This window comes from Prevotella sp. khp7 (assembly GCF_900109055.1).
GTDB lineage: Bacteria > Bacteroidota > Bacteroidia > Bacteroidales > Bacteroidaceae > Prevotella.
This window is the reverse complement of sequence record NZ_FOIV01000004.1, coordinates 115,173-230,515: the sequence shown is the minus strand read 5'-3', so window position 1 is coordinate 230,515 and position 115,343 is coordinate 115,173. Positions and strand designations below refer to the sequence as shown.

Here is a 115,343-nt window from a genome sequence, read left to right as displayed (position 1 = left end):
TGCCATCGGCAGACAGGGTCACTGTAGAATGACCTGCCATCAAGTCACCGTGTGTCTGTCCTTCCTGTAGTGAGATGACAGATGTTTTCGAAGCATTATCTATGTCTGGCAGCACGTAGCGTGTCTCGTCGGCACCACCGATTGCATAGACGTCATAGGCGCCTTCTACTAACCTGATTCCGATGACATCTTCGGCGCTCTCAAGTGTCTGCATGGCTTTACACTTGTTGGCACTGTCAAAGACATAAAGTCTGACGGGGTAAGCAACTTTTGCATCTCCAGTGCTTCGCGTGATGACAGTCAGATTACTGTTGGGCATTGCCAATTCTTCGTTAATCACTTCCTGAGAACATGAACTCAGGGTTAAGAGACCGCACATAGCGGTTAAGGTAAACAGTTGATTTTTATTCATAATTGTTTTTTTTGTTTTTGTGTTTGATCTTAGTGTCTTTACACGTAAGATTAACGGTTGCAAAGGTACATAAAAAATCCCAAAACCATAAAGATGGTCTTGGGATTTTAAATTTCTTTTACCTTTTCCCTAAATCAGTTGGGGTAGGAAGCAGGAGATGATTAGCACCACGATGCCGACAATGAGTACGGCGATGGTGCGGCGCGAACAGCCCTTCCACTCCTTGAGGATGATGCCCCACACATTGGAGAACACCACATTGAGTGCCATGAGAATGCAGAAAGCCAGCGTAGTGAGGGTGGGACTCTCGGTGAGGAAACCCTTTCCCAGAGAGAGGCCGAAGAACTGACTGTACCACAGGGCGCCTGCCAGTAGGCAGAACAGCAGATTGTTACCCCATACGGCGGTTTTCTTATAGTCGCCCCATGTGTGGTTCTTCTGATTCTGATAGAAACAATAGATGGCATTGGTCACAAAACCACCCAGCGTGACTAGCAGCGTGGCGGGTAGTGTGCGGAACATGGGATTGGTGAGATAGCCGAAGTTGATGCCCTTTCCGAACTCGAGACCTACGTTGAAACAGCCACTCATGAGACCTGCCAGCAAAGCAATGGCGAGACCCTTGGAGAAGTTGAAGTCTTTAACGGCTTCGCGATTCTCTTCCTCGGAGAGAGAGTCTGCTTTCATATTACCTGCAACACCGATGATGGCGATGCCTGCCAAGGTGACGATGACACCGATGAGAACAGCTGTGGTGAGCGACTCAAGGGCATTCAACTCGGGGAAGAATGCGTTGAGTAATATGGGACCGAGGATGGTGCCAAGACCGGCACATGTGCCGAGGGCGAGACTCTGACCAAGGGCTACGCCGAGGTAGCGCATGGAGAGGCCGAACGTGAGACCGCCAACGCCCCAGAGTACACCGAAGAAGATGGTCATCCAGATGTTGAACGACTGAGTGGCTGTGAACAACTCACACAGCGAATGACCCGCGGGAACAGCCAGCAGCGCGCCCAATAGGGGCAGCACCAGCCAGGCAAACACACCCTGAATAATCCAGTAGGTCTCCCACGACCAGTCCTTAATCTTATTGATGGGCACGTAGCAGCTCGACTGGCAGAAAGCGCCGATAGCTATGATGATGAGTCCTAAAAAGATTTCCATTAGTTACGCTTTGAAGTGACGTCTTTTTCGTATTTCTGAATGGCAGCGATGTATTCCTCGCCTACGGGGACGTTGTTCTTGAGGTTGAAGTAATCGAACACTGCACCGAAAGGCATCGACTTGGCCTCTTCCATAAGAGCCAGACGCTCGAAGTTCTGACCATTGTCTTCATACTGGCGCAGCAACTGCTTGGGTTCGAGCAGAGCCTGCAGGATGCATTTCTGTGTGGCACGGGTACCAACGAGGTAGGCACCGATACGATTGATTGAGGCGTCGAAGTAGTCGAGACCTACGTGAGCTCGGTCGAGGGCGTCGGCACGTACCAGCTCCTTGAAGAGGTCGAGGGTCTGGTCGTTCATAATCGTTACGTGGTCAGAGTCCCAACGAACAGGGCGTGACACGTGGAGCATCAGCTCGGGCACATACATGAGCAGCGTGCTGACAAAGTCGCTGACATTCTCAGTCTGCTCGTAGTGACCAGTGTCGATGGTGTACATCTGCTTGCGGGTGGCACAATAGGCTGTGTAGAAGTCGTGAGAGCCAACGGTGTAGCTCTCAAGACCGATACCGAACAACTTGGCTTCGAAGCAGTTCTTCACGCCGTCGAGTTTCTCCTCCATAATCTCATCGAGCGAGGCAGCGAGGATCTCACGATATTTCTTGCGCTGTACGGGCATGTCCTTGGCACCGTCGTGTACCCAGATGTTCATGATACAGGGGTCGTTCTGAGCCTTACCCATGGCGTCGGCGATGCGTCGGCAGCGCTTGGTGTGCTCAATCCAGAAGTCGCGGATGCCCTTGTCGGGATTTGACAGACTCAACTCGCCACTCTTGGGGTGAGAGAACGAGGTGGAGTTGAAGTCGAGTTTCATGTTGTTATCCTTGGCCCAGTCGATCCAGCTCTGGAAGTGCTTCACTTCTACTTGGTCGCGGTCAACGAACTTACCGCCGAAGTCGCCGTAAATCTCGTGGAGGTTCAGACGGTGGTTACCAGCTATGAGGGTTTTGACGAATTCGATGTCCTGACGCACCTCATCGATATTGCGGGCACGACCGGGGTAGTTGCCTGTGGTCTGAATGCCGCCGCTGAGAGCTTCGTTGCGCTCAAAACCAACCACATCGTCAGTCTGCCAGCAATGCAGTGAAATCTGCTGCTGCTGTAGTTGGTCGAGTACGGCGTCAGTATCTACACCGATGGCTGCGTAGCGGTCTTTCGCTACGGCATAAGCTTTTTCAATCAGTTCTGCTTTCATAAATCGTTTGTTTTTTTATTTATTAATAATTTTAATATACTTCTCGTAGGCCTGGTTCCAGGCATCTTCGTCGGTGGGCTCGTATCTCACGAGTTCCAGCGAGCGGGCTATCGTCTGGCGCATCTCCCAGATGTCGCCTACCAGTCCTGCAGCTTGGGCCTGCAGCATGATGTTGCCAATGGCTGTACACTCCTGAGGGCCTGCCAGCACTGTGGCCCCTGTGGCGTTGGCGGTAAACTGGTTCAGATATTTGTTCAGGCTTCCACCGCCGATGATGTGTAACACATCGAATCTGAAAGGAGCAAGTTCCTGCATCCATTGGAATACTTGCTTGTAGCGCAGGGCCAGTGAGTCGAAGATGCAGCGGCAGATCTCTGCCGGAGTCTCTGGTACAGGCTGTTGCGTGTTGCGGCAGTAGGCCTGTATGGCCTTTATCATCGAGTCGGGGTTGGCAAACTGCGCATCGTCGGGATTGATGATAGAGCGGAAGGGCTCTACCTGCATGGCCGATTCCTGTAACTCTGGGTGTGAGAGCTTTCTTACTTCCTCAGGCCACTCCGTGCGACAGCGCTCATAGAGCCACATGCCACAGATGTTCTTCAGGAAACGGGTGGTTCCGCCGATACCTCCTTCATTGGTGAAGTTGCGCTCATAACTCTGCTCGTTGATGATGGCGTCTTTTGTCTCAATACCCATCAGACTCCACGTGCCACTCGACAGGTAGGCAAAGTTCTCGTCTTTGGCAGGTACGGCAGCTACGGCTGAGGCTGTGTCATGGCCTGCAACGGCTATCACGGGTACAGCTCCTAACCCCGTCAGTTTCTGTACTTCTTCTGTCAGTACGCCAATCACCGTGCCTGGGTTTACCATCTTGCCGAAGTTCTCGCGAGTCAGTTGCAGACTGGTCAACAAACGTTCATCGAGTTGCTTGGTCCTGGGATCGAGCAGCTGCGAAGTCGAGGCTATGGTATATTCGCATACCGCCTGACCTGTCAGCATCCAACTCAGCGCGTCGGGCACAAACAGGATTTTCTCTGCATGCTCTAAGGCAGAGTTGCCTTCACGTCTCATGGCGTAGAGCTGGAAAAGGGAGTTGAAGTTCATGAACTGGATGCCAGTAATGTCATATACCTCCTTTCTCGAGATGACATGTGCCAGATAGTTGTCCATCGCCTCGAAAGTGATGGGGTCGCGATAGGCGCGTGGATTCCTCAGGATGGCGCCGTCGCTGCCGATGCACACGAAGTCGACGCCCCAGGTGTCGATGCCTATGCTCGTAATTTCCAGTCCGCGTCGGGATGCCTCTTTCAGTCCCTTGATAATTTCGAGATAAAGGGCATAGATGTCCCAGTAGAAATGACCGCCTTGTTCTATGAGGTTGTTGGGGAAGCGGGTGACTTCCTCAAGATTGAATTTCCCGTTATCGATATGGCCGATGATCGTTCTGCCACTAGTGGCTCCGAGGTCTACGGCAAAGAAACACTTCTTATTTCTCATCTTTAATTTTTTGTTTGATTAGCAGATTTGTTGGCAAAGGTACGGACTTTTTAATATACATACCATAATTATTTGATTTTTGGACTTGAATATTTGATTTTATTTCGTACCTTTGCACGCAATTTCAAATAAACATATTAAATAAGGTACAAATGTCAACATTAACGATTCTGATTGTCACTATCTTTTGTATTGGCTATCTGTGTATAGCTCTGGAGAGTGTGACGAAGATCAACAAGGCTGCTATTGCCCTGCTGATGTGCGTGTTCTGCTGGACGCTGCTGATGATGGGCCCTGCCGCCTATTATCCTGCGATTGCCGGCGAAGAAGTGATTCATCATATTGCCGAGGTCATTGAGCATCACCTGGGTGATGCCGCAGGAACGCTATTTTTCCTGATGGGTGCCATGACCATCGTGGAAATTGTCGATTCGAACGGCGGTTTCAACTTCGTGCGCGACACCATGAAGACACGCTCAAAGCGTAAACTCATGTGGCGGATGGCTTTCATGACGTTCTTCTTGTCGGCTATTCTCGACAACCTTACCACCTCAATTGTGATGATTATGGTGCTTCGCAAACTTGTGCAGAACCGTGAAGACCGACTCATATATGCTGCGTTGGTAGTCATCTCTGCTAACTCGGGTGGAGCCTTCTCTCCAATTGGCGACGTAACCACTATCATGCTGTGGATTAAGGGCGTCATCACAACACAGGGCGTACTCACCGAGATTTTCATTCCTTCACTGGTTTCAATGCTTGTGCCTGCCTTTATCCTGCAGTATCAGCTCGAAGGCAAGTTCGACAAGGAGCAGAATCTGCCTAAGGCCGAAATCAGCCAGTTCACTAAGTCTCAGCGCAACATTATCTTCTGGCTGGGTGTAGGCGGCCTCTGCTTTGTGCCAGTCTTCAAGACACTGACGCATCTCCCGCCGTTCATGGGTATCCTACTTGTGCTGGGCGTACTCTGGACCACCACCGAGATTTTCCACCACAACACCGCAGAGGATGACACAATGGCAAAGCGTGTGTCAGACCTCCTTTCCAAAATCGACCTCTCAACCATCATGTTCTTCCTGGGCATTCTGATGGCTGTTGCCGTATTGCAGGAAGTTGGTGTACTTGCAGCGCTTGGCGAGGGACTCAACGAAGCCTTCTCAGGCAACTACTACCTCATCAATGGTATCATCGGTGTGCTGTCGTCAATCGTTGACAACGTACCTCTCGTGGCTGGTTGCATGGGTATGTACCCCGTTGCTCCCGAGGGTGCTATGGCTATCGACGGCATCTTCTGGCAGTTGCTGGCTTATTGTGCCGGTGTTGGCGGTTCCATGTTGATTATCGGTTCTGCCGCAGGTGTCGTTGTCATGGGACTGGAAAAGATTACTTTCGGCTGGTATATGAAGAAGATCACCTGGGTGGCTTTCGTTGGCTATCTCTCGGGAATACTTATTTACTGGTTAGAGCGAATGTTGTTGTTCTAAATAAAAATCCCCGCCCAAACAGGCGGGGATTTTTTATTTCATTTTTATCTCACTGGGTTTGAATCCCATCTTGGCCTTGAATTTGGCCGAGAAGTAGTCTGGACTTTCAAAGTTCAGTCTGTAGGCTATCTCCTTGATGCTATAGTCGGTAGTGGTGAGCATCTCCTTGGCTCTGAGCAGTCTGAGCTCCTGCTGATAGGTGGCTGGCGACAGACCGGTGTACTCTTTGAAGAGCTTGCGGAAGTTACTGTAGCTCACGCCTAGGTCTTCTGCAATATGCTGGATGGTAAGGTCTGACTCCAGCGATTCACGTATCATCAGTCTGGCTTTGCTGATCATGTCTACCTGTTGCTGGTTCTTGCTCAGTTCCATGTTCCTTTCCAATGAGTACATCAGTCCTATCAGGTGGTTCACGATACCGGCCATGGCCTGTTGTGAATAGGCTGCCTCTTCTATCGCCACTTCGTAGGCTGTGCGATACAGATGCTCTATGTCTGACGAATAGCCAATGTGGTAGATAGGCTTTTCGGGCGACAGAAATCCCGCTTTTACGCGATCGTCCATATTCCTGCCTTTGAAACCAATCCAGTAGCTCTTCCAACCTGTGTGTGGATTGGGGTGATAGGTGTGCCATTCGCCGGGAAACAGCAGAAACATATCGCCAGGCTTGATGATGGTTTTCTTGCAGTGGGCACTTTCAAAGATGCCTTCACCCTCTGGGTTGTATAGCAACTGATATTCGTTTAGTATACGCCCTTTCTCAATGTTGAAATAGTAACCGTCAGCATGCCCCCTGGTAGGATAGGGGTCGCCAGGAAGAATCTCTTCGCGTCCAATGGTACTCACTGTGAGTCCCCATAACAGGTCTCGGTCGTTGGCGAGCAGATATTTGCTTTTTTGCATAGTCAGTCTTGAGTGTCGTTAGAGGTGTTAATAATTCTTGGGGTCCAGAGCCAGAAGGTCGAGCCGTGTCCTTCGCCTTCCGAAGTGACACCGATCTTTCCTCCACAGCGCTCGGCAATGGCTTTACAGATGCTTAGTCCCAGTCCTGTCCCTTGTACGAAGTCGTTCAGTTTCACGAAGCGTTCAAAAACGCTGGCCTGTTTCTCCTTGGGAATACCGGTACCCGTATCCTCGCAATAGTAATATATGCCGTTGTCCTGTTCCTTATAGCCCAATTTTATATGTCCCTTGTGCGTATACTTCACGGCGTTGGTGGTGAAATTGGTCAACACCTGTTGTATGCGGCCAATGTCGATAGTGGCAGGGAAAGTGTCGTAGGGGTTGTCTTTGATGAATTCCACGCCAGCTTCCTGAACACGCTGTGCCAGAATCTGGCATATGTCATTAAACACTTTGGAGAAGTCAACCTTTTCCGGCTTGATGGAAAGTGCTTGTCCCATGTTCGAGGCTTCCAGGATGTCGTTGATCAGTCGCATCAGCATGTCGCAGTTGTTGCGTATGATACGAATAAACTCCATACGTTCCTCCTTCGAGTCTACCATCGGTAACAGGTCGCTGAAACCTACGATGGCATTCAGCGGTGTACGTATCTCATGCGTCATGTTGGCAAGGAATGCGCTCTTCATCTTTCCTGAGTCTTCTGCACGTTCTGTCTCCTCCTTCAACTTCTGTTGAGCTTCCATGAGGTCTGTGATGTCGCGCTCTACTCCGAAATAGCCGATTCTGTTTCCGTCCCTGTCAAAGGTTGGAATACCACTGATAGCCATCCAGACAGGCTTTTTCGAGAAATGGGTGTGCTTGAAGTGGTGAATCACGTTGAAGGGCTTGTCCATAGTGTCCTTGTCCTGAATGGCTGAACTCGAATCGGACTGCTCGTTGTCATACATGCTTGCAGTGTATTCGTCCAAGGAACTCTTCTGGTCGTAATTGCGCAGTGAACGCGAGAAGGTGATTTCGCGTGACTTCAGATTCGATTTCCATACATACATCTTACTGTTCTCAAGCAGATAGCGCAGCTGTTTCTCATAACGGTTGATGGCTTCACTGGCGTTTTGTATCTCCTTGTCGTGCCTGCGCAGTTCCAGATACATCTGGCGTTCGGCAGTCAAGTCTCGTCCTGTCACGATAAAGAAGCGAAGCTCTCCGTCTTCATCGTAGGTAGGACGTATTTTCAGTTCAACATACTTGAAGATGCCCATCTCGGGGTAGAACATACGCTGGCAGATATGGAAGTTATCCTTGCTTTTGGGATCAAACTGACCTTTTAGGAAGGTGGTATCGAAGAGTGAGAGGGTATGGAAATATCTTTCGTTATCTTTGTTGAACTCGCAGAGTTGTTTCATCTTCTCGTTCGCGTCGAGAAACACACCGTTTTTGTCGTAGTATGACATGGCAATCAGACTGGTACTCAGCATGCGCTGGTATTTGTTTCCGATTTCTCGGTTGAGGCGTTCCTCACGCACTTCTTCTGTCATATCCTTGAGGGTGTTGATGATGTAGCGTGGCTTGCCGTTTTTCATCTCTATCACGGCATCGCCTTCCAGATAGCGCCAGTCGGGCATTTCTTCTGTACCCATGTTCCAGTGTATCTTTGCCTCCCAATGGGTCTTTCCCATAGACATCTGTCTGATTTCATTACCCAATTTGCTTTGTTCGTTGGGATGGATATGTGATCTGTAGTACTCGTCAGAAGCTCCCTCTTCAGGCAGCAGATCTCCGTAGATATTCCTGAGGTGATGGGTGTGGAGGTCATACTCTATCACATAGTATTTACCCATGTTCAGGGCCAGAGTCATCATCTGGTTCGTCTCAACGGTCTTGTTGATGGCAGCCTTCACACGACTACGAATCAGTCGGCTGAGTAAGAGGGCTATAATACCGAAAATGATAATACCCGACAGGATAATCAGGGCAACAGGCGACGTGTCGTTGTGCACGCGCTCCGGGTGAAACCACTTATCGCGAATCTTCTCTAGCTTTCCCGATTGCTCCAAACGTGCAAAGTTATCGTCTATGGCATCGATAAGGTCTTTGTCGTAGCCAATGATTCGTAACTCTCCTGCAGGGATGTCGGTCTCATCAAGTACCACGCCGTTAACACCATATTCCTTCACTTTCGTAGCAAGGGGAATCTCTCCCCATAGATAGTATTTGTATTTGCCGGAATGAATGCCTGTCAGCGCTTCTCTTGAGGAGTGATATTCTACTTTGAAGGGGTGCTCCTTGATTTCAGAAATGCGCAAGGCCACGTAGTCGTTCTTCTTCAGTACAAGCGTGTCGGCCTCAGTCAGCTGACTGAGTCTTTTCAGTGGTGGCGTCGTTCTTAGTCTGGCTGCCTTTACGTTGTAATAGGTTATCATGTTCTGCGTCATCACATAAGGACGTCGTCTGAACATGTATGACAAGGCGTGTATCAGGTCAGCCTCGCGTTTCTCAAAGGCCTCGGTACATTGATACCACTCTTTCATCTGGAAAACGTGTGGAATGTCGAGTTTTGTCAGAATCAGGTCAAGCACTTCTATGTTATATCCGTCAGGCTCACCCTTGTCATTTCTGAATTCATAGGGTGGAAATTCCCAGTCGCTTACAATAACGAGCGGATGCTCTTCGGTATATTCGCGTATAAACAGAGCCTTGGCTGTCAGAACGTTACAGAACGACAGTACACAGGCTGCAATGAGTATATATATCTTTTTCGTCATGATGTCACTTTTTAGTTACGTTCCATTCCCACCACTTTGCAGGGTAGGGTGAACCAGACGGTAGTACCCTCACCCTCCTCCGATTTCAACTGAATCTTTCCGCCCATGTATTCTATCAGTTCATGACAGATACTTAGTCCCAGACCAACGCCATTATTGGCACCGGTAACAAATCGCTCAAAGATGTGGTGGATGGCATCTGAAGGAATACCGTCGCCAGTATCTTCTATCGAAACGACCAGTTGGTCTCCTATATAGTCGTAGCGTGCCAGTATCGAGCCTTTTGTGGTGTGCTGGATGGCATTTGCTATCAGTTTGTCTATAATCATGAATACGTTCGACTCGTCAATCTCAACCACCAGTTTCTTGTACGGACTGGTTACCAGATAGTCAACGCCCGACACCTTTTTGTGACTCCAGATGGCTTCGCACTTGTCTTTGAAGATAGCGGCAATGTCCGTTGGACGCTGATTGATGGTAATCATTCCTGCATCCAGACGTGAAAGGAACAGGATGTCGTTGATGAGTTTCAGCAGAGCAGCCGAACAGTTTTTGATTTCCTTGATGAAGATGGCCTCGTCTTCCTGGCTATGCTCCATTTCAAACAGTTCCGAGAATCCTACTACAGAGTTCAGTGGCGTGCGGATTTCGTGACTCATGTTATGCAGGAAGGCGTTCTTCACAACTTCCACCTCCTGAGCGCGGATGGTTTCTTGTGCCAACTTTGCCTCAATGGCCTTGATCTCACTGATGTCACGACACATGCCGAAATACTCTACAATTTTCCCATTCTTATAGGTGGGAATGAAGTGCATCTGCAGATACATGGGAATGCCTTTCCTGCGTATATTGGTCTTGATGTCTGCGTGTATAGCCCCTTCCTGTAACGTGTCCATCTTGTTCAGGATGCGTAAAGCCTGTTTCTCTGATGACAGGTCAACAAACGAGAGCGCCCTGGTCTGTGTCAGTGAGTATTTTTCCTTGTTGATCTCACTGTAGATGGTCAGTGTGTGGGTATCCTGATGGTATCTCGCCATGCTTACACCTCCAACAGAGAGCACATAGTCGATGTTTTGTATGTATTCTGTAACTTCTCTGGTGGCTTCCTGCAGCTGACTGATGTTCTTCTGCAACTGCTGGTAACTGCGTGCCACCTCGGTAACCTCTCGCCCGGAGCCAAAGAAGCCGATACGTTTCCCTTCATCATACACAGGCAGGATTTGCATCTCGTAAAAGCGTTTTCCTCCTCCCAACAGCCCTTTCATAGGGGTGTCCTGCTCATCATTGTTAATAATGCGTGTGGCATGGAATACCTCGAAATCCTGATCCAGAATATCCTCGACGTCTGTTACATCTTGGATTCTGATTTTTGCTTGTCCTATCTGTTGACGTTGAATACCGAAAGTCCTGGTAGCTCTCTCGTTCATGTCGGTCATGATGCCGTTTTCATCAAAGAAGGTCATACTCACTAAGGCTGTCTCGAAGAGTGTCTGATAGCGCAGTCGTGAGTCTTTTGTCTTCATCTGGCGCATTCTGTCTTCTGTCACATCACTCTCAGAGCAGATAATCACCGTCGCCTTGTTTCGTTTGTTGCGCTGCAGGACAGAGAGCGTGGTTATAAAGTCTTTTTCTTCCGTAGCCTCTTCATAAGGCTTGGCTTTCAATTCCAGAGTAATCGTTTCTTCCTTGTTTTCTATGAGTAGCTTTAGCGCCTCAATCATACGCTTGAAGTCCGTAGGGTTATACAGACGCGAGAATTCCAGCGATGTGTAGTTCTTCTCAGGTTTCCCATGCTCGTCCATCATGGTGAAAACCTGCGTTTCCACATGATAAGTCCATAGTCCCACATGACTGGTCTGAAGTATCAGCGAGAGGCGCTCGTTGCTTCTGCGCACCTCTTTGGTCATTTTGTTTTCACGCACCTTATATATAATGAAGTAGGTGATGATGCCAATTGCGATAATAGCCAGCACGATAATCAGATTCCATATCCACGAGGGAATGCCCGACTCCTTCAGTTCCGGGTAGAACCACTTGTTCTGAATGGGTGTCAGTTTGTCGTTGGCTCTCAGCTTGGAATAAACGCTGTCCAACTGTGCCAGCAGATAATGGTCGTTGGCAAAGAACTTATACTCTCCGTAGGGCAGGTCAATGGGGTCTAGTTGCAGGTTGTCTGTCTGGAATTTCTGCATGAGCCATTTCAGCGACATGGTGTTCCAGATGATGATGCCGTCATCTTCGGCGCTCACTTTCTGAATCGCTTCCTGCATGTCGTCATATCCCACGATGTCTGATGCCCATGCATGTTCTTTTATCATGTAGTGGCTAAAACTGCCTTCGTGTACAATAATGGTATGTCCGGCCATGTCCGTTCCAGAACGGACCGTTATTTTCTTGCTTTTGGGTGTCACGACACTGTGGGTGAACAACTGTACGATTGATTTGCCGTATGATGCATTGTCTCTTGAGAAACTGGCATCCATTCTCAACATCAGGTCCGACTTCCTGTTCTTCAGGTCAGCCTGTGCTTCCAGTGTAGGTTTCAGCTTGATGATATAAGGAATGTCCAGTTCCTTGAATATCATCTTAAGCAGATCTATATTATAGCCGTCGGGCTCACCATTCTCATTCAGGAAAACGTAGGGCCACAGATCCCATGCGTCTTCATAGATGAGCGGTCGCGCTTCGTTATATACCGTGATGCTGTCCTGATGGTTGTTGATAGCGTCGGCAGTTATGGGCGTGCAATGTAAGGCGATGATTGTCGCCAGTATTTTTGCCAGCCATGTTCCTCTCATACCATATTTTCTCTTAAAACTTATCATGATAATTTATATCGTCCTTATATGTTCTTAACTGTCATATCTCTCACATGGAATCCATATCCAGAATGTCGATCCCTTGCCTTCTCCTTCCGAGAACAGACCAATCTGTCCGTGACATCCGTCTGCAATGGCTTTACAGATGCTAAGCCCAAGACCAGTGCCTTGGATGAAGTCGTTCAGTTTCACGAATCTGTCGAACACCTTCCCCTGATCTTTCTGTGAGATGCCTGCGCCGGTGTCTTCGCAGTATAGATATATACCGCTCTTGCCGTCGCGCTCCTGTGGCTTGTATCCTACCTTGATATGCCCTTTTTGGGTGTATTTCACGGCATTGGTCACGAAATTGGTGATGACCTGTTGTGTACGGCCATTGTCAATCTCTATGAAGAAGTGCTCCAATGGATTATCTTTGATAAATGTCACGTTAGGATTCTGCACACGCTGCTCCAGTGAGGTGCAGATGCTGTCGAACTCCTTGGCAAAGTCTACCTTGTCGGGTTTGAAGTCTATACCGCCATCGCCCAGTGATGAGATGGCCAGAATGTCATTCACCAGCCTGAGCAACATGTCGCAGTTGTTCATAATCACCTTGACAATCTCCTGCTTCTCCTCAGATGAGGGGAGCATAGACAATACGTCCGAGAAGCCTACAATGGCATTCAGGGGAGTACGTATCTCATGCGTCATGTTGGCCATGAATGTACTCTTCATCAATCCCGACTGGTTGGCTCGTTCTGTCTCTTGCTTCAGACGTTCCTGTTTCTCCATCAGTTCATTCACGTTGCGCACGATGCCATAGGTCCCGGCCATCTTTCCGTGCTTGTCGAAATAGGGCACACTGTCTATATAGTTCCATTGCAACTCGTCAGAGTCGCCGAAGAACGGATGTATCTGTGTCAGTATTGCTCTAGGCTCGTTGAAATACTCCTGATATCTCTGCAGACCGTCTTTGAAGGCATCGTCCACGAAATAGCTCTCCAGCTTGTCGATGGCTATCTTCTTTTCTGGTTGGGCCTGAGTTTTGTAGAAGGTACAGCATCCTTCAGCTACCGAGATGCGGAAGAATCTCATGTTGCAAGTCTCCATCAGGTACTTCAACTCTGTCTCATATTGCTGAATATTCTCGTTGGCACGCCGTATCTCCAGGTCTTTCTGCTTGTTCTGCAGGTAGAGCTCACGTTCCTGTGTGATATCTCGGATAGAGAAGGTTATATAGGTCAGTTCGCCGTTCTCATCGTTGATGGGGTGTACGCGCAACTCGGTGTAGCAGTTCACACCGCGTTCCACGATCATACTCTTCGTACAGAAATAGAGCTCTTCGGCTTTCCTCTCTGTCAGTACATTACGGAAGGTCGGTAGATCGTAGAGCGTATGGCTGAAATAGTAAGGATCATCCTTTGACTGGAACTTCAGGATGTCTCTCATCTTCTTGTTGACATACAACAGATGCCCGTCTTTGTCGTAGAAGGCCAGACCGGCGATTTTCTGTCCGAAGAATTGTCGATACCGGTCTGTCAGAATCTGTTCTTTCTGTTCCCGGAGCATCTCTTCCGTTCGGTCGGTCAGTGTACAGAATATGTACTGGGGCGTCTTGTGGTTTTCAGTATATTCGGCAATACCCGTGTCATGCATATATTGCCAGTCGCCCTGATGCTTTTCCCCGCTTCGGTCCCATCGAACTGTACATTCTGCGGTTTTCTGTCCATGAATCAGACTAGCCAGGAATTCCTGATATATGATGACGTCTTCCGGGTGTATGTAGTTGAGGCATTCCTGATAGCTCATACCATTTTGGGGTAGGAAGTCACCATACATGTTCACGGCATAGCGGTCTTGTATCGAGAGTTTTAACACAAAGTTCTTGCCAGTGTCCAGCGTGCGTCGCATGATGGTATGCAAGTCCTTGGTGTGCTCGGCATTCTTATGGATACGAAGCAGATTGATACGATAGATAGCCCATACCATGACAAATGCCAGGAATGTCAGAATCGCGATGAGCAGCGAAATGCTGTCAACGCCAATGGAATTCTGTATGTTGGCCAGTAACATATTCATACTTCTCTTCTTTATATCATGAGCTTCGTTTCTTCTCGAAGTTTATCATCTCACAGGGTACGCTGACAAAGAAGGTGCTGCCTTTGCCTTGTTCCGACTGCAACTCAATCGTGCCGTTCATCTGCTCAACCAACTCCTTCACTATAGGCAGATCCAGTCCCGTACCTTTGCTCTTCTTCCCCTCTTCATGTACAAAGCGGTCAAAGGCTTTCTCCAGATTCTCAGCGTCCATTCCCTCACCAGTATCTTCGATGGTGATCATAAGCTCCCCACGGCGGTATTCATATTTGGCGCGTACAGTCCCCTCTGTTGTGGTCAGTCCGGAGTAGATGCACAGTTTCTGAATGACCATAGCCAGGTTCTGCGGGTCGATTTTTACCAGTAGCTTGTTGTAAGGATTCTCTATGACCGTTTTCACACATGGGTTCAGGTTGCTCCATCCCATGTAGCACCATCCCTCAAACAGAAGGGCAAAGTCTGTTTCCAGATAGTTGTATTCTATCATCTTCGCATCCAGCCTTGACAGGAACAGGATGTCGTTGATCAGTTTTAACAGGGTGCTCGTGTTCTTTTTGATCTCTTCAGCGAAGATGGGCTCGTCTTCTTCGTTGTGCTCTGTTCCGAAGAGCTCTGCAAAGCCAATGACGGCATTCAGTGGCGTTCGCAGTTCATAGCTCATGTTCAGCAGGAAGGTGCTTTTCACCTGCTCTGCCTCTTGAGCCTTGGCAGTCTCTTTCTTCAGACGTATTTCCGTGTGTGTCACTTCTGTGTCGTCACGACACATGCCCAGATAGTAGCTCACCTCTCCGTCCTGATTGTATATGGGCATGATTCTGAAGTTCAGATATATATCGCGCCCTTCTTTATCCTTGAAGATGGTGTGCAGGGTTTCAGAGAAATCTCCCTTATGCCTTTTGTCCATTTGCAGTAACATTCGATAGGCCTTAGCCCGGTCTTCTGGGTCTATCATAGACATGGCGCGTATTTGCGACAGACTGTATTCAATATGGTTCGGGTCACTCAGAATGTCTAACTCATGCTTCTCTGGGTGGTAGTGCATCAGTCTGACATGACTGATTTTCAGCGAATAGTTAATGTCCTCAATATAGTTCTGAATAGCCTTTGTTTGTTTTTCCAGTAGTGCGGCGGCCTCTTTCTGGTGGTGGTTCGATTCCACCATGTCTGTAATGCTTCTGCCTGCGGTAATCACACCTAGCAGCTTCTGGTTCTTGTCGCGAACGGCACTCAGGTCTGCTTCATAATAGATCTTTCCTTTTGTCAGAATCTGAGGAATGCGCTCGTCGGTCTCTTTGACTTTCGAGATGTCTGTAATCGACGAGAAGTGCATGGGGGCGTCGATGGCATGGATGTCAATCTCTCTGTATGAAGGTACGTCCCATATTCTCACCTTCTGGTCGAGAATGGCCTGCCTGTTGGTCACCCCGAAGGTCTCCATGGCTTTGTTGTTGAGTTCTGTCAGAATCCCGTTGGCGTCATAGAAAACCATATCAACAAGCGACGACTCGAAAACAGTATGGTAGCGCAACATCAGTTTCCGGGTGTTCTCGGCTTTTTCCTGTTCTTCGGTAATGTCACACTGGGTACCCAGAAGAGTCTTGGGGCGTCCGTTTTTGTGGTGTCGTAATATCGAAATGTTTATCTCGTAGATATGTTGCTCTTCCGCATTGTTCTTCAATGGGGCGCTTTTCACGAGAAGGGTCTCAGAGTCCGTCTTCCCGTCCTGAATGTCGGTGATGAGCTTTCTCATAGCCTCAAAATCGTCTCGGTCGAAGAACTGTGAGAAGTCTATCGGCGTATATTCGATTTCTTTGGTGCCATACTCTGTCAGGACCTTATACAGACGCTTGTCCATATCGTACGTCCAAGCCTTCATCCTGTTGGCGTCCATAATCAGTCCCAGCTGTGCGTTCAGTCTTTGTGTCTCTTTGGTAACGTCTTTATCTTTGAAATAAAACAAACGGTTGTAAAACATCATCACGAAGACAGTAATCAGAAATAAAGCCCCCAGATATCCAAGAATGTTGTGGATATCTAGAATGGTTCCCATGTTTTCTGCCTGTGCCTGAGCAGCGAGTGTACCCATCAATAGGATGCATAGCACGCTTGCCCTTGGATGGTATATATTTATCCGCATATAGTTGCCATAGAGTGTGGTAGTAATCATCCGCAAAGATAATAGATTCTGCCCAATTCACAAAATATTTGAGCAAAAAAAACACAAAAACCTCTTATTTATGGCAAAATATAGACGAAACATTTGGAAGTTTCGAGGAAAAGCCTTACTTTTGTCAACAGAAACTAAAAGCTATTATATATGTTAGACGTAAAAGAAACATTGAAGAAGAGTGAAGAGAGGATGGAGATGGCAGCGATGTACCTCGACGAAGAGCTGAGTCGCATTCGTGCTGGTCGTGCCAATGTAGCCATTCTCGATGGCGTCCGTGTAGAGGTATACGGCAGTAAGGTTCCCCTCAACCAGGTGGCCAACGTCAGTGTTCCCGATCCCCGCACCATTGCTATCAAGCCTTGGGACCGTAAGGAAATCCGTAACATTGAGAAGGCTATCATGGACAGCGATGTAGGCATTACTCCCGAGAACAACGGTGAGATTATCCGCCTGAACATCCCTGTTCCTACGGAGGAGCGCCGTAAGGATCTCGTTAAGCAGTGCAATAAGATTGCCGAGAAGGCCAAGGTGGAAGTCCGCAACGTGCGTGCCGACATCAAGGATAAGCTGAAGAAAGCTATCAAGGATGGTCTTTCTGAGGATAATGAGAAGGATGCAGAGCTCGAACTTCAGAAATTACACGACAAGTATATCAAGAAGCTTGACGATCTCATCGCAGCGAAGAATAAGGAGATTATGACCGTTTAATGAAAGGTCTCGTTATTAAGAATACTGGCAGCTGGTACACCGTCATGACCGACGATGACCAGCTTCTTGATTGTAAGGTGAAGGGCAATTTCCGCATGAAGGGAATCCGCTCTACGAATCCCGTGGCTGTTGGCGACAGGGTGACTGTCGGAGAAGGCAACTGGATTACGGAGATTGAAGACCGCAAGAACTACATCATCCGTAAGAGCATCAATCTCTCCAAGCAGAGTCATATCATAGCTGCTAATGTCGATCTGGCACTGCTGGTGGTGACCATCAATCGCCCCCAGACCTCTACGACCTTTATCGACAGGTTTCTGGCCTCTGCTGAGGCTTATCGTGTGCCTGTTGTCCTGATTTTTAACAAGCGTGACATCCTTGATGATGATGAGCAGCGTTACCTCGACATGATGATAAACCTCTATCAGACGGTAGGGTATGAGTGCCGTGCTGTCTCTGCTGCGACAGGTGAAGGTGTTGATGCCCTTCGCCCTATGCTTGAGGGTAAGGTTACGTTGCTCAGCGGTAATAGTGGTGTCGGCAAATCCACGCTGATCAACCGCCTTGTGCCAGGAGCCAATCTGCGCACCTCTGAGATATCCGATGCTCATCAGACAGGTCAGCATACCACAACCTTCAGCGAGATGATACCCTTCCCTGGTGGTGGGTGGGTGATGGACACGCCAGGCATCAAAGGTTTCGGAACATTCGACATGAAACCCGAGGAACTGACAAGCTATTTCAAGGAGATCTTCCATTTCTCCAAGGACTGTCGTTTCTCCAACTGTACCCATACCCATGAACCGGGTTGTGCGGTGCTCAAGGCCTTGGAAGACCATTACATCGCTGAAAGCCGTTATCAGTCCTATCTCTCTATGCTCGAAGATAAGGATGAGGGAAAATATCGGGCAGCATATTAATTTAGTTATTTTAGGCTCAGTCCTCTAAGGGATAGCATATTCTGTATTTATGAAAAAGAATTGTTTTTTATTCTTTACACTTCTGGCATTCTCGTTTCATGCCTTGTCTGTTTCTGCACAAGTCAAGACCCAGATTAGGGAGTTCAACCTCTCTGGCCCTTATGCCGTGTCAGAACCCTTTGCCCTTGACACCGTCGACGTGCAGGGCAGGAAGTTCGATTCTAACAGCCTGATGAGTGCCATCTCACTCACATCGCAGTCCACGGGCAGGTTCTCGGGCAGTGTCCTTCCCTCGTTGCCCGACAGCAAGAGTGTTGGCCTGCTCTCGTTCTATATCGATAATGCCGATTTCATCAAGGGTAAGATTGAGGTCAAGGGCCCCAAGAATGCGAAACTCTATATTGATGGCGTTGAGGCTACTCCAGAACTCAACCTCGCCCCTGAGCACCATCATTTCGCTATCCGCTTCCTGAGCATGCCAAAGGATACCGACTCCATCAGTGTCACCCTCGAGAGCAATCTCTCTGTAACCCCCTCTCTCTCATCTAAGCATCCCTACATGGTTCATGATCTGACGGATGGCAAACGGGTGCGTGGCATCTCCCTTTCTGCTGATGGACAGCTGGTGGCACTGTCATACCAGACCACAGCGCGTGGAGGCGACTCGCGTTGGAGCTACGAGATCCGCGACGTCAAGACCCAGCGCCTCATCTCTCAGCCGTCAGGCAACCCCCAGTGGATGCCGAAGTCCGCTGCCTATCTGGTAGAAGAGAAAGATGGCAGCCGACGCCATCTGTATAAGGTCGATCCTAAGACCGGTCTTCGCACAAGTTTTGCCCGTGATATTCCAGAGGGCTTCTATGTGGTAGCGCCAACAGAGGATTTTCTCATCTTCTATGTCGAGGAGGAAGGTCCTAAGGAGGATAAGGAGATTTTCGAGATTCTCGAGATGGACGACCGTCAGCCTGATTGGCGTAAGCGCAGCTATCTGACTAAATATGATATCAAGACAGGTCTCACCCGGCGTCTCACCTTTGGCAACAAGGGCGAGTCTCTCATGGATATCTCGCAGGATGGCCGTCAGCTTCTGGTTACCAGCAGTCGCTCACGCCTCACCAAGCGTCCTACGACGGTGTCTGATGTATTCATCGTGAACACACAGACCCTGAAGGTCGATACCGTTTTCGCTGGCGTGGAGTTTGTCGAGGGAGGCTCGTTCTCGCCCGATGGCACTCAGCTCTTGCTCAAGGGCACGCCAGAGGCTTTCAACCGTATCGGTTGTCAGCTCCCTGCAGAGGTCACTCCCAGCATGACAGAGCATGAGCTCTATCTCTACGACCTCGCCTCGAAACAGGTGACGCCATTGACCAAGGACTTTAATCCCAGCATTGAGACTGTCGACTGGTCATGGTCCGACGGACAGATCTATTTCTCTGCCGAGGATCTCGACTATGTCAATATGTTTGTGCTGAATCCTAAGACGGGCGGTATTACTAAACTCGCCATCTCAGGCGACTATGCCTATCGTTACAACATAGCTTCCCATGCCCCCGTGTTGGGTTATCTCTCCTATAAGACCATGGAGCCCGCCTCTGCCTATGTCGTTTCTCTCGGCGCCCGCCCGACCTCTAAGCTGTTCTTCGATGGAAAGACGGCCCTTGGCGATGCGGAGATCGGCACCTGTCAGGACTGGAACTTCACCAACTCCAAGGGCGATACCGTCTATGGACGCCTCTATCTCCCCAAGGATTTCGATGCCACGAAGAAATACCCCATGATAGTCTATTATTATGGAGGCTGCTCTCCCGTGTCTCGCTATTTCGAATCACCTTATGCCCCGCAGTACTGGAACTCTCTGGGCTATGTGGCTTATATCCTCCAACCCAGTGGAGCCACAGGCTTTGGTCAGGAGTGGGCTTCCCGCCATGTCAACACAGCAGGTCGTGGACCTGCTGAGGACATCATTGAGGGAACGAAGAAGATCTGTGAGGCCCATCCTTTCATCAATCCGGAGAAGATCGGTTGTATGGGAGCATCCTATGGTGGTTTCATGACACAGTACCTGCAGACACAGACCGACATCTTTGCAGCAGCAGTCTCTCATGCAGGAATCTCCAACCACACCAGTTACTGGGGTGAGGGCTACTGGGGCTATAACTACAGCGAGGTCAGCATGGCGAACAGTTACCCCTGGAGCCATCGTGAGCTTTTTGTCAATCAGAGTCCGCTCTTCAATGCCGACAAGATCCACACCCCCTTGCTTCTGCTTCACGGTAATGCCGATACGAACGTGCCGCTCATCGAGAGTCTCCAGATGTTCACCGCCCTCAAACTCTTAGGTCGTGAGGTGGCCCTCGTAGAGGTTGAAGGTGAGAACCATCACATCCTCGACTACTCTAAGCGCGAGAAGTGGCTGGCCACCCAGATGGCTTGGTTTGCCCGTTTCCTTAAAGACGACCCCACCTGGTGGAACCACCTCTATCCGTCAAAGCACCTGTAGGATTTTAGAAAATAGAATATGACAGAATTAGATAACAAGCGAATCGCAGTATTACTGTCTGGCGGTGTCGACAGTAGTGTCGTGCTTTACGAACTCGTAAGGCAGGGCCTGAAACCTGATTGCTTCTATATAAAGATTGGTCCTGAGGAAGAGGAGGAGTGGGACTGCTCCTCTGAAGAGGATCTGGAGATGGCTACGGCTGTGTCGCATAAGTATGGCTGTAAACTTGAAGTTATCGACTGTCATAAAGAGTACTGGGACCAGGTCACACAGTACACGATGGATAAGGTCCGTGCAGGACTGACTCCTAACCCTGACGTGATGTGCAACCGCCTCATCAAGTTCGGTGCGTTCGACGAGAAACGGGGGCGCGATTATGATCTCATTGCCACAGGTCATTATGCCCAGACCGAGATTGATGCTCAGGGCAACAAGTGGCTTTGCACCAGTCCTGACCCTGTCAAGGATCAGACCGACTTCTTGGCTCAGATCTACGACTGGCAGTTGCGCAAGGCACTTTTCCCGATAGGTCACTATATGAAGGACGAGGTGCGCGTCATTGCCGAACGCGAGCATCTTGTCAATGCCAAGCGCCGGGACTCTCAGGGCATCTGTTTCCTTGGTAAGATCAATTATAATGATTATATCCGCCGTTACCTCGGCGAACAGCCGGGCGATGTTATCGAGCTTGAAACGGGCAAGCGGATAGGAGAGCATAAAGGTCTGTGGTTCCATACCATAGGTCAGCGCAAGGGCATGGGCTTTGGCGGAGGTCCTTGGTTCGTGGTAAAGAAGGATGTTGCCAGCAATATTCTCTATGTGTCGCATGGTTACGACCCTGAGACGGCGTATAAGCAGGAGTTCCCAGTTCATGCATTCCATTGGCTCACCATTCCTGTGGAATGTACGGATGTGACGTTCAAGATCCGTCATACGCCTGAGTATCATCCTGCCACGTTGGAGTGGACTTCCCCCGACTCTTTCATTCTCCATTCCAAGGCTCCTATCCATGGTGTTGCTCCTGGGCAGTTCGCAGTCATTTATGATTCTGCTCACCACCGCTGCCTCGGCTCTGGCGAAATCACGGTTTAGCTCTAAACTGTGATTTTATATTATGTTTTTTTATGCAGGGTAAAACCCTGCAGTTTTTCCATCATCCCCAACCCCTTCTTCATAAGAAGGGGCTTCGAACCTTTTTCCAAACCCTTTTCCAATCGTTGGAAAATCAGACAGCCGGCCTCTGAGCCAGGACGTTTTCGCACCTTTCTTTTGGTTCTGTTTTCTTTCGGTGACGAAAGAAAATGAACAAGGGAATCCTCGAGTGAGACAAAGATGAAAAAGGGGAGTCTCGAGGACTCCCCTTGGGAAAAAACTATTTCTTTAAAGCCAAACTGCCAAAGTAATCAAGGCACGTTTTCTTCCAAAGCTTTGCATTCTCAAGCTGATGCTGCAACCTGTCATCAACCTCCTTCCAGCGCTGTTCGTCAACAAACGGCTTCGTCTCATTCCAGATGCGGATGAAGTCCTCCACCTCATCTACACCGCGAGCGTAGCGATATTCCATCTCTTCATAAACAGTGCGACCGCTCTTCAGACGGTAAGTCCAAGGCACACGATGGAACCACAGCAGATAACGCTCAGGACACGTGTTGATATTGTCATAGATACTGCAGTACGGCTCTCTGTATTGAGCAGTGGCGTTCGATCCGGTGTGTGTGCGGTCGAATCCGATGCTGTCACTGTTTGCCCTGTGATAATATACAGGACACCACTCCAATGGCATGTGTGCGTTGAATCCGTCAGGCTCAGGTCCATAGTGCTCATCGAAGGCGAAGATATGGTGCAGTCCGATAGGCATCATATAGTCCACGCATGCCTCACGTGAGCGAAGCATCACGCTCAGCAATTGGGCCTGTACTCCTGTCTCTCTGTCTCCAAATGTAGCTCCCAGCCACTCTGTGGCTATATCCTCACTTGTAAGATAAGGGTCCCACGCCAGTCTGCCGAACGCATACCAGTTGGCTTGTGAGAAATGGTGGCCACACCAGTTCCTGTCAAGTCCGATGTTTGCGACACCGGCAATGCCGACGAGTCTTGATGGCTCCACAAACCCGAAGAACTCACGCCACATAGGTGCCAGATATACCAGATGGCGCGACTGTCCCAGATACTCCTGTGTAATCTGGAGCTCAGCCATCTGTTTTGTCTGGTGGATATTATCAAAGATAGGCGCGTATGGCTCACGAGGCTGGAAGTCCAGCGGACCGTTCTTCGACTGCAGGATCACGTTGTCGCGGAACTTGCCATCCAAGTCTATGAACTCCGATACAGCCTGTTTCACACGATCCTCTCCTTTATGTGCAGCGCCATACACAAAACTTCTCCACATGATGATGCCCCCGTATGGTTTCACGGCATCAGCCAGCGTGTTAGCGCCGTCAGCATGTGTGCGCTTATAGTCGAAGGGACCGGGCTGCCCTTCCGAGTTCGCCTTTACCAGGAAACCGCCGAAGTCAGGTATCTGCTGGTAAATCTCCTTGGCCTTGGCTTTCCACCACGCCTTCACCTGGGCATTCAGCGGGTCTGCGGTCTTCACGGGTTTCCCCCCGTTGAATCCCTTGGCGGGAATCGACATGGGCGAGGCAAAGTTCACCGACAGATACACCTTAATGCCATAAGGTCTCAACACGTCAGCATACACCTTAACCTTATTGATATACTCAGCCGACAGCATTTTGGGCGATGCGTTCACGTTGTTCAGTACGGTACCGTTGATACCGATAGAGGCGTTAGCACGTGCATATTCCTTGATGAGGTCAAGGTCGGGCGCATGGTTAGGGTCTTCTACGAAGATGGTATGTCCGTGGAAGGCCTTCCCTCCAGGTTTCCCTTGCCAGAAGATGCTCAGTCCGGCATACCCTCTCTCAATCGTCCCGTTCAGATTATCCCAGTGGTTCAGTATTCTTAATTTATAGAAAGGCTTACTGGTAATGTCCAGTTTCCCTGTTTCCCTGTCTCCTCCTTGTCTCCCTGTCTCCTTGACTCCTTGTCTCCTTAATAACTCATACGCACCATACAGCAGTCCGATCTCGTTCTTTGCCGAGATTTCTTTCACCTTCTCACCTTTTATGCTATATGCATCCTCCTGCATCGTCGGGTCGACGACGAGCCTGACCTCCTCGCCCTGATAATACGTCCTCAACTCCTGAGCAGCGATACACTCAGGCCCGGTAACCTTAGCCTTGTTCACGGGTTGATATCTCAGCCACAGCTGATGACCGTCTTCAGCCTTCATGCTGAAGGGCAGAAAGATAAGAAGGTAAAAAGGTAGAACCCGTTTTACCGCGTTTAGATAAATGCTTTTGATTTTCATATCTGTTTGTAATTGTTGATTCTGAGGGCAAATATACGAAATAATTCTTAAATTTCCTCTTTTGCTTTTTTACTTTTTTACTTTTTTCCTATCTTTGCAACCACAAATCAAAGAAAAGAGACAAAATGAAAAAGGTGAGACTACTATTAGCGGCGTTTCTCGTCGTATTCCCATTGTTGCTTCATGCATCCGACTTCACAGTGGGCAAGAACACATTCCTGCTCAATGGCAAGCCTTTCGTGGTAAAGGCGGCCGAGGTGCATTATCCCCGCATTCCCCGTCCTTACTGGGAGCATCGCATCCAGATGTGCAAGTCGTTAGGCATGAACACCCTCTGCATCTATGTGTTCTGGAACATCCATGAACCCCGTGAGGGCCAGTTCGATTTCTCCGAAAACAACGACGTGGCAGAATTCTGTCGCCTGGCACAGCAGAATGGCATGTATGTCATTGTGCGCCCCGGTCCTTATGTCTGTGCAGAGTGGGAGATGGGCGGCCTGCCTTGGTGGCTCCTGAAGAAGAAGGATATCCGTCTGCGCGAGCAGGATCCCTATTTCATGGAGCGTGTGCGCCTTTTTGAAAAGAAGGTAGGCGAGCAGCTGGCCCCCCTCACCATCCAGAATGGCGGTCCCATCATCATGGTTCAGGTCGAAAACGAGTACGGCTCCTACGGCGAAGATAAGCCTTATATCTCAGAAATCCGCGATTGCCTGCGGGGTATCTATGGTGAAAAGCTGGCGCTTTTCCAGTGCGACTGGGCTTCAAACTTCGAGAAGAACGGTCTCGACGACCTTGTATGGACCATGAACTTCGGTACAGGTGCGAACATCGACGAGCAGTTCAAGCGCCTGAAAGAGCTGCGCCCCGATGCCCCGTTGATGTGCTCAGAGTTCTGGAGTGGCTGGTTCGATAAGTGGGGGGCTAATCACGAGACACGTCCTGCCAAGGATATGGTTGAAGGTATCGACGAGATGCTGTCCAAGAACATCAGCTTCTCCCTCTATATGACCCATGGAGGCACCTCCTTCGGTCATTGGGCGGGTGCCAATTCCCCCGGTTTCGCGCCCGATGTCACCTCCTACGACTACGATGCGCCCATCAATGAGTATGGTGGTGCCACCGACAAGTACTTCCAGTTGCGCAAGACCATGCAGAAATATAGCAAGACGCCCCTTCCTGCCCAGCCGGCGCCCCCTGCCATGATGATCAGCATTCCCTCCTTCGAGCTCACCGAGCGTGCCGACATCATCCTTGGTGCCGACAGTCTGGTGATGGACAGTCCCCTTCTTACCATGGAAGAGATGAACCAGGGCTGGGGCTCTATGCTCTACGTCACCACCTTGCCCGAGATAACCACCGAGAGCGTGCTCACCCTCAGCGATTGCCACGACTTTGCCCAGGTGTTTGTCGATACTACCTATGTCGGTAAGATCGATCGGGTGCGTAATGAGAAGAGTCTGCGCATCCCTGCCGTTAAGAAAGGCCAGGAACTCAAGATCCTCGTTGAGGCTATGGGACGCATTAATTTCGGTCGTGCCATCAAGGATTATAAGGGTATCACCGAGAGTGTCACCCTTACGTCAGAGCAGGATGGGCATGAGCTCACCTGGAACCTCAGGAAGTGGAACATCCTGACGATTCCCGACGACTACCAGACAGCCCTCCGTGCCCTTCGTGCAGCCTCAGAGTCTGCTGGAGCGAAACCCCTCTTCAAGGGCTCTGGCTATTATCGTGGCTATTTCAACCTTCGCAAAGTGGGCGACACCTTCCTTAATATGGAACAGTGGGGTAAGGGTCAGGTCTATGTCAATGGTCATGCCATAGGTCGTTTCTGGTCTATTGGTCCTCAGCAGACACTCTATGTGCCGGGTTGCTGGCTTAAGAAAGGCAGAAACGAAGTCGTTGTTCTTGACGTGGTTGGCCCCTCACTCGATGCCTATGCCCCTTCCATCATGAAGAATCTCAAGAAGGCGAAAGTACGTAAGTCGAAAAAATCGAAAACACTTGAACTCCCTGTCTCCCTGTCTCCTTGTCTCCACAGTGTCAACGCCCCCGAGCTCGATAAACTGAATATCGAAAAATCTCGTACACATAACAACCCGGGCGATAAGCCCGATCTCAACTCTGCCACACCGGCGGTTGTCGCTCAGTTCGCCCCGGGCAATGGCTGGCAGACTGTTCGTTTGAATACACTAGTAAAAGGACGGTTTGTGGCTATTCAAGTCAACTCTACCTATGCAGGAACCTCCGATGCGTCCATCGCCGAACTCTATATCCGTGATGCTGAAGGCAACCGCCTTTCTCGTGAGTCATGGATGGTGAAATATGCTGACAGCGAGGATGTCCTTCGTGGTAACTTCACGGCCGATAAAGTCTTCGACCTTCAGGAGTCCACCTACTGGCGTACAGCCAAGGCAGCCGCCCTGCCTCATTTGATAGTCATCGACCTTGGTAGCGAGCAGACCGTTTCCGCCCTCGATTACCTCCCTCGTGCCGAACAAGGCGCCCCTGGTTCTATCAAGGATTTTCAGGTGTTTGTCTATTAAAATTGTATAAAAATGAAATAAGTCCCGAAACAATTTGGCTGTTTCGGGACTTTTTGGTATCTTTGCAGCCGTTATAAGTCCGGCTCGGGTTTCTGAGCTGCGGCTTCGATTGAGTAATGTCGCTGAAAGCCAGTGCAATACGAACATCGTTTAAGTTGGATATTATTACTACGACCGTCTGTTCGCCAGTAACGGTGTCCCCCTTTTGTGTCTTTATTCACTGAAAATAAACAAAAATTTTACGATATGAAAAAGTTTCTTTTAGCATGTACGCTCCTTCTGAGTGCAGTGGCATCCCACGCCCAGATGAGCGACACCCAGGTGATGCAGTATGTACAGCGTGAGATGAAGTCTGGCGCTTCTCAGGCCCAGATTGCCACACGTCTCATGCAGCGTGGCGTAACGATGCAGCAGTTGCAGCGCATACGCTCTCAGTACGAAACACTTAATGGCGGACGTTCTTCCCGCTCTTCGGGCTCCGATGCCGATGTGCTGGTAGCCGACAGCCGTCTGCGCGAGAACAACGGTTCCATCCGTACCGACTCGGCAGGCAACGCCCTCTATACGCAGATTGTCAAAGCCACTTCTGCAGGTACAGAGGATGCAGAGCAGCGTACTAAGGTTCATATCGCCAGTGGCAGCAACACCATCCATGGCAAGGCAGTCTTCGGTCGTGACATTTTCAACCAGAAGGCCCTTTCCTTCGAGCCCAACATGAACATCGCTACCCCCGCCACCTACATCGTCGGTCCTGGCGATAAGGTGTTCGTCGATGTCTATGGCGCTTCCCAGAAGTCAGAGCAGCTCGAGGTCTCTCCCGATGGCACCATCATGGTTACAGGCTATGGCCCCATTCACATCGGTGGCCTCTCAGTCGATGCAGCCAATGCCAAGATCCGTCGTGTGCTCGGCCAGCGTTACAGCAGTTCCGAGATCCGCATGACAGTCGGTCAGACCCGCACCATCTCAGTCAACGTGATGGGTGAGGTCATGGCTCCTGGTACCTACACCCTCAGCGCCTTCGCCTCAGTGTTCCATGCCCTGTATATGGCTGGTGGTGTCAACTCCCTCGGTACCCTGCGTAACATCAAGGTCTTCCGTGGTGGCCGTCAGATCACCTCGGTCGATATCTACGACTATATCCTCAATGGCAAGCTCACGGGCAATGTCCGTCTGGCCGATAACGATGTCATCATGGTTGGTCCTTACGATTGCATTGTCGACATCGCCGGTAATGTCAAGCGCCCCATGGCCTATGAGATGAAGAAGAATGAGAGCGTAGCCACCCTGTTGAAGTATTCAGGCGGTTTCTCTACAGGTGCTTATCAGAAAGCCGTTCGCCTCAATCGTGTATCTGGCGATAAGTTCTCAGCCTATAATATCCCCGAGTTCGAGATGGCCGACTTCAAGTTGCTCGATGGCGACTCAGTCACAGTCGACACCATCCTCCGTCGTTATGAGAACACTGTTGAGGTAAGAGGTGCTGTTTATCATCCGGGCCAGTACGACCTTGGTGGCAGCACCACCACCGTCCGTTCTCTTATCGAGAATGCCGGCGGCCTCACCGAAGAAGCCTTCACGTCTCGTGCCGTGCTCCATCGTATGAAGTCCGACCGCACATGGCGTGTCCTCTCAGTCGATGTTGAGGGCATCATGAACGGCACAGTCGCTGATATCCCCCTCGAGAACGAGGATGTGCTCACCATCTCTGTCCAGCAGGACAAGATGAACCAGCGCACCATCACCATCCATGGCGAGGTGCAGTTCCCTGGCACTTACGAGTACGCAGATAACGAGACCATCGAGGACTTCATCATCCAGGCAGGTGGTCTCACCGATGCAGCCTCAATGGCAAAGGTCGACGTTTCTCGTCGCATCATCGATCCCCGTCGTGTCCACGACTCCAAGGAGATTGCCCATACCTACAGCTTCACCCTGAAAGACGGTCTTATCATCAGTGGTGGTGATAACTTCACCCTCCAGCCCTACGATGAGGTCTATGTACGTCGCAGCCCGGGTTTCGTTCCCCAGCGCAACATCTCAGTCGAGGGTGAGGTCATGTTTGCCGGCACCTACACACTCTCTCAGAAGAACCAGCGCCTCAGCGATGTTATCAAGGCAGCAGGTGGTGTTACCGACGAGGCCTATATACGTGGTGCCCGCATCGAGCGTCCTCTGAACGAGGATGAGAAGTTCCGCCTCAACCGTCTGCTCAAGATGGTCGAGATGCAGGGAGGCTCAGGCCTTGATTCCAAGAAAGTCAGTCAGGATTCCGTTTACTATGTCGGTATCGAGCTCGACAAGGCATTGGCCAATCCCGGCTCCGACTATGATGTCATCCTTCGCGAGGGCGACAGACTCGTTGTTCCCGAGTACTCAGGTACCGTTAAGATCAACGGTAACGTCATGTACCCCAACACCGTGGCCTACACCAGTGGCAAGTCCTACAAGTGGTATGTCAACGAGGCAGGAGGCTATGGCAATGGTGCTAAGCGTTCAAAGGCCTTCATTCTCTATCAGAATGGTAAGGTCTCTAAGGCCAGCAAGGGTAAGGTAGAACCCGGTTGCGAGATTATCATCCCCAACAAGACCCGTTCTGCAGCTGAGAACATAGGCATGTTCACCAACATCGGCACCTCACTCGCCACCATGGTTACCATGATCGCCACCGTCACCAACCTCATCAAGACCTTCTAAAAACTTCCCAAGCCGAACCTTTGATGTTTCGAAGCCCTCTTGGCTAAGAGGGTTGGGTAATCGAAAGAAATAATGAGAATCTGCAGGAATTTCCTGCAAAATATACTTTTCTTAAATGGAAGAAAACAAAAACATAATTGAAAATCAATCAGAAGAATCATCAATTGATTTTGTAGCAATTTGGAAAGCAATACTGAAGCACAGAAAACTTTATTATAAAGTTCTTCCTGTGACCTTCATCTTCATGTGTATTTACACATTGTCTTTGCCCAACTACTACAAATGCGTGGTAACCCTCGCTCCCGAGATGGGCAAGAGCAGTAGTGGTAGTGGCTTGGCCGCCCTTGCCAGCAGCTTTGGTGTGAATCTTGGTGGTGGAGGCAATGCTGCAGGCGATGCCATTACTCCTATGCTTTATCCGGATTTGATGAACTCGGTCGATTTCAAGACCTCGCTCTTCGATGTCAAGGTGCAGCGTAAAGACGATAAGGCTCCCATGACCTATTACGACTACCTCATGAACGAACAGAAGCGTCCCTGGTGGTCGGGCTTCTTCGGTCTGATGAAGCGTGAGAAGGCAGAGGAACAGCCTGTCAATACCTTCGAGCTTACCAAGGAGCAGGAGGGCGTTGCAAAGGCAATCGCTGCCAATGTAGTCTGCAATGTTGATAAGAAGACCAATGTTATTATAATAGAGGTTACCGATCAGGACCCCCGTATTGCGGCGATGATGGCAGATACGGTCCAGACCCGTCTGCAAGACTTCTTAACCAAATACCGCACCAATAAGGCGCGTCACGATTTGGCTTACATTGAGTCTTTGCAGAAGCAGGCCAAAAAAGCCTACGAGCATGCTCGCCAGTTGTATGTCGATTATATGGATTCCAATCAGAATATGATACTGTTGTCTGCCATGCAGAAACAGACTGATTTGGAAAATGAGATGCAGTTGCAGTATAATAACTACAATGCCCTCAATGCCCAAGTCATCGATGCCAAGGCTAGGGTTCAGGAGGTAACACCTGCGTTTACCACCCTCCAAAGTGCCACGGTTCCTTTGCGTAAGGATGGTCCCAAACGTAGCCTGATTGTCCTCGGTTTCCTTTTCCTCGCAACTCTTGTTACAACCGCCTGGGCCCTCCACAAAGAAGATCAGCTCAAACCCTTGTTAGGATTGAGTTGAAGATTACAGACCTTAGTATTTGTATATAGTTATAATACTTGGAATTTATCCCCCACTTCTCACACTTCCCGTACCCGGATTAGGTGCGGAAAGTGTGAGAAGTGGGGGATAAAAAGAGAATATACCAACTAGAAGAAAGCACTGACTATTTCAGATAAAACCCTGCTTAGTAGATGAATAAAGATACAATTACAGTTACTTCGCCATTACTCCCAGATCTTGGTGAGTTTAATGAGTATTTGAAGAAAATCTGGGATTCTAAGTGGATAACAAACAACGGGCAATTCCATAAGCAGTTGGAGAAAGCGCTTGCTGACTATCTCCATGTGCCTTATGTGTGTCTGTTTACTAATGGTACACTTCCCTTAATGACAGCTTTGCAGGCATTGCGCATTACAGGAGAGGTGATTACCACACCATATAGCTTTGTGGCTACAACTCATTCAATATGGTGGAATCATTGTAAACCTGTTTTTGTAGATATAGACCCCAATACTGGTAATATAGACCCAGATAAGATTGAGGCAGCTATCACTCCAGCCACAACCTGTATAATGCCAGTGCATGTATATGGTAAACCTTGTGATACCAAGCGTATTCAGGAGATTGCTGATAAATACGGCTTGAAGGTCATATATGATGCAGCTCATGCCTTCGGAGTAGAGGTGCCAGCCGAAGAATATGGATTGGAAGCCTATGACGATAAAGGCCTGGCAGGTATTATGAATGCAGGTGATATGTCAACCCTCAGTTTCCATGCCACAAAGGTCTTTAATACGATTGAAGGTGGTGCTCTGGTTGTTCATGATGAGGCGATGAAGAAACGTATTGATTATCTTAAAAACTTTGGTATTACTGGCGAAGTAACAGTAGTAGCTCCTGGTATCAATGGTAAAATGGATGAGATGCGTTCTGCCTATGGCTTATTGAATCTGAAACAGGTCGATGCCGCTATTGAAAAACGTCATCAGGTGGCAGTTAAATACCGTGAAGCATTGCGTAATATTTCAGGCATCCGTTTCTTCGATGATATGCCTGATGTCCGTCACAACGACAGTTATTTCCCAATCTTTATTAATGCATCGGAATACGGCATGACTCGTGACGAGCTTTACTTTAAGATGAAAGAGCAGAGTGTGCTAGGACGTCGTTATTTCTATCCATTGATCAGCACTTTTGGCACCTATCGAGGACTTTCAAGCGCATCACCAGAAAACCTCCCTGTGGCAACAAAGATGGCGAATGAGGTAATTTGTTTACCAATGCATTATGCTTTGACAGAGGAGGATATTAATCGTGTACTGGAATTAGTAATAAGATAGGAATGCAACAGAAAAGGATTATGCTGCTTGGTGGCTTGCGCTACCTAAAACCTGTGATAGATGCAGCCCACAAACAGGGCTACTATGTGATAACGGCAGACTATCTGCCCAGCAATATTGCTCACAAGTGGAGTGATGAGTATTGTAATGTCAGCATCATTGACAAGGAGGCCGTTCTGCGTGAGGCTCAGCGGTTACAGATAGACGGCATTATGTCTTTTGCTTGTGACCCTGGTGTTGTGTCTGCAAGTTATGTACAAAATAAGATGGGGTTACCCTCATTTGGTCCTTTTGAGTCTGTAGAAATACTCCAAAACAAAGATAAGTTCCGTGCGTTCTTAGCTAAGAATGGTTTTAATGTACCGCAGGCTAAGGGCTTTGATAGTGTTGAGGCTGCCATGGAGGAAATCTACTGGTATCCTTGGCCTGTGATAGTGAAGCCTACAGATGCAGCGGGAAGTAAGGGCGTAACCAGAGTGGATAAGGCTGAGGATTTGAAACCAGCGTTGGAATATGCCATGGAGCATAGTATTTCTGGTCATATCATTGTTGAGGAATTTATTGATAAGCAAGGTTGTTCTTCTGATACAGATAGCTTCTCAGAAGATGGTAAACTGAAGTTTGTAAGCTTCTGTGCTCAACGTTTTGATGCTGAGGCAACTAACCCTTATACTCCGGCGGCTTATTCTTGGCCTTCAACTTTTACAAAGGAGCAGGAGGACTATTTGACCTCCGAGATTCAGCGACTGATATCGCTATTGAATTTGAAGACTGTTGTTTATAACATCGAGGTTCGTGTTGCACCTAACGGGAAATCTTATATTATGGAGTTGACACCTCGCGGAGGTGGCAATCGCCTGTGTGAAATGCTACGTTATGCTACAGGTGTGGATATGATAACGGCAATTACCCGTGCAATGGTAGGCGATCCAATCTTAGAACCCATAGAGCAGAAACCCTATAATGGTCACTGGGCAGAGATAATTCTTCATGCTGATAAGGATGGCGTATTTGATCATTTGGAAATCAGCAAGGATTTACCAGCAGAGATTGTAGAAGAAGACCTTTGGGTAGAGAAAGGAGATAAGGTGGAATCATTCGAAGGAGCGAACAATGCTATTGGTACTTTGGTGCTGAAGTTTCAGACAACAGAAGAACTTGAAAAAGCTATTACCAATCAGAGAAATTGGCTGAAAGTAGTTGTACAGTAATGGATGCAATAGGCGGCTATTTCTCATTAGAGTTTCCCTCACACGAGGAGTATCATAAGAATGCTATTCGGCTGAATACCGGGCGCAATTGCCTAGAGTATATCCTGCGCGTACGACGGTATAAGAAGGTGTACGTGCCTTATTATACCTGTGAGGCTGTGATGGAACCTATCAACAAGTTGGGCATTCCGTATAAATACTATCATGTCAATATCCATCTGGAAATACGAGATGAAATAGTGTTGGAAGCAGGCGAGGCCTTACTCTACACAAACTATTTTGGTCTCAAGCAGCGATATACGGAGCAGTTGGCACAACAATATGGAAACCGCCTGATTGTCGACAATACGCAGGCATTTTATACAAAGCATATTAAGGGGATAGATACATTCTATACATGCCGCAAGTTCTTTGGTGTACCTGATGGTGCCTATCTTTACTGTGATAAAAAACTTGATGATGATATAGAACAAGACTATTCATTCGACAGGGTAGCACACCTTGTAAAGCGTATTGACCTTTCTGCTGAAGAAGGCTTTAAGGACTTCAGACAGGTAGATGACGGACTGGATAACCAGCCTATCCGTAAGATGTCAAAGTTGACGCAGCATATGATGCAGGGAATTGACTACGAGGTTGTGGCACACCGTCGCAGAGCAAACTACCAGTTGCTGCAAGAGGCTCTTATTAAAGAGAATAACCTCGAGTTGCATTTGGAGGAAGATGCCGTACCGATGATATATCCCTATTTTGTATCGGAGGACGGATTGCGTGAGAAACTAATAGAGAATAAGATTTTCGTTGCTCGCTATTGGCCTAATGTTCTGGCTTGGACTACAAAGGAAAATTTGGAGTATTTGCTTGCGCTCCAAATGCAACCATTGCCAATAGATCAGAGATATGGCGAAGAAGAAATGAATTACATATTAGAGACGATACAAAAATTAAAATGAATAGAACTTTGAAAGGTAAGAGGCTGTTGGTACTTGGTGGAAATGCTATTTCATGTGAGATTGTTAAGGCAGCTAAAGACATGGGAGTTTATACAATTGTTACAGATTGGAATAAATATGAAGACTCCCCTGCAAAGCAAATTGCTGATGATTTTTGGAATATCAGCCTGATGGATTACGAAACGCTTTTAAATAAAATAAAAGAATGTGGCGTAGATGGCATACTTACAGGTTTCACAGATTCCTATCTATTACCTTATCAACATTTGTGTGAACTTGCCAATTTGCCATGCTATGCCACCAAGGAAGTCTTTGAAACGACTATGGATAAGGCTAAGTTTAAACAACTATGCCGGGAAAATGGTGTTCCAGTCATTCCTGAGTACCAGATGGAATCATTCGATCCTTCAGTTATCAACAACAAAAACAAGGTTATCATTAAACCCGTTGATAATAGTGGGTCTCGTGGTGTAATCCTTTGTGAATCGCCATACGACTACCAAAAGTGCTTAAAATATGCATTATCCTTCTCCGAGAAAAAACAAGTTGTAATTGAAAAGTATATGGAAATGGATAGTTTGTCTGTTTCCTATACAATTCAAGATGGTGTTTTGTCTTTGTCAACCACAGATGACCGACATGTTTATAAATCACCAAACGGAGGATCGGTAACTCAATGTAGTCTTTATCCTTCTAAATATACAGAAGCTTATATTGAGAGAATGGATTCAAAGGTTAAAAAGATGTATCAAAACCTTGGTGTCAAAAATGGCGTTCTTTCATTGCAGTTTTTTACTGATGGCGTAGATTATTATGCCATGGAAATGGGACATCGTCTAACAGGTGGGCAACATTATACTTATACAAAACTTGAAAATGGAGTCAGTGTACTTGATTGTCTTATCCACTTTGCCATAACAGGTAGGATGGCAGACTATCCAATAATTGAGAAAGACAACGCTCGGTTTTCTAATCTCTATTGCCACTTATATATACTCGGTAAAGAGGAGCGGATAGCTAAATTTGAAGGATTGGATTATCTCAAGCAGAAACCAGAAATATCACATATATCACAAATGAAAAGAGTAGGTGATAAGATTGGAGCTGACGGAACTTCTGCACAGAAGGTTGTTGGTTTACATCTTAAAGTTGCAGATGTTTCGCATTTGAAAAAAGTGTTGGTTGAGATTGAAAATAATCTCCACTTCTATGATGATAAAGGAAATGATTGTAAAATAAATTTTAATAGTAACATATTATGAACTTTTACACAATGAAAGAAACCCGCGCATTTCTTGAAAGCGTTGGTATGCCAGGAGGTGACCTGTATGATTTACCTACTTCAGAAAAGAGATTTGAAGATGGTGGTCAATACCGATTTGAGGTACCTGGCATTCAGGGACCTGCTCCGATGAAAGCTCTTTTGGAGGCGCTTGATGAATATGGTATCCAAATTCATCGTGTTACCCAGACCAAGGGTATTATGTTCCTTACTGATGATGAAATCAAGAAGATGGTGGAATACGCAGAGAAGTGGAAGGTACAGCTAATTCTTGCCTGCGGCCCTCGTGCAACAACTGACACCTCTGCATCAGTTAAGACAGAGGAAGGTCAGCGTATGGGATACCGTCTTCGTGGACAGGAGCAGATAGTTCGAGGAATTGAGGAAATAAAGCGTGCAGCTGCATTTGGAGTTCGTGGTTTTCTGATTTATGATGAAGGTCTGCTTTGGGCTTTGAATGAAGCTCGCAAGGCTGGATACATCCCTGGTGACTGTCATTTCAAAGTAAGTGCTCATAGCGGTCATGGAAACCCTTGTTCTGCTCACGTGCTTGAAACCCTGGGTGCGAACAGCATCAATCCCATCCGTGACATTCAGCTTCAGATGCTGGCCAGTATGCGTGCGGCTATTGATGTGCCCATTGATTTACACACTGAAAATCCAAAATCTTCTGGTGGCTTTATTCGCCACTATGAAGTGCCAGACTTCATCCGAGTGGCGGCTCCTGTATATCTGAAGACAGGTGGTAGTGTGGCTGCTAACCATAGCTACGACACAACGGAGAAGGAGGCTCGTCAACGTGCCAAGCAGGTGAGCCTTGTAAAGAGAGTGATAGATACATATTATCAAGAAGCTATTGTTTCGCCCAAATAACATACAACATTGAAACACCATCAGTATAACCCGAATTACGGGTTTATAGTTCCTCCTGTTGACTTTAATAAGTACACAGATCGTAGTTTGTTGCAGTATTGTCTTGGTGCCACTATGTATATGCCTGGCACCAAGGATTTTGCACAGGCGGTGATAGATAAAAAGTATCCTGGCCTCACCTCAATGGTCATGTGCTTTGAGGATGCCTGTCCGGAAGACGATGTGCCTGCAGCTGAAATCAATAGCATACATGTGCTGGATACACTTAAAGAGGCTGAGGATAGTGGCAAATTGAAATATGAGGATATCCCTCTTCTTTTCTTCCGTGTTCGCAACTCGGAGCAGTTTGAGCATTTCGCCAGTATGTTGCGCCCAGAGCATATCCGTTATATCACTGGTTTTAACTTCCCAAAGTTCAATGGTGTGAATGGTGGAGCCTATATGAGTCACCTTGTTGAACTGAACAATAAGTTTGGTGAGGTAATTTATGGTATGCCCATCATCGAGGATGCTCGTGTAGCTTTCAAGGAGACACGTTTGCTTGAATTGATGGCTATTAAGAATATCTGCGACTGCCATAAAAGACTCATTCTGAATATCCGTGTAGGTGGTACTGATTTCTCCAGTTGTTTTGGCGTGCGCCGTGGTATCAACTACACCATCTATGACATCATGACTGTGAGCAACTGCCTGATGGATATCCTTAATGTCTTTACTCGTAACAATGACTACACGGTGAGCGGCCCTGTTTGGGAATACTTCAAGGTAAACAAGTCAATGAAGAATGCTGCCGAATTGCCTAAGGTAGATTTGCAGCAGACCTTGATGAAACGTAAGGCTATTGTGAATGATGCTGTAGATGGTTTGATGCGTGAACTGGTACTTGACCAGGCTAACGGATTCATGGGTAAAACCTGTATTCACCCAACGCACTTGAACTTTATCAATGGTATGTTAGCTGTCACGAAGGATGAGTATGATGATGCTTATCAAATCATGCATACCAAAGGTGGAGTCATCAAAGGTACCAAGGGCATGAATGAGATAGGCCCCCATAAGAATTGGGCAGAAAAGATTATGATGCGTGCTCAGGCATACGGAGTGATTGAAAACGACGCAAGTTATCTTGAATTGTTTGGAGTATAATGACTAAGCAGAAGCAGTATAACTATTGCCTAGATTTCATTAAGGGTATTGCCTGCATGTTCGTAGTGTTCATGCATTGCGAATTTCCTGGCATTTTGGGAACCGCAGTCCAGGCTGTCGGTCGTTTCTGTGTTCCTTTCTTCTTCATGGTCTCTGGCTATTTTTGCTTCAAGCCTTTGGCGGTAGATACAGAACTGAAATCAGGCAAGGCACTGGCTGGGGGGGGTATTTCTTCGATTGGCAGAAAGCTAAAACATATAGGGAAAATAACCTTTTGGGCATCGGTTTTCTATTTGGCTTTTGTGCTGCTTCAGCAGTTGTTTTTTCACAATCAGAAGTTTTTACTCTCTGCAAGAGATTTATTTAATTGGTTGGTTTTCAATCAACCAAGGATAATAGCTGGTCAATATTGGTTTTTGTTTGCCTTATTATATGCATACGCTCTTTATGGTATCTTAGAGAGTTTTCGATTCCGAAAGTTTGCATATATCCTTGCTGCAATGATGTTCGTCGTATATGTGGTTATGGCTCAAGGAGTGCATCTGGCAGGCTATCATGTGCCAAATATGTTTTATAGGAACTGGCTTGTAGAGACCTTTCCGTATTTCATGCTAGGCCATTGGATACATGAGAACCAAGATAGGATCAATATATCAAACAAAGCTCTGATTACAATTATTGTGACAACGACACTGCTATGTTGGGTTGAACGGTGGTTCATGGGTAGAGATTTTGGAGTCAACATCGTGACCATACCGCAAGTTTTTGCATTGTTTGTCTATGGGGTCAAGAACCCTCAGAGACATGGGGGCATCGTTCAGCGTTTAGGCCGTGATTGTTCCATGTTGGTGTATATCCTTCATCCGGCAGTTTGGCATTCGTTGGAAGAAATCTACAATGAGTTTGAATGGAATGATAATATGCCCGCTCTGTATATGATGCCAATACTTGTTTTAGGGTCGTCAGTTCTGTTTTCAATAGTGTTTAATAAACTGATGGAGAAGGTTAAGAAGAAGCCTTCCATCGCTTAATTTATTGTAATAATGCCTAAGATCTTACATACGGCAAGATACGCAGGAACTCCATGGGAAATACTGAAAAGTGTCGTTCCTGAAGGCTTTACCGTTGAAACATTGGAAGAGTTAAGCGATCAATGCTTGCTACGCCAAGCAGTTGATGCTGATTACTTGCTTGTAAGCGGACGTTTGCCGATAGATGAGGGAGTACTTACCGCAGCTAAGCATCTAAAAATGATCCAGCGGACTGGTGTGGGTACTGAAATGCTGGATATCGAAGCCATCAAAAAGCATAATATCTCCGTGTATGTCAATGCTGGTGTTAATGCAAGAAGTGTCGCTGAACATACGATTGCACTGATGCTCGCTTGTTTGAAACGGCTGCCCCAGATTAATGGTGATACTCATAAAGGTGCTTGGAAGAAGCAGCAGCAGGGGTTGACCACACATGAGTTATATGGTAAGACTGTAGCATTAGTTGGCATGGGTAATATAGGACGGACTGTTGCAGCCATGTTGCAGCCGTTTGGTGTGACGATACTTTATACAGACGTTTTCAGACAGAGTTCTGAGGTAGAGAATAAGTTGGGATTGACCTATTGCGAAAGCTTTGAAGGGATGCTGCCAAAAGCTGACATTCTGAGTTTCCACTGTCCATTGACTCCTGAGAATACTGAGATTCTTAACATAAAAACTATGAAACTCCTGAAAACAGGATCTATTGTAGTGAATACAGCAAGAGGCAAACTCATCAATCCAGAAGATTTATACGAGTCATTGAAATCAGGACGTATTTCATCTGTGGCTTTGGATACCCATTATGAGGAACCATTGAAAGATGGTTATAAACTGGCTGAGTTGGATAATGTGATACTGACCCCACATATTGGAGGGTTGAGTTACGAGGCTTTCAAATCCATGATGGTTGGTGCCATGGAGAATATCAAAGCCTTTGAGGAAGGTCGGTTAGAAGAGATTGCAACAAAAAGGTTGGTTTAATATACATTGATTCCAAAGTGAATATAACTGAAGCATTTATTGATGGTCTCATTGCCAAGGCAAATGAGATTCCTCAACCTGTGACAGATCAAGCAAAGAAATGCTTGCTGGACTATTTAGGCGTTTTAATTGGAGGAAGAAAGTATATAAGAGATGCGCATCCCGAACTATTTGATGCGTTCGAAGATGCGGCACCTTATCATGCTCTTGTGAATGGCTTTTGTGCGCATGTGCTAGAATTGGATGACGGTCACAGACATGGGATGATACATCTTGGGGCATCCATTGTTACGGCAGTTTTAGAGGCAACGAAATGTAAGGCTGTTCCATACGAAAAGATACTTTGCGGGATTGTAATGGGCTATGAGGCTGCAGTTCGTTGTGCCCGTTCCATTCAACCCGGTCATAAAGTACGTGGATATCACGTTTCTGGAACTTGTGGAACTATTGGTTCTGCAATGGCTATTGCTTTTGCTTTCGGTTATTCTAAAGAACAAATTAAATCCACTTTGGCTTGTGCCGTTAGTAGTGCTGCTGGCGTATTGGAGATACAGGAACAGGCTTCGGAGATGAAACCATACAATGTGGGAAGGGCTGCGATGGATGGTCTTGTTGCTGCACTGATGGGACGTATGGCTTTGCCGGGGCCAAATGATATACAGGGAGGGAAACGAGGTTTCCTTGCAGCACTGACTGATACTCCTCATTCCGAATATCTGACGGACTTCTCTACTGAAGATTATGCCATAAAAGGTATTTATCAGAAAGTACATGCTGCTTGCCGTCATTGTCATCCGGCTATTGATGCAACTCTTGATATGAGAAGAGATCTGAGGCTACAGCCAGAACAGATTGAGAGAATAGAGGTGCATACCTATAAACTAGCTGTAGGTAGCCACGACCATACAGATATACGCGGTATCAGTTCTGCCAAATTAAGCACTCCTTATGCAGTTGCTCTGGCAATAGTGAGAGGTAGCGCAGGCTATGCAGATTACAACGAGAATAATCTGAATGATTATTGGATTAAGAACCTGACACAGAAGGTTAATGTGGTTGAAGATGAGAATCTTACCGAACAATCACCTGCAGTAAGAGGAGCTAAAGTAGCTATCTACTTGAAAGATGGAGGCGTATTTGAAGCACCATGCCTTTATCCTAAAGGTGAGCCGGAGAATCCATTAACACAAGAAGGACTTGAAGAAAAGTTCCGAGGTCTTGCCATGTATGGCGGGATGACAATTGAAGACTGTAATCAAGTTATTGCAGAAATCAAAAGGGAAAAGCTGGATTTCAACACGATTATTAATTGCTGCAGATTATAATTTGTAATAAAAGTATTAGTTATGGAACCTTTTAAGATTACCGACATCAAGGAAGAAATGATTGAGTTGGGTAAAAAGTTGTATGCAGAGTACGCACAGAAATACTCACCCGAAAGAGTTGAATGGATGCGTAATAGCATTAAGCAACTGGCAACAGAATCTTTAAATAAAGATTTTTCTATAGATGAGCTGTTTTACTTGTCTATTTACGATTACTGGGTATATGGCAATACTATTTCTGAAGAGATATACTTTCATTTTCCGTATAAAACGCATAAAGAAAAGAGTGAGTATATGACTTTTAGATCTCGCTTGAAACTTATGAAAAAGATAAATAATTTTGAAGATTCTTATTTGTTCAATAACAAATATGAGACATATAAGTTGTTTAAGGATAGTTTTAAGAGAGATGTTGTAAAAATAAGTAACGAGTCAGATTACAAATCTTTTGCGGCTTTTGTGGAAAAGCACAGAGAGTTTGTAATTAAACCTACGTCTTCTCATTTGGGAATTGGCGTTCGTAAAATCACAATAGAAACGGATGAGAATATTGCTGAGTTGTTCCACTCACTTTTACAGGAAGGTATAAAACTCTCTACTGATAGTTTTAATAACGACCAATCATTCTTGTTAGAGGAATTGATAGAGCAAGATAATCGTCTAGCAGCAATCCACCCATACTCAGTAAATGGAATTCGAATAACAACACTCCGGCTTGGTAATGAAGTTAAGATACTGTATCCTTGGTTTAAGGTAGGGGCTAATAAGTCTTTTGTAACCAGTGCTGCTTTTGGTACTTATGATGCTGGTATTGACGCGGAGACTGGTATAGTTTATACTGATGGCTATAAGGAGAATGGAGAGCACGACGCAGAACATCCTCTTACTAAAATACGATTTAAAGGGTATCAAATACCTGAATGGAATGAATTGCTTCATTTGGTAAAGAATCTTTCAGATAGGATTCCGACAGTGAGATATATAGGATGGGATATGGTTTTGACTCCGAAAGGATGGTGTATCATGGAAGGTAATTTCACTGGAGATTTTATGTGGCAGATGTTCAATGAAAAGGGATTCAGGAAAGAATTTGAAGCACTAACAGGAATTTGTCAGAATTCAGATTTCTGGTGGCAATAAGAAAATGAACGACAATAATAATTCAAGTTTCAAACGTGTCCTTAATACAAGGGACGTGCTTATGGTCGCCTTTGGGGCGATGATTGGCTGGGGATGGGTTGTTTCGTCTGGCCAATGGATTCAGACCGGTGGTGCTATCGGAACTGCAGTTGCGTTCTGCATAGGCGGTATTATGATTTACCTTGTAGGGCTGACATATGCAGAACTGACAACAGCGATGCCAAAGAGCGGAGGCGAGCAAAACTTTAGTTATGCTGCATTCGGTTCTATAGGCTCATACGTCTGCACATGGGCATTGGTACTTAGTTATATTGGTGTTGTGTGTTTTGAAGCATGCTCTTTTGCTACTATCATGCAATACCTGATACCAGATTTCCTTCAAGGATATTTGTGGTCTGTTGCAGGTTTTGATGTATATCTCTCATGGGTTGCTGTGGCAATTCTTGCCTCGCTATTAATTGTTTACATTAATTATATTGGCACGAAAAGGGCAGCAAAGTTGCAGAATATACTTACCTGTATCATTGCTGGTGTTGGTTTGCTTCTTGTTGCAGGATCTGCGATTAATGGTGATACGGCTAATCTATCCAGCCAACCTTTTGTAGGTGAAACCGGGGGGGGCATTTTTATGAATATCATGAAAGTGGCCATTATGACACCATTCTTCCTGTTCGGTTTTGACGTAATACCACAAGCGGCAGAAGAAATCAACGCTCCTTTGAAGCGGCTTGGTCGATTAATGATTGCATCTATTGGTTTGGCTGTTGTTTTTTATGCCATGGTTGTTGTGGCAATTGGTTACGTGATGAGCCCTGCTGAGGTTGATGCGTCAATGCAAGACACAGGAATGGTAACAGCTGACGCTCTGGCTAAAGCATTTTCGAACCAAGCAATGACAAAGGTGCTGGTTATTGGAGGTCTCTGTGGTATTGTAACAACATGGAATTCATTCCTCATTGGAGGTAGCCGCTTGCTGTTCTCTATGTCAAAATCCCACATGCTTCCTGGAAAGTTCTCGAAATTGCATTCTGAATATAACACCCCATACGTGGCAATTTTGTTTTTGGGATTGCTTTCAATCATAGCTCCCTTGTTTGGAAGAGTTATGCTGGTGTGGATTGTGGATGCAGCCAACTTCGCTTGCTGTTTGGCTTATTGCATGGTGGCCGCCTCTTTCCTCAAACTCCGTAAAACCAAACCAAATCTTACAAGACCATTTAGGGTTAATCACGGAAAGACTATTGGAATTCTTGCGACGATAATGGCGGGATTCATGGCATTGATGTATCTTTTACCGACCACGAGTTGTGCTCTTACATGGCAAGAATGGATTATAGTAGGAGGATGGGCATTAATAGGAATTGTGCTCGGAGTTCGAAGTAAAATGCTATATAAAGATAATTTTGCTTCAGGAATGGATATTTATTAATCAAGGAACAGAAATGAAAAAAATATTATTAGGCATCGTTTTAGTCTTTGCTTTTGTAATAGAGACATTTGCACAGGTACCATATTATGGGGCAACAGTAGGCAAAGAACATTTTTTTGGCTATCATTCATTGAAAGTGAGGCCAGGTATTAACAACCAACGTACATATACGACTTTGCAATATGGTGTGAATGATTGGTTCTCTATTGGAACCGACCTTACCACAGGTCCTGATGAAAAGTTCATTGGATATTATCTACGTGTAGGTAAAAAGTTCAGCCAATGGTTTAGTGCTGGCATCCAGTCTGCTCCAACATTTGATCTTGATGATAGCCACAAATTTGGTTATCTTAATACTGGGTTCTTTATGAATGGTGATATTACAAAGGATGGTAAACTGTTCTGGACAACAAACACCTGGCATACTATTGACAAAGATGGTGAGAACACTTTTGATCAATATTGGTACTTGGCAGGAAAGTTGCCAACGGGAAAGAATAGTAGTTTCTGGCCACATATTGGTTTAACTCATTCATGGAAATTCAATGAAGATCCCGATTTAGCAGCAGGTTTCTTCTATGTTTACAAGCAGTATAGTTTCTATATCTGGGGAAACGACTTCTTTAAAGAGCATCCAAGATTGACATTTGCAATTGACTTTACATTTTAATATGAGAGAGATTCAAATACCGATAAGCGAAGATGTTGTAGCAAGTCTTAATGTTGGCGATGTAGTTTCCATTTCAGGCTACATATTCTGTGGTCGTGATGCTGTGCTGCCTCGTATCTGCAAGGAACTTGAGGCTGGTACATGGAACAAACGAGGGATTGATTTGAAGGGTGGCGTGATATTTCACACGGCTGTGAGTCCCGCAGGAGTAGGTCCTACTTCCAGTAACAAGTTGGAAATAGAGGGCAGTTTTGAGACTCTCTCCAAGTTAGGTGGTATCAAGATGCATCTTGGTAAGGGTGCCATCAAGCCAGAGACAGTGAAGATGCTGGCAGAGAATAATGCAGTTTTTGCCATTATCCCCCCTGTAACCGCCCTCTTGGAAAGCCAAACCCTTGAACGAGAGTGTGTGGCATGGCCGGAACTTGGGATGGAGGCTCTGTATAGAATCAAAGTTGGTAATTATCAGGCTATTATTGCCGCTGCTAAAGGAAGGAGTGTTTATGAGTAACATTATTGAAAAAGTAGCGGACTGTTTGGTCAGGGCTGGTTCAACATTCCGTGAAGACCAGAAAGAAGCATATCGCAAGGCAATAGCAGATGAGCAAATAGAAAGCTCATGCTGGGTTGTGAAACAAGTGCTGGACAATGCGCTTGTGGCAGAGAAAAGGCGTAGTCCGTTGTGTGATGATACTGGTATTCCCCATCTATTTTTGGAGGTGGGCCCCAATAAGTGTGTGACTGGCGCTCTACTGGAAGAGATAAAAGAAGGAGTTCGCCAAGGTTTAAGACAATTGCCTGGCCGCCCCATGGCTATTAAGGGTGGTGATTATGCTCGTATTGACCAGAGTGGTGGATTGGATGAAGACAGTGGTGCGCTAGCTCCTTCTCCTATCATTATTAAACCAGTTGATGAAGATGTTCTGAGGTTGACTGTTTTAATGCTTGGTGGAGGCCCTGCCATACGTGGTATAACTCAGAGAGTGTTCCATAAACATAGTGTTGATGTGGTGATTGAGGAGATTGTGAATAGAGCCAAACCTGCTGTCAGTCAGTTAGGCTGTTCCCCTTGTACCTTGGCTATAGGTATTGGTAGAAGTCAGTTTGAGGCTACCAGTTTGATGATGGAAGCAATGGCAAAGGGCGACTTTGGCAAGCAGAGTGATTTTGAAAAGAGAATCACAGATAAGGTCAATGAAGCAAAAGTTGGACCGCTTGGCTTAGGTGGTAAGCATAGCGTTCTGGCTACTTTTGCTAAGATTGGTCCTCAAAGAGCCAGTGGTGTGAGAATAGTTGCCTTAAGGCCTTGCTGTTGCTTTGAGCCTAGAAGGGCAAGCGTGCTGTTGTAATATGGCAGAATCATTAAAAAATAAGACTGCAAAGAAACTAAAATGCCATTTTTATAAACGACGTGGCTGGTTTGCTATGAGTATCACAAAAGATGAACGTTTTGAGGATATTGGGGATGTGAGTCAATGGCGTATCAGATATGGTTGTTGTAATACGGCACTCGTGGAATAATTACTTTAGATGGATATTTTGAGGATAAAGGACGCCATTATGAGAGCACTGCTTCTCTGTGATAAAGGTGTATGAGAATTGGTTTAGAAATATCCTTTGAGTTTTAAGGGAAGTACATAACAGTATAGATATAAAATGATTAGAATTCTTCATTGTGTTACCGATGAGAAGTTTGTTAATTGTATCATAAAGACATTTGATTTCCTTGGAGACAGGTGTCTGAATAGATATATACACGTTGAGAAAGAACATAGAGATTCTTATCGTTATCTTGATAATTTTGAAAAGATTGATTATATGAACTCTTCTTGTTTCCTAGATGAGGTCATTAAATGGAAATGCGATATTGTAATACTTCATAATATTCAGTCTTTGCCATTATCTGTTATTCCACAGATACCATCCAAGGTAACTGTAGTGTGGTTTGCATGGGGTTTTGATATCTATGGCTGTATAGGGTCAAGACCATTGGTGAATGTGCCTTATTCAATAAAACCGGAAACACAACGCCTCCTACGGCAATCATGTAAAGATTATTTATTGCAAAAAGGTAAGTCTGTCTATAAATTTTTTCGCAATGGTAAACTAAAGAATGCTGTGAATCGAGTTGATTTCTTTTCTGGTATCATACCCGAGGAGTATGAGATGATGAAGAAGAATAAATTCTTTAGAGCAAAGCAAATTGAATATAGATATTCATCTCCACAGGCAAATATTACGATGTCGCTTCTTGACACTGCCCCTTTTGTAGATGGTATGGATATTATGATTGGTAATTCAGGAGACCCTACGAATAATCATGCAGATATTTTTCTGAAGTTGGCAGATGTTGAACTCGGTGACAGGCGTGTCGTCGTGCCTTTGAGTTATGGAGGAACACCTAAATATAGAAATCAAATTAAAGAGTTGGGTAAGGAACTCTGGGGTGATAACTTTGTCGCTATTGATGACTATATGCCGTATGAGGATTATCGTAAGACACTTTCTGCATGTTACTTCCGAATATTTGGCCATGAACGCCAACAGGCGTTAGGTAATATTAGGATGGCTTTGCGTGACGGATGTAAGGTGTTTATGTCAGAGAGTTCAATACTTTATAAACACCATACTGAACAGGGAATCAAGATTTATTCAATTCAGCATGACATTAATAGCGAAATGCTTTCTTCGAAAGCTAATCCCGACGAGACTTATCTTAATAGGAGAATTGTTGTTGAAGATACGTTGAGCTCAAAGACAATTGACAGGCTATATAAAATGATTGAAATATTGGAAAAAAAATAAAATGATAATAAGTATTCGTTACTACTTTTGGCGCTTTTTCGAGAAAGTATGCAAGTACTTCTGTGTTTTGAAGATTTCTGAAACGAAGGTCGGTATAAAGATGATGAACGCTAGTTCATTCAGAAAAACAGTGAATAGTGTGCCTTTGGGAGAGATTTATCATACAGATGGAACAGATTTGTATCTCGGCCCCGATTTCTTAAAAGATCCTTATACGTTGTTAAACTGCCCGCTGATAGAAAGTCCACATTTTTATTTTGTAAAGTGTTTATGTGAAGGTGACAACCCTTCTGACACAGATTACATAAAACGCTACCATGCTGGGACTCTTGATGGTCGGATTGGGTATCATCGGATATTTGATTTCTCCGCTTTTTATGAGAAGAACAAAGTATGCAGTGAGAAAATCCTGTCGGGTAAAGTTGAGCCTGTCAAAGTATATGAATGGAATGGGAAAAAATATATATATGATGGGAAACATAGGGCGGCGTTATGTATGTATTACCACATGGATATCCCATATTATCTTTTGGACGGAAAACATTTCTTTGGTGGCGTGACTGGATGTAAGTTAGATATTGCCAGAAAAAAAGAAAAGATGTATAGTAAACATATCGCATTTTTTGAGTCATGAGGTCTGAAAATACGGTATCATCTTCGATGATATATAAGGTGTTGGAACGCTATTCAGTCATGTCTTTCCAACTTCTAGTGCAGATTGTTATTGCACGCATTCTATCACCATCAGAATATGGTATAGTTGCCATGATGGTGGTTTTTACCAATATCGCAGGTATATTTATCAATAATGGTTTCAATATGGCCATTGTGCAGAAAAAAGAGGCAGATAGTATAGATTATAGCACAGGGTTTACTATTAATTTGGCAATAGGCTTTTTCTTTTATGTCCTTTTGTTTTCAGGAGCCCCTTTTATTGAAAGATTCTATGCCGAAGAAGGTATGTGCGAGAGTCTGCGAGTCTTGGCTCTACTGCTTATTCCTGGGTCACTGAATTCTATTCAGATAGCAATTGCGACTCGTGAGATGAAGTTCCAAAAGTTGTTGAAGTGTAATGTTACAGCAAGCGTATCTTCTGGGGTTTTGGGCGTTATCGCAGCTTTCATAGGATTAGGGTATTGGGCACTTATCGTCCAGCAACTGAGTCAGAGCATTATTCTTTCCTTGGTTTTACTTGGAATAATGGATTGGAAACCATCTTTTGGATTTGATAAGTTGAAGGCACATGAGATGTTTTCCTTTGGGTGGAAGATCCTTGCAGCAGGACTTCTGAATACAATCTATTCCCAATTAAATAATTTGGTTATAGGAAAGAAATATACGTCAGCTAACTTGGCATATTATTCTAAAGGCGCACAATTACCTCATGTTCTTGTAACGGGTGTTGATACATCAATAAAATCTGTTATTTTTTCCGCATTGTCAAAAAAACAGGATGATATAAAAGCCCTCCACAGTCTTCTTTATAAATCGATAAATATAAATTCATATGTATTGTTCTTTTGCCTTGGAACCTTGTCTGTAATAGCCAAACCTCTTGTGGTTGTACTTTTAACAGAGAAATGGCTTCCTCTTTTACCTTTTTTGTATATTTGCTGTTTCACGATGGCTTTTCATCCTATTGCGTCGGCACAAGTTCAAGCCATCACTGCTGTAGGAAGAAGTGATGTTCGACTGAAGATTGAGATCTTGAAAAAAACCATTGGAGTATTGTTGCTGATAATTGCTATTCATATGGATTATGGGCCAATGGGAATTGCTGTTAGTGCCGCGATTACAAGTATTTTAAGTGTCATTATAGGTGCTGTGGCTTGTAGATTGACCGTGAAATATCCTCTTAGATACATCATTCGCGATATAGTTCCTATTATTGCGATTACCGCTTTTATGGTTGGCTGCGCATTCCCTTTGTTTTGCTGGCTTAATCTAAATGTTTATTTTACGATATTATTAGGCATCCTTCTATGTGCTTTGTTATATTGGATTGCATCTTCTTTATTTAAGATATTTGGATATTGTTATATTAAATCGATGATTCTAAACAATCCGCTAACACATAAATTTATTAAGAAAAGGGAATGGTAAAAGTTAGTGTTATAATTCCGACATACCATCGTGCTGAGTGTGTTTGCCGTGCTGTTGATAGTGTTTTGGCTCAAACACTGAAAGATATAGAAATAATTGTTGTTGATGATAATGGCATAAATACTGAGTCAGGAAAGCAGACCGCTGATATGATGAAACGTTATAAAGATACGAAGAATATTATCTATCTTCGCCATGACGTTAATAAGAATGGGGCTGCAGCTCGGAATACGGGGATAAGACATGCAACTGGTGAATATATCTCATTTCTTGATGATGATGATATTTATTTGCCTGAACGATTGGAGTTGATGACCAAATGTCTGGATGAAAAAGGCGCAGATTATGGTGCCTGCTATACTGCCTATATCAAGCATATGCGAAATGGTAAAATACAACGTTCGCAGGAAAAGGTTGAAGATGATGTTTATGTTCGGGCTCTGATGCGTTCATTTTATCATGGATCAGGTTCTAATCTTTTTTATAGAAAGAGTGCTGTAGATGATATCGGCTTATTTGATGAGTCTTTTTTGCGGAATCAGGATTTAGAATATAATCTCCGAATACTCGAAAAATATAAGGTTGCATATGTTGATGAGCCTTTGATGGAAATTTTTTTTGATTTCAGAACGGTGTCATTCACTTATCAGCAGTCATTTGATCGGGAAATGAGCTTTAGAAAGAGTTTTCAATCACATATAGATAAATTGTCTCCTATAGACAAACGTAATGTCGAAGCAATGTATGATATCGATTGGACTCGTTATCTTGTTTCACATAGACACTATAAGAGAGCTTTTAAGAATATCTGTAAATCAAAAATACCGCTAATTGTTTGGATTAAGTATATGATATATTTGTTAGATAGATATGCTCATAATACGTCCTACAGTTTTGTACCTAACATTCAGAAGAAATACTAATGGTTGCACAACGAAAATCCATATTTGATAATCTAAGAAAATCAGAGGCGTATATTATTACTGCTTATTCTATCTTGGTCTTGTTTTTTGCGACAAGAATGCAAGATGGGCCTTTGGTGGCAATATCGCTGCTTTTTTCATTCCTGGGTTTTTTTAGACATCGTGGTATGGCACTTGGAGCCATTATTATTTCGGGCCCATTTGTTTCATTGCTTTCCACGGGTTTTTATTATACCTTAGCTTTTGTTCCATTTTTGCTTTCATCATTCATAGATGTTTTTAAGCGGAAAAAACGTTCAAAGCTATTTGGTGTTTATCTGTTATGTCTTTCTATAGTCCTGATCTCATTCGCTTTTGGATATAAACCAGATGGTGTAACTCTTGCTCTGCAAATTATCTGTATGACCATCTTCTTTACGATTTCCGAGTCTTTTACAAGTAAAGATGTCCCAATTGTAATTTTCTCATATATATGCAGTGCTGTGCTTGTATGTCTTTTTTTATATGCAGGCGGACTCGAATCTATGACTGGACGTTTGACTTTTGGCGAAAATGTTAAAACGATGGCTTTTCTATGTGCCATCCCAATGTCTTTCCTTTTGTTTTCATTTATAGGCAAGGTTTACTTGTTTGAGAACCTTAAGAAACGCTACATCGTCAAGATAATTGATGGCGCACTTTTATTACTCTTTCTATTGGTTACTTTTATGACCTTAGCTAGAGGATTGATGCTGGCATTAGCCTTGGGCGTTATTTTATTGGCCTTGCTTTCCCCCAAAAGCATTAAATCTTCAATAGTACTTGTGTTAGTGGCAGCCTTAACGCTTGTGGCATATATTTATATAGAGTCGTTGGGTCTCTTCAGAACCGAACGCCTTTTCGAATATGAAGAATTTGAAACTGGAAATGGTAGAACAGAAATTTGGATAGATCATTTAAATAAGATAAGTTCTCTTGGAGAACAATATATTATATTGGGAACTGGCCCTGGAAATATTGCCCGAATATCTTCCTCGGATGCGTATGCTCATTCCATGATATTTGACTATTACTTCTCATATGGAGTCATCGGCTTCCTTGTCTTTATACTAATAGAGTTCTTGGTTCTAAGGAGATTGTATATAAAGACTAACATAATACCTTTTGTGATAGTTGTTACTTTTTTAATTGCATATGCTACTCACGGAGGTGCAGCTAATCCTCCTTTTTTCATATTGCAAGCGTTGATGTTGGCCAGTATAAATAATAACTTATTGAAAAGATAAACCTAAATATGAGGAAAAAAATAATAAGGGCTGTCACATCCTCTCATTCTATTGATTTCTATAAACCTTTTGTGAAAGATATGCAAGTTTGTGGATTTGATGTCGTGTCTTTATCTTCTCCTGGTCAGGAACAAAAAGAACTTGCGGATATGGGCGTTAAGGTTTTGAGCGTCCCCATGGAAAGACGCATATCTATTATGAGTGATATAAAGTCTTTGTTTAGCATAATTAGGATAATTAAAGAAGAAAAACCCACAATAGTGCATTCGATGACTCCCAAAGCAGGCCTGTTATGTATGATGGCAGCATACTTGACTAGGGTGCCAATCAGAATTCATACTTTTACAGGTTTGGTATTCCCGACTTCTACAGGCCTTAAGCGCAAGATCCTGATGTTGACTGATTCTATCACATGTGCGTGCGCAACCCATATTATTCCTGAGGGTGAGGGCGTGAAAAGCGATCTCGTCAATAATGGTATTACAAAGAAACCAATGAGGGTCTTGGGATATGGTAATGTCCGAGGAGTCGATATGGAGCATTTCTCACGTAGGCCAGAGGTGATGAAACTATCGGAAAGTATACGGAATGATTCTCTTTTAACTTTTCTTTTTGTAGGACGAATAGTAAGAGATAAAGGTATAAATGAGTTGTGCCAGGCAATGGATAGGCTTTCTGGATTTGTCCCTGCAAGATTAATTCTTGTGGGACGTTATGAGGAAACACTTGACCCTATATCTGATGAGTCTCGAGATATTATTGATAAGAATCCGTCTATTGAGTATGTTGGTCCCAAGCTTGGTGATGAACTACTTGCATATTATGCAGCAGCTGATTGTTTTGTATTCCCCAGCTATAGAGAAGGATTCCCGAATACGGTTTTAGAAGCAGGAGCAATGGGCCTGCCTTCAATCGTTACGGATATTAATGGCTCTCGTGAGATTATTCGCCAAGATGAAAACGGCGTCATCATTCCTTCGAAGAATGTGAACGCGCTGTTTGATGCAATGGTGAATATGGTGAGAGATAAGGCTGCTCGGGAAAGAATGGCAGATAATGCTCGTAGGATGGTGGCTGAGCGATTTGAACAAGGATTCGTCAGGCAATGCCTCCTCGACTTTTATAATGAAATCTTGTAAGCACTTACGATAAATTAGATGTTGTACGATGTAGCTCATTTTATAAAAGACAAGTTCGGAGAGTTGAGAGATTATAAGTGGCTTTATCCGTTCTTATCACTTTTTCAACTGTTAACTATTCATTATGAACAGACGTAAAGTAAGAGAGTGTATAGAACTCTTCACACCCCTGTGTTTCAGTTGGCTGTATATACCACATCTCCTTTGTTATTCACTTATGGACAGAAGAAAACTGAATGCAGACCTCGACCGTCTGGTAGAAAAGACCTCTATCAGGATGCCGAGAGTGGTGTTGTTGCTGAATAAGCTACACCACGATGCATACTTCCGCACCATTTTCTATCACCGTATAGGATTAACGATGAAGTTGCTGATAGGCTGGTACAGAAAAGGATCACCAACATTCATTATCCCCTCCAGTTTAAAAATAGGAGGAGGGTTATATGCTCCGCACTGTTATGCCACCGTACTTAATGCTGCTTCAATTGGAGAAAACTTCACAGTGCTCCAATGTACAACGCTCGGAAGAAAAAATGGCAAGAGACCTGTTATTGGAAATAATGTGTCTATAGGCGCAAACGTAAATGTTATTGGTGGTGTAACCATCGGGGATTATACAACCGTTGGTGCTGGAAGTGTTGTTACAAAAGATACCCCCCCCATTCGATCGTTGCAGGTGTGCCTGCGAAGGTTATAAAAATGAAGGAGAACCATTAGTTGCTTTGATTATCTCAAAACTAATCAATAGGAAGTCGTTCTTGATGTTCTTGGTGAAGGACTGTGAAGAGATAGTTGATAATACATTTTTTTATTTATGCATTGTGATGTCATTATAACATATTGTTGGAATCGGGTCGGCTATAATATTCTGAGAAGTTTGTCCTCGCATGGATTAAGAGTTATAGTTGCTGATACTTCGACTAAAAATATATGTAGCCTGTCAAAATATAATTCAGGTTACTTTATATATCCGGACCCTTTTACTGAAGAGGACGCTTTTATAGAGTGTCTTGTCAATAAAATAAATGAACTTCAGCCGAAAGTGTTATTACCTACACATGACGAGAGTGTCGTCATTATGCGGAATAGACACAGATTCCCTCATGATTTGGTAATTCCCTATGTACATGAAAGGCTGCTTCTGGAAATGGCAGATAAGGCAGAATCCTCCCAAAAGGCACAACAGGCAGGAGTCCCTATTCCTGAGTTATATCATCATGTTGAAGATGTACACTCTTATCCTGTGGTATTTAAAACTGCAATTGGAAATTCTGCGAAAAGTGTGTTCTTTCCAGAGAGTAAAGAGGAACTGGAAAAGTTAATAGATGCTCATCAGGGGAGAAAAACGATGATAGAAGAATTCATTGGAGGAACGGACTATAGTGTTGATTGTGTGCGTTGGAATGGATTCTGGCAATCATCAGTTTACCAGGCATTAGTAACTAAGACTAAAGGTGGGGGCACGACAACTCAAAGGATAATCGTGGATATGCCTGAGTTAGAGATGTATGCTAAACGTCTGCTTGATTACGTCGACTATCAGGGAGTATGTGGCTTGGACTTTAGGTATGATAACAATACAGGGAGAGTTGCTTATATAGAAACGAATGCTCGTTTTACAGGTGGCTTGGCAACTCCAATAAAGGCTGGCTTTGACATTCCATGGGTTTTGTACAAGTTATCAACGGAAGGCAAGTATGAGGAACCTATTCGTATAAAGGTCGGAACTAAAACAAAATGGATTTTGGGTGATATCATCACTTTAGTGGGAAGAGCCATGACTTTAAATCTATCAAAAGCCGAGATGAAACAGGTATTCTCGTTTAAGGGCTTTGATGGTTTTGATGACTTCTATATGGATGATAAGAAGGCAATCCTTGGTGAAATGATTTATTATTTTGAGAAGTTGATAAAGAACGGGAAATTAAATCCATAATAATGATTTCCAAATTTATTTTCGATAGAACCTGGGGCTTTCTGGGCTTGCTGCTCCTGTGGCCGGTGATGCTTGTCGTGGCCATTCTGATAAAGGTGAAGATGCCCGGAGGGCCTGTGCTCTTTACTCAGAAAAGGGTGGGGAGGCATGGCAGACTCTTTACCATGCATAAGTTCCGCTCGATGACGGTAGCGCATCATGGCTCGTCGGTGTCTGTGGCTGGCGAGGCGCGCATCACGCCTCTGGGGGCGACGCTTCGCAGGTATAAGCTGGATGAGTTGCCCGAGCTGTGGGATGTGCTGATTGGGAACATGAGCTTTGTGGGGCCACGTCCCGATGTGCCGGGATATGCCGACCTGTTGCAGGGGGAGGCCCGTCGTATATTAGAACTCCGTCCTGGTGTCACTGGCCCTGCCAGTCTGAAGTACCGGGATGAGGAGGATCTGTTAGCCAAGGTGGATAATCCGCAGGAGTATAATGACACCGTGATCTTCCCGGATAAGGTGAGGATCAACCTGTATTATCTGAATCATTACTCTTTTGCAAAGGATTTCCAGATGATTCTCTGCACCATCTTTGGTAAGAAGATGGAGTATGGAGGGGAACTGATATAATCATGCACGTCGTATTAGACCTTTTGCATATTCGCACTCCTATTTATATGGGAATTGCTAATATGGCCTATAACCTGGCAAAAGGATTCCATGATTATTCAAAGTGTCAGGTCTCTGTCCTGGTGTGGGCGGAGATGTCTGGGTTTATCGCTGGCGCGATAGACAGGGAGATGCATCAGATTGTATTGCCTGACAGACTTAAGGATGTTCCAAGGTATAGAAGGGGACTGTGCCCTTCTCGTGTGAAGGAGCTGCTGGCAGAAAACAAGGTGGATGTCATCCTGACCACGTATTTTAACCTCTCTTCATACGTATATCCTAAAGCATATCATCAGATTTGTGTTGTACATGATATGCAGCCCTTCAAGAATGAATTGGATGAGAGCCACTATTACAGGGCTCTGAAATGGCTCTTGCAGTCTGTAGCTTATTATCGCCTTGTCCCGCATATCGTGACGATATCGCAATATGTGAGAGGGGATGTCAGACGATATAGCGGGAAAGAGTCTGTCGTGATATATAACAGCATCAGTGAGAGGACTGTCGGGGAGCGAAAGATAAAGGAGATAGAGAACATCCCGTATATCCTCGATGTAAATACTTTCTGGAAGTACAAGAATACAGAGAGGCTCATCCTTGCTTTCTGTGCCATTAAAGACCGGATACCGCATCATCTGTACTTGAAAGGCGTTAATGACAACGAGGACCGATATGAGGATCTGTCTGTGTTCATCGACAGGTTAGGGGTGAAGGATAGGGTGATCCTTGATATCTCAAATCGTTCAGAGGAGGAGATGAATTATCTGTATAGTCATGCCAGCCTGTTTGTCTCACCCTCGCTGAGGGAGGGCTTCGGCCTGACGCCTATAGAGGCTTCTCTTCACAAGGTGCCTGTGGTGGTGTCGGATATTGAAACGCTCCTTGAGGTGACGGATGGCATGGTGGATAGCTTTGATCCCAAGTCGGTGGAGTCGATGGCGGAGGTGATGCTGAATGCTTTGCAACATCCTCCCTCGCCTGCGGAGCTGGAAGGAATAGCGGCCTACTATAAGGAGAAGTATTCCTGCAAGCGCCAGACTGACGCTTATATGCGGTTTGTTGAATCTGTGGCGAATATGAAAACTTAATATGAAGCGCTCTGCTTTCTTCCTCAATCATCCGAGACAGGTTATATCGGGTGGTCATAAATACAATGATGCGCTGCTGAACTGTCTGGAAGCGTATCATGATGTGGATACAGTCACAATGCCGCGATGTGCGGAGGTGTATCCCTCATGGAGGAAAGCCTATGCGCCGTTGGCAGAACTGAAATGGATTAAGGCGGTGAAGCGCCATGACCTTGTGTTCATGGACGATTCTTGTTTCCGATACCATCTCCTGCTGCTGTTGGTGCTGAGAATACTCAGAAGAGGAGTCCCCATTGTGATCATTCACCATTTCCCTTATTTGAATGACAGGGGGCTGACAAGGATTGTTAATTTCGTCTGGCAATATATCTACTACGCTTTATGCCGGTTCCTGATTGTCCCAAGTCCGTACACGCTGGATGTAGCCAGGAAACTTTACCCCGGGAAACGGATCTTCTATATTCCTATCCCGTTTGAGAATAGGTTCGAGACCTCAGACGATGAGGTGGAAGGGCGTTTGCTGTTCGTCGGGACTGTTGAAAGAAGAAAGGGACTCCATTACCTGATCAGGGCGTTGGCGGATGTTAAGAAAAGGGTGCCGTCTGTGCATCTGGATATCGTCGGTAAGATAGTGGATAAATCGTATTATCGTAAGCTGGTTGACGATATCACTCGCCATCAGCTGCAGACGGCCGTCAGTTTCAGAGGCCGTGTCTCTGATGAGGCGTTGGATGAGATATACCGTAAGGCAGAGGTGTTTGTTTTTCCTTCTCTGCTCGAGGGTTACGGGATGGTGCTGATCGAAGCCATGAGCCATGGCCTGCCTGTCGTGGCCTTTGACAACTCGGCTATGCCGTACACCATACAGCATGGCGTTAACGGCTTGTTGGCTGAGAACAGGGATGCAGAAGCTCTGGCTGGTCGCATCAGGGAGATTGTGGGGAACCGGGAACTGCGTCAGAAGCTGCAACAAGGCATGAGAACAACAGTCGGCTCATTGAAGACGCAATCGGATTTTGAGATGGCAATCTCGAAAATGATACAGTATCTAAAATGAACACAAGATATCTGATTCGTTTGGATGATGCGAGTCCTTTTATGGATTGCCGGAAATGGCAAAGGATAGAGGATATGCTCGACAGGTTTCATATCAGACCTCTTGTCGGTATTATCCCTGCTAACATTGATCCGGATACGATAATAGAGCCTGAGGACCCGCAATTCTGGGATAAGGCACATCGCTGGAAGCAGAAGGGATGGAGCATCGCCTTGCATGGCTATAACCATGTCATTGTGTCAACCGACGGCATGAAGGGCATTAACCCTTTCTGGTGCAGGTCTGAGTTCGCTGGCTTACCTCTTGAGGCACAGCGTGAGAAGATCGGAAAGGGATACTCGATCTTGAAAGAGCATGGAGTTGAACCAGAATATTTCTTTGCGACAAGTCATACCTTTGATGAGTATACTCTGGAGGCGTTGAGGGCTGAGACGGATATACGTGTCATTAGCGATACGATAGCGTTGAAACCCTACGAGTACAAGGGCTTCGTGTTTATCCCCCAGATAATAGGCCATTGCGTGAAGATGCCTGTAAGGGGCCTTTTCACGTTTTGTTTCCATCCCAATGATATGGATGACAGGGCTTTTGCTCGTCTGGAGTCGTTTTTGGAAAAACATCATCAGGCCTTCATGTCTTTTGATGAGATAGACGTCTCGAAGGTTACAAAGGTCTCTATGGCCGACCTGATGATAAGGAAATGCTTCTTTGCCTATAGAAAGCTAAGGGGCATAGCTGATTAGTTGGATTAGGTCTATGGTAAGGGTTTTACACGTTATTAGTTTGCTTGAAGTCGGTGGTGCCCAGCGACTCGTCTCTGACATGCTGCCTGTGATGGCGGCGCAAGGCGCAGAGGTGAGTGTCCTGGTGAATCGCCGTATGAATAATTTCCTTGAGGAAAAACTGGAAGACGCAGGTGTCCGGATACTGAGTCTGGATGTTGAGGACTATCATCGCCCGATGTTCCTTTGGCGCTTTGTCCGTATGCTGAGGGGCTATGACGTGGTTCATGTCCATTTGTTCCCATATCTTTATTTTGGCGCGCTTGCCAGCTTGTTCCTGAAATGCAGGTTTGTATATACGGAGCATAGCACCAATAACAGGCGGCGCTCACATCGCTACCTGAGATGGATTGAACGGATGGCTTACCGTCAATACGACAGGGTGGTGTCAATAAGCGATGAGGTACAGGATAGTCTGATGCGATGGCTTGGCGCTAGTCGGAATGACGGCCGTTTCGTCGTCGTCAGTAATGGGGTGGACCTGCATAACTTCGATGTCGTAAAGAGGGAGAGCGGATATCCTGTCACGTTGCTGATGGTGTCGCGTTTCACCGCTGCGAAGGACCAGGCCACCGTTATCAGGGCCATGGGCTTGCTCGATGAGCGCTATCATGTCGTCTTCGTCGGCGATGGTCCGACGCGACAGGGCTGTGAAGCACTGGCAGCATCTCTTGCGGTTGGTGACAGATGTCATTTCGTGGGAGAACAGAGTGATATCCCTTCATGGATTGCAAAAGCGGATATCGGTGTCCAGTCGTCTGTGTGGGAGGGTTTCGGCCTCTCTGCCGTAGAACTGATGGCGGGTGGTCTGCCTGTCATCGCGTCGGATATCAAGGGATTGCGACAGGTCGTCGAGGATGCCGGCATCATTGTCCCTCAAGGTGATGCGCAGGCGCTTGCCGATGAGGTGATGCATCTGATGGGGGATAAGGACTGTTATCAGGAGACTGTAGAGCGTTGTAGGCGCAGGGCTCAGGATTATGGCATCGGGAAAACGGCATTGGCTTATCTGGAGGTATATGAGAGAATGATATGAAAACGGTTCTGGTATTATCGAATCATCCGACATGGACCTATAAGCTGAGGGCCGAGGTGCTTCAGCAACTGGTACGCTCTGGCTATAGGGTCATTGTGGCCGTCGGCAATGGCAGTGAGATTGATAAGCTGAAGGCCATTGGCTGTGAGCATGTGGATATTCCCTATAACCGGCGCAGCGTCAACCCTCTCAAAGAGTGGAAGCTCTATCGGGCATATCGGAAACTGATGAAGGCGGTCAGGCCTGATGCGGTACTGACATATACCATCAAGCCTAATCTCTATGGCGCTTTTCTTTGCAAGAGAATGGGTATCCCCTGTCTGGTCAATATCACGGGACTTGGGAGTGCCTTGGAGAAAAAGGGCTTCCTGCGGTACTTCTTCCTGCGACTATATCGATATGTCTTCAGGGATGTCTATAAGGTGTTCCTGCAGAACGCTTCAAACAGGGAGCTGTTCACGAGTCTGGGCATTGTTCACGGCAATGACGTGTTGCTGCCTGGCTCTGGCGTGAATGTCGAACAGTATCGGCCTTTGCCATATCCTTCGGGCGAGACGGTAGAGTTCGTTTTCGTGTCGAGGATATTGAGGGCAAAGGGGATTGAGGAGTATATTGGTGCCGCCCGCTTCCTTAAGGAGAAATATCCCTTTACGAGGTTCCATATATGCGGCTTCTGCGATGAGGACTATATGGCGCTGATCGATGAGATGGTGAAGAAAGGGGTGGTCGACTATCATGGTATGGTTGAGGATGTCCGTGCCGTCTATCAGGTGACGCATTGTACGGTCTTGCCGAGCTGGTATGCCGAGGGCATGAACAACGTGCTGCTGGAGAGTGCTGCCTCCGCCCGCCCAGTCATCACGACGGGCAGGCCTGGATGTGGGGAGATCGTGGACGATGGCGTGAACGGATTTATCGTGAATCCACAGGATACTGACGACCTGATTGAGAAAATGGAACGGTTCATCCTGTTGCCCGCCGATCAGAAGAAGGAAATGGGAATGAATGGCAGAAGGAAGGTTGAGACTGCCTTTGACCGCCGTATCGTGGTGGAGAAGTATCTGGAGGCCGTCAATAGTTTGTTCGAATGAAAAGTCTGCTGCTGACAGGAGGTTCGGGGTTCGTCGGGAGGAACATCCTCCCATTGCTGGCACAGCATTATGATGTCACGACGCTGGGCAGAGGCGACCGTCATGCGGTGACTTGCAACCTGGCCTGTGACATTCCTGCTTTCGACAGGCGCTTCGATGTGGTGGTTCATGCCGCTGGCAAGGCGCATGCCGTTCCCGTGAATGAGACTGAGGCACAGGCGTTCTATGATGTCAATGTCAATGGTACTGTCAACCTCTGTAGGGGGCTTGAGAAAACGGGTGTCCCACAGCGCTTCATCTTTATCAGCTCTTGTGCGGTCTATGGCTGCACGCAGGGGGAGCATATCGATGAGACATGGCCTCTGAACGGAACTTCTCCTTATGCTCTGAGTAAAATCAGGGCCGAGGCATATCTTCAGGAATGGTGCTCGCGCCATCATGTGGTCTTGTCTGTCCTCCGTCCTTCATTGATAGCGGGCCCCTGTCCTCCGGGGAACCTGGATAGTATGATCAGAGGACTCAAGAAGGGACTGTATCTGAGGATTGCTGGAGGCAGGGCACGGAAGAGTGTGCTGATGGTTCAGGATATAGCCAGACTGATTCTGTTGCTGGAAAAGACGGATGAGGCTGGCGTCTATAATGTCTGTGATGATGAGCATCCGTCTTTCCGCGAGTTAGAAGGACTGATCTGCGGACAGTTAGGGAAGGGCGCTCCTCTCAATATCCCTTATTGGCTGGCTAGGTGCCTGGCTTTGGTCGGCGACTGCATGGGGAAGCATGCGCCTGTCAACTCTCAGAAACTTGAGAAAATAACCTGCTCCTTGACTTTTTGTAATGATAGGGCAAAGGGTGCCCTCGGATGGACTCCCATAAGCGTAATGGACAATTTTAGAATCTATGAATAACTTGGTTGCCTGTCTGGCATTGTTTATCGTATTGTTTGCTGTCGAATACCTTTACATCGTAGTGGCAGAAAAGAGAAAGGTGTTCGACATCCCTCACCACCAGAGTTCGCACACAGGCGTTGTCGTCAGGGGCGGGGGCATCATCTTCTATGTGGCTTTTCTGCTATGGACGCTGTTCCATGGCTCTTTGCTCTCGGGGGGCTTCATCGGCTTGACGGTACTGGCTGCAGTGAGTTTCCTCGATGATGTGAATAACGTCAACCCGAAGATCAGGCTGGTCTGCCAGTTTACGGCCATCCTGCTGATGTTCTACCACTCTGGTCTCATCAGCACTTCGCCGCATGTCATCCTGCTTTTGTCCGTTGCCTGTGTGGGCTTGATGAATATCTATAACTTCATGGATGGCATCAATGGCATGACGGGAGGCTATTCGCTCGTGGTGACGCTGGCGCTGCTCTATGTCAATGAGTGTCAGGTGGCTTTCACTGACTCGAGCCTGCTGGTGTATGTCATCCTGGCATTACTGGTGTTTAACTTCTTCAACTTCAGGTCACGCGCCAAGTGCTTTGCCGGTGACGTGGGGTCGATGTCGATAGGGTTTATCCTCGTGTATCTGGTCTTGCGCCTGGCTCTGAGGGGTGAGTCGATGAGCTGGATGGCCATGCTGGTGGTGTATGCCGTAGATGGCGGTCTGACCATCCTCCACCGTGTCCTGCTGCATGAGAACCTGATGAAGCCGCACAAGAAGCATGCCTATCAGATCATGGCTAACGAACTGAAGATGCCGCACTTGGCCGTTTCCGGTATCTATATGGCGCTGCAGGCTGTCTGCTGCGCCTGGTACATCGCTTTCCCTGGCTATCTGACCTTCTGTCTGCAGGTCTGTCTGCTGGTTGCGGCATATCTGCTGTTTATGAAGAAGTACTATCATCTGCACGTGAAGAAAGGCTGACGCCTGTGTGATGGAACAGAACTGCTTAGACAAGAAGAGGATTATCAAGAACACCTTCCTGCTATACGGCAGGATGATGTTGTTTTTGCTCATCAACTTGTATTGCAGCCGCATCATCCTCCAGACTCTGGGCGTCGTTGACTATGGCGTGTGTAATGTCGTTGGCGGCGTGGTGAGCCTGTTCTCTCTCATCTTCAGCCCGCTCAATGCCTCTACAAACAGGTTCCTGACATTCGAGATCGGCACCGGGAATATGCAAAGACTCAATCAGGTGCTTTCTGCCAGCATGCTGATTCATCTGGGCTTAGCCCTTCTGGTGTGTCTGTTTATGGAAACGCTGGGACTGTGGTTTGTGTCGAATGTGCTGGTCATCCCTGCAGAGAGGCTGCAAGCGGCTGTCTGGGTTCTGCATTTCTCTGTGTTGAGTGCCTTCTTCTTTATTGTTCAGGCACCGTTCACCGCCGATATTATCTCTCATGAGCGGATGGGGGTCTTTGCTGCCATCTCTCTGATGGAAGTCGTCCTGAAACTGGTGATGGTCCTGTGCCTCGCACGGGTGGACTATGACAAACTCATCGCTTACGGCTTCCTGTTCTCCTTGATCTCGGTCGTGACCTTTCTCGTCAATGTGTGGTATTGCCATACGAGATTCGAGGAGGCGAGGGGGAAACGGCTTTACGACAAGGGGATTGCTAAGAATCTGCTGTCGTTCATGGGATGGTCGCTGACTGGCGGCTTGGCGGGCATCTGTAACGGTCAGGGCGTGAACATCCTACTGAATGTGTTCTTCGGCCCGTCTGTCAATGCGGCAAGGGGGGTCGCCATGCAGGTACAGAATGCCTTGAACAGCTTCAGCTCTAATATCCATCAGGCTATAAACCCGCAGATCACCATTACTTATGCCAGCAATCGTCTTGATGATATGTATAAACTGGTGGTGGCTGCTTCAAAATATACTTATCTGTTCCTGTTTGTCCTGTCGTTGCCCATTTTCTGTTATGCACCTTATGTGCTGACGCTGTGGTTAGGCCATTATCCGCCCTTTGCGGTCGATTTTGTCAGAATCATATTGATCCTGAACCTGATTGAGGCTCAGGTCAATCCTCTGGTGATTGCCAATCATGCCACCGGGAATATCAGGAGATTCCAGATATGGGTCGAGGCTGTTAATGTGCTGACGCTTCCCTTGTCGTATCTGTTCCTGAAATTTGTGTCAGCAGCTGATCCTGTGATTGTCTATTATATCTTCCTGTTGGTGGCGCTTGCTGCCCAGTGTGTGCGTATCGCCATTGTACTGCCTAATATCAGGATGCGTCTTGCGTACTATCTGCAACGGGTCATCGTGCCGCTGATCAAGTTCTCGGCCCTGATGGCTGTCTTAGGATACGGATGTGTGAGGGCGGTTGCCTCGCCTGATATCTATAATTTCATAATGGTTAGTGGTATCATGCTCTTGTCGGGATGCCTGCTGGCATTCTTCGTGGCATTAAGTGATCATGAGAGAACCTATGTTATATCGCTCTGTCGTCGTTGGCCTTTTGGCAAGAGACTGTAAGGAGGCCATCCTTCGCAATAAGCCGAGAATAGAGAAACTGTGCTCTTTCTTCGACGAGTATCATATCGTGGTGGTCGAGAACGACAGCGTGGATGGCACGAAGGAGCTTCTGCATGACTGGGCTCAGGAGAATGGCAGGGTGGTGGTCGATTCTTTTACCGACGAATCGAAACGCCTGGCTGACTGCAGCGTCGAACGGATCAGCCACATGGCGGATCTCAGGAACCGCCTGCTGGGGGATATCAGGAGACTGCCTGTCCACGACATCGTCATCATGATGGATGTCGATATCTTTGATTTCGACGTGGAAGGGGTCATCGACGGCATCTCTCAGGCGCCTGATGACTGGGGCGCCATCATGGCGAACGGACGGTTGACGCTGCCCAATCATAAGCTGTATAGGTATCAGTACGACCAGTATGCCTTCCTGGCTTATGATGAAGACTGGCATGACGCCATGTACTTCCAGCAGAAGCGAGGACGGATGTTGGATAAGAGGGTCAGGAAGAATGCCTATTATCCTGTTAAGTCGGCATTCGGGGGCATCGGTGTCTATCGGTATGATGCTATCAAGGACTTGCATTATCAGGCCGTCAGACTGAAAGAACACCCGCAGGACGCGTTCTGTGAACATATCCCGTTCCATCTGGAGATTATCAGACAGGGTTATCAGAACTATGTCTGCAGACGGATGACTGTCAACAGTGGCCTGTTGGAAGTGAAGCCCTGGGTGGCCTTCCTGATGTGTTATCTCCCACAGGTCTATGAATTGCTATGCAAGGTGTCGGCTTTTATGTATAAGATGAACTGGAGATAGCGGAAGGCTGTCATATCTTCATCAGTACATAGGAGCATTTGAATAACAGCAGATCCAGGGCATTCCTGATCTTTCTCCTGATACGGTTCTGGACCTTTCTCTCTGAGGATGTGATCTTCCAGTCTCTCCAGCTGCCTAAGGCCAGATGCTCACAGTAGGTAACAGACTGGTAACTGTATCCGCAGAAGTACTTTGATGGGTATATCACCAGATCATCCTTGCAATTCTGCGTGGTCTGATTCTTGGGGTTCCAGTCGTAGCCGTATTCACGTGCGATGACCGCTTGTATATAGGGAAGGATGACGTAGTTGTATCTGAGCCTTTCGGGAAGGGCCTCGTTCTGTGATTGTATGAAATGCCTGTCCTCGAAATAGGAGAGACAGTCCTTGATGAATGCTGTATGCGGTACGGCACCCATGCAATGGGATGTCAGGTAGTGGGCCCATCTGAATTCTAAGAGCGAACGGTTTAAGGCACTTTCCTTACCGATAAAGGCCTTATGGTGAAGAAGGTCATCGAAGGACTTGTATACCATGACGTCTGTATCCAAGTAGATACCGCCTTCATGATATAAGGCGTAAAGCCTGACGTAATCGGCTGCATAAGCCCATTTCCTGACGGCTAATGCTTCTTTCAGGAAAACACAGTCGAGAGCCTTGATGGCATTCATGTCCCACAAACGGAGCTCGTAATCGGGCATGTGCCGCTTCCATGAGGCGATACAGTCCTTGACAACCGGCGGCATCTCTTCGCCACTGAACCAGGTGTAATGTATAATCTTAGGTATCATAGATGTGCGTAATGCTGCATTCGTTTACGTTTGCAAAGATAGTAAATAATCTCTAATCAACTCACTTGATTAGAGATTTTTTTATATCCGTTTGGCTGATTACCGGATTTTTATTAACTTTAGCTTCGCCGAACTTACTTCGTCTCGGCAAAAAAAGAATAAATTCTTTTGTTTTGCTCTCAACTTTTCGTAACTTTGCCGTTTGTGACAGCGAAGTTACTCCGTCTCGGCAAAAAAAGAATAAATTCTTTTGTTTTGCTCTCAACTTTTCGTAACTTTGCATCCGTTTTATGAAGTTCGCGTATCTGATATTAGCCCATGGAAGTTTTAGTCTGCTGAAAGAACTGCTGACGGCTCTGGATTCACCAGATAATGATATCTATGTCCATATGGACTTGAAAGTATCTCAGTTTGATGAGGCGGCTTTCCTGGAGGGCATGAGGTTTTCGAAGGTCTGTTTCGTGAAAAACCGGGTCGATGTGAAGTGGGGCCATGTCACGATTGTCGAGGCAACGCTGAATCTGATGGCTGAAGCGGTGAAGGGTGACTATGATTATCTTCATCTGCTGTCGGGCGTCGATTTTCCCGTCAAGGGCAATTCATACATACAGCGCTTCTTTGAGGAAAACCAGGGAAAGGAGTTCGTGGGCTTCTCAAAAGTGCTTAACCGGGCTTTTCTGGAACAAAGAACTGTCTGGCGTCAGTTGGTAGGAAGGGCTGACGGGAGGCCGAAGTTCATTCAAAAGATGAACAAACGCTTCATAGCTGTCCAAAGGAGGTTGAATTTGCGTTGTATATCGCCAATAGACAGTCTGAAGATGGGCTCTGCCTGGTTTAGCATCACGAAACCGTTGGCTGAGGAACTGGTAAACCGCAAGCAGTGGATCTTGAAGCGTTATAAACACGTGTTCTTCCCCGACGAGATGTTCCTACAGACGTTCCTGTATGAGAATAAGTATATGGACAGGGTCTATAACCCGGACGATGAGTTCGCAAGCTGCTGCAGACAGATCGACTGGCATAGGGGAGGACCTTATGTCTGGCAGGATGATGACTTCGACGAGCTAGTCAACAGCCCGTATCTGTGGGCAAGGAAGTTCTCTGAGGGTAATATGGACCTGATTGGGAGAATAAAGAGTTATATAGCAGATAAATGAGTAAGATAAAGATATTAGTGGCTTGCCATAAACCAGGAAAGGTATATCAGGATGATATCTACACCCCGATCCATGTGGGGCGTGCCGTTTCCGGGTATAAGGAGGAGATGGCTGGCATGATAGGTGACGATACTGGGGATAACATCAGTGAGAAGAATCCTAAATACTGTGAACTGACCGCACAATACTGGGCATGGAAGAATCTGCATGATGTGGACTATATCGGTTTCTGCCATTACCGGAGGTATTTTAATTTTGAGAACACGGAGAGTCAGTTGACCGATATGCTGAAGCATAAAGATGTCATCGCACTGAAGATGGTATTCCCCTTTCCTATGTATTGGGAGATCATGCGGTATATCTCCATGGAGCATCTGGTTATCATGATGATGGTGGTGAAAAAGAAATACCCGGATTATGAACAGACCATGATCGACTATCTCCGGGGGAATGTTCTTTATGCCAAGAACATGTTTATCTGTAAGAAGGAACTGTTCGACCAGTATGCAGAATGGCTTTTTGATATCCTGTCTGAGTGTGAGAAACACATGAAGCCAGTGCCCTATTCCAGACTGGAACGCTCGCTGGCTTATATGGGTGAATACCTGATGCCTGTTTATATGATGTATCATCACAAGAAAATGGCTTTTGTCGATTATTGTGGGAACCATGAATTTGTCAGGCACTCGTGGAGATGGCGTGCTTATATCATACGGAGGCATTGCTGGTGCCATGTGATTCATCGGGCATATATGATGATATTCAGGAGGAACAGGTCTCTTGAGAGTTATTACCAGGAGTCTGTCTTGGTCGGCTTCAAACAGGATCAAATAGAAATATAGTCATGGAGAAGATAAAGATATTAGTGGCCTGCCATAAACCGGGTAAGGTATATCAGGATGATATTTACACCCCAATTCATGTGGGGCGCGCCGTGTCCAGGTTCAAGGAGGAGATGGCCGATATGATTGGTGACGACACTGGTGATAACATCAGTGAGAAGAATCCCGTGTACTGTGAACTGACTGCCCAGTATTGGGCATGGAAGAACCTGCATGATGTGGAGTATGTCGGCTTTTGTCATTACAGACGTTTCTTTGATATCAGGATAACATCGGAGAAGGTTGACCGCTTGTTGAGAAACCATGATGTGATAGCGCTGAAGAAGTGTTTCCCCTATCCTGTGAGAATGGACTTCCTTTCTTATATCACTTTAGACGAGTTTACGATTCTTCTAATGGTGATTAAGAAGAAGTATCCTGATTACGAACAGACCATGCTCGATTTCTTTCGAGGCAACTTCCTTTATCCGCTTAATATGCTGATCTGCAGGAAACAGCTGTTCGACCAGTATGCGGAATGGCTTTTCGATATCTTGTCTGAGTGCGAGAAACACTTGAAGCCGATGCCATATACAAGAGCCAGGCGTACGTTGGCCTATATGGGCGAATATCTGATGGCGGCATATATGATACATCATCACCTGAAAGTACATTTCGTAGATGTGAATGATGAACCGGGGGTGCCAAAGATAAGATCTCGTAGGTCTAAGTGTGCCGTGCCTTTGATGAAGGTGGTAAACAAGGTGTATACTCGTAAGTTCTCCTCCTGGGAAAAGACATTAGAGGACTGGTATGACCCTGCTGTCTTGGTCGGCTTCAAATCAGACCGTATAAGTGTTCAGTAGATGCGCGAAGGGAAGAAGAACATAATGGTCTCAGTCGTCGTGCCGGTTTATAAGGTGTCGGCTTACATCGAGCGTTGCATGGCGTCGGTCATGCGACAGACATACGACTGTTTCGAGTGTATACTCGTTGATGACGCAACACCCGATGACAGTATTGAGAAGTGTAAGGCTCTGATTGAACAGTATGACGGTCCCATCAGCTTCAGAATTGTCAGTCATGAAAGGAATAAAGGCCTCTCTGCTGCCAGAAACACAGGGACGCAGATTGCCATGGGTGACTATATCCTTTATGTGGATAGCGACGATGAGATATCAAGCGACTGTATAGAGAAACTGGCTGCACCTGTTGAGCGCGACAACACGATCGACCTCGTCGTGGGCAATGTGGAGGAAAGGAGTGAAGGAAGCAGGGGGGCTGTATCCATGCCGAAAAAACATGAGCAGGCCGACCTGAGAACGAATGACGAGGTGCGCGAATATTATTACGTGAAGAAGAATATTGAGACAACGGCATGGAATAAACTGATAAAGAAGGATATGATTACCCGTTTCTCTTTGTTCTTCGATGAGAACCTGTATTGGGAGGATGCACCTTGGATGTTCTATGTGATGCAGCATGTCTCGCATGCGTATCTGATCAATGATGTGACATATATTTATCACAGACATCCTGGCTCGATTACTACAAGCCTTGACACGAAGAGAATGCTGGTCTATAAAGGACATATCTATGAAGAGATTACAAACCATTTCAGTAAGGTGGATAGTAAGAGAGAGGCAAGGTTCTATATAAGGGGCTTCTGCCTGAACTACATAGAGAGCCCTAAGAGTCGCCTGTACTCTCAGGCTGCACGGAAATTCAGAAAGGAGCTGTCTTTCAGGCATGATCTCCATAACCGGTCGCTGCTGCTGGCAACCAGCATGATGCGCAAGACATGGCCCGGCAGACAGCTGTTCCACTATATTGTCAGATTTGCACTAAACACCAGATAGAGATGAAAAGGCCGTCTGTCAGCATCATAGTCCCTGTTTATCATGTAGAGCCTTATGTTGAGGCTTGCTTGAGGAGTGTTATGCGTCAGACGTACGACGGCTCCATGGAATGTATTCTGGTAGATGATTGTGGCACTGACGAAAGTATGGCGATTGCCGGGAAACTAATAGCAGAATATACTGGCGCCGTTTCATTCAAGGTCTTGCATCATACTCATAATCGGGGGCTCTCTGCTGCTCGGAATACCGGTATGGATGTAGCTACTGGTGACTATCTGTTTTTTCTGGATAGTGACGACGAACTGACTGATGATTGTATTGAGTCGTTGGCAAAACCCTTGGAAAAAGAATGGCATGATGTGGTAATGGGATGTCTGAAACGTTACAGGATCCTGCCATCAGGCCAGCGGGAATACGTGGAAAGTTATTTGGAACAGCATCTTCCTCATGATGTGGTCTTCTCTCCTTCGACCATGATGAGAACCATCAGCGAATGGCAGAATATGACAGCATGGAACAGGTTGCTCCGAGCTGACTTCATCAGGCAAAATCATCTAAGGTTTAAAGAGGGACTGATATATGAGGACCATTTATGGTCGTTCCAGATTGCTTGTCTGGCATCGTCTTTCTATGTCGTGAGTCATACGACATATCTTTATAGATATAGAGATGACGGCTTGTCTGCTCCGGATGATGGGAGGAAATACTATAATAACTTAATGATAATCATTAAAGATATAACAGCTTTCGTCGATGAACGCCAGATAGAAACAGATGATTATATATATCGTGTTTATAGGTTGTTCTTTTACAAGCTTCTTGACTTCCATACAACAACCCTGTCGGATTTTGTATCAACTTATCAGGAGATGCGCCCCTATGTGAAAGCGCCTGTGAAATCTATTATACATGCGAATGGCTTCCATATAAAGAAAATTTTTCATGACTTGCATTTCATGATGCCACCCTTTATTGCTTCTTATTGGGAATATCTGTGCCATCGGTATTTTTATGTTATTGTATCTGGAATAAAAAAACAAATAATTAGGGATGATGAATAAGAACTTAAAATATGATTACCTGATTGTCGGAGCGGGACTGGCCGGCTCTATGATGGCTTATCGCCTGAAGCAGATAGGCAAGTCTGTACTCGTGATTGACAAACGCCCGCATATAGGAGGTAACCTCTATTGTGAGAAGATAGAGGATATCAATGTGCATAAGTATGGCCCACATATTTTCCATACTTCCAATAAGATGGTATGGGACTTCGTGAACACGCTGGTGCCTTTCAACCACTTCCGCTATTGTCCCTTGGCATCATACAAAGGACGGCTTTATCATCTGCCTTTCAATATGAATACGTTCTATGAGCTCTGGGGGACAAAGACTCCAGCTGAGGCAAAGGCTAAGATTGAGGAGCAGCGCAAGGAGGTGACTGGCGAGCCTCGTAACCTGGAGGAACAGGCCATCTCACTGGTAGGGCGTGAGGTCTATGAGAAACTGATCAAAGGATATACGGAGAAACAGTGGGGAAGGGACTGCAAAGACCTGCCGTCGTTTATCATCAAACGCCTCCCTGTCCGCTATCGCTATGATAATAATTATTTTAATGACTGTTATCAGGGCATACCCGTTGGCGGCTATAACAGGATCATCGAGAAACTGCTTGATGGTGTTGAGGTCAGACTGGGCGTCGACTACAACAGACAGAGGGAGGCGTATGACGGCTTAGCGGAGAAGATAGTCTATACCGGTCCGATTGATGAGTTCTTCGATTATAAGTACGGACCGCTGGAATACCGCAGTTTGCGCTTCGAAGAGGAGGTGCTTGATCAGGAGAGCTATCAGGGGAATATCGCCGTGAACTTTACAGACCACGACCATCCTTATACCCGCATCGTGGAACATAAGTACTTTGAGTTTGGAACACAGCCCAAGACTGTCATCACGAAGGAATATTCGCAGGAGTGGCAGCTGGGGATGGAACCGTATTACCCTGTGAATGATGCCAGGAACGGAGAGCGGTATGCGCAGTACAAGGCGGAGGCCGACCGCCTGGACCATGTGATGTTTGTAGGCCGATTGGCGGAATACAAGTATTATGATATGCATCAGATCGTGGAGAAGCTGCTTGTGATGGACTTGAGATAATAGCTGATATGATGAAGTTCGCTTACCTGATCCTGGCCCATGGCAGTTTTCATCTGCTGAAAGAACTGCTGACAACTCTGGATTCTCCGGATAATGATATCTATGTCCATATGGACTTGAAAGTATCTCAGTTTGATGAGGCGTCTTTTCTGGAGGGCATGAGGTTTTCGAAGCTCTGTTTCCTGAAAAACCGGGTCGACGTGAAGTGGGGGCATATCAGTGTCGTTGAGGCTACACTAAACCTGCTGACTGAGGCTGTGAAGGGGGATTATGATTACATCCACCTCTTGTCGGGCGTCGATTTCCCCATCAAGAGCAATTCATACATACAGCATTTCTTTGAGGAAAACCAGGGAAAGGAGTTCGTGGGCTTCTCAAAAACTCACGACCGTGATACATTGTCGAAAAGAGTAATATGGCGCCCGTTTGTACCGGGAAGGCCGGGTGAGGAGCCTAAATACCTCATGAGAGTGAATGGCCTGTGCGTTCGCGTACAAAAGTGGTTGCATTTTCATTGTATCTCTCCATTGGAGAATCTGAGAACTGGCTCGCAATGGTTTAGTATCACGAAGTCGTTGGCAGAGGAACTGGTCAATCAGAAAGAGCGGATCTTGAAGCGCTATAAGCATGTGTTTGTACCCGACGAGATGTTTCTACAGACCTTCCTGTATGAGAATAAGTATATGGATAGGGTCTATAACCCGGACGATGAGTTTGCAAGCTGCTGCAGATATATCGACTGGGATAGGGGGATCCCGTATGTATGGCAGGACGATGACTTCAGTGAACTTGTCGATAGCCCGTATCTGTGGGCCAGGAAGTTCTCTGAAGCCAATCTTGAACTTGTCAGGAGGATAAGGAGGTATATCTGCTAATCTACAGGATGAACATCTATATATTGTGATGGTCCCAGTTGCCTGATGTTTATTCGCCTGAGGATGTCTCCTATGAAGTTTCTTATTCTTCTAATCTTAGAGCGATTCTCAATGCGGATGTTATTCCACTTGGTCATGCTCTGATATTTGTAGAATGAGTCCCTAAATGGATGGGGGTGGTAGGAAGAAGTTATGTACCAGGGTTTGTCGGTCGTCGTATAATGGATAATGACGGGATCTTCCAGCGCGTCTTTAAATTGTTCCTCGAATTTCTGATAATCCCAAAGACGGTCTTTCCAAAGAAGACCCGCCTGGAGGTTGTATTTGAGGGGAAGGATTATCTTTCTGTCATGAAATAACATATTCATGACATCCTGATCCTCGAGGAATATCTTGTCTCGATGGTTATGAAGAATGTCCATAGATTGTTCGAGCACATGGTGGCGGCGCCAATCATCCAGATTGATAAACATCACTCCGGCATTAAAGTAGCTTTTTTCACGAGGATATCCAAGGCGCTCATAAAAATCAGTCACGCCCTCCAGACCGTCTATGCAGGCTCCTACTGCATAATCGGTGATGTCGGTATTCCAAAGTGGTAGAAGGGAGTGCCGTATGATACAGTCTCCATCTATATAGATGACTTTGTTGATTGACGGAGGGAGTATCTCTGTCAGAAACAGCCGGTAGTAAGTGGCTTGTGAGATTGCTCCTAACCGATAGGGGTACTTATTGCTTGACTGGCTGTCGATATTGTAGAAGATAGTTCTTTTTCCAGGGTATTTGAGAACGGTTTCTTCCAGGTCTTTCCTGTCGTTCTCCGTCACGCTCTCGTCACAAATAAGGTGAAAGTCAATGCCGACATCGGGATGGTTAACGCATATGGAGCACATCATCACGCCCGTGGTCAGGACGAAATCTTTGTCAAGACATGCAACAATTTGAATGGGGGCGTTTTCAATAGTGTTTCTATTCATTTTAATTTATAACAGTTGTTTAAACAGATCTATATATTTAAGGGGGGACAACTCTCCTTGGTAGTTGTAATCAACATCAATACGCTCTCTGATGAAGTCGTAGTCTAAATCGTCGGGATTATCGAATACCTTGATGTACTTGGGATGGTAGTAAGGGGAGTCGACGATGCCTTTCCAGTTGGTGTAGAACTTCTTGTTGTAGATGACGGCCTCCCAGAAACGTGTCGTATTGGAATGGGCGTCGCCTTTCAGTATTTCCAGGATGCAGTTTGCTTCCAGCTCTTTTTCCAGGAACATCAGTCTTTTCAGGTATCTCCTCGAGTAGATGATGCCACTGTGGGAGAGCTTCTTGGATTTCTTGACACGGAAGATGTAGAAAAAGGCCTTGAGACCATGGGCCATGCAGTTCTGATAGATGCGGTGGATGAGGTCGAGCCTGTCCTTGGCAGCACCGATAAAGGTGATGTCGTATTTGCAGGTCAACGAGCTTAGGTCAAGACTGTCTGTCTTTGACATATAGACCGGGGCGTAGGTCAGTCCGTAGACTGGCACGTCGTGGACATTGTCGTAACTGATGACAAGGTCGAACAGCCGTTTGATCTTCCCTATCTCGAATTCCTTGTTCCTGTCTGTGTTGTCTTTTACGGTGTCACGTATCAGCATCACCAGTCTGATATGTGGATATTTCATCCTGATATAGCCTATGAGCATGTCGCAATACCAGCCTGTGGTCATGAAGATGGCCTGGGTGTCGGCATCACAGTATCTGTGGAGAATGGCATGATAGGCTCTCTCTCTGAAAGGCATTCTCAGCCTTTTCTTGATCTTTCTGATAATATGTGAGCAACAGAACGCATTGATAATGGCATTCTGGTGTAGCCGGTCTTTATAGATCACCTTGCAGTCTTGGTGATTCTCAAGGTCGCTCATCAGGAAATGCCCCTGATCGTAGTGGTCGTCTAAGAATACATATTTCATATGACCTCCCTCCCTTTTATGGTGTAGAACAAATCAATCAGCCATGGACAGTGCTTGAACAGCCAGAGGGTGTACCTCTTCTTGGAAGTGAACGCCTGTGGTACCTGTCTGCACGAGCGAAGGGCACGGGACAGATAGATATAGTCTGGGTTTGACATGTCTCTTTTCTGATGCATACAATACCACATCGCAAAACTCAGGAAACGGTACTCAAGCATCTCTGAGCGGAAGCCCCATGACGTGAGGTCGCGATAGCGCTGTATGTTCAGAGTGGCTCTGTCGTCCAATACCTTTTGGGTCACCTTTGATGTCGTGATGCTGTCGGGACGGATGTTCTGGTAATACAGCACCTGGTCGAGGAAATAGAAACGGGTGGCTTTGAACACCAGCTTGTAGGTGGCGCCGGTGTCCTCATACAGGAAGCCTTCGGGGTAGGTGACATCCTTGAACAGCTCTTTCCGGTAGAGCTTGTTCCATGCGGCGTTGCCTCCGTCTGCAAGCATCATGTCGAGCGACTCCTCTTTGGTCTTGCATCCCTCGGTAAACGATCTGAAGGCCTTACGCTGGCTCGCGTCTCCTTTTTCTCCCTTCCTGACATGGACGTAGTTGAACATCACTAAGTCGGCATGGTGCTGTTGCGCACATTCGTATGCGGCCTTACAGAAGTCCTCGTGGACCCAGTCGTCGCCGTCGACAAACATCAGGAAGTCGCCGGCGGCATTCCTGATAGCCAGGTTACGTGCGGCGGAAAGACCTCGGTTCTCCGGTTGATGAAACACCCTGATGCGCGAGTCTTTCGCGGCGTATTCTTCGCAGATGGCACCACACCTGTCTGGCGAGGCGTCGTCGACAAGGATGAGCTCGATGTCTGGCAGACTCTGTCTGCACAGACTGTCAAGGCAGTGTGGAAGGTATGCCTCGACTTGATAGACTGGGACGATGACACTGATGATAGGCTTCATGACGGTTTGGCTGTTATGTGAGAATGCGTTCTTTTGAAGTTAGGGTTTCGGTCTATGTTCGTACCAATGATATGGATGCTCGATTTGTCGTAGCCTGTCTTCCAGATGAGGTACGGCAGACTGAGCTGGTCGCGGGTGGGGTAGCGCATGTATTCCTCCCACCAGGCCTCCATCAGATGGCGGACACTCTCATCACGGTGGCTCCTGATAAGTATGCTGTTCTCATACAGACCATAGTGACGGGGGAAGCCTGCCTCCCGATAGGCGGCTGTCTGCTTGTCGACAGTCTCCTTGTCGGCCTTCCTGAGATAGTTGACGCGCACCTTCTCTACATAGACGCAGTCTCTCGTGCGGTGATAATGTGTACCGAACGGGCAGTCTCCCATTTCTGCAACGACGGGGGTGACGGCTCCCTCTATCTCAATGTTGCCATCGACATATACGGAATAGTCGTAGTCGGGAAGGTAGATGAACGGCAGCATCTTGATTCTCCTGTTCAGCTGGGTAGGAGAGAACTCGTGGTACTCGTCGAACTGGGTGATGTCAATTTTCTTCCATACAGAGCCTGCGGGGATGTCGATGTCGGTAAACACGTAATAATCAATCCCGGGTTCTGCGATCCGAGGTTCGATCAGCCTGTCATAATGACCGACAATACAGGTATATACCGCCATCCTCAGGTTGGCGGTGTCTAATCGTGGGGATAACTTCTCGAGCATGCGGTTCCCTCTTGTCGTGAAATGGCAGAAGGAATATGCTCTATGCTCTAAGAAGCGTATATATTCGAGGAGCTGCCTTTTTCTTCTCAAGATTCGCATGGCCAGTCTTGGTTGACTTCTTTCATGTTTTGTATATTCTTGTGCAAAGATAGCGTATTTTTTTAAAATATCCAAATATTATTTTGTATTTTACGCGATTTGTGCTACTTTTGCAGACAATTTGAATCATATGGATAGAATCAACCTGAATGGAAAGACGATATTGGTAACCGGTGGAGCTGGCTTCATCGGCTCTAACCTCATCAAGCGCCTGTTCAAAGACGTGCAGGGGGCTACGATTGTCAATATCGATAATATGAACAGTTACTACGATGTGGCACTGAAGCAGTGGCGCCTGGATGAGCTCGACGGCCTGGTGCCGGAGGGCACGGACTACCACTTCGTCAAGGGAGATATAGCCGACAAGACGACGATAGACGGCCTCTTCGAACAGTATAAGCCTGCCGTGGTGGTGAACCTCGCCGCACAGGCGGGTGTCAGATACTCGATCACCAATCCCGATGCCTATATCCAGAGCAACCTGATAGGCTTCTATAACATCCTCGAGGCTTGTCGCAACTGGCCTGTCGAACACCTGGTATATGCCTCGTCGTCGAGCGTTTACGGTACGAACAAGAAAGTGCCATACGCTACCGAAGACAAGGTGGATAACCCCGTGTCGCTCTATGCTGCCACCAAGAAAAGCAACGAACTGATGGCCCATGCCTATTCGAAGCTCTACAACATCCCCTCCACGGGCTTGCGCTTCTTCACGGTCTATGGCCCCGCAGGCCGCCCCGACATGGCTTACTTCGGCTTCACCGACAAGCTCCGTCGTGGCGAGACCATCCAGATATTCAACTTCGGCAACTGCATGCGCGACTTTACCTATGTCGACGACATCGTCGAGGGCGTGGTACGTGTCATGCAGGGAGCACCGTCAAAACAGAATGGCGACGACGGACTCCCCCTGCCGCCCTATGCTGTGTATAACATCGGCAACAACCAGCCCGAGAACCTGCTGGACTTTGTTGACATCCTCCAGCAGGAACTGATCCGCGCCAAGGTGCTCCCCGAGGATTACGACTTCGAGGCCCACAAACAGCTCGTCCCCATGCAGCCCGGCGACGTTCCCACCACCTATGCCGACACCACCGCCCTTGAACGCGACTTCGCCTTCAAGCCCAGCACCCCCCTGCGCACCGGCCTCCGCCACTTCGCCGAATGGTACAAAGCCTTCTATTCCTAACCCCATACCCCCGCTCGGTTTAATCACCGAGCGATTTTTTTTGTTTAAAATTTTGCCGTTACAAAAAATTACATTACCTTTGCCAGCGGTTTGGACTAATCTAGATGCATTCGGATACCAATCATCAATGACAATGTCGACCAACCATAAATATACTAACCATTATCCTCCCCGTTTTTTTTAAACAACAGGGTGACCCCGTGGAGTGGTTCCCGATGAGGGTGACGTATCAGTAGAAGATGAAGGCGGAACTGGACAGACTGGGAATTGAGAATTTTTTGCCGATGAGGTATATGATGGACCATACGGCTGACGGCGCATATAATTATGATTGTGGTGGACGGACAGATGGAGAACTTTATGCAGGTGGCCTCGCGGACTGATGGTCGCGCTCGTCTCCTCCGCTTCGCTCGTCGACGAATTGACATATTACATTTTATACAGTAGGGGATAAACGATACCCCCTAACATTTTAAACAGTTTTACTACATAATAAAAAATGAACGAATCACATTGTTATATTGTAAGTTATGATCTCTGTATGCCGGGCAGAAATTACGACTCACTCTATCAAGCACTAAAAAGCTTTGAAAGGTGGGGAAAGCTTACAGAATCGACATGGGCCATAGTTAGCAATTTGGATCATGTGCAGATAAGGGATTATCTTATGCAATATATGGATAGAAATGATAGACTGATAGTTGTGCTCAGTGGAAAGTCGGCTGCATGGAATAGAATGATAGCTGACAATCAGTGGGTGAAAGAAAATATCGTGAAGTAATGAAACAGCATTTTCCCGGTTTTTATACCTATACAGAGCAAGAACAAAAGGATCTGATAGACAAATCTACTATTGTATTTGGTGCTTCAGTTTTGCTTGACCTTCTAAAGATAAGCTACGGCAATGTCTTTCTTGATATTGTTAACGAGAAAATAGAGAAGGAGCGTCTTTGGCTGCCTTACGATACGGCTTGGCTCTATCATGAGCGACTAGCTATTGTTGTAGATGAGCAAGTAAAGAACGTTGATAGTGCTGCAACTGCTCTCAATAGGTTGAAGGATAGTTTCTCGGATAATGGTCAACATCCTTATATCCATGATACGTTGAAAGTTGACTTCTATGAAATGATAAATAAGATTAAAGATGCTCTTGATGAAGATAGAAGTTTCTTGCTAGGTCACCTGAATAATTCGACATTACGAAGTCGTATTGATGAATTATTTCAAGGCAGAATAGGAGAACCCTACGAACAGAATCAACTGGAGCAATTATACCAAGAAAGTGAGGAGAGGCATAAGCAGCGCAGACATCCAAGTATTGACTTTTCTAGAAGTAAAAATACTCGTATCAGGCACCACCGCTTGATTGTGTGGAAGCAGATAGAACGATATGCCAAAGAATCGAAAAAACCTATTGTTCTTGTACTGAACAGAATTACGCCCAATTGGTTCTTTATCTATAATGACGCTATGGTAAGACCACATCAGAACCTTATCAATGAGTTTATTGAGGATACTAAGCAGAATATCTATATTATCACGGCGCATGAATTGATTGACAAGTTGACACCCCAAAAAACGTCTGATGTCAATAATCTTTTGGCTCAGCTGAAAAATAAACCAAATTTTACATTTAACCAACAAACCGATTTGGAGGATAATATTGCAACTGCGCTATGAATAAGAATCCGTTCTCGATATATGACTTTATGGGTTATCTTTTCCCAGGGATGATGTGCTATATCATGATAGCATATTGTTTCAGAATGGGACTGGATATGAGCGAAATCTCTAATTTTGAGAATCTTCGGAATCTGGTAAAAGATTCTCAGATGGGATTTAACCTGGAGAAGTCTGTTATTATAATTGTTATTGCTTATATCTTGGGGCATATTATGTCCTACTTATCTTCGGTTACTATTGAACTGTTTGCACGTAAAGTGTTTGGTTATCCATCGGAATATCTACTGGAGAGAGAACGGGGCAGGAACTGGGGGAGGATGTTGAAGGCATTTTTTGCTTCGGAAGCTAAATCTTCCCAAAAAACATGGGCTATTATTAAAACATCACTTCGTGTTATTATGAAAGTGTTTATGGCCTTATTGCTATTCCCGATAACCTTCTCCACATTTACTTTCGCCTATTTCTTTGATATCAATGGCTGGATTGTAAGACCGTTGGACGAATATCTGAAAAATACACTCAAGGTTAAGGAGTTCAGGCTGGCAAACAGGCTTGGTATTAATCATCCTGATGTGAATCAAGAGTGCGATTATCACAGGATTGTGATGCACTATGTATATTTGAATATTCCAAATTCACAGCGCAAGACAGACAACTACATTGCCCTTTATGGTTTTCTTAGGAGTATTTCGTTTGTGTTTTGCCTAACCTTTTTCGCCTTTGGCGCATATGCACTGACTACGATTGATTGTTCAGAGTCCTTTGATAGGGATTTGTTGTTTACTTTATTCTTGTTCTTTACGCTGTCTTATATCTGCTTTTTGGGGTTTGTAAAGTTTTACAGACGCTTTACATTGGAAAACTATATGGCAATGTTGACGGCAATGCCAGACGATGGAGGTAAATGTTCATTGTAGGGAATTGTAGGTAATCTATTAGATAATAGGATGGAAAAGAAATATTGCGATTTTTTGGAAGAGATTACAGCTGATGAGCTCTATGAGGGACTTCTTGGCTATGGTATGTTTGCCAACAAACTTCCTCCTGTTTTTACATCAGAGCCATTCTTTAACTACTGTCAGGCAAAACATCCTGCATTTCCTGATAAATGGCATGATTTCGTAAGTTACAGTTCTATGAGGAATATCAATATCCCAAGATTATTTGGTATTCCTACCCCTATGAACTATCAACGCCTTTGTGCTACTTTGCGAGATTATTGGGCAGACTTGAAAACTCACTTTCATGCTCAAACAGATAATCAATATTACAGGGTAAGCCGTATTCATCTCAGAAAGCTTTTTGGAAAAAAAGAAATCTTTGAAATGAACTATAGAAACTGGCGCATAGATGGAAACCCGGAAACTGAATTGTTGATTTCAAAGATTAATGGTGCCAGTAAGTTTATAGTCAAGGCTGATATTTCCACTTGCTTTCCGAGTATTTACTCTCATTCATTACCTTGGGCTTTAGTAGGCAAAGAGACAGCAAAAAAAAACCGTACAAATAATGGGCTATGGTATAATAAAATCGATACCGCCTGCTCGACTTTAAAGAATGGTGAAACTCATGGTCTTCTGATAGGGCCTTATGCATCAAATCTCTTGTCTGAAGTTATACTGACAAAAGTAGATAAAAAACTCTATGATAAAGGCTATCGTTATATCCGTAATATTGATGACTTTGAATGTTATGTTGATAGTTATGAAGCCGCACAAAGGTTTCTTAGCGATTTAGAGGAAACCCTTAGAGAATATGACTTACCGCTTAATCACAAGAAGACGGCGATAATGGCATTGCCTGTTGCTATTGCGGAAAAGTGGATTCACAAATTAAACGGATTTCTCTCAATTAACAAAGAGCAAATCACATATAAAGAAGTTAATGCTTACCTCGATTTGGCTCTTGGCTTAGCCAATAGTACAGGAAACTCTGCTGTCTTGAAATATGCTATAAAAGCTCTTTCTGGTCGTAATATGACAATGAGTGCCAAAAAACTGGCTGCACAGCGCATTATGCATATGTCTGTTGTTTATCCTTATCTTGTACAAATGATGGAGGATAGTGTTTTCAGCCCAATGGGTGTTAAGAAGGATTTGATTAAAGACTATGCTGATGCTCTTTATGCAGACTCCAAATCGACTCATAATTATGAGGCAATCAGCTATGCAATTTATTATAGCCTGAAACATGACTTTGCTTTAAAAGAACTTGATATAAATTGGGCCATTGAACGTGGTGATTGCGTCCTGCTACTGATGACATGGCTTTATTACTTGAAAGTTAATCATGGAAATAAATCAGCCACAGACTTGAAACCTCTAAGGAGAGAGGCTATGCGTTTAAAGGATTCGGATATGGATAGATACTGGCTGTTCTGTTATGAGGTTGTGGCGATGGCTAATCTTCCCGGGGATTGGAAGGCAATGAAAAAGGCCAAAGTGAGTTTCATCAAGGCAACGATGTGATAAATTGTTAGAATATAATGGGTTACTTTTCTTCCTATATACTTACGGTGAGAACCTTGTTTGAGGACTTTGATACAGAGTTGTCAAAATACCTCGTGGATGCAAACATTGATGAAGTATGGCTAAGCCATGATAATTGGAATGGTGGGATTGATACATACAATATAGTATTGAAAATTCCAACAGACCTGTTTAAGTCGTTAAAAAGGAGGAATGCTATAGAGCAGGCAGAAGCAGAGTTATACAAATGCTATGCGGATGCCATGCGAGGTGAAGGTGAATCTCTGCAAATTGCTAGTGTGATAATTAGGCCAACAACTGCAGATGTGACGCAACTTGGCAATAACTATAACGACAGGATGTGGAAGCCGGGTTATTTTCGCCTTTTTATCAGCCATCTGTCTGAACACAAGGAATCAGCTTCAAACCTGAAAGAGTGTTTACAGAACTTCGGAATAGATGGTTTCGTGGCACATGAGGATATTACACCATCCAAAGAATGGGAACAGGAAATCGAGGCAGCTTTATTTTCGCTTGATGCTTTGTGCGCAATTGTTGCTCCTGCTTTTAAAAATAGTAATTGGTGTGACCAAGAAGTTGGCATTGCATTAGGAAGAAAAAAGATGGTGTTCCCTATCAAGAAGGGTAGGAATCCATATGGTTTTTTTGGTAAATACCAAGCATTGCCAAACCAAAGAAATGCTAATGATATGGCGCAGGAATTGACAAAGGCTATTTGTGTAAACGAGTTTACGAGAGACGAATATTTTACAAAACTTGTGAACTTGGTTCTGAATGCTTCGTCTGAAACTACTGCTCTAAAGTTCATACAAGTATTGTCTGAGGCAGTATACATGGATAAACAATATGTCAGTTTGTTGCATGATAATTTTGCAAGCAATCTGACGATTATGAAGGAGAATGTGTTGGAAGCGGTTAATCCTTTGTTCCAGAAATATGGGTTGAACGAATTGCAGATAGTGATTCCTTCCAATAATCAGGGCGATGATATAGATTTACCGTTCTAACGGCTGCGGGATAAAAATGCACTGGCTCGTTCATAATAGAGCCTGGCGGCGTTAATGTGGCGGTGAGTATTATAATTCAAATGGGAAAGGGTGTAAAGGGTATTATAAAACGGCTAAGTGTTTCCAAAGACTGATGTAAAGAATATAAAGGAGTTTTTTTAATTTCCAAGCGATGATGCAAGAGGAAGAATGCTGGGACATTAACGAGTCAGTTACCAATATCCAAAGCGAGACGCTCTTGAAAAGACTACTCTTTTCAAGAGCGTTTTTTGTACCAAATATTGCGGATCAACAGGGATTGTTCAAATTATGACAGATAAAATAGTCTATTGATGTTGTTGATAATAAAATCTGAGTTGATATAAAAACGCCGACCAAATATAATTAAAAATATTCAAATTATTTGGATGATAAAGAAAAATAGTGTACATTTGCATTCGACAAAATAAAAACGTTTAGTATGATTTTTTTATCTCATAATTCAAAAGACAAAATAATAGTTGAGCCTATTGCTATCAGGCTACGAGGTATATTTGGACAGGAGAATGTTTTTTATGACTCTTGGTCTATCCAGCCTGGTGATGGTATTATAGATAGGATGAACGAGGGGTTGGCGAACTGCACAATCTTCTATTTTTTTGTATCCAATAATAGCTTAAGTAGTTACATGGTAAAACTGGAATGGCAAAATGCTGTCATGAAGGCCTCAAATGGGAAAGCCAAACTGATTCCCGTTAGAATTGATAACTGTCAGATTCCGCCTATATTGTCCCAATCGTTATATATTGACCTTTATACTAATGGCTTTGACGTAGCATTGAGGCAAATAGTAGATATTGCAACAGGTTCAAATACGTATAGGCCACAATTTACTAGCGTTTCAAATCTTGAAGCAAGAACCACATCCTTTGTGGGCAGAGATATAGAAGTAGAGGTGTCGGCAAATTATTACATGGAACCTATACCTCATTTCCTGTTCGCCACTCCTAATGCGGAAAATGAAATATCCTTTGAGTGTATAGGGTGTAATATGTATACTAGCAGTTTTAATAAGGGCCTTCTTGTTAAAGATAATGGTAAGGCTCATGAAAATGCTATTTTCCTGGCTCCGCCTGACCTTATAACGCCAGGATTCCCTTTTATAGCTCATTTTAAAGCATTAACTGAGAATGATATAAGGATTTCGTCTGTATGGCATGAAGAAGCAAAGAATAACTGGAAATCCATTCCTTTCTTGATTAAACGGTGATAGCAGTAAACTGTCAATTCTTTGACGAGTGATGTGGTAGGGCCGAGCGTAGCACAAAATATAGAGTTCTAGCATAGGCAAACGAGCGGATTTTCCTATTTCCGAAATACGTTGCAAGACGTATAAGTAATTCTACATCAATTAATTGTATAACAAATAAACTACATTATATATGAGTAAAAGAAAAGCGAACAACGTATTAAGCATTATTGCTATCATATTAAGTTTATTGGCTTTGATGTCATGTGTTATCCTTGCATTGTGTTCTCACCAATGCTTTTTGCCTGACGAAACCAGTCTACTAATGTCTGTTCTGTCGTTAACTGTGACAATTTTGATAGGAATGCAAATCTGGAATATTTTCCAGTTTGAAAATAAGTTTGAAACAATTGAGCAAAGGAGCCGGGAAGAGATAGACAAAGCCAAACAAGATATTCTTGAGGCGAATAAAACTTCATTGGAGAAGAGCCGTTGTGAAGCAATAGGGACGGTCTTAATGCAATTAGGGTGGACGTTCGAGGATAAAAAGGAATTCGATGATGCTATGCGCGCATATATTAATGCCCTACGTGCATTGCAACGGGGTAATTTGAAGGATCAGGAGGTGTGTGAGAATTATAACGAGGTCGTAGAGAGATTAGTGATAATATCAAAAGAATTGCCTCCGGAAAATTGGCGTTTTGTTAACATTGATGAAAAGAATGTGTTTATTGACGCATTGATGAAGATTCCAAACAGGAAAATTATGAACCAGCTTTTGGACTTCTTTTATAAGTTTACCATTATTGATGGGGCTATTCCTGGAAGTATGAGAACTCCTTCGTCAAGACAAAGCTAAAACAAAGTAATGGAAAATGTATATAAGTCCTACAACCGCTAACTAAGTATAAGCACTTGGTTAGCAGTTTTTTGTTTATATATTCGAGATATGTAATCATTATTTGTTTTTTTCTTCTTTTTGTTTGGAAGTGAACAAATAAATTGCTATATTTGCCAACAGAAAGGGATGTCGACATCTAAAATAACCCTAGGCACAAAGGATAATTAGAATTCAAATCTCTAAAACACACTGATTCATAGATATTTATGGGTCGTATTGTTGAGAAAAACTAAATGTGCGAAGGAAGTAATGAAGATATGTCTGGGGGCAGATTTGTGACGAAGGTGAGAAAGCTATTCTTATCTATCTTTTGTAGCGAGTAACTTGAACAGACATATATTGTGTGAAAGATGAATTTGATATCATTACTTAGCCATTCTTGCGGGGACAAAACCTGAATATCAACGTTCTACTTTTATTGCGTCCCAGCAGTGGCAAACGTTTTCTATTGTCGCCGAGCAATCACTTATGTGAGCACAGCGAGTTATAAGAATTGATAGTTACAATGATAGACATTTTATAATATGACAGAGGCTGAATATAAGGAAAAATATGATAAGTTGTTGACTGTTGGGCATATCTCAAAAGAGATGCTTGCTCACCTTCAACAATGGGCTCTTAATCTCATAAAGAGTGGGAATGATAAGGACGCTGAGGACAAAATGACGGAGTATGCATATAGAGCTTTTGTTGGGGATATGCGTACTTTTGAAGGCTTTCAGTTTTTTAGCTTCCGTGATTTTTCATCCTATTCTCTTAAAGATATAGAAAATGATAAATTGAGCCTGAGTCACCCTGAGAAATTTAATGATCCTCTTGATACTGTGCTGTTCGCATATTTGCAAAGGAAGATTAAAATAGAAAAGGATATAGCAAAATCATCTCAGTATTGTATGCTTCTAAGAGCTGCGCATCAGCTTAGAATGCGCTGCTTCGTCAGGTCAACTCCGTTAATTAAAAAGGATGGTTCTTTGGGCGTGAAGAGGCAAAATATAAGTGACGTTAATTCTTTAATGTGGGCGCATTACGCAAATTATCATAAAGGTTTTTGCGCAAAGTATGAACTCGATGATAAATTTGTAAAGTGTGATGAAATGAAAAAAACATTCACCCGAATGGCGATACTTCATTATGAGAAAAATATTGATATTAGTAAAAACCTTGCTGTAGAAGATGCATTGTTATGGAAAAATGCCATTTGGGAATATGAGAAAGAAGTTCGTGTAATAGACTATGACCCAGACGGAATAAATGAGTTTCGGGAGCAGGATGCCCCTCCTCTTAAAGCAATTTATCTTGGAGTTAAATGTTCTGATAAGGACAGGCATGATATGCAATTGGCTTTAAGAAGAAAATCTGTGGAATTGTACCAGATGCATATAGATTCTAACGACATTTGTAGTTTAACAGCTGAACGTATTGGTTGAAGTTTAGTTATGGAAATATCAATAAGTGATTTCAAAAAGGCTATAGAGGCTTTCCTTGAGCATAGACAGGCGAAGAAACTGGCTATGCCAGAAACAAAGAGTGAAGATTTAAAGGGTATGATGCTTTTTAGTAGGCATCGTAGCCAGGTGTTTGTGCTGCCAACGGTTCATAACTTCCCTAGGATGCACCTTCAACTCTTGTTACCCAAAATAGGAAAAGCAATTTTGATGGATGAGTCTCTACCTGCGAGAATCGAAGTCTATTGCGCGTCTGTAATTACACTCCAACAGGCAGAAGAATTGAAGACCATGATGAGAACAGTATATAATGTTGAGATGGAGGTGTTCGATGGAACATCTCTGTCCAAATTCGATGAGTTTACTACTCTTCTTAAAAATGGTAAGAACAAAATTACAGGTATTGATGAAACAAGCAAAATGCTATATACTCTATTAGCAGAAGGAAGCAATGTTTCGGAGATAAAGAGTAATCTTTTGTGTTCTGTAATTGTATTTCTTTTGAACGAACATGGGGCTTTAACGACAAAACAATTAAGAGAGGCTGCCGAAGAGCGGCTCCAGCACGAGATAGGAAGCATTGAACAGGAAGTAAATTTCCTAATTAGGAAAAAGCGTATTGAACGTGGCAATACTAATAAAGAATTGTTGACATTAACTAAAGATGAGCTGACCACATTTTCCAAAATGAAGCAGGAATCGAAACGGGAAGAGATGGCATTTTGCCAAGAGTTCTTTGCTTTATTATCACGATATCATATACCTGAAGGAGAAAGGCTTTTTGAATTGTTGAAGACACTTTATGTCGAGAGTTGCGGTGTGGATATTGATGCATCAGGTATGAGTGGCAACACAAATGAACTTAAGAAAAAGAATCAGGTATTTCAAGATTTTCGAACTAAAATCAAAGATTATATTCGAGACGAAACTACTGCCGAGAGATTTATTGCAGAACTAAAGGATATATGCATGAATAATCCTTTTTTAGAAAAGATTGGAGCTAGTGAAATGTTTCTTAGCCTTTATCGTTCATCAAAGTTGGAGCAGTTTATAAACTCCAAGAAGAAATTGGTGTATATTGATACACGCGTATTTATTTTTTATTATTGTCTGTTGGTTTCTAAAAATAAGGACTGGCCATACTGGGATGATCATTCTTATCGTTCGACAGTTAATCTGATGAATCTTGCTAAAAACAAGAATCGCGATATAAAGCTGCTTTTATTCGAGGCTTATCTTGGTGAAGTTGCAGGTGAACTACAGAAAGCATTGAGAGCTTCGTGGTTTAATAGTCGTTTAAATGTAAAGCTCAAGATTCCATTTCAGACTACAAATGTTTTTTATAACTTCTTCTCTTTCTTGCGGGATGCGGGTTGTATGGAAGAAGGTGGGAAAAGAAAATCTTTTGAACAATTCGTAAGAGAACTGGGTTTTACTAATATTAATGCAGAAAGTCCTACATTTATCAAGGATACGAAGAATGTTATTCAAAAACAGTTGAAGTGGTTGGGTGTTGAGTTGAAAAATACAGAGCATTTTGATCATCATTTATATGATCCAACTTTAAAGGAATGGGATATTCGTAATAGTGAGATGCCATATCAGAAGTCTGGTCCTGCGTTGAAAGCAGATACATCACAATTACTCCATATTATGACCCAGCCGGTAGTTGTTGATGGGAAAGAGCGTGAATTTTATTATGCATCCTGGGATAGGTCTTTCACAACTATGCGTGATTGGGTTATAAACGAATCAACAAATATTCATGGCTTCAATATATATAACCCAGCAAGGATGGCAAATAGGTTTGCTTTGTCACACTTTAAGATAGATTCAAAATGCATAACTCATGACGTGTTCTTTTATGCTGACAGCCAGTTTAAACTCAGGCAGAAAATTAGCCGTTTGTTTGACCATGTCCTTTTGCCTTTATATAGTTACAAGGATGATGAAAGCATAGAACTGGTTAACTTGTTGGTTGATTTACAAGCTAACTATCTCAGTCAAAAAGAATCTGAGACAGGTGATGAGATGATTAACGAGAAGCTGCCCTTGGAGATGGTGTTTGATAGCATTAAACTAAAGCTGAAGGAGTGGAACTGTACGGAGAGAAATCTGACGGATTTCCTCGTAGACAAGAACAATCGCGAGACTGTTGCTTATGTCTTTGATGAATCATTCCAATCGATTACAAAACATCAGAAATACGATGACTTCGTGAAAGTTTTCGGAGACTCTCTGAAAAAATATACTCATTCAGGAAATGGTGTTAATCAGTCGTTGCTCTAAGCAGGTGTTTATGGAGTAGTTGAACATAAGATGAAAAATATTCTTCAAAGTGGATTGGCTCTTGGTATTCCAACGCAACATTGCAGTTGTACCAATATGGATTTTAATTGGATTTTCTCGAATCCAACTAATTTCTTGTGGGTGGATAATGTCATTGTTACTGAGAGCATGTGGAGTATAATAACGGGAACAGACGCTCTGGGGTTTGTTGAAAAATCGAAGCAAGATTCATTTTCGAAAACAGTCAGGCTTATTTATAGCATACTCAATGATGTGGGAATAGTTAAGGTTATCAGTGATAAAAGCATTACACAAGAAGAAGGTGATAACTTGTACAATAAGATACTGGATGATATAGAACTGCTTGGCGACTCGGTAAAGGAACAGGGGAGTCGTATGAAAATTGGTAAATATTGTTATTGCCCTCCCGCCCTCTGGACTCTGTATGCTGCATTATATTTATCACGTAACAATAATGCATGTTTTATGCTTGACCAGAGTGAGATGGCTTTTTTGAAAAAGGTATTGCCATTGAAAATGGACAAACAAGTAAGAATTGCATCCTCTAATACTGCTATAAACGAAGTGCTTAGCATAACGTTACCATCATTTGAGTTATGGCATCATTATTTAGCAGATTCTGCCAATAAGTGCAATCTGTGCGTGAATGAGAGGAAATGTAAAGATGAATACCTATCTGTTATTGAAAAACAGGTATTTAATCTACTTGAATATAGGGAGCGTGATGAGATAAAGCAGTTATGCCTTTTGATGGATAGGATTTGCTCAGATCGGTTTAAAGAGGAGTATGAAATAGATCCGAAAGACTTGCTTCATGAAATCAATGTAGAAAAGGTGAAAGTGCAGCGTAAGTTGAATACTACATATAAGAATATAGAACGATGGAAGAATATTGTGATGACAATTTCTGCAGGTTTGGCAATGGGGGGCTTCTTTGGAAACGGGACATTGTCTGCTATCGGTGGAATGGGCTTGTTAGCCACCAATGTTTTAGGGGCTAATATTTCACAAGTTGAAAAGAAACACCGCTGGGTAAATTTGTTTAATAAATAATAAATGTAGCATCAAAAGCATATTATTGATTTGAAAATCATAAAGCAGAAATTAAAGAGTTGGAATTAAAATTGGCAGATAAACGCCAAGATTATATACGAACAGAGGCTTTGCTATCTATGACAAAATATGCAAGGGAGCAGATTAAAAAGGCATGCGATAGGGAGAAACTTACATTGTAAATATGTTGTTTAGCTCTATAATATTTGCCCCTGCAACTTCCAAGAGGTGGTTGCAGGGGCAGATTGTTTTATATGATTGGTTGGCTTTTGTAACCAGGAATCTTATACACTCCAGTTTCGTATTTAAACCGCCACATGGCAATCGTTGGACTTATTCCGTTTTGCTTAGCGTTGTTTGCTACGGTTTTGATAAGGCTGTATACATTTAAGGAATTACTCTTTCCTTTGGTGATATTGGCCCATACTGCTGGTGGTATAAGCATGTCCTTTGCAAAATCGTTTGCTTCTTGCTCAATACCACGGGCTTCATCCAGATTTTGATTGTAAGACACAAATGATGTCCCATCAGTGAGATGTTTGTTGATATGACCGCACTCGTGGAGGACATCGAATACGAGCATATCCATATTGTTTCTTCTGTGACTAACAACAATATAGGGATGCCCTTTGATAATTGAGGAATAGGCATCTACGGGCGTCTTCTCAAACTTTTCTACTATGCAATAGCCAATACCATACTTAGCAAGGGCTTCTTTGATGGCACTTTCAGTGATAGCCTGAGCATTTGCCATATTGGCGATTTCCTTTGCTGCCTCAATTTCATTGCCTTTTTGATATTCTGCTACTTTGAAATTGTTGTTGGTACATGAATAGCGCGCTAATAGAATCCATGTACTAAGGTTTTTTCCCTCGGTATCTAGTTTTTCGCTTTTTTTGAAGCATCCTTGTGCGGTGGAAAGAGATAACAACTCCTCCATATTATTCACCTGGAAAGATTCATATAAAGCAGTTAGTCTGTCCTTGAAGAATTGGTATCCGTCAAGTGCAAGCTTCTTAAATAATATAGGAAGGTTTAATGTGGCTGCCAACGCCTTTTCTACCTGAGCGGCATATTCTTCCTCTTTGTTTCTTTGCTGAATTTCATCCAGGTCTCTCTCATAGCTTAATTGCAAACCCATCCAATAGTCTGCTGATATTCCGAATGCTTCTTCTAATTTCAATGCCATTGAAGGAGTGATACTCTCTTTTGCACTGAAAAATCTACTGAGATTTGGTGCTTTCATGCCAAGGCGCTCAGCAAGTTCTTTTCTTTGCATGCCACGAGCTTTGAGTTCATCCTTTATAAGCTCTGTAGGATGAATAGCTTCGATGGGTACAAACTTCTTGTTAATGGTCGCCATAATGCTCACTTAATTCAATTAATACTAATGTTATTTTATCATCATTCTCTTCGAAGATTAAACGGTACTTCGTGTCGTAGCCAACTCTTACGGAAGAATAGGGGGAGTTTGTTAATGATTCATATGCTAGGCTGGTAATCGCGGCTACAGCATTAATGTCAGTAGCCTGCTTGATATACCTTATCACTTTGTCTAAATTCCGAATTAGTTTGGCGTTACTTTTATAGGTTTTATACTTTCCTATGTACTTATGATCCACGAGAGATTCGATTTCTTCATCGTTATATTCGAGTTCCATATTTGAGGGTTTTGTGGTGCAAAGGTATATAATAATTATCAAAAATGATAATTTTGTGCTATTTTTGATCAAGATATAAGTTTATTTAACTGTTTAAGGGACGGATTTAGATGAAAATGTGACGTTTGACGTAGGAATTCTTAAAAAGTAGTATAAGGATTTGACAAGATTGGAATAAAGTTGGTCTATTTGTGTCGAGATGGCAGTGACGGTGTCGCGGCATACGGGAAAATCCCCCGGCTGTGATAAAGGCTGGGGGATGATTGGTTTTAGGGGGACTCAATGGGAACTTAGTGGGAACTCAATGGGTACTCCGGGGTTGGAGGGAGGCGTAGTAGGTGCTGGGAAGGAAGCAGGGACAGGCCTTGGCAACGCGGGGGAGTTGACGGAGTGGACTGTCGTCGTGAGTCAGTGCGTCTAGAACGAGGTCTATGGGTACGCGCTGGTTGGGGAGTTCGCAGTGGCCGATGATGTGGGCGTCGGGGTATTCCACACGGAGGTCGCTCAAGAGGTTGAACATGGCTTCCTTCTGTGCCTCGGTGCGGGTGTCGGCGGGTTGGCCGTCGGCGTCGAGACCGCCCTCATAGCAGATGCCGATGGCATAGCGGTTGTAGTTTCGGGCATGTGCCCCGCGGATGTTCTCGGGGAGCGTCGGCACAATGTCTCCGTCCATTCTGATATAGTAATGGTAGGAGGGTTGGCCGAACCGAGCTTTGCCTGTTGCTATCAGCGATTCTGTGGTGAAGGGTCTGTCGCAGCGCGTGGCACTGCAGTGTACTATCAGGAGCTTAACGTCCTGGCGGTTTAGCTTCTTTAGCATAGGCCGCAGCTTTGCATAAAGAAGGTTGAGACAAAAGCTGTTATTACTGTTAGTATAAAATTGCCGATTTTATCGGCGGGAATATTTTTCTTAAAAATCTTCATAAAAACTTTTTTTAGGATTAATTTTTTTTCTTTGGCAGGGTGAAACCCTGCAGTTCTCATCTTACCCAACCCTCTCTTACCGTAAGAGAGGGCTTCAAACCACTCTCTAAATCTCTCGCCAATCTTTGGCAAGAGACTTAACCGCTCCTCCTGTCGCTCTTTCATTAATGTACGCTCAGACCATCAAAGGTCTGGCGTGCCTTTAGCCGACTACGCTAAACGCTTGTCGTTGCCTCGGATGAATCCTCGAAAACATTCCGCACGAAGAGGTCTTTAGAGGTTGTACTATTTTCGGAATCTTCTTCGATTCTTGAATTGCGAAGCAATGAAAGTAAATCGACATGAGATGCTGTTTGAGCGAAGCGAGTTCATCGAATGATTACGAAAATCGGACAACCGGCCTCTGAGCTCAGGACGTTTTCGCACCTTTCTTTTGGTTCCGTTTTCTTTCGGTGACGAAAGAAAATGAACAAGGGGTTGGGTAAGTTGAGACGTGCAGGGCTTGGCCCTGCTAGACTTTATTCTCCGTCAGGGGAGGGAGTGGGGTGGAGGGTGTTCTCGTGGGTCTCTTCGAAGACGACGTCTTTGAGGAGATACTTCGCCACGACGTACTTCTGCTTCACGGAACCGTCACGACGCTTCTCCTGACCGACGACGACTCGGGTGGTCTCGGGCTGGAACAGGATGCGGCGGTTGGTGATGGTAGCCGCACTGCAGTCCTCTGCCTTGGTGACGCCGATGCTGGAGAAACCGACCTTGAAGATGCCGATGCCCTTCAGGCGTACCTTCTGACCCATTTCGAAGAAGTGCTTCAGGGCGTCGCCCAGCTCCAGGAGTGTGGCCATGATGTCACTCTTCTTGATCGAACACTGCTGCTGGATGTAGTCGGCAATCGCGTCGGTCTCGATGAAGTTCTCGTCGTAGACGGCTGTTGCGAAGAACTTGCCGTAGGCGGCATTCAGTGCGTTGTTGTTTTGGGCTTTGATAAATTTCTGTGCCATGATGAAAAATGAATTTAGTTAAACATAAGCTTTGTCAAGGTCTGCGTCAGAGGAACGTCACCTGTAGGTCGTCGGGATATCGTCTGTGAGCTATCCGGATAGTCTCTGCGCCTCATGGAGATAGCATCTGTACCCCTATGGAGACGTCATCCGTACCCCTATGGAGATTATCTCCGTCACCCGTGGATCCTATTCGCGTGACCTGTGGAGACTGTCTCCGTCTGCCTTGGGAGGCATTTCCTTCCGACTCGCTCGCCTTTCCGTTTGCAAAGGTACGACGCTCCCGAGGGGCGTTGGCGGGTTATGGCGCGTTAGCGTGGAAAAAAGTCAGAAATCGTGTGGAATTTCCGTGATCCGTACCCATTTCCCCTCGAAGAACGTGTTCATCTGAAGCTCACGGATCAGATGCCTGTAGAGCGGCGACTTGTCGGTGACCTGCTGGTCCTGCAGCTCCTGCGGCAGGTCGATGCAGTAGTCCTCGCAGATATATTTCACCGCCTTGGGCGGCAGCAGTCGGGCGTTGGGCAGCACCCCCATGGCGTCGAGGATATGTCGGCGTGACGCCAGATAACGGCAGAAGGTTCTCGAGGAGACACCAGCCAGTCGGGCCAGCTCTTTCTTGCTGATGAAGCGATGTTTGTCGTAGTAGTTAACCATTAGACTGAGATTTTAGTTATACCATGAGGTCAAGGGAGTCTGGCATCCAGCAGGAAGTCGGCGAGGTCGATCTTCGCCGCCTTCTGGGCCGGGGAGGCATGCTGCTCCAGGATAGGACTGACACGGATGGGCGGCGAGCCCTCCCAGAACACCGAGTCCATCACCTCCCTGGCGATGTCGCTCCACGACCTGAACGTCTTGCCGTCGGGGTCGGTGTCGGGGAAGAGCACGACCTTACGCCCTCTGAGCGGGCGCAGCTTGTCGGGCTGCAGTTCGCCCAGTCCGCCTGTCGCCAGCCAGATGTACTGCGGATAGTGCTCCGACAGGATGACTGCCGTCTTCTCAGCCTCTACGATGGCCACGTCGCCACTCGCCGACCTTAGCAGATGCAGGCCGAAGAGGCAGTGTGTGCCCTGGTGCCTGCTGTGGTCGCGGTACCTCCGTTCCAGGAAGGTGTGAACCCAGGTGGGGTTGTGCGCCTTATCCCGATGACAGTCGGTGCGGTAGTACATCACCTTACCGTCGTGAGCCCTCCCCTCATGGTCTATCTGCCAGAAGATGACGCCGCCCTGCTTCGTGGCCCCGAGGAGATAGCGGCAGGTGGCGTTCACCATCTGCAGGAACGAGAGATAGCCGTTGCCGACCACCGCCTTGCAGAACTGACTGTTGACCGACAGGCTCTTCTGAACGATAGAGGCGGGATGGTAGAGCGTAAACGACTCGCGGTAGAGCTGTTCCCGGATGGTCTTGAACGAGTAGGTCGGTAGCCCCCGTAGAGCACCCCTCATACTATAGCCCTCCCTCCTTATAGAGGGGAGGGCATGTATAGAGGGGGGTAGCTCATCTCGGGGGCATGATGATGACGATGCGGTGGTGGCGGTCGTAGGTCTTCTTGACGATTCCTTTGCTTTCTGCATCTTCGAAAACTTTGTAGTAGTACTGTTTCTGCTTGATGTTGCTCAGCTGTTGCACGGCGTTCTTCAGGTCGTCGTAGCCCATCACCGACCTGCCTGCCATGGCATCGGCGAACAGCTTCGTCAGGTTCCATTCCCAGCCCTGTTCCGACTGGGGGCTGTCGATGAGGTAGTTGGGGTTGAAAGCTTCTGTCTTGTCCGTATTTTTCGCCATAAACTGTCCCCTCTCGTTCCTGGGCTGAGTGTCGGGTCTCTTGGCTGCGTAGGGGATGCCCTTGTCGTTCACCTGGTAGTACATCCGCTCGTCGAGGCTCGTCTTCCTTGAGGTCGATAGCTCTACCGACATTGTCGAGGTCCCGAAGACCTTCTCACAGACAAACACCTCATACGACTTCTGGAGTATCACCGTGCCGAGCCACCCCCTGAGGTTGCTTTTCTCACCAGTACGGTTCAGGTGGATGATGGTGGTGATGTTACAGTTGTACTCGTCAGCCAGTTGTAATAAATGTTCTATCAGCTCGATGGCCTTCGGACCGTCGTTGATGTCGGGCAGCAGGTCGGCAATACCGTCGATGATGACGATGTCGGGGCGGTAGGTCCTGATGGCCACCTGCAGCTCCTCCTGACGCTCCTGCCATGTGAACGCCCTGACGTTGAACACGAAGAACTGCCGGTCGAGATCCTGACCTTTCGCCATCTGGAAGACCCTGTTGGCGAGGATGTGCTTGGTGGTCTGCTTGCTCTCTTCGGTGTCATACCACATCACTTTGAGCGGCTGCTCTGCGACACGTTCCAGTTCGAGCATCCTCCGGTTGTCCTCAGCCGTGTTGGCGCCACAGGCCATGAGCATCGAGGATAAGAAGGTCTTCCCGCCTTTGGCAGGGCCCGTGATGCTGGTCAGGTCTTTCCTCGGAAAACAGGGTCTCCCGAAGAATCTCATCATAAACTCCTCCGTGGGCAGGTTGCTCTCAGAGGTGATGCGGCAACTGTCGAGCTTCAAGAGCTCGGGTGTGATCTCCGAGGCCTCGCCGGCATGGGCGAGTTCCTCCAAAACAAGTGAATCTGTTTCTCTCATGAAAGTAGGTGGATTCTGGGTTTAAGCATTTTCCGTTTCATCTGTAGTCTTCTTGTCGTTGCTAAACAGCAGGAAGTCGTACTCTGCCGAATTGTCGACGATGGTGTGGTAAATGTCCTTCATCATCTTTTCAAACTCCGACTCCGTCATGTTCAGACACATGGCGTAGAAGAGTATGATTAACTGCGGGGCTTTCATACTGGCAATGCCGCTTTCGGTTAATTTACCACGATTGATGTGACAGGTGTTGCTGATTCTCGTCAAACGACCTCTTTCATGTCTCATACACATGAAAATAATTCTAAAGATTTTTTCGATAAATTTTTTTTTCATATTATATTTTTAGTTTCGTGTGCCCATCACTGAATGGGCCTACAAAATTATGATTATTTTTCCGAATAACGGTTAGTACATGTAATAACGAAAATAATAACTTTAAGAATTATTTTAGATAAATTAATAAAACTCTTGGTGAGTTTCGTCAAAAAAGCACTAATTTTGCCGCCAAATTAGTGAATATGAATAAAAGAATATATCTGTGCTTGGCCCACATGAGTGAGTCGGGTATGGAAAAAAAATATATTCAAGAGGCTTTTGACACTAACTGGGTGGTTCCCCTTGGACCGAATGTCAACGGCTTCGAGAAAGACTTGGAAACGTTTGTCTCTCTGAACGATAAGGGAGAAAAGACGAACAGCAAACGTGTGGTGGCGCTGAGTGCGGGAACAGCTGCCGTGCATCTGGCATTGATTGCCTGTGGCGTTGGTCCTGGCGATGAGGTGCTGGTGCAGAGCTTTACTTTCTGTGCGTCGTCGCATCCCGTCACCTACCTCGGTGCAACACCGGTTTTCGTAGACTCTGAGAAAGATACCTGGAACATGGACCCCGACCTGCTCGAGGAGGCCATCAAAGACAGAATCGCCAAGACCGGAAAGACGCCGAAGGCCATTGTGCCCGTGGCACTCTATGGCATGCCCTATCAGATAGACCGTATCATGGAGATTGCCAGTCGCTACGATATCCCCGTGATAGAGGATGCCGCAGAGGGTTTCGGCTCTCGTTATAAGGGTCAGGCGCTGGGTACGTTCGGCAGGTATGGTGTGCTGTCGTTCAACGGCAATAAGATGATTACCACCTCTGGTGGCGGTGCGCTGATCACCCCTGATGACGATGCGTGGCGCGAGGTGATGATGTATGCTACCCAATACCGTGAGAGCTACCCTTATTATCAGCATGAGAAAATCGGTTACAACTACCGTATGAGTAATATATGCGCAGGTATCGGGCGCGGTCAGATGACGGTGGCTAACGACCATATCGCCCATCATCAGCATGTGCAGAAGCTCTACGAGGAGCTGTTGGCCGGTGTCTCTGGCGTCACAGTGCATTCCCAGCCCGCTAACGGTGATTACGACTCCAACTACTGGCTCTGCACCATCACGCTCGATGCGTCGCTGCGTGTGAAGGGGCAGGAACAGGCCTATAAGACCGTCGTGACCGGTGCTGTGGGTGGTGCGGCCGGTGTCACTCATGCAGCGTCTGCAGCCGTTACAGACTGTCAGCCCAACGACAATGTAGAGGCCATGCGTGTGGCCCTCGACCAGGCAGGCGTCGAAGTCCGTCCTGTGTGGAAACCCATGCACAAACAACCTGTCTATAAGGATGCTCCGGCTTATGTCAATGGTGTCAGTGAGGCGATCTTCAAGGTCGGTCTGTGTCTCCCTGCGGGACCGTATGTCACCGATGAGGATGTCCGCTACATCGTCGATACCATCAAGGGGAGTATTTTGCACTAATTTTGAGGGGCGACTCGAAGGTACTTCCGCTCGAAAACAAAAATAAATTCGGATTTATTTTGTGTTTTACTCACTTATTCGTACCTTTGCAGGCAAAAATAGAAAACGATTATATGTTAAACGGAAAAACAGTTTTGATTACGGGAGGTACAGGCTCCTTTGGTAATAAATTCGTTGAAACAATCCTGAGAGATTATCCTAACGTGAAGAAAATCATTATCTTCTCACGTGGGGAGTTGAAGCAATATAACATGAGGCAGAAGTATCCGGCAAAGGACTATCCGATGCTGCGCTTCCTGATTGGTGACGTTCGTGATGGCGAGCGCCTGAAGACCGCCTGCGACGGCGTGGATGTGATTATCCATGCCGCAGCCATCAAACAGGTGGATACTGCCGAGTACAATCCCCGTGAATGTATCAAGACCAACGTGAACGGTGCCGTTAATGTGATTAACGCTGCGATAGAGTGCGGCGTGAAGGACATCGTCGCTTTGTCAACAGATAAGGCCTGTGCACCCAACAGCCTTTATGGTGCTACCAAACTGACATCTGACAAGCTGTTCATCGCTGCCAATAACATCAAGGGCTCACGTGACATCCGCTTCTCGGTGGTTCGCTACGGTAACGTGATGGGTAGCCGTGGTTCGGTGATTCCTTTCTTCATCAAACTGCGCGATGAGGGTGCTACGGAGCTTCCTATCACCGATCCGCGTATGACACGTTTCAACATCTCTCTGCAGGAGGGTGTCGATCTGGTGATGTGGGCACTTGGACACCATGTGGGTGGTGAACTGTTTATCCCAAAGATCCCTTCTTATAGAATCACCGACGTGGCCACTGCCATCGCACCGAACCTGAAGCAGGTAGAGGTGGGTATCCGTCCGGGTGAGAAGCTGCACGAGGAGATGATCACCAAGACAGATGCGATGAACACCATCGATATCGGTAAGTATTATGCGATTCTCCCTTCTGTTGCCTTCAACCATACGACAGAGGAGTATCTTGAACATCACAAAGGAACATGGGTTCCTAAGGATTTCTATTACAGTTCTGATCATAACGAGGATTGGGAGACCGTTGAGACGCTCCGCGCAAAATTCAAGAAGATTATACCTGGCTTCGAAGTAAAGTAGGTCAATCCCCCGACAGACTATGGAATTCCTCAAGAAAATCGTCAACTGGTATTTCCGGAAGAACTCCCTGCCGTATTGGTGCATCTTCCTCATCGACGGTGTGATACTGATGCTCTCGGGTCTTTTCAGCTATTGGATGTTTGCCAACTGGGCTGACCTGTCGCAGCAGATCGATGGTGTGTTCTGTAGTCTGATGGTCTATGTGCTGCTGAGTGTTGTTGGCACGCGCGTGTTCCATACCTATGCGGGTATCGTCCGTTATTCGTCGTTTATCGACCTGCAGCGTGTGGCCTATGCCAACACGCTGTCACTGGTATTGGCCATCGGCGTCCATTTCCTGATGTATGATGCGCCCAAGCCGCTCTTCGTACCGCTGCATGTGCGTCACCTGCTGGTGATGTTCCTGCTGGCCACTCTCCTGATGTGGGCGGTGAGAGTACTGGTGAAGTCGCTTTACGACCTGACGACGTTCGACGTGCGGGCAACCAAGGCGCTGATATTCGGTGTGACCTCGGATGCTGTCGGACTGGCCAAGAATATCCGCAGTCAGCGGCCCAGGCGATTCGCCGTGAAAGGCTTCATCACCACGACATCCCGCTATAAGCACAACCGACTGCTGGGAGAGTGCGTGTACAGTCTTGAGGAGGATATGCGCGAGATTGTCTATACGCACAATATCGGGGCTGTACTGGTGCCGCCCCAGCGTGCTAATATGTTCCGTGAGAACCAGGAGCTGCAGAACATCCTGATAGGTATGGGCGTCAGTATCTATATGGCGCAGGGTACCAAGGAGATACGTGCCGATGGCGGTCTGCTGTCGGACGACGACTACGAGGGTTATCAGTTGAAAGAGGTGTCGGTAGAGGACCTGTTGCCCCGCGATGAGATCAGGGTGGACATGGCCTCGGTCGGTGAGCTGTTGTGCGGTAAGCGCATCCTGATTACGGGTGCCGCCGGTAGCATCGGTTCTGAGATGGTGCGCCAGATAGCAGTATATAAGCCTGCTGCCATGATGCTGATCGACCAGGCGGAGACCCCTGAGCACGACATCCGTCTGATGATGAAACGGGAGTTCCCTGACATCAAGGCAGAGACCTTGGTGACGAACATCTGTCACCGCTCGCGTATGGAGCAGGTGTTCGAGACCTTCAAGCCCCACTATGTGTTCCATGCTGCTGCCTATAAGCATGTGCCTATGATGGAGAACAACCCCAGCGAGGCCGTGCTCAATAATATCTATGGTACGAAGGTGATTGCTGACTTGAGCGTGAAGTCGGGCGTGAAGAAGTTCGTGATGATATCGACGGATAAGGCCGTGAACCCCACGAACGTGATGGGCTGTTCGAAGCGTATCTGTGAGATCTATGTCCAGGCGCTCGACCGTATGCTGAAGATCGAGCAGCTGAACCAGAAACCATCCTCTTCGTCGAAGAAACAGCATCACTACACGCAGTTCGTGACCACACGTTTCGGTAATGTGCTGGGCTCGAACGGTTCGGTGATACCCCTGTTCAGAGAGCAGATCAGAAACGGCGGTCCTGTGACGGTGACCGACGAGCGTATCGTGCGTTATTTCATGCTTATCCCCGAGGCCTGTAAGCTGGTGCTCGAGGCCGGTACCAAGGGTAACGGCGGTGAGATTTTCGTGTTCGACATGGGTCGTCCGGTGAAGATTGCCGACCTGGCAGCGAGAATGATCAAGCTCTCGGGTGCCAAGAACGTAGAGATCAAGTACACGGGTCTGCGCGACGGTGAGAAACTCTATGAGGAGATGCTCAACGACAAGGAGAAGACCAAGCCTACCTTCCATGAGAAGATACGTATCGCCAAGGTGCGTGAGTATGACTATGAACAGGTAGCGAAGGATATTGACGAACTGATTGAGATCTCGAAGCAGTATGATGACATCGCGACGGTTCGTAAGATGAAAGAGATTGTCCCGGAATACAAGAGCGAGAACTCGCCTAAATACGAGAAACTGGATAAAGAGAAACAATAAAAAATCCCCGCCAATCGGCGGGGATTTTTTATTTACAACATTACAACAGATTGTCCTGTTCGATATCCTTGAAATATTTGTAGGTGCTGACCTTGAGTTCGTCGGCAGCTTCCTCATCGCTGACGATGATACCATGCTCGTGCATCTGAAGGGCAGAGATGGTCCACATGTGGTTGACAGCTCCCTCTACGGCAGCCTGCATGGCGCGGGCCTTACCATGACCGTTCACCAGGATCATCACCTCGCGGGCATCCATCACGGTACCTACACCGACTGTCAGGGCGTGGGCAGGCACGTTCTCGGGCTTGCCGCCGAAGAAACGGCTGTTGGCGATGCGGGTGTCGGTGGTGAGGGTCTTCATGCGGGTTCTTGAGCGCAGTGAAGAGCCTGGCTCGTTGAATGCGATATGACCGTCGGGACCGATACCGCCGATGAACAGGTCGATGCCGCCTGCTTCCTTGATCATCTCCTCATAGTGCTTGCACTCTTCCATGAGGTCGGGCGCATTACCGTTGAGGATGTGGATGTTCTCCTTCGGGCAGTCGATATGATCGAAGAGGTTACGGGCCATGAAAGCGTGGTAGCTCTCAGGATGAGCCTCGGGAAGACCTACATATTCGTCCATGTTGAAGGTGATAACGTTCTTGAAAGAAACCTTACCGGCACGGTTGGCCTCGACGAGGGCATTATACATACCGACGGGAGAAGAGCCAGTGGGAAGACCGAGTACGAATTTGTGGTCGGGGGTTGGGTTGAAACTGTTGATACGTTCGATGACGTGGTTAGCAGCCCACTGTGACATTTTCTGATAGTCACTCTGAATGATTACTCTCATAATGAAATTGTTTTTGGTTATTTATGATTTTGGCTACAAAAATACAATGAAATATTCTTTTTAGGCACGGATTAACACGGATTAACACGGAAATTTTTCAAACGAGCGGAGAAAACGCTATCTTTGCAGAAAAATGGAGACAAGGATGTAAAAGGAGATAAGGAGACAGGGAGTACAAGGAGTACAAGACAATACTCCGAAGGCAGAACTCCAAGGACTGAACTCCGAAGGCAGAACTCCCAAGGCAGAACTCCAAGGACTGAACTCCGAAGGCAGAACTCCCGCAAGACAAATGTCTTGGACTCCCTGTCTACTTGTCTCCCTGTCTACTTAAATTAGAAGAATGAAAGAATTTGTAATATCAGAAGCAAAGGCCGAGACTGCGGTATTGGTAGGTCTGATTACCAAGGAGCAGGATGAAGCCAAGACCAAGGAATATCTCGACGAACTGGAGTTCCTGGCGGACACGGCCGGTGCTGTGACCGTGAAGCGTTTTACCCAGAAGGTCGGCGGACCCAGTCAGACAACGTATGTGGGCAGTGGTAAGCTGCTCGAGATCAAGGAATATATCAAACAGTGTCAGGACGCCTACGACGAATGGCTGGACGCTCAGGATGCCTCGCTCTTTGCCGAGGGACTGCTCGACGAGAGCAACGCGCCCCAGCCCGTGGGTATGGTGATCTTCGACGATGAGTTGAGCGCCAAGCAGATACGTAACATAGAGAAAGAGCTGCAGGTGAAGATCCTCGACCGTACATCCCTGATCCTCGACATCTTCGCCATGCGTGCCCAGACGGCAGAGGCTAAGGCGCAGGTGGAGCTCGCCCAGCATCGTTATATGCTGCCCCGACTGCAGCGCCTGTGGACCCACCTGGAGCGTCAGGGCGGTGGCTCAGGCAGTGGTGGCGGAAAGGGTTCCGTAGGTCTTCGCGGTCCTGGTGAGACCCAGCTGGAGCTCGACCGTCGTATCATCCTGCAGCGTATCACCCTGCTGAAGCAGCGACTCGCTGAGATCGACAAGCAGAAGACCACCCAGCGCAAGAACCGCGGTCGACTGATCCGTGTGGCACTGGTGGGCTATACCAACGTGGGTAAGAGTACCACCATGAACCTGTTGGCTAAGAGTGAGGTGTTTGCAGAGAACAAGCTCTTCGCTACGCTCGACACCACCGTCCGTAAGATGACCATCGACAACCTGCCCTTCCTGTTGGCTGACACCGTAGGGTTCATCCGTAAGTTGCCCTCCGACCTGGTGGAGTCGTTCAAGTCGACCCTTGACGAGGTGCGCGAGGCCGACCTGCTGGTGCATGTGGTGGACATCTCGCATCCCGACTTCGAGGAGCAGATCCATGTGGTGGAGGAGACTCTGCAGGAACTGGGCTGTGCCGACAAGCCTGTCATACTGGTGTTCAACAAGATCGACGCCTATACCTGGACGCCGAAGGAGGAGGACGACCTGACGCCCATGACGAAGGAGAACCTGACACTTGAGGATCTTGAGAAAACGTGGATGGGTAAGCTTGGGGGACAGGGAGACAAGGAGACAAGTAGTACAGGACATTACATGGAGTGCCTGTTTATAAGTGCCAAGCAGAAAGAGAACATCGACCAGTTGCGCGAGGTGCTCTACAAACGTGTCCGTGAGTTGCACGTACAGAAATATCCGTATAATGACTTTTTATACCAAGATTATGAATAACTATAGACACTTAACCCCGACAGAGATTGAAATCCTGGAGAAGAACGTCTGCTGGTCAGAAGACTGGCAGCGCGTGATGGTTGACGAAGACTTCAAACCCTATAATTTCCACCGTGTGATCTTCTATGGCGACATCCGACTGGGCGCCTTCAATAAGATGGTGGAGGTGAGCAAAGGGTTCGTGAAGCACTCGGGCATCAACGACGCCACGCTGCGAAACGTCACCGTGGGCAACGACTGTCTGATAGAGAAAGTAGGAAACTATATCAACAACTATACCATCGGTAACGATTGTTACATCTCGAACATCTGTACGCTCGAGACCACCGACGACGCCACATACGGCGAGGGCAGTGTGATCTCAGTGCTCAACGAGATGGGCGATGGCAATGTGACCATCTTCCGTGAGCTGAACAGTCAGGTGGCCTGGCTGATGGTGAAGCATGAGCGCGACAAGGAACTGAGGCAGCGTCTGCATCAGATGATTGAAGACGAGTTGCGGGTGTCGCGTCCTGACCGTGGCTATATCGGAAACAACGTGAAGATCATCAACGCCAAGGATATCACTAACACCATCATCAAGGGCGACTGTGAGATCAGTGGCGCTGCCCGTCTGAGTGAGTGTACGGTGATGAGCTCGACCGATGCCCCTGTGTTCATCGGTACGGGTGTCATCTGCGAGAACTCGATTATCTGCGACGGCTGCTCGATCAACAACTCGGTGAAGATGCAGGACTGCTTTGTGGGTGAGGCCTGTCAGATTACCAACGGTTTCACAGCCGAGGCCAGCCTGTTCTTTGCCAACTCGTTCATGGCCAATGGTGAGGCATGTGCCGCCTTCTGCGGACCGTTCTCTGCCTCTCACCACAAGAGCTCGCTGCTGATTGGCGGTGAGTTCTCGTTCTATAACGCCGGCTCGAACACCAACTTCTCGAACCATGCCTATAAGATGGGACCGCTGCACTACGGTACCCTGGAGCGTGGCACGAAGACGGCCTCTGGCTCGTATGTGCTGATGCCCGCCACCATCGGTGCCTTCTCTGTCTGCTTCGGTAAGCTGATGCACCATCCTGACACCCGTAACCTGCCGTTCTCTTATCTGATGGCGTATGGCGACGAGTGCTACCTGGTGCCGGGACGTAACATCACCACCGTGGGCCTCTATCGTGACATCAAGAAATGGCCCAAGCGCGACAAGCGTTCCAAGTTGTCGCGTAAGAGTATCATTAACTTCGACTGGCTCTCGCCCTTCACTGTGGGAGAGATCATGGAGGGTATCAAGATCCTGAAAGCCCTGCGTGAGGCGTCGGGAGATAATGTGTCGACCTACAACTTCCACGAGTACGTGATCAACGCCTCGTCGTTGCGCAAGGGACAGAAATACTACGATATCGCCCTGCGTATCTATATGGGTGCCGTGCTGAAGCGTGCCCAGAAGGAAGGTTATATCGGTGTGCCTGAGAGTACGGTAGGGCAGGGCAAGTGGATTGACATGAGCGGTCTGCTGCTGCCCGAGAGTGAGGAACAGCGGCTGATCGACGACATCAAGACGGGGGCCATCGATAACATCCAGCAGGTGCTCGACCGCTTTGCCGACATCAACAACAACTACAGTGACTACCGTTGGGCATGGAGCTACCAGATGATTCTGGACTATTACCATCTCGATGAACTTGACGCCGCTGCCTGTGAGCGTATCCGTGAAGACTATGTGAGAGCCCGTCGTGCCTGGATTGCAGAGATCCGCAAGGATGCAGAGAAGGAATATCAGATGGGTGACGTGGACAAGGATGTGCTCGATGAGTTCGTAGAAAAATTAGACCACGAGATTGACTACGAGAACTAATCTTTGTGATGAAAAAAAGGAATTTGTTATATCAAAACAACTTTATCGAAGTGCAACAAGTATTGGTGCCAACATAGCTGAGAGTACATATGCTCAGAGTGATGCCGATTTTGTGCACAAGTTAAAGTTATCTCTTAAAGAAGCAAGCGAAAGTAAAGTACAATCATTAATATAATTAATAAAATTGAAGCAAAATGAAGAATATTAAGTGCTTAGTTTTTATACTTTTTTACCTTTTTGCCTTTTTACCTTTACAGGTTCAGGCTAAGGATTACAAGTATGAGACCGTAAACGGAGACCTTATGAAGGCAAGGATCTACACCTTGGACAATGGACTGAAGGTGTACCTGTCTGTAAACAAAGAGAAACCACGTATCCAGACTTATATCGCCGTGCGAACGGGTTCGAAGAACGACCCCGCAGAGACAACAGGTCTGGCTCACTATCTGGAGCACCTGATGTTCAAGGGTACCAAACAGTTCGGTACCAACAGCTACGAGGCAGAGAAGCCTTTGCTCGACGAGATTGAACAGCGTTATGAGGCATATCGCAAGCTGACCGATCCCGAGGCCCGTAAGCAGGCCTACCACGAGATCGACTCAGTGAGTCAGGTGGCTGCTCAGTACTTCATCCCCAATGAGTACGACAAGCTGATGGCGACCATCGGTTCTGAGGGCTCGAACGCCTATACCTCGAACGATGTGACCTGTTATATGGAGAACATCCCCGCCAACGAGGTGGACAACTGGGCCAAGATCCAGGGCGACCGTTTCCAGAACATGATCATCCGTGGTTTCCACACGGAGCTCGAGGCGGTGTACGAGGAGTATAATATCGGACTGACCAGTGATCAGCGTAAGCTGTACTACACCATCAGTAAGATGCTGTGGCCAAACCATCCTTACGGTACACAGACCACTATCGGTACGCAGGACCACCTGAAGAATCCTTCGATTACGAATATCAAGAACTACTTTGATAAGTGGTACCGTCCCAACAACGTGGCCATCTGTATGGCTGGTGATCTGGATCCCGAGAAGACCATCGCCATCATCGACAAGTATTTCGGCGGTTGGAAGCCCGGTGCCGACGTCAAGCAGCCGACATTCGCACCACTGACACCGCTGACACAGCCCAAGGATTCCACTGTGGTAGGACAAGAGGCTGAGCGCGTTTGGGTGGCTTGGCGTGCCAAGGAGGCCAGCAGTCTGCAGTCTGATACACTGTCTCTGTTGACGAGCGTGCTGAGCAACGGTCGTGCCGGACTGTTCGACCTCGCCTTGAACCAGACGATGAAGTTGCAGAGTGCAAGTGCTGATCTGGAGGCGATGCGCGATCATAGTGCTTTCATAGTAATGGGTACACCTAAGCAGGGACAGGGGCTGGAAGAGGTGCGCAGTCTGATGCTGGGCGAGATCGACAAGCTGAAGAAAGGCGACTTCCCCGACAACCTGTTGCCAAGCATCATCAACAACTACAAGCGTAGCTATAACCAGTTGTTGGAGGACAACCGAGGACGTGCTAATATGTTTGTAGACGCCTTTATCCAGGAGGTGGACTGGAAAGAAGCGGTAGAGGCTATCGACCGCGTATCGAAGATTAGCAAACCGGAGCTGGTGGCCTTTGCCAATCAGTTCTTCACTGACGGCTATGTGACCGTGTTCAAGAAGCAGGGCACAGACAGTTTGCAGAAGAAGATCGACAAGCCTGCCATCACGCCGATTCCCACCAACCGCGACCAGGTGAGTCAGTTCGTGAAGGACATCCAGAACACAGAGGTGGAGCCTATCCTGCCTCAGTTCGTGGACTTCAAGAAAGATCTGACCGTGGGTAAGGTAGGTAAGAACCTGCCGATGTACTATATCAAGAACACTACGAACGGACTGTTTAACCTGACGTTCTACTATGACTTCGGTCAGAGTGCCGATAAGCGCTATGATGTAGCGTCTGATTATATCAGACTGTTGGGTACTGACAAACTGAGTGCCGCAGAACTGCGCCAGAAGTTCTATGAGCTGGCGTGCGACTGGTCGTTGAATGTGGGTACCGAGAATATCACCGTGAATCTGTTTGGCTTGAACGAGAACATGCCTGCCGCACTGGCACTGCTCGAGGACCTGTTTAAGAATGTAAAGGTCGATAAGGCTGCCTACGACCAGATGGTGGACCTGACCTTGAAGAGTCGTGACGATGCCAAGAAGAGTCAGCAGAGCTATTTCTCATATCTGTATAACTATGCTGCCTTCGGTGAGCATAATGCCTATCGCGACCTGGTGAGCGAGCAGCAGTTGAAGGAAACCGATCCGCAGGTGTTCGTCGATCTGCTGAAGACCCTGAGCAATTACGATCATAAGGTGGTGTACTATGGTCCGCTGAGTGAGAAAGAGGCTACTACCGCTATTGGCAAGGCACACCAGACAGCCAAGAAGTTGGCTGCTGTGCCTGAGAACAAGCCTTACCTGAACCAGCTCGCTACCGAGAACGAGGTGCTGATCGCACCTTACGATGCCAAGAACATCTATATGCGTATGTACCACAACGAGGGTCGTACCTGGAACCCTGAGGAGGCCGCTGTACAGGAAGTGTTCAACGAGTACTTCGGTAGTGGTATGAATGGTATCGTGTTCCAGGAGATGCGTGAGGCCCGTGGACTGGCTTACAATGCCTATGCCTATTATATCCAGCCCAGCTGGAAAGATCGTACGGAGTGCTTTATGACCCATATCATCACCCAGAACGATAAGATGAACGACTGTATCGCTCACTTTAATGAGATCCTGAACGAGATGCCTGCCAGTGAGGCTGCCTTTAAGATTGCCAAGGAGGCTGTGACCAAGCAGCTGGCCAGCAGTCGCACCACGAAGATCGGCATCTTCAATGCTTATCTCAATGCCCAGCGAATGGGACTCGATTGCAGTCTGAACGAGCTTATCTACAAGCATCTGGATAAGGTGACCCTGCAGGATATCGTGAACTTCGAGAAGGCACAGATGGCCAACAAGCCTTATCGCTATGTCATCCTGGGCGATGAGAAAGAGCTCGACATGGAGGCATTGGGTAAGATCGGTCCTGTGAAGAGACTGACCACAGAAGAAGTGTTCGGGTATTAAGGAGACAAGGAGACAGGGAGTCAAGGAGACAAGGAGACAGGGAGACAAGGAGTTCAAGACATATGACATATACGTTTGAGAATGTAATACTAGAAGATGCAAGTAGAATGTTGCATTTGTATTGTAATGGAATAATAAATAATAACGGAGTAAAAGAATAATAACATGGAGTTCAAGGAGACAAGGAGTTCATGAAGTTCATGGAGTTCAAGATGTTCAAGACATTAGAATCTGCGGGTGTTCTTTCCTGCAAGGTATTGTCCTGAACTCCTTGAACTCCCTGTCTCCTTGTCTCCTTTCCCCTTTATCCCTAAAAAACAAAACTTTATGGCTAAGACAGTTGATTTTAAGTATGCCCCCATGTTTCAGGTGGGCGAGGACAAGACGGAGTACCGCTTGTTGACAAAAGAAGGCGTAAGCACCGCCGAGTTCGAAGGAAAACAGATCGTGAAAGTTACCAAGGAAGCACTGACACTGTTGGCCCAGCAGGCTTTCCACGATGTGGAGTTCATGCTGCGTCGTGAGCATAACGAACAGGTGGCTAAGATCCTGACCGATCCTGAGGCCTCTGAGAATGATAAGTATGTAGCCCTGCAGTTCCTGCGCAATGCCGAGGTGGCTTGCAAGGGTATCCTCCCTTTCTGTCAGGACACCGGTACGGCCATCATCCACGGTGAGAAGGGTCAGCAGATCTGGACTGGTTTCGAGGATGAGGAGGCACTGAGCCGTGGTGTGTTCAACACCTTCACTCAGGACAACCTGCGCTACTCGCAGAACGCGCCTCTGAATATGTACGACGAGGTGAACACCCGTTGTAACCTGCCTGCACAGATTGATATCGAGGCTACCGAGGGTGCTGAGTATAAGTTCGTGATGGTGGCAAAGGGTGGTGGCTCGGCCAACAAGACCTACTTCTACCCCATGACCAAGGCTACGATTCAGAACGAGGGTACACTCATCCCCTTCCTCGTAGAGAAGATGAAGAGTCTGGGTACAGCAGCCTGTCCGCCATACCACATCGCATTCGTCATCGGCGGTACCTCAGCAGAGAAGAACCTGCTCACCGTGAAGCTGGCTTCAATCAAGTACTACGACGGACTGCCCACCACAGGCGATGAGACCGGTCGTGCCTTCCGTGATATCGACCTCGAGCAGAAGCTGATCAAGGAGGCACAGAAGATCGGACTCGGTGCACAGTTCGGTGGTAAGTACCTGGCACACGACATCCGTGTGGTTCGTCTGCCCCGTCATGGTGCCAGCTGTCCTATCGGTATGGGCGTATCTTGTTCTGCCGACCGCAATATCAAGGCTAAGATCAATGCCGACGGTATCTGGTTGGAGAAGATGGACAGCAACCCCACAGAGCTGATTCCTGAGGAGCTGCGCAAGCCCGGTGAGGGCGGCAAGGGTATCGAGATCGACCTGAACGAGGGTATCGATGCCGTTCGTAAGGAGCTCTCTAAGTATCCCGTCTCTACCCGTGTGAACCTGAAGGGTACCATCATCGTGGCTCGTGATATCGCTCATGCAAAGCTGAAGGCTCGTCTGGATGCCGGTGAGGGTATGCCCGACTACTTCAAGAAGTACCCCGTACTGTATGCCGGACCTGCCAAGACGCCAGAGGGCTATCCTTGTGGATCGATGGGTCCGACCACCGCTAACCGTATGGACCCGTACGTTGACGAGTTCCAGGCCAACGGTGCTTCGCTCGTGATGATTGCCAAGGGTAACCGCTCAGATGTTGTTACCGAGGCTTGTAAGAAGCATGGTGGTTTCTACCTCGGTACTATCGGTGGTGTGGCTGCTGTTCTCTCTAAGAGCTCTATCAAGAGCATTGAGTGCGTAGAATATCCTGAGTTGGGTATGGAGGCTGTATGGAAGATTGAGGTAGAAGACTTCCCCGCATTCATCCTGGTTGACGACAAGGGTAATGATTTCTTCAAGACCCTGAAACCATGGACACCTTGTAAAAGGTAAAAAGGGGAAAAGAGGAAAATAAGGTCAAAAGGTATGAAGGTGAGAAAGTATATAAATATGGTGGAAATAAAACGGATCTCTATATCAAGGGGTTTGTTATTGTCTGTTTTACTTTTTTACCTTTTTACCTTTTTACCTTTAAATGCCAGCGCACAGCGGCGTATGCCTTGCGTTCGAAATATCCCTACGGACAAGGCCAAGACCCGCGCTGCGCTGGACGATCCCTCACAGGACTGGGATCCGCAGCGTATCTACCGACAGGCTGTGGTACTGATATCCTTTGCAGACACGGATTTCTCGATGGATGACCCTGCGGGCTATTATCAGCGTGTGCTGAATGAGCGGGGGTATAACGAAGGTCATGGACAGGGTTGTGTGGCTGATTATTTTCGGGACCAGTCAGATGGTCTCCTAAACCTCAAGTTCGACGTCTATGGTCCCTTTAAGGTCAGCGTCAACGCCAATTCCGGTAAAAGCAGTTATTACGGTGACGATGCGATGAGAGAGGCTTTGCAGCAGTTGAAAGCCATCACTACCGCCGACTTCTCCGTTTACGACTGGGATGGCGACGGTGAGGTGGAGCAGCTGGTCTTCATCGCAGCAGGTTTCACAGGCAATCAGTTGTCGGGCTATATCTGGCCCAATACAAATCATACTAATTCCAAGGCCCCAGGCAATCTGGATATAGGCATGACCTCTATCAGTTGTGAGAAATGGAAAGACGGTGCCTTGTGTGGCATTGGTACCATCTGCCATGAGTTTACCCACTGTCTGGGTCTGCCTGACATCTATCCTACGGGAGGCACCTATTTCTCTGCTGTCGACGAATGGGACCTGATGGACGGTGGTAACTATACCAACAAGGGATGGTGTCCGCCGAACTTCTCTGCCATGGAGAAGATGCTCCTGGGCTGGTCGAGTCCCATCGAACTGACGACAGCCACCACCATCACAGGTATGAAACCCGTGAGTGAGGGAGGGGAGACCTATCTCATCCGCAACTCAGGCTATGCCGATGAGTATTATCTGCTTGAAAACCGCAGACAGACCAAATGGGACTATTGTATTCCCGGTGAAGGACTGGCCATCTTCCATGTCGACTTCGACAAAGAAGAATGGAGCAACAATGAAGTGAACAGCGACATGACCCACCTCCGTTATGACCTCTTCCATGCCGATGGTAAGGACTATCTCATCTGGGATCCTGAGAACAATGGCAAGGACATGAGTAAATACACGATGGACGATTGGGTGCGTAACCGTTATCTCAGTACTTCTGTCTATCCCTATACCGACCCGGTGTCGTTGGTGGTGAATGCCAGTCTGACGGACGATTCGGAGCCTGCATCGATGGTGTATAAGGGCTATTTGGAGATCGAAAAGGATGACAAAAAAGATATTAAAGTCTGGCATCCAGGAATGATGTCGAAGTCCATTACCAACATCCGTGTGGCCAGTGACGGCAGTGTGTCGTTCGACTTCATGCAAGTGCCCTCAGGGATAGAGCCCGTCCCAGCGCTCTCAGATGGTGAGGGAGAATGGTACGACCTCCAAGGGCGAAGGTTGTCTGGTAAACCTACGCATAAGGGTGTGTTCATCCATAACAGAAAAAAGGTTGCTCTATAATCAGAGCAACCTTTTTTCTTAATTTCTAAACACCAATCCTTCTCCAAACTCATCAATGATGATCGGTTTGGTGCGATCGACCTCATCTGCTAAGAGCTTCTTCGACAGGTCGTTGAGCACGTACTGCTGGATGGCGCGCTTTACGGGACGTGCGCCATAGTCGGGATCATAGCCCTGTTCAGCCAGGTATTTGATGGCCTGAGGCGTACACTCCAGCGTGATGCCCTGAGGTGCCAGCATGTCCGTTACCTTCTTCATCTGCAGGCATACCACATCGCCAATCTGTTCCTTGGTGAGCGGCGTAAAGGTGATGATCTCATCGATACGGTTCAGGAACTCCGGTCGCATGGTGGCCCTGAGCTGCTCACGTGTAGCGTTCGACGTCATGATGATGATGGTGTTCTTGAAGTTGGCCGTACGACCCTTGTTGTCGGTCAGTCGTCCGTCGTCCAACACCTGTAAGAGGATGTTGAACACATCGGGATGCGCCTTCTCGATCTCGTCGAACAAGACCACAGAGTAAGGCTTACGGCGTACAGCCTCTGTGAGCTGGCCACCCTCGTCGTAACCCACGTATCCCGGAGGTGCACCAATCAGTCGACTCACGCTGTATTTCTCCTGATACTCACTCATGTCGATACGCGTCATCATCGTCTCGTCGTTAAACAGGTAGTCGGCCAGTGTCTTGGCGAGCTCCGTCTTACCGACACCCGTCGTACCGAGGAAGATAAACGAGGCGATCGGTCGCTTGGGGTCCTGCAGGCCGGCACGAGAACGGCGTACAGCATCGCTGACAGCTGTAATTGCCTCCTCCTGACCAATGACACGCTTATGCAGTTCCTCCTCCAGGTGAAGCAGTTTTTCACGTTCACTCTGCATCATACGTGTCACAGGGATGCCCGTCCAGCGGCTCACCACCTCTGCGATATCATCGGCAGTCACCTCCTCGCGCACCAGTGAATCGCCATTCTGTGCTGTTGCCAGTTGTGACTGGATGGCCTTGATGTCATCCTCGAGTGCCTTCAGTTTCGAGTAGCGTATCTCAGCGACGCGGCCATAGTCGCCCTCGCGCTCAGCACGCTCAGCCTCGAGTTTCAGGTTCTCTATCTCCTGCTTGTCCTGCTGGATCTTGTTGATGAGCTGGCGCTCACCCTCCCACTTAGCACGGAACTGCGTCTCCTGTTCACGGAGCTCAGCAATATCCTTATCCAGTTGAGCTATCTTCTGGGTGTCGCCCTCGCGTTTGATGGCTTCGCGCTCAATCTCCAGCTGAGCCAGTCGGCGGGTGATCTCGTCGAGTTCCTCAGGTACGGAGTCGCGCTCCATACGCAGTTTGGCGGCAGCCTCGTCCATCAGGTCGATAGCCTTATCAGGCAGGAATCGTTCGCTGATATAACGCTCAGACAGTTGGACGGCAGCGATACAGGCATCGTCCTGTATACGTACCTTATGGTGGTTCTCGTAGCGCTCCTTCAAGCCACGCAGGATAGAGATGGCCGACAGTTCGTCGGGCTCATCCACCATGACCGTCTGGAATCGGCGTTCCAGGGCCTTATCCTTCTCGAAATACTTCTGATATTCGTTCAGGGTGGTAGCACCAATGGCTCTGAGTTCACCACGAGCCAGGGCCGGTTTCAGGATGTTGGCTGCATCCATGGCGCCCTCACCACCACCGGCACCTACCAGTGTGTGGATCTCGTCGATAAAGAGGATGATACGGCCTTCAGCCTTCGTCACCTCATTGATGACGCTCTTCAGGCGTTCCTCAAACTCACCCTTGTACTTCGCACCAGCTACCAGCGCACCCATGTCGAGTGAGTAGAGCTGTTTGTCCTTCAGGTTCTCGGGCACGTCGCCACGTACGATTCGGCCTGCCAGACCTTCTACGATGGCAGTCTTACCCGTACCAGGTTCACCAATCAGGATCGGGTTGTTCTTCGTACGGCGCGACAGGATCTGGAGCACACGTCGGATCTCATCGTCACGGCCAATCACAGGGTCGAGCTTGCCCTGGCGTGCCAGATCCACGAGGTTCTTGGCGTACTTCTCCAACGACTGGTAATTGTCGTCGGCCGATTGTGACTGAACCTTCTGGCCCTGGCGCAGTTCCTGAATGGCTTTTGCCATGTCCTTCTCCGTGCAGCCTGCGTCTTTCATGATGCGTGAGGCTGTAGAGTTCACGTCCAGCAGAGCCAGCAGAACGGGTTCTACCGACACGAACTCATCGCCCATCTTCTGGGCTGTCTCCTGCGCACGCACGAGTACATTATTACTGTCATGAGAGAGATACGGTTGTCCGCCCTGTACCTTTGGCAGGTGTTTGATCTCCTGCTCAACGAGCAGTTCAATCTGCTGGGCGTTCACACCGAGTTTCTGGAAGATGAAGTTCGTGACGTCCTTCGCCTTCTCCAATATACCCTTGAGGATATGTACAGGTTCGATGACCTGCTGGCCGTTGAGTTGGGCGGTGTTCACCGCCTGCTGTACGGCCTCTTGTGCTTTGATTGTAAATTTGTCGAGTGTCATATTTACCTCCTTTTTTATGTTTTTACCTTTTTATTTCTCTACCCTTCAATAGTTGTGCCGAGGAAGGGCTTACCGACAAATTGTCGGACTGTTCTGCCGATTTGTCGGACATCTCTCCTTGTCCTTCAGCTTCCCCAAATCCCATGTTCCCGATAGCGCCCTTTCGGTATCATAAGCGTTAACGAACAGTAAATAATCGTTGATTTTTAGCTGTTTTCTTGTGTGTTACCGAGAAGTAACATAACTTTGCAGTTACTAAGTGGTAACATATAAATTATTTGCACGATGAAAGATAGGGAAATAACAGAACAGAAGATCCTCGATGCCGTAGGCAGTATGATAGAGACAGACGGTTTCGAGTCGCTTGGCATCAATGCCGTGGCCCAGAAGGCAGGCGTCTCGAAGATGCTGATATACCGCTATTTCGGTGGTATGGACCAGTTGATTGCCAAGTATATCCTGCAGCACGACTATTGGGTGAACACCGAACTGCCTCTTCATGACATCTCAGGGGTAGGGGCGTGTCTGAAACAGATGTTCCGTGAGCAGATAGCGACATTGCGCAGTGACATGGTGCTGAAGCGGCTGCACCGTTGGGAACTGACTGCCGACAATGAGGTGGTGAGACTGCTCAGGGAACGGAGAGAGACCAACGGCTGTGAGCTGGTTCGTGTGGTCAGCCGACTCACCAAGTCGCCTTATGCCGAGGTGGCGGCCATGGCCACCCTGCTCTCTGCGGCCATCAGTTACCTGACGCTGATAGAGGAACAGAACAAGGTTTACAACGGTATCGACCTGTGTAGCGACGAGGGTTGGCAGCAGTTGGCGACCGGTATTGATCAGATTATAGATTTATGGGTAAAAAATAAACAACAATGAGAAAAAAAATTTTATTTTTAGTAGTAATGATGACAAGTATGACAAATCAGTTAAACGCGCAGCGCGCTGACCTCCTGTTCATGGTAGAACACGCCATTAAGGCACCCTCAGGCCATAACACCCAGCCGTGGAAGTTCAAGATCAACGAACATAGTGTTGATATCTATCCAGACTATGGCAAGGCCCTACCAGTGGTTGACCCCGACAACCGGGAGCTCTTCGTCAGTCTGGGCTGTGCCACGGAGAACCTCTGCATCGCTGCAACCATCAAGGGCTATCGCTCGGAGGTGAGCGTCGCTGCCGATGGCTTGATACATATCGACTTGCAGCGCGACACCACCATCACCCCATCGCCGTTGTTTCCGCAGATAGCCATGCGGCAGACAAACAGAAATGTGTATGACGGACGGATCATTCCTGTCGACAGCATCTGTGAACTACAGGCGATGGAGAAGGAACCGGCGGTGGGTGTGCGCTTCTTCAGGAACGGTAGTCATGAGTTCAACATGATAGCCGACCTGATCTTGGCAGGCAACAGTCGGCAGATGGATGATGAGCACTTCATAGCAGAGCTGAAGCAATGGATGCGCTACAACAAGAAACATGCTGACGGTACGCACGACGGACTGAGCTATGCGGTGTTCGGTGCGCCCAATCTGCCCCGTTTCATCTCGCAGCCTGTCATGGGTATGTTTATCAATGGCAAACAACAGAACAAGGGTGACAGGAAGAAAATCGCTTCTTCGTCGCACCTGGTGCTGTTTACGACAGAAGCCAACACCATTGAACAGTGGGTTGCCCTGGGCAGGACGCTCGAGCGCTATCTGCTGAAGATGACGGCCATGGGTATCGCCATCGGTTATATGAACCAGCCCAACGAGGTAAAGGACCTCGCCCTTACCATGACCTCGTCGCTCGGTCTTGATTCTCAGTATCCCACTGTGCTCATTCGTATCGGGTATAGCGAGAGGGCACCCTATTCGCAGCGCCGACCTGTTGAGACCGTGCTTCTGCCGTAATTTTTTACAATATCAAGAAATCCATAT

General features: G+C 46.6%; 95 protein-coding genes (1 of these 95 only partly in view). 69 read left to right on the top strand and 26 right to left on the bottom strand.

Annotated elements, in window-relative coordinates; translation table 11 throughout:
* From BMX82_RS11325 to BMX82_RS11310, 4 genes are all read right to left on the bottom strand, one after another.
* Positions 1-412, bottom strand: the 5' portion of a protein-coding gene (locus tag BMX82_RS11325) for a FimB/Mfa2 family fimbrial subunit (RefSeq protein ID WP_143058365.1). 890 nt of this gene lie to the left of the window's left edge; only the first 412 of its 1,302 coding nucleotides appear in the window; its start codon is at positions 410-412; its stop codon lies off the left edge, out of view.
* 129 nt (positions 413-541) lie between these two features.
* Complete coding sequence (locus BMX82_RS11320) at positions 542-1,576, bottom strand: L-rhamnose/proton symporter RhaT (RefSeq protein ID WP_036909637.1); 1,035 nt, start codon at positions 1,574-1,576, stop codon at positions 542-544.
* Positions 1,576-2,829, bottom strand: a complete 1,254-nt coding sequence (locus BMX82_RS11315; RefSeq protein ID WP_036909635.1) for an L-rhamnose isomerase — start codon at positions 2,827-2,829, stop codon at positions 1,576-1,578. The genes BMX82_RS11320 and BMX82_RS11315 overlap by 1 nt, the downstream gene beginning before the upstream one ends.
* Positions 2,830-2,844: 15 nt before the next feature.
* A complete protein-coding gene (locus BMX82_RS11310; RefSeq protein ID WP_091769091.1) occupies positions 2,845-4,326 on the bottom strand; it encodes a rhamnulokinase in 1,482 nt (493 codons plus the stop codon).
* A gap of 152 nt (positions 4,327-4,478) precedes the next feature.
* On the opposite strand from BMX82_RS11310, the gene nhaD reads away from it, so the two are divergent.
* Positions 4,479-5,810 (top strand): sodium:proton antiporter NhaD, encoded by a 1,332-nt coding sequence (nhaD, locus tag BMX82_RS11305; RefSeq protein WP_036909632.1) that lies wholly within the window; start codon positions 4,479-4,481, stop codon positions 5,808-5,810.
* A 33-nt stretch (positions 5,811-5,843) separates the two neighbouring features.
* Here nhaD and BMX82_RS11300 read toward each other — a convergent pair whose 3' ends face one another.
* The 5 genes from BMX82_RS11300 to BMX82_RS11280 are packed head-to-tail and all read right to left on the bottom strand — an operon-like array spanning position 5,844 to position 16,540.
* Positions 5,844-6,713, bottom strand: coding sequence for an AraC family transcriptional regulator (locus tag BMX82_RS11300; RefSeq protein ID WP_036909630.1), 870 nt, complete (start codon positions 6,711-6,713; stop codon positions 5,844-5,846).
* Positions 6,714-6,715: 2 nt separating this feature from the next.
* The gene (locus BMX82_RS11295) at positions 6,716-9,475 is read right to left on the bottom strand and encodes an ATP-binding protein (RefSeq protein WP_091769088.1); all 2,760 of its coding nucleotides are present in this window, start codon (positions 9,473-9,475) and stop codon (positions 6,716-6,718) included.
* 11 nt (positions 9,476-9,486) lie between these two features.
* Positions 9,487-12,300, bottom strand: a complete 2,814-nt coding sequence (locus BMX82_RS11290) for an ATP-binding protein (protein WP_091769085.1) — start codon at positions 12,298-12,300, stop codon at positions 9,487-9,489.
* A gap of 27 nt (positions 12,301-12,327) precedes the next feature.
* Complete coding sequence (locus tag BMX82_RS11285) at positions 12,328-14,355, bottom strand: PAS domain-containing sensor histidine kinase (RefSeq protein WP_091769082.1); 2,028 nt, start codon at positions 14,353-14,355, stop codon at positions 12,328-12,330.
* Positions 14,356-14,371: 16 nt separating this feature from the next.
* On the bottom strand, positions 14,372-16,540 hold the full coding sequence (locus tag BMX82_RS11280; protein WP_091769079.1) for a PAS domain-containing sensor histidine kinase: 2,169 nt from the start codon (positions 16,538-16,540) through the stop codon (positions 14,372-14,374).
* Positions 16,541-16,690: 150 nt separating this feature from the next.
* Here BMX82_RS11280 and frr point away from each other — a divergent pair, with 150 nt between their 5' ends.
* From frr to mnmA, 4 genes are read left to right on the top strand one after another with little or no spacing between them, the layout of a single operon-like run.
* Positions 16,691-17,251, top strand: a complete 561-nt coding sequence (frr, locus tag BMX82_RS11275; RefSeq protein ID WP_036909624.1) for a ribosome recycling factor — start codon at positions 16,691-16,693, stop codon at positions 17,249-17,251.
* Positions 17,251-18,171, top strand: a complete 921-nt coding sequence (gene rsgA, locus BMX82_RS11270; RefSeq protein WP_091769076.1) for a ribosome small subunit-dependent GTPase A — start codon at positions 17,251-17,253, stop codon at positions 18,169-18,171. The genes frr and rsgA overlap by 1 nt, the downstream gene beginning before the upstream one ends.
* Positions 18,172-18,220: 49 nt before the next feature.
* Positions 18,221-20,671: an alpha/beta hydrolase family protein gene (locus tag BMX82_RS11265; protein ID WP_091769073.1), complete on the top strand. Its 2,451-nt coding sequence runs from the start codon at positions 18,221-18,223 to the stop codon at positions 20,669-20,671.
* Positions 20,672-20,689: 18 nt separating this feature from the next.
* Positions 20,690-21,763, top strand: a complete 1,074-nt coding sequence (gene mnmA, locus BMX82_RS11260) for a tRNA 2-thiouridine(34) synthase MnmA (protein WP_036909620.1) — start codon at positions 20,690-20,692, stop codon at positions 21,761-21,763.
* 280 nt (positions 21,764-22,043) lie between these two features.
* Here mnmA and BMX82_RS11255 read toward each other — a convergent pair whose 3' ends face one another.
* Positions 22,044-23,966, bottom strand: coding sequence for an alpha-glucuronidase (locus BMX82_RS11255; protein WP_091769070.1), 1,923 nt, complete (start codon positions 23,964-23,966; stop codon positions 22,044-22,046).
* A gap of 203 nt (positions 23,967-24,169) precedes the next feature.
* On the opposite strand from BMX82_RS11255, the gene BMX82_RS11250 reads away from it, so the two are divergent.
* From BMX82_RS11250 to BMX82_RS11080, 36 genes are all read left to right on the top strand, one after another.
* Positions 24,170-26,590: a beta-galactosidase gene (locus tag BMX82_RS11250; protein ID WP_091769067.1), complete on the top strand. Its 2,421-nt coding sequence runs from the start codon at positions 24,170-24,172 to the stop codon at positions 26,588-26,590.
* A 246-nt stretch (positions 26,591-26,836) separates the two neighbouring features.
* On the top strand, positions 26,837-29,287 hold the full coding sequence (locus BMX82_RS11245; RefSeq protein WP_177172094.1) for an SLBB domain-containing protein: 2,451 nt from the start codon (positions 26,837-26,839) through the stop codon (positions 29,285-29,287).
* Positions 29,288-29,531: 244 nt separating this feature from the next.
* Positions 29,532-30,470, top strand: a complete 939-nt coding sequence (locus tag BMX82_RS11240; RefSeq protein ID WP_317039600.1) for a chain-length determining protein — start codon at positions 29,532-29,534, stop codon at positions 30,468-30,470.
* Between the two features lie 173 nt (positions 30,471-30,643).
* Positions 30,644-31,792, top strand: a complete 1,149-nt coding sequence (locus tag BMX82_RS11235; protein ID WP_091769061.1) for a DegT/DnrJ/EryC1/StrS family aminotransferase — start codon at positions 30,644-30,646, stop codon at positions 31,790-31,792.
* Between the two features lie 2 nt (positions 31,793-31,794).
* Entirely contained in the window at positions 31,795-33,003 is a 1,209-nt protein-coding gene (locus BMX82_RS11230) for an ATP-grasp domain-containing protein (RefSeq protein WP_091769058.1), read from the top strand.
* Entirely contained in the window at positions 33,003-33,956 is a 954-nt protein-coding gene (locus BMX82_RS11225) for a hypothetical protein (protein ID WP_091769055.1), read from the top strand. Before BMX82_RS11230 ends, BMX82_RS11225 begins: the two co-directional genes overlap by 1 nt.
* Positions 33,953-35,218, top strand: a complete 1,266-nt coding sequence (locus BMX82_RS11220; RefSeq protein ID WP_091769052.1) for an ATP-grasp domain-containing protein — start codon at positions 33,953-33,955, stop codon at positions 35,216-35,218. Before BMX82_RS11225 ends, BMX82_RS11220 begins: the two co-directional genes overlap by 4 nt.
* 11 nt (positions 35,219-35,229) lie before the next feature.
* Positions 35,230-36,111, top strand: a complete 882-nt coding sequence (locus BMX82_RS11215; RefSeq protein WP_177172093.1) for a peptidase — start codon at positions 35,230-35,232, stop codon at positions 36,109-36,111.
* A 9-nt stretch (positions 36,112-36,120) separates the two neighbouring features.
* Positions 36,121-37,257: an HpcH/HpaI aldolase/citrate lyase family protein gene (locus BMX82_RS11210; RefSeq protein ID WP_091769047.1), complete on the top strand. Its 1,137-nt coding sequence runs from the start codon at positions 36,121-36,123 to the stop codon at positions 37,255-37,257.
* Positions 37,257-38,288 carry an acyltransferase gene (locus BMX82_RS11205; protein ID WP_091769044.1) on the top strand — a complete coding sequence of 344 codons (1,032 nt, stop codon included), beginning with the start codon at positions 37,257-37,259 and terminating at the stop codon, positions 38,286-38,288. Before BMX82_RS11210 ends, BMX82_RS11205 begins: the two co-directional genes overlap by 1 nt.
* A 12-nt stretch (positions 38,289-38,300) precedes the next feature.
* Positions 38,301-39,272, top strand: coding sequence for a 2-hydroxyacid dehydrogenase (locus BMX82_RS11200; protein WP_091769041.1), 972 nt, complete (start codon positions 38,301-38,303; stop codon positions 39,270-39,272).
* 17 nt (positions 39,273-39,289) lie between these two features.
* The gene (locus tag BMX82_RS11195; RefSeq protein ID WP_177172092.1) at positions 39,290-40,597 is read left to right on the top strand and encodes an MmgE/PrpD family protein; all 1,308 of its coding nucleotides are present in this window, start codon (positions 39,290-39,292) and stop codon (positions 40,595-40,597) included.
* 21 nt (positions 40,598-40,618) lie between these two features.
* On the top strand, positions 40,619-41,737 hold the full coding sequence (locus BMX82_RS11190; RefSeq protein ID WP_091769036.1) for a sugar-transfer associated ATP-grasp domain-containing protein: 1,119 nt from the start codon (positions 40,619-40,621) through the stop codon (positions 41,735-41,737).
* 4 nt (positions 41,738-41,741) lie between these two features.
* On the top strand, positions 41,742-43,166 hold the full coding sequence (locus BMX82_RS11185) for an APC family permease (RefSeq protein ID WP_091769033.1): 1,425 nt from the start codon (positions 41,742-41,744) through the stop codon (positions 43,164-43,166).
* A gap of 13 nt (positions 43,167-43,179) precedes the next feature.
* Entirely contained in the window at positions 43,180-43,836 is a 657-nt protein-coding gene (locus tag BMX82_RS11180) for a hypothetical protein (protein WP_143058364.1), read from the top strand.
* Position 43,837: 1 nt separating this feature from the next.
* Complete coding sequence (locus BMX82_RS11175) at positions 43,838-44,347, top strand: fumarate hydratase C-terminal domain-containing protein (protein ID WP_091769027.1); 510 nt, start codon at positions 43,838-43,840, stop codon at positions 44,345-44,347.
* Positions 44,340-45,185 (top strand): fumarate hydratase, encoded by an 846-nt coding sequence (locus BMX82_RS11170; protein WP_091769024.1) that lies wholly within the window; start codon positions 44,340-44,342, stop codon positions 45,183-45,185. The genes BMX82_RS11175 and BMX82_RS11170 overlap by 8 nt, the downstream gene beginning before the upstream one ends.
* A 1-nt stretch (position 45,186) precedes the next feature.
* A complete protein-coding gene (locus BMX82_RS13065) occupies positions 45,187-45,357 on the top strand; it encodes a hypothetical protein (RefSeq protein WP_177172091.1) in 171 nt (56 codons plus the stop codon).
* 135 nt (positions 45,358-45,492) lie between these two features.
* Positions 45,493-46,641: a TDP-N-acetylfucosamine:lipid II N-acetylfucosaminyltransferase family protein gene (locus BMX82_RS11165; RefSeq protein ID WP_091769021.1), complete on the top strand. Its 1,149-nt coding sequence runs from the start codon at positions 45,493-45,495 to the stop codon at positions 46,639-46,641.
* Between the two features lie 100 nt (positions 46,642-46,741).
* The gene (locus BMX82_RS11160; protein WP_143058363.1) at positions 46,742-47,275 is read left to right on the top strand and encodes a hypothetical protein; all 534 of its coding nucleotides are present in this window, start codon (positions 46,742-46,744) and stop codon (positions 47,273-47,275) included.
* Positions 47,276-47,316: 41 nt separating this feature from the next.
* Positions 47,317-48,744 carry a lipopolysaccharide biosynthesis protein gene (locus tag BMX82_RS11155; RefSeq protein WP_177172090.1) on the top strand — a complete coding sequence of 476 codons (1,428 nt, stop codon included), beginning with the start codon at positions 47,317-47,319 and terminating at the stop codon, positions 48,742-48,744.
* Entirely contained in the window at positions 48,738-49,667 is a 930-nt protein-coding gene (locus BMX82_RS11150) for a glycosyltransferase family 2 protein (RefSeq protein ID WP_091769012.1), read from the top strand. The genes BMX82_RS11155 and BMX82_RS11150 overlap by 7 nt, the downstream gene beginning before the upstream one ends.
* Entirely contained in the window at positions 49,667-50,932 is a 1,266-nt protein-coding gene (locus BMX82_RS11145) for an O-antigen ligase family protein (protein WP_091769009.1), read from the top strand. The genes BMX82_RS11150 and BMX82_RS11145 overlap by 1 nt, the downstream gene beginning before the upstream one ends.
* 8 nt (positions 50,933-50,940) lie before the next feature.
* Positions 50,941-52,071, top strand: a complete 1,131-nt coding sequence (locus BMX82_RS11140) for a glycosyltransferase family 4 protein (protein WP_091769006.1) — start codon at positions 50,941-50,943, stop codon at positions 52,069-52,071.
* Positions 52,072-52,288: 217 nt separating this feature from the next.
* Entirely contained in the window at positions 52,289-52,768 is a 480-nt protein-coding gene (locus BMX82_RS11135) for an LbetaH domain-containing protein (protein WP_091769003.1), read from the top strand.
* Positions 52,769-53,218: 450 nt separating this feature from the next.
* Positions 53,219-54,007 (top strand): ATP-grasp domain-containing protein, encoded by a 789-nt coding sequence (locus BMX82_RS11130; RefSeq protein WP_317039598.1) that lies wholly within the window; start codon positions 53,219-53,221, stop codon positions 54,005-54,007.
* A 2-nt stretch (positions 54,008-54,009) separates the two neighbouring features.
* A complete protein-coding gene (locus tag BMX82_RS11125; RefSeq protein ID WP_091768997.1) occupies positions 54,010-54,621 on the top strand; it encodes a sugar transferase in 612 nt (203 codons plus the stop codon).
* Between the two features lie 47 nt (positions 54,622-54,668).
* Entirely contained in the window at positions 54,669-55,748 is a 1,080-nt protein-coding gene (locus BMX82_RS11120) for a glycosyltransferase family 4 protein (RefSeq protein WP_177172089.1), read from the top strand.
* A gap of 1 nt (position 55,749) precedes the next feature.
* Positions 55,750-56,805: a glycosyltransferase family 4 protein gene (locus BMX82_RS11115; protein ID WP_091768990.1), complete on the top strand. Its 1,056-nt coding sequence runs from the start codon at positions 55,750-55,752 to the stop codon at positions 56,803-56,805.
* The gene (locus tag BMX82_RS11110) at positions 56,802-57,548 is read left to right on the top strand and encodes a DUF2334 domain-containing protein (RefSeq protein WP_091768987.1); all 747 of its coding nucleotides are present in this window, start codon (positions 56,802-56,804) and stop codon (positions 57,546-57,548) included. The genes BMX82_RS11115 and BMX82_RS11110 overlap by 4 nt, the downstream gene beginning before the upstream one ends.
* A 13-nt stretch (positions 57,549-57,561) precedes the next feature.
* Complete coding sequence (locus BMX82_RS11105) at positions 57,562-58,623, top strand: glycosyltransferase (protein WP_091768984.1); 1,062 nt, start codon at positions 57,562-57,564, stop codon at positions 58,621-58,623.
* A complete protein-coding gene (locus tag BMX82_RS11100) occupies positions 58,620-59,714 on the top strand; it encodes a glycosyltransferase family 4 protein (protein ID WP_091768981.1) in 1,095 nt (364 codons plus the stop codon). The genes BMX82_RS11105 and BMX82_RS11100 overlap by 4 nt, the downstream gene beginning before the upstream one ends.
* Complete coding sequence (locus tag BMX82_RS11095; RefSeq protein ID WP_091768978.1) at positions 59,711-60,619, top strand: NAD-dependent epimerase/dehydratase family protein; 909 nt, start codon at positions 59,711-59,713, stop codon at positions 60,617-60,619. Before BMX82_RS11100 ends, BMX82_RS11095 begins: the two co-directional genes overlap by 4 nt.
* Complete coding sequence (locus BMX82_RS11090) at positions 60,612-61,571, top strand: MraY family glycosyltransferase (RefSeq protein ID WP_091768975.1); 960 nt, start codon at positions 60,612-60,614, stop codon at positions 61,569-61,571. Before BMX82_RS11095 ends, BMX82_RS11090 begins: the two co-directional genes overlap by 8 nt.
* 10 nt (positions 61,572-61,581) lie before the next feature.
* The gene (locus BMX82_RS11085; RefSeq protein ID WP_091768972.1) at positions 61,582-63,126 is read left to right on the top strand and encodes an MATE family efflux transporter; all 1,545 of its coding nucleotides are present in this window, start codon (positions 61,582-61,584) and stop codon (positions 63,124-63,126) included.
* Positions 63,068-63,943, top strand: coding sequence for a hypothetical protein (locus BMX82_RS11080; protein ID WP_091768969.1), 876 nt, complete (start codon positions 63,068-63,070; stop codon positions 63,941-63,943). Before BMX82_RS11085 ends, BMX82_RS11080 begins: the two co-directional genes overlap by 59 nt.
* A gap of 10 nt (positions 63,944-63,953) precedes the next feature.
* Here BMX82_RS11080 and BMX82_RS11075 read toward each other — a convergent pair whose 3' ends face one another.
* Positions 63,954-64,733, bottom strand: a complete 780-nt coding sequence (locus BMX82_RS11075; protein WP_091768966.1) for a glycosyltransferase family 32 protein — start codon at positions 64,731-64,733, stop codon at positions 63,954-63,956.
* A gap of 290 nt (positions 64,734-65,023) precedes the next feature.
* Here BMX82_RS11075 and BMX82_RS11070 point away from each other — a divergent pair, with 290 nt between their 5' ends.
* Genes BMX82_RS11070 through BMX82_RS11040 form a run of 7 tightly spaced genes read left to right on the top strand, consistent with a single transcriptional unit; the run spans position 65,024 to position 71,599 of the window.
* Positions 65,024-65,890, top strand: coding sequence for a beta-1,6-N-acetylglucosaminyltransferase (locus BMX82_RS11070; RefSeq protein ID WP_091768964.1), 867 nt, complete (start codon positions 65,024-65,026; stop codon positions 65,888-65,890).
* The gene (locus BMX82_RS11065) at positions 65,887-66,732 is read left to right on the top strand and encodes a DUF4422 domain-containing protein (RefSeq protein WP_091768961.1); all 846 of its coding nucleotides are present in this window, start codon (positions 65,887-65,889) and stop codon (positions 66,730-66,732) included. The genes BMX82_RS11070 and BMX82_RS11065 overlap by 4 nt, the downstream gene beginning before the upstream one ends.
* A 2-nt stretch (positions 66,733-66,734) precedes the next feature.
* Positions 66,735-67,577: a DUF4422 domain-containing protein gene (locus BMX82_RS11060; RefSeq protein WP_091768958.1), complete on the top strand. Its 843-nt coding sequence runs from the start codon at positions 66,735-66,737 to the stop codon at positions 67,575-67,577.
* On the top strand, positions 67,578-68,570 hold the full coding sequence (locus BMX82_RS11055; RefSeq protein WP_091768955.1) for a glycosyltransferase family 2 protein: 993 nt from the start codon (positions 67,578-67,580) through the stop codon (positions 68,568-68,570).
* Positions 68,513-69,631 carry a glycosyltransferase family 2 protein gene (locus BMX82_RS11050; protein WP_091768952.1) on the top strand — a complete coding sequence of 373 codons (1,119 nt, stop codon included), beginning with the start codon at positions 68,513-68,515 and terminating at the stop codon, positions 69,629-69,631. The genes BMX82_RS11055 and BMX82_RS11050 overlap by 58 nt, the downstream gene beginning before the upstream one ends.
* Entirely contained in the window at positions 69,624-70,724 is a 1,101-nt protein-coding gene (gene glf / locus BMX82_RS11045) for a UDP-galactopyranose mutase (protein WP_091769515.1), read from the top strand. Before BMX82_RS11050 ends, glf begins: the two co-directional genes overlap by 8 nt.
* A gap of 8 nt (positions 70,725-70,732) precedes the next feature.
* On the top strand, positions 70,733-71,599 hold the full coding sequence (locus BMX82_RS11040) for a beta-1,6-N-acetylglucosaminyltransferase (RefSeq protein ID WP_091768949.1): 867 nt from the start codon (positions 70,733-70,735) through the stop codon (positions 71,597-71,599).
* Here BMX82_RS11040 and BMX82_RS11035 read toward each other — a convergent pair.
* From BMX82_RS11035 to BMX82_RS11020, 4 genes are read right to left on the bottom strand one after another with little or no spacing between them, the layout of a single operon-like run.
* Complete coding sequence (locus BMX82_RS11035) at positions 71,596-72,576, bottom strand: glycosyltransferase family 8 protein (RefSeq protein ID WP_091768946.1); 981 nt, start codon at positions 72,574-72,576, stop codon at positions 71,596-71,598. The genes BMX82_RS11040 and BMX82_RS11035 overlap by 4 nt on opposite strands.
* Before the next feature lie 6 nt (positions 72,577-72,582).
* Positions 72,583-73,554, bottom strand: coding sequence for a WaaS/CpsH family glycosyltransferase (locus BMX82_RS11030; protein ID WP_091768943.1), 972 nt, complete (start codon positions 73,552-73,554; stop codon positions 72,583-72,585).
* Positions 73,551-74,516 (bottom strand): glycosyltransferase family 2 protein, encoded by a 966-nt coding sequence (locus BMX82_RS11025; protein ID WP_091768940.1) that lies wholly within the window; start codon positions 74,514-74,516, stop codon positions 73,551-73,553. The genes BMX82_RS11030 and BMX82_RS11025 overlap by 4 nt, the downstream gene beginning before the upstream one ends.
* On the bottom strand, positions 74,513-75,235 hold the full coding sequence (locus BMX82_RS11020; RefSeq protein WP_197051289.1) for a glycosyltransferase domain-containing protein: 723 nt from the start codon (positions 75,233-75,235) through the stop codon (positions 74,513-74,515). The genes BMX82_RS11025 and BMX82_RS11020 overlap by 4 nt, the downstream gene beginning before the upstream one ends.
* A 229-nt stretch (positions 75,236-75,464) precedes the next feature.
* Between BMX82_RS11020 and BMX82_RS11015 the strand changes: the two genes are divergently transcribed.
* From BMX82_RS11015 to BMX82_RS10965, 10 genes are all read left to right on the top strand, one after another.
* Positions 75,465-76,523, top strand: coding sequence for an NAD-dependent epimerase/dehydratase family protein (locus BMX82_RS11015; protein WP_091768937.1), 1,059 nt, complete (start codon positions 75,465-75,467; stop codon positions 76,521-76,523).
* A 780-nt stretch (positions 76,524-77,303) separates the two neighbouring features.
* Complete coding sequence (locus BMX82_RS11005; protein ID WP_091768931.1) at positions 77,304-78,203, top strand: PIN-like domain-containing protein; 900 nt, start codon at positions 77,304-77,306, stop codon at positions 78,201-78,203.
* On the top strand, positions 78,200-79,123 hold the full coding sequence (locus tag BMX82_RS11000; protein ID WP_091768929.1) for a hypothetical protein: 924 nt from the start codon (positions 78,200-78,202) through the stop codon (positions 79,121-79,123). Before BMX82_RS11005 ends, BMX82_RS11000 begins: the two co-directional genes overlap by 4 nt.
* 30 nt (positions 79,124-79,153) lie before the next feature.
* Positions 79,154-80,674 carry an RNA-directed DNA polymerase gene (locus BMX82_RS10995; RefSeq protein ID WP_091768926.1) on the top strand — a complete coding sequence of 507 codons (1,521 nt, stop codon included), beginning with the start codon at positions 79,154-79,156 and terminating at the stop codon, positions 80,672-80,674.
* A gap of 95 nt (positions 80,675-80,769) precedes the next feature.
* On the top strand, positions 80,770-81,702 hold the full coding sequence (locus tag BMX82_RS10990) for a toll/interleukin-1 receptor domain-containing protein (protein WP_177172087.1): 933 nt from the start codon (positions 80,770-80,772) through the stop codon (positions 81,700-81,702).
* A gap of 460 nt (positions 81,703-82,162) precedes the next feature.
* The gene (locus tag BMX82_RS10985; protein ID WP_091768921.1) at positions 82,163-82,951 is read left to right on the top strand and encodes a toll/interleukin-1 receptor domain-containing protein; all 789 of its coding nucleotides are present in this window, start codon (positions 82,163-82,165) and stop codon (positions 82,949-82,951) included.
* Positions 82,952-83,123: 172 nt separating this feature from the next.
* The gene (locus tag BMX82_RS10980; RefSeq protein WP_143058362.1) at positions 83,124-83,789 is read left to right on the top strand and encodes a hypothetical protein; all 666 of its coding nucleotides are present in this window, start codon (positions 83,124-83,126) and stop codon (positions 83,787-83,789) included.
* Between the two features lie 566 nt (positions 83,790-84,355).
* Positions 84,356-85,258, top strand: coding sequence for a DUF2971 domain-containing protein (locus tag BMX82_RS10975; protein WP_091768915.1), 903 nt, complete (start codon positions 84,356-84,358; stop codon positions 85,256-85,258).
* A 9-nt stretch (positions 85,259-85,267) separates the two neighbouring features.
* A complete protein-coding gene (locus BMX82_RS10970) occupies positions 85,268-87,565 on the top strand; it encodes a hypothetical protein (protein WP_091768912.1) in 2,298 nt (765 codons plus the stop codon).
* Positions 87,566-87,595: 30 nt separating this feature from the next.
* Positions 87,596-88,639, top strand: coding sequence for a hypothetical protein (locus BMX82_RS10965; protein ID WP_143058361.1), 1,044 nt, complete (start codon positions 87,596-87,598; stop codon positions 88,637-88,639).
* Positions 88,640-88,889: 250 nt separating this feature from the next.
* Here BMX82_RS10965 and BMX82_RS10960 read toward each other — a convergent pair whose 3' ends face one another.
* The 9 genes from BMX82_RS10960 to BMX82_RS10915 all read right to left on the bottom strand — a co-directional run bounded on the left by BMX82_RS10960 (position 88,890) and on the right by BMX82_RS10915 (position 95,156).
* Entirely contained in the window at positions 88,890-90,002 is a 1,113-nt protein-coding gene (locus BMX82_RS10960) for a HigA family addiction module antitoxin (RefSeq protein WP_091768907.1), read from the bottom strand.
* Positions 89,989-90,300 (bottom strand): hypothetical protein, encoded by a 312-nt coding sequence (locus BMX82_RS10955; protein WP_091768904.1) that lies wholly within the window; start codon positions 90,298-90,300, stop codon positions 89,989-89,991. Before BMX82_RS10955 ends, BMX82_RS10960 begins: the two co-directional genes overlap by 14 nt.
* A gap of 301 nt (positions 90,301-90,601) precedes the next feature.
* Positions 90,602-91,120 (bottom strand): N-acetylmuramoyl-L-alanine amidase, encoded by a 519-nt coding sequence (locus BMX82_RS10950; RefSeq protein WP_255396605.1) that lies wholly within the window; start codon positions 91,118-91,120, stop codon positions 90,602-90,604.
* A complete protein-coding gene (locus BMX82_RS10945) occupies positions 91,114-91,389 on the bottom strand; it encodes a hypothetical protein (protein ID WP_091768898.1) in 276 nt (91 codons plus the stop codon). Before BMX82_RS10945 ends, BMX82_RS10950 begins: the two co-directional genes overlap by 7 nt.
* A gap of 353 nt (positions 91,390-91,742) precedes the next feature.
* On the bottom strand, positions 91,743-92,225 hold the full coding sequence (locus BMX82_RS10940) for an HU family DNA-binding protein (RefSeq protein ID WP_036909566.1): 483 nt from the start codon (positions 92,223-92,225) through the stop codon (positions 91,743-91,745).
* A gap of 327 nt (positions 92,226-92,552) precedes the next feature.
* Entirely contained in the window at positions 92,553-92,882 is a 330-nt protein-coding gene (locus BMX82_RS10935; RefSeq protein ID WP_091768895.1) for a hypothetical protein, read from the bottom strand.
* A 29-nt stretch (positions 92,883-92,911) separates the two neighbouring features.
* Positions 92,912-93,496 carry a DUF6371 domain-containing protein gene (locus BMX82_RS13245; protein ID WP_255396613.1) on the bottom strand — a complete coding sequence of 195 codons (585 nt, stop codon included), beginning with the start codon at positions 93,494-93,496 and terminating at the stop codon, positions 92,912-92,914.
* Positions 93,497-93,722: 226 nt separating this feature from the next.
* A complete protein-coding gene (locus BMX82_RS10920; RefSeq protein ID WP_091768886.1) occupies positions 93,723-94,871 on the bottom strand; it encodes an AAA family ATPase in 1,149 nt (382 codons plus the stop codon).
* A gap of 21 nt (positions 94,872-94,892) precedes the next feature.
* Positions 94,893-95,156 (bottom strand): hypothetical protein, encoded by a 264-nt coding sequence (locus BMX82_RS10915; protein ID WP_091768883.1) that lies wholly within the window; start codon positions 95,154-95,156, stop codon positions 94,893-94,895.
* A gap of 233 nt (positions 95,157-95,389) precedes the next feature.
* Between BMX82_RS10915 and BMX82_RS10910 the strand changes: the two genes are divergently transcribed.
* From BMX82_RS10910 to BMX82_RS10900, 3 genes are all read left to right on the top strand, one after another.
* Positions 95,390-96,667 carry a DegT/DnrJ/EryC1/StrS family aminotransferase gene (locus BMX82_RS10910; RefSeq protein ID WP_091768880.1) on the top strand — a complete coding sequence of 426 codons (1,278 nt, stop codon included), beginning with the start codon at positions 95,390-95,392 and terminating at the stop codon, positions 96,665-96,667.
* A 113-nt stretch (positions 96,668-96,780) separates the two neighbouring features.
* On the top strand, positions 96,781-97,800 hold the full coding sequence (gene pseB, locus BMX82_RS10905; RefSeq protein WP_036909559.1) for a UDP-N-acetylglucosamine 4,6-dehydratase (inverting): 1,020 nt from the start codon (positions 96,781-96,783) through the stop codon (positions 97,798-97,800).
* 19 nt (positions 97,801-97,819) lie between these two features.
* Positions 97,820-99,799, top strand: coding sequence for a polysaccharide biosynthesis protein (locus BMX82_RS10900; RefSeq protein ID WP_091768877.1), 1,980 nt, complete (start codon positions 97,820-97,822; stop codon positions 99,797-99,799).
* A gap of 40 nt (positions 99,800-99,839) precedes the next feature.
* On the opposite strand, the gene nagB is transcribed toward BMX82_RS10900, so the two are convergent.
* Positions 99,840-100,634 carry a glucosamine-6-phosphate deaminase gene (gene nagB / locus BMX82_RS10895; RefSeq protein ID WP_036909556.1) on the bottom strand — a complete coding sequence of 265 codons (795 nt, stop codon included), beginning with the start codon at positions 100,632-100,634 and terminating at the stop codon, positions 99,840-99,842.
* Positions 100,635-100,977: 343 nt separating this feature from the next.
* On the opposite strand from nagB, the gene hflX reads away from it, so the two are divergent.
* The 6 genes from hflX to BMX82_RS10865 all read left to right on the top strand — a co-directional run bounded on the left by hflX (position 100,978) and on the right by BMX82_RS10865 (position 110,892).
* Positions 100,978-102,333 carry a GTPase HflX gene (gene hflX / locus BMX82_RS10890; RefSeq protein WP_091768874.1) on the top strand — a complete coding sequence of 452 codons (1,356 nt, stop codon included), beginning with the start codon at positions 100,978-100,980 and terminating at the stop codon, positions 102,331-102,333.
* Positions 102,326-104,179, top strand: coding sequence for a DUF4954 family protein (locus BMX82_RS10885; protein ID WP_091769512.1), 1,854 nt, complete (start codon positions 102,326-102,328; stop codon positions 104,177-104,179). Before hflX ends, BMX82_RS10885 begins: the two co-directional genes overlap by 8 nt.
* Positions 104,163-104,354, top strand: a complete 192-nt coding sequence (locus BMX82_RS10880) for a four helix bundle protein (protein ID WP_081910988.1) — start codon at positions 104,163-104,165, stop codon at positions 104,352-104,354. The genes BMX82_RS10885 and BMX82_RS10880 overlap by 17 nt, the downstream gene beginning before the upstream one ends.
* A gap of 19 nt (positions 104,355-104,373) precedes the next feature.
* Entirely contained in the window at positions 104,374-107,289 is a 2,916-nt protein-coding gene (locus tag BMX82_RS10875; protein ID WP_091768872.1) for a M16 family metallopeptidase, read from the top strand.
* A 327-nt stretch (positions 107,290-107,616) separates the two neighbouring features.
* Entirely contained in the window at positions 107,617-109,266 is a 1,650-nt protein-coding gene (locus tag BMX82_RS10870) for a fumarate hydratase (RefSeq protein ID WP_091768869.1), read from the top strand.
* A 162-nt stretch (positions 109,267-109,428) separates the two neighbouring features.
* The gene (locus tag BMX82_RS10865) at positions 109,429-110,892 is read left to right on the top strand and encodes a M6 family metalloprotease domain-containing protein (protein ID WP_177172086.1); all 1,464 of its coding nucleotides are present in this window, start codon (positions 109,429-109,431) and stop codon (positions 110,890-110,892) included.
* Between the two features lie 18 nt (positions 110,893-110,910).
* Here BMX82_RS10865 and BMX82_RS10860 read toward each other — a convergent pair whose 3' ends face one another.
* Positions 110,911-113,418: an ATP-dependent Clp protease ATP-binding subunit gene (locus BMX82_RS10860; protein ID WP_036909549.1), complete on the bottom strand. Its 2,508-nt coding sequence runs from the start codon at positions 113,416-113,418 to the stop codon at positions 110,911-110,913.
* Positions 113,419-113,703: 285 nt separating this feature from the next.
* On the opposite strand from BMX82_RS10860, the gene BMX82_RS10855 reads away from it, so the two are divergent.
* Both BMX82_RS10855 and BMX82_RS10850 read left to right on the top strand, forming a co-directional pair.
* Positions 113,704-114,297 carry a TetR/AcrR family transcriptional regulator gene (locus BMX82_RS10855; protein WP_091768863.1) on the top strand — a complete coding sequence of 198 codons (594 nt, stop codon included), beginning with the start codon at positions 113,704-113,706 and terminating at the stop codon, positions 114,295-114,297.
* Between the two features lie 38 nt (positions 114,298-114,335).
* A complete protein-coding gene (locus tag BMX82_RS10850) occupies positions 114,336-115,316 on the top strand; it encodes an Acg family FMN-binding oxidoreductase (RefSeq protein ID WP_091769509.1) in 981 nt (326 codons plus the stop codon).
* Positions 115,317-115,343: the final 27 nt, after the last annotated feature.

Bases quoted from the DNA above. Each gene is read 5' to 3' on its own strand.
- BMX82_RS11320 (WP_036909637.1), bottom strand. From the start codon at position 1,576: ATGGAAATCTTTTTAGGACTCATCATCATAGCTATCGGCGCTTTCTGC.
- BMX82_RS11315 (WP_036909635.1), bottom strand. From the start codon at position 2,829: ATGAAAGCAGAACTGATTGAAAAAGCTTATGCCGTAGCGAAAGACCGC.
- BMX82_RS11310 (WP_091769091.1), bottom strand. From the start codon at position 4,326: ATGAGAAATAAGAAGTGTTTCTTTGCCGTAGACCTCGGAGCCACTAGT.
- nhaD (WP_036909632.1), top strand. From the start codon at position 4,479: ATGTCAACATTAACGATTCTGATTGTCACTATCTTTTGTATTGGCTAT.
- BMX82_RS11300 (WP_036909630.1), bottom strand. From the start codon at position 6,713: ATGCAAAAAAGCAAATATCTGCTCGCCAACGACCGAGACCTGTTATGG.
- BMX82_RS11295 (WP_091769088.1), bottom strand. From the start codon at position 9,475: ATGACGAAAAAGATATATATACTCATTGCAGCCTGTGTACTGTCGTTC.
- BMX82_RS11290 (WP_091769085.1), bottom strand. From the start codon at position 12,300: ATGATAAGTTTTAAGAGAAAATATGGTATGAGAGGAACATGGCTGGCA.
- BMX82_RS11285 (WP_091769082.1), bottom strand. From the start codon at position 14,355: ATGAATATGTTACTGGCCAACATACAGAATTCCATTGGCGTTGACAGC.
- BMX82_RS11280 (WP_091769079.1), bottom strand. From the start codon at position 16,540: ATGATTACTACCACACTCTATGGCAACTATATGCGGATAAATATATAC.
- frr (WP_036909624.1), top strand. From the start codon at position 16,691: ATGTTAGACGTAAAAGAAACATTGAAGAAGAGTGAAGAGAGGATGGAG.
- rsgA (WP_091769076.1), top strand. From the start codon at position 17,251: ATGAAAGGTCTCGTTATTAAGAATACTGGCAGCTGGTACACCGTCATG.
- BMX82_RS11265 (WP_091769073.1), top strand. From the start codon at position 18,221: ATGAAAAAGAATTGTTTTTTATTCTTTACACTTCTGGCATTCTCGTTT.
- mnmA (WP_036909620.1), top strand. From the start codon at position 20,690: ATGACAGAATTAGATAACAAGCGAATCGCAGTATTACTGTCTGGCGGT.
- BMX82_RS11255 (WP_091769070.1), bottom strand. From the start codon at position 23,966: ATGAAGGCTGAAGACGGTCATCAGCTGTGGCTGAGATATCAACCCGTG.
- BMX82_RS11250 (WP_091769067.1), top strand. From the start codon at position 24,170: ATGAAAAAGGTGAGACTACTATTAGCGGCGTTTCTCGTCGTATTCCCA.
- BMX82_RS11245 (WP_177172094.1), top strand. From the start codon at position 26,837: ATGAAAAAGTTTCTTTTAGCATGTACGCTCCTTCTGAGTGCAGTGGCA.
- BMX82_RS11240 (WP_317039600.1), top strand. From the start codon at position 29,532: ATGTGTATTTACACATTGTCTTTGCCCAACTACTACAAATGCGTGGTA.
- BMX82_RS11235 (WP_091769061.1), top strand. From the start codon at position 30,644: ATGAATAAAGATACAATTACAGTTACTTCGCCATTACTCCCAGATCTT.
- BMX82_RS11230 (WP_091769058.1), top strand. From the start codon at position 31,795: ATGCAACAGAAAAGGATTATGCTGCTTGGTGGCTTGCGCTACCTAAAA.
- BMX82_RS11225 (WP_091769055.1), top strand. From the start codon at position 33,003: ATGGATGCAATAGGCGGCTATTTCTCATTAGAGTTTCCCTCACACGAG.
- BMX82_RS11220 (WP_091769052.1), top strand. From the start codon at position 33,953: ATGAATAGAACTTTGAAAGGTAAGAGGCTGTTGGTACTTGGTGGAAAT.
- BMX82_RS11215 (WP_177172093.1), top strand. From the start codon at position 35,230: ATGAAAGAAACCCGCGCATTTCTTGAAAGCGTTGGTATGCCAGGAGGT.
- BMX82_RS11205 (WP_091769044.1), top strand. From the start codon at position 37,257: ATGACTAAGCAGAAGCAGTATAACTATTGCCTAGATTTCATTAAGGGT.
- BMX82_RS11200 (WP_091769041.1), top strand. From the start codon at position 38,301: ATGCCTAAGATCTTACATACGGCAAGATACGCAGGAACTCCATGGGAA.
- BMX82_RS11190 (WP_091769036.1), top strand. From the start codon at position 40,619: ATGGAACCTTTTAAGATTACCGACATCAAGGAAGAAATGATTGAGTTG.
- BMX82_RS11185 (WP_091769033.1), top strand. From the start codon at position 41,742: ATGAACGACAATAATAATTCAAGTTTCAAACGTGTCCTTAATACAAGG.
- BMX82_RS11180 (WP_143058364.1), top strand. From the start codon at position 43,180: ATGAAAAAAATATTATTAGGCATCGTTTTAGTCTTTGCTTTTGTAATA.
- BMX82_RS11175 (WP_091769027.1), top strand. From the start codon at position 43,838: ATGAGAGAGATTCAAATACCGATAAGCGAAGATGTTGTAGCAAGTCTT.
- BMX82_RS11170 (WP_091769024.1), top strand. From the start codon at position 44,340: ATGAGTAACATTATTGAAAAAGTAGCGGACTGTTTGGTCAGGGCTGGT.
- BMX82_RS13065 (WP_177172091.1), top strand. From the start codon at position 45,187: ATGGCAGAATCATTAAAAAATAAGACTGCAAAGAAACTAAAATGCCAT.
- BMX82_RS11165 (WP_091769021.1), top strand. From the start codon at position 45,493: ATGATTAGAATTCTTCATTGTGTTACCGATGAGAAGTTTGTTAATTGT.
- BMX82_RS11160 (WP_143058363.1), top strand. From the start codon at position 46,742: ATGATGAACGCTAGTTCATTCAGAAAAACAGTGAATAGTGTGCCTTTG.
- BMX82_RS11150 (WP_091769012.1), top strand. From the start codon at position 48,738: ATGGTAAAAGTTAGTGTTATAATTCCGACATACCATCGTGCTGAGTGT.
- BMX82_RS11145 (WP_091769009.1), top strand. From the start codon at position 49,667: ATGGTTGCACAACGAAAATCCATATTTGATAATCTAAGAAAATCAGAG.
- BMX82_RS11140 (WP_091769006.1), top strand. From the start codon at position 50,941: ATGAGGAAAAAAATAATAAGGGCTGTCACATCCTCTCATTCTATTGAT.
- BMX82_RS11135 (WP_091769003.1), top strand. From the start codon at position 52,289: ATGGACAGAAGAAAACTGAATGCAGACCTCGACCGTCTGGTAGAAAAG.
- BMX82_RS11130 (WP_317039598.1), top strand. From the start codon at position 53,219: ATGGCAGATAAGGCAGAATCCTCCCAAAAGGCACAACAGGCAGGAGTC.
- BMX82_RS11125 (WP_091768997.1), top strand. From the start codon at position 54,010: ATGATTTCCAAATTTATTTTCGATAGAACCTGGGGCTTTCTGGGCTTG.
- BMX82_RS11120 (WP_177172089.1), top strand. From the start codon at position 54,669: ATGGGAATTGCTAATATGGCCTATAACCTGGCAAAAGGATTCCATGAT.
- BMX82_RS11115 (WP_091768990.1), top strand. From the start codon at position 55,750: ATGAAGCGCTCTGCTTTCTTCCTCAATCATCCGAGACAGGTTATATCG.
- BMX82_RS11110 (WP_091768987.1), top strand. From the start codon at position 56,802: ATGAACACAAGATATCTGATTCGTTTGGATGATGCGAGTCCTTTTATG.
- BMX82_RS11105 (WP_091768984.1), top strand. From the start codon at position 57,562: ATGGTAAGGGTTTTACACGTTATTAGTTTGCTTGAAGTCGGTGGTGCC.
- BMX82_RS11100 (WP_091768981.1), top strand. From the start codon at position 58,620: ATGAAAACGGTTCTGGTATTATCGAATCATCCGACATGGACCTATAAG.
- BMX82_RS11095 (WP_091768978.1), top strand. From the start codon at position 59,711: ATGAAAAGTCTGCTGCTGACAGGAGGTTCGGGGTTCGTCGGGAGGAAC.
- BMX82_RS11090 (WP_091768975.1), top strand. From the start codon at position 60,612: ATGAATAACTTGGTTGCCTGTCTGGCATTGTTTATCGTATTGTTTGCT.
- BMX82_RS11085 (WP_091768972.1), top strand. From the start codon at position 61,582: ATGGAACAGAACTGCTTAGACAAGAAGAGGATTATCAAGAACACCTTC.
- BMX82_RS11080 (WP_091768969.1), top strand. From the start codon at position 63,068: ATGAGAGAACCTATGTTATATCGCTCTGTCGTCGTTGGCCTTTTGGCA.
- BMX82_RS11075 (WP_091768966.1), bottom strand. From the start codon at position 64,733: ATGATACCTAAGATTATACATTACACCTGGTTCAGTGGCGAAGAGATG.
- BMX82_RS11070 (WP_091768964.1), top strand. From the start codon at position 65,024: ATGAAGTTCGCGTATCTGATATTAGCCCATGGAAGTTTTAGTCTGCTG.
- BMX82_RS11065 (WP_091768961.1), top strand. From the start codon at position 65,887: ATGAGTAAGATAAAGATATTAGTGGCTTGCCATAAACCAGGAAAGGTA.
- BMX82_RS11060 (WP_091768958.1), top strand. From the start codon at position 66,735: ATGGAGAAGATAAAGATATTAGTGGCCTGCCATAAACCGGGTAAGGTA.
- BMX82_RS11055 (WP_091768955.1), top strand. From the start codon at position 67,578: ATGCGCGAAGGGAAGAAGAACATAATGGTCTCAGTCGTCGTGCCGGTT.
- BMX82_RS11050 (WP_091768952.1), top strand. From the start codon at position 68,513: ATGGCCCGGCAGACAGCTGTTCCACTATATTGTCAGATTTGCACTAAA.
- glf (WP_091769515.1), top strand. From the start codon at position 69,624: ATGAATAAGAACTTAAAATATGATTACCTGATTGTCGGAGCGGGACTG.
- BMX82_RS11040 (WP_091768949.1), top strand. From the start codon at position 70,733: ATGATGAAGTTCGCTTACCTGATCCTGGCCCATGGCAGTTTTCATCTG.
- BMX82_RS11035 (WP_091768946.1), bottom strand. From the start codon at position 72,576: ATGAATAGAAACACTATTGAAAACGCCCCCATTCAAATTGTTGCATGT.
- BMX82_RS11030 (WP_091768943.1), bottom strand. From the start codon at position 73,554: ATGAAATATGTATTCTTAGACGACCACTACGATCAGGGGCATTTCCTG.
- BMX82_RS11025 (WP_091768940.1), bottom strand. From the start codon at position 74,516: ATGAAGCCTATCATCAGTGTCATCGTCCCAGTCTATCAAGTCGAGGCA.
- BMX82_RS11020 (WP_197051289.1), bottom strand. From the start codon at position 75,235: ATGCTCGAGAAGTTATCCCCACGATTAGACACCGCCAACCTGAGGATG.
- BMX82_RS11015 (WP_091768937.1), top strand. From the start codon at position 75,465: ATGGATAGAATCAACCTGAATGGAAAGACGATATTGGTAACCGGTGGA.
- BMX82_RS11005 (WP_091768931.1), top strand. From the start codon at position 77,304: ATGAAACAGCATTTTCCCGGTTTTTATACCTATACAGAGCAAGAACAA.
- BMX82_RS11000 (WP_091768929.1), top strand. From the start codon at position 78,200: ATGAATAAGAATCCGTTCTCGATATATGACTTTATGGGTTATCTTTTC.
- BMX82_RS10995 (WP_091768926.1), top strand. From the start codon at position 79,154: ATGGAAAAGAAATATTGCGATTTTTTGGAAGAGATTACAGCTGATGAG.
- BMX82_RS10985 (WP_091768921.1), top strand. From the start codon at position 82,163: ATGATTTTTTTATCTCATAATTCAAAAGACAAAATAATAGTTGAGCCT.
- BMX82_RS10980 (WP_143058362.1), top strand. From the start codon at position 83,124: ATGAGTAAAAGAAAAGCGAACAACGTATTAAGCATTATTGCTATCATA.
- BMX82_RS10975 (WP_091768915.1), top strand. From the start codon at position 84,356: ATGACAGAGGCTGAATATAAGGAAAAATATGATAAGTTGTTGACTGTT.
- BMX82_RS10970 (WP_091768912.1), top strand. From the start codon at position 85,268: ATGGAAATATCAATAAGTGATTTCAAAAAGGCTATAGAGGCTTTCCTT.
- BMX82_RS10965 (WP_143058361.1), top strand. From the start codon at position 87,596: ATGAAAAATATTCTTCAAAGTGGATTGGCTCTTGGTATTCCAACGCAA.
- BMX82_RS10960 (WP_091768907.1), bottom strand. From the start codon at position 90,002: ATGGCGACCATTAACAAGAAGTTTGTACCCATCGAAGCTATTCATCCT.
- BMX82_RS10955 (WP_091768904.1), bottom strand. From the start codon at position 90,300: ATGGAACTCGAATATAACGATGAAGAAATCGAATCTCTCGTGGATCAT.
- BMX82_RS10950 (WP_255396605.1), bottom strand. From the start codon at position 91,120: ATGCTAAAGAAGCTAAACCGCCAGGACGTTAAGCTCCTGATAGTACAC.
- BMX82_RS10945 (WP_091768898.1), bottom strand. From the start codon at position 91,389: ATGAAAGAGCGACAGGAGGAGCGGTTAAGTCTCTTGCCAAAGATTGGC.
- BMX82_RS10940 (WP_036909566.1), bottom strand. From the start codon at position 92,225: ATGGCACAGAAATTTATCAAAGCCCAAAACAACAACGCACTGAATGCC.
- BMX82_RS10935 (WP_091768895.1), bottom strand. From the start codon at position 92,882: ATGGTTAACTACTACGACAAACATCGCTTCATCAGCAAGAAAGAGCTG.
- BMX82_RS13245 (WP_255396613.1), bottom strand. From the start codon at position 93,496: ATGGTGAACGCCACCTGCCGCTATCTCCTCGGGGCCACGAAGCAGGGC.
- BMX82_RS10920 (WP_091768886.1), bottom strand. From the start codon at position 94,871: ATGAGAGAAACAGATTCACTTGTTTTGGAGGAACTCGCCCATGCCGGC.
- BMX82_RS10915 (WP_091768883.1), bottom strand. From the start codon at position 95,156: ATGAGACATGAAAGAGGTCGTTTGACGAGAATCAGCAACACCTGTCAC.
- BMX82_RS10910 (WP_091768880.1), top strand. From the start codon at position 95,390: ATGAATAAAAGAATATATCTGTGCTTGGCCCACATGAGTGAGTCGGGT.
- pseB (WP_036909559.1), top strand. From the start codon at position 96,781: ATGTTAAACGGAAAAACAGTTTTGATTACGGGAGGTACAGGCTCCTTT.
- BMX82_RS10900 (WP_091768877.1), top strand. From the start codon at position 97,820: ATGGAATTCCTCAAGAAAATCGTCAACTGGTATTTCCGGAAGAACTCC.
- nagB (WP_036909556.1), bottom strand. From the start codon at position 100,634: ATGAGAGTAATCATTCAGAGTGACTATCAGAAAATGTCACAGTGGGCT.
- hflX (WP_091768874.1), top strand. From the start codon at position 100,978: ATGAAAGAATTTGTAATATCAGAAGCAAAGGCCGAGACTGCGGTATTG.
- BMX82_RS10885 (WP_091769512.1), top strand. From the start codon at position 102,326: ATGAATAACTATAGACACTTAACCCCGACAGAGATTGAAATCCTGGAG.
- BMX82_RS10875 (WP_091768872.1), top strand. From the start codon at position 104,374: ATGAAGAATATTAAGTGCTTAGTTTTTATACTTTTTTACCTTTTTGCC.
- BMX82_RS10870 (WP_091768869.1), top strand. From the start codon at position 107,617: ATGGCTAAGACAGTTGATTTTAAGTATGCCCCCATGTTTCAGGTGGGC.
- BMX82_RS10865 (WP_177172086.1), top strand. From the start codon at position 109,429: ATGCCTTGCGTTCGAAATATCCCTACGGACAAGGCCAAGACCCGCGCT.
- BMX82_RS10860 (WP_036909549.1), bottom strand. From the start codon at position 113,418: ATGACACTCGACAAATTTACAATCAAAGCACAAGAGGCCGTACAGCAG.
- BMX82_RS10855 (WP_091768863.1), top strand. From the start codon at position 113,704: ATGAAAGATAGGGAAATAACAGAACAGAAGATCCTCGATGCCGTAGGC.
- BMX82_RS10850 (WP_091769509.1), top strand. From the start codon at position 114,336: ATGACAAATCAGTTAAACGCGCAGCGCGCTGACCTCCTGTTCATGGTA.